The following is a 114,264-nucleotide window of genomic DNA, read 5'->3' as shown; positions in this document are numbered from 1 at the left end:
GCTGGCGCGGGAGAATGCCACGATCGTCAACGCCGCGCTGCGCGATCTCGCGGTGACCATCGTGGAGTCCTTCGGCAAGGCGCTGGCCGACAACGGCGTCACCGCGCCGTTCCTGCTGTCCCAGAACGACGGGACGCTGATGGACCTGGACTTCGCTCGCCGCTACCCGGTCGCCACCTTCGCCTCTGGGCCGACGAACTCGATGCGCGGCGCGGCGTTCCTGTCCGGGCTCACTGACTGCGCGGTGGTCGACGTCGGCGGCACCACCTCCGACGTCGGGGTCCTCATCGGCGGCTTCCCCCGCGAGGCGGCAGCCGACGGGGAGGTGGCCGGGGTGCGCACCAACTTCCGCATCCCCGACGTACTGTCGCTGGGGATCGGCGGCGGGTCGCTGGTTACCGGGGACGGCGAGGTCGGGCCGCGCAGCGTCGGCTACCGGCTGACCGACGAGGCGCTGGTCTTCGGCGGATCGACGCTGACCGCCACCGATCTCGCGGTCGCGGGCGGTTTTGCCGACATCGGCGACGCGGCGCAGGTCGCGCACCTCGACCGGTCGTTCGTGTCGGCGGCGCTGAGCCGCATCGCCGAGCGGCTGGCCGACACGGTTGACCGGATGCGGACCTCCGCCGCGCCGCTGCCCGTGGTCGCCGTCGGTGGTGGCAGCGTGCTCGTGCCCGAGCATCTGCCCGGTTTCCCGGAGGTACACCGGCCCGCGCACTTCGACGTCGCCAACGCCGTCGGCGCGGCGATCGCCCAGGTCGGCGGCGAGGTCGACCGCGTCTTCCAGATACCTGACGGAACCCGGGAGAAGATCCTGGACCAGGCGCGGGAGGAGGCCGTGGCGCGGGCCGAGGAAGCAGGGGCGCGAGCCGGGACGGTTCGCGTCGTGGACGTCGAAGAGGTCCCGCTGGCGTACCTGCCTGGCGGGGCCACGCGGATCCGGGTCAAGGCCGTCGGCGACCTCGACCTGGCCCGGATCGTGCAAGGGGAGGACCGCAATGCGTGAGATCGGCATCGACAACCTCGACGACATCGCCCGGGGCGCGGGCATCCTCGGGACCGGCGGGGGCGGCGACCCCTACATCGGCAAGCTGCTGGCGCGGGAGGCGATCCGCCGCAACGGTCCGGTGACCGTCGTGGACATCGACGAGGTGCCCGCCGACGCCACCGTGGTGCCGATCTCCGGTATGGGCGCGCCGACGATCCTGCTGGAGAAGTTGCCCAACGGGCGCGAGGAGCTCACCGCGCTGCGGGCGCTGGAAGAGGTACTCGGGCGCCGGGCGACGCACATCGTGCCGATCGAGATCGGCGGGGTGAACTCGATGCTGCCGCTGGCGGCGGCGGCCGAAGCGGGACTGCCGGTGGTCGACGGCGACGCGATGGGCCGGGCGTTCCCAGAGGCGCAGATGGTGCTGCCGGGCCTGATCGGGGTGTCCAACACACCCATGGCGATCGCCGACGACAAGGGCAACACGATGGTTGTCCGGGCCGTGGACAACCACACTGCGGAGCGCATCGCGCGCGCCGCCTGCGTGCAGTTGGGCTGCCAGGTGAGTTGCGCGGACACCGTCATGCGGGGCGATCAGCTCGCCGCCGGGCTGGTTCCGGCTACCTTGACATTGGCCGAGCAGCTCGGCCAGGAGGTCCGGCAGGCGCGGGCCGGGCACGCCGATCCGGTGGACGCCGCGCGGAAGCTGCTCGCCGGAAAGCACCTGCTCGCAGGCAAGGTCGTGGACGTGCAGCGGCGGACCGAAGGCGGCTTCGCCCGGGGCCGGACCCGGGTGGAGGGGGCGGGCCGGACGCTCGTGCTGGACTTCCAGAACGAGCACCTGCTGGCCACATTGGACGGTCGGATCACGGCCACCACACCGGACCTGATCTGCGTGCTGGACGCCGAGACCGGGGAGCCGGTGACCACTGAGGGACTGCGTTACGGACTGCGCGTCAGCGTCCTGGCGGCGCCCTGCGACCCGCGGTGGACGAGCCCGGGCGGCCTGGAACTCGCCGGTCCCCGCTACTTCGGATACGACACGGACTACGTCCCGTTGCACGCTTGACCGGCGTCTTCGCCGAGTTCGCCGGCACAGGAAAGGTTCCCTTGCCGAAAACTGCATCCGTGCAGGTCATGCTGCGCGTTGGAACTCGTAGAGGATGCCGCCGGGGCGGTCATGTTGACGTGTGTTGAGGGAATCGGGCTGCTGCGGATTGGAGGCTGGCACGGGCAAGGGACGTAGCGGGCGGGTGTTCGAGCCGAGCGAGTCATCGCCAGTCGGCGGGCGACGCCGGGCAGATCCCTGTAGCGGCGGGGCCCCACGTTCAGTCGGACGCGTGCCGTAGCCGGTGGATCCGGCTCGGTGCCGACTCCGAGGGCAGGCTGGTGGCGGACCGCGGCGAATCCTGACGTGCCGCCACCGCCGCCGGAACCCACGCTCGCCGGGAACTCGGAACGCCCGAGCTCCACGCGTACGCGCTCGAGCGCCTGCCGGATCCAGGCCGTGCAGCGGGGAGCTCGCGTCGCTGGTAGCCGCGATCAGCGGCTTCTCGCGAAGGGCCTCGACCGCGCGGTGCACGGCGGTGCTCGAATTGGCGGCGCCCCACGAGCCGCCGGAACCCATGGATATCGGTTGGTCGATGCTGGGCCGCGCAGTGGGGCGGCGTGTGCATGTGTTGGAGCAGGATTCGGAGACGGCGCCGTGGGTGCGGTGGCTGTTCGCCGAGCGAGCACGGGGTCGGTCGGTGGCGTCGTTGGCGCGGGAGCTCAACGCGCGTGGTGTGCCATGCCCGGCCGGTGCAGATCAGGCTCGGAACACGCATCGTCCAGTGAAGGGGTGGATCGCCCGCACTATTGCGCTGATTTTGGAGAATCCGCGGTACACGGGCGGGCAGGTCTGGAACCGGCACTCCCCCCAGGGCCACGGCGCGAGTGGACGCACGGGTGGCCGAGGCTCGGGGGTAGTGCGCCGGAATGCGGTGCAGGAGTGGGAAGTTTCCGAGCAGTTGTCTCATCGGGCGTTGGTCGATGAGTCCACGTTCCTTGCGGTGCAACGCGAGGTTCGCAAGGACGAATTGGCTGATCTGGTGGTGTGCGGGCAGTGTGCCGTCGGATGGATGCGCACTGGGTGCATGGTCGTGCCGGGTATCGCTGCCGCCATGGCTCCACGGCCGCTCTATCGCGGCCAAGACCGGTGCCCCGTTCCGTGTACGTCCGCGAGGATCACCTTCGCGACGCCCCAGGCCTGCTCAGCCAGCAGAGTGGGGAACCACCCGAGGATGATGTGGGAAACGAGATTGGTGACTATCTCCGCCGAGCAGGCCTGGAGATCGTGTGCGGCCACGTGGGCTGGGTTCTCAGGCCGGCACCAGGCTGTCCAGCTCCAGAGCTGATGGCCGCGCCCGGCCGGATACACTCCGCACCGAGGACGGATTCCACCGTCGAGTGCCAGAAGAAAACCCCCGCTGCCAGCAGTGAGGAGTGCTAGCCGTCGAGTCAGAAAACCCGTGAGGTAAGAGAGTGTCCGAGGGGGACTTGAACCAAATCCCCACCTTGTTCGAGCGGGCCGTGCTGTGCCTGGCAGGCGGTAGCTCAGGTGCGGGTGGGAAGCTCTGATGTGGGCTTCCCGGGATGTGGTGGAGCGGTCGGTGGCGGTGATCATGGGCTCGGTGATCGCGTGACCTTCCTGTTCGGGTTCGGCAATGTCCTGAGCCTTGCTTTGCGGCTGGATGAGCCGATGTATGTGGCGCCGCTGGTCGCTCCGGCGGTCGATCTGTCAGTGCTCGGGTTGCTGCTGGGCACGCGCTACCTTGCCCTGCACGGTGCGCGGCCGGAGCAGCTCCGCCCGGCGCGACGGCTGCTGCTGTTCGCTTCCTTGGTGACGTTGGCGGTGAATGTGGCCGAGCCGATCTGCGCTGGCCAGTTCGGCAAGACCGCCTTCGATCCGGTGGGCCCGTTGCTGCTGACCGGCTGGGCGGAGGTCGGGCCAGGGCTGCTGCAGGCGATTTCCGCGGCCGGGACCCCGTCCAACGCTGAAGGGCAGACAGCCATTGGCCTGGCCGGTGACGGCGGTGCTGTGTCGACAGCGTCGTGTACGGTGTCGTGCAACGAACCTGGTCAACAGCGGGATGATGACGATGCGGCCACGAGCGAAGCCGAGGAACTCGTGTCTCGTGCCGTTGATCTCGACGTCGAGCATTGGCTTCGGCATCGTCGGCCGATCTCGGCGGAGACGTTGCGCCGGGAACTCGGTGTGGGCTCTGCGCGTGCACGCGCGTTGGTGAAACGGATCCGATCTGGCGACACATCAGTTGGTGAGCCACTCGTCGGAACAGTGGCTACAGCAGGCCCGCTCTCCAAGGTCGAGGTTGCAGTCAGGGCACCATGCCTCCATCTGTTCGATGTCGGTGGCGCCGCCCCCGCGCGTAGGGGGCAAGATGTGCAGTCTGGTAATCAGGGCCAATTTCTTTTCCGCAACGCTGGCAGATGCCACCCGAACTGGCGAATAGCTCCCGGGCTTCCGAAACAGGGAGTTTGCGGTGCGGATCTAAACCATAGGGGCACATTATCGAACCTCTTTTGATCGCAGCCGTTTTGAGACCTGTTCACCTCCTATCAAGTGCTGCGGCACCGTCTCTGTTGGCATGGTCGCGTGCTGCGATGACATTGCAGTGTGAGAGAGTCCTCGCCTCGATCGATAGCAGATTCTCGCGCTCTTGGGTGTGCGGTCAGAAATTATCTGACCATCCGCGCCAGGGGCGGGGCACCTGCTAGATCCTGTCCTCGGGCCAGCTGGCGATTCCACGCACTACAGGTATAACCGGCTCAACGTGTGTGTGCGTGGAATGTGGCAGCCGCCAGCAAGCCCACGCGGGATGTCTGGGAACTCACCGTGCCGCAAGGGAGACCGGCTCGTGGAGCCGGTGACAGCATCTGCTCGGGCTGCACGACCCTCCTCGAGCTGGAGCAGCCCCACCGGGCTTCCCGATCGTCTTCGACTCCCTCCCGGACCTCGAAGCCTTCTAATCGGACTGGCTCAACCGCCCACTACCCGAACAACGCTGACCCACCCAGGACCCCGCCCAACCCCGGGGCGGGGCCCTGGGGAGAGGTCTCAGGTGCCCTGTTCCAACTTGCTATCCAGCTGGTCGAGCTGCTCGAGCAAGTCGTTGTCCCCGGCCTCGGCGGCCAGCGCGCGTAGTCTGCTGTCGTCGAGGTCGGGGAACTCCAGCTGATCTCCGGCCATGCGAAGCAGATCGGCGCGGTCCTGCGGCCGATACCGGAATACCCCGAGCAGCGACTTGGCGCGTGCCAGCAGAGCGCGTCGCCGTACTTCGTGGTCCTGGCACCACACCCGGACCACGACGGTCCCGAGATCGACGAACGAGCCCACGTCCCTGATTCTGCGCTTTGTTGGTTCGAAATCCTCGGGAGCGAAATCGGCCTGCCACGATCCGTCCGGATGCTGGAAGAACTCCCGACCAGCTGGGGCATTCCGCTCCAGCCAACCACTGACGATCTGCTCCTGCTGCGAGACATGCGGCGTTTCGTTCTGCAAGGTGAAGCCGATATCGGGATGGTTGGTGCACAGATCGCTGAGCTCTTCGTCGAGCTGACCGCTGATGGCTTCGCTGTAGGCCAGGTAGCGCACGTGCCCGCCGCGCACGACCGTGCGCACGAGGAAAAGCGGGAGGAACACGCACTCCGGCTGGACGTCCTCCGGGTTCTCCACCGAGAGCGGAAGGTTGAACTTGTCGCGGTCGGGGTTCTTCTCCAGGGCGGTGAGCGCAGCACGCCGGAATGGGTAGGTGGAGGTCAACCTGACGAACTTGTCTTCGGTCCGGGCTTGGGCCTCCGCCGGATCCAGGAAGACCTTGGAATCCTGGTAGTAGCGCCGGTGCAGCGGTTCCGATTGGTAGCCGTCGAAGTAGAGCTTGCGCCGATCTTCACGGCGGATCTCGTAACAGATGTTGGCGTCCAACGACTCGCGAGCGAGCGGCGTGAGGGCGAGCTCAGCACTGTTGGGATCCAGGTGTCCGATGCGGTGCAGCACACGGACAGCGCGGTCCACGAGAACGGGGTCCAAGGACAGGAACTCTGCGAGACGCGGAATCGTCGTGAGCCCACCTTCGTCGATGGACCGCTCAAGGAACTTGTCGATGAGCGCGTAGTCACGTCCCGTCCTGGTGGTGGCTTTGACCTCGACTTCGTGCACCGGGAGCAGTACGCGGAACACGCGGGTGGGGTAGACGCCCTGGCGGTATGCCGCGTCCTCCAGAGCGCTGCGCTTGGCTGCGTGCATGTTGTGCCAGGAAGGTTCCTGTGCAGTCATGATCCCACTTCGGTGAGTCGGGCGGCAACGTCGTGGTAGGCGAGGATTTCTCCGTCGCGGCGCAGTGTGGCGCGCAGCCTCTCCATCAGGGCGGTGAACTCGGGAACTCTGCTGGATAGCAGTGCCCCCAAGTCGCCGACGAGCACTAGGCGCTGTTTGGCGCGAGTGAATGCGACGTTGAGACGCCGCAGCTCGTCCAGGAATCCGATGTAGCCGTCTTTGTTGCTGCGGGTGAATCCGTAGAGAACCACGTCGCGCTCCCCGCCTTGGAACGCGTCAACCGTGCCGAAGTTGCCGTCGACGGTCTCCGAGTTCGGTGCCCAGTGGCTCGCCATTTCCTTGAGATGGCCGAGCTGTTCCTTGTAAGGCACGATTAGCGCCCACTCGGCCTGGATGCTGTCGTAGTGCTCGCCGAGCCGATTGAGCATACGCGCCTCGACCTTGTTGATGTATCCCGCGTCTTTCACCCGCGTTTCGCGGCGTTCGTGCTCGGGCAGCGTCGAGGTGTCCACGAACACCAGTGGCTTGGTGAAGAGAGCGTCTCCCCGCTGCGGCTCCACAGCGGATTTCACCGTTCCGCCGTAGAAATGCTCGGAAATGAGTCGCGCGATCGCCTCAGGCATCCGGCGCTGCGTCTGCAGTTGCACCACGTGATCCGCAGGTACTGCCTCGACCAGGGTTTCCAACAGGCTCTTCTGGGACAGGGCCAGGAGTTCAGCGGCATCGTCGCGCTTTCCGACTGCGTCCTTGAATTCTTCCGTGGTCACTGGTGGCAACTGCTTGTGGTCGCCTACCAGCACGGCGCGTTTGCCGCGGATCAGCGGAATCAGCACGTCAGAGGTCTGCACCTGCCCCGCCTCGTCCACGATCACCAGGTCGAACTCCTCCGCGGCGATGTCCTTCTGGGTGGCGGCGCCGACGCAGGTCGTCCCGATGACATCGGCGTAGCGGATCAGCTCTGGGCGGAGCTGCTGGATCGGGCGGGAGGAGACCGCTTCGTGCCACTCGTTGACCAGCCCGGTGCGGGCGTGCAGAAGTCCGATGCGCTTCTGCACGCCCATGTGCAGTCCTTCGACGAACTGGAAAGTCTTCGCATCGTCGGCGCCTTCAGGCACCGGCGGTAGCGGATCGATGTTGACGAGCGCGTGGCTTAGCGCGGAAAGCGTCTTCAGCGCGCCGGTTCGGTTCTGGTCGACTTCCTTCGCAGCGTCCTCGCATTTCAGCTGCGCGGCCTGCACCTCGGGCACGTCCTGGAGCATCGCCTCGAGTTCGTCGTGCGCGAGCCGGAGGTGTTCGCGGGTCTCGTTCACTTGCCTGGAAGCGGTATCGAAGCGGTGGCGTCGCTTCTTGACCCGACGATCGCGCAGCCGGCCTACGAGGTGGGACCACCAGCTGCCCCGGGCGTGATCCGCGCGTTGGACGGCCTGATTCAGGCTGTTCTGCGCATGGCGCGCCCGTTCCCGCTGGTGGTCGAGTTGCTGCGACAGCTGCTGCACGAGGGCGTGCGCGGGACCACCGACCGAGCGGCGGCACCTGTCCAGTTCCGTTTTGCGCGCTGCGAGTTCACTGCGGGACTGTTTCCAGGTCGTGAGCTGCTCGCCCAACAGCTGGTGCCGGCGGAGGGCGTCTGGCAGCTTTTGGTAGTGCTCCCAGGTTACTCGGCTGCTGCGTTTGAGCTCCTCACGCAGCACGTGTGCGTAGTTGTCCAACAGGAGGTGCCGCACGTCGGGATCGACCTTCATCTCATCACCGAGACGGAGTGCGATCACATTTTTCGGGCGCCGGTCCAGGACGTTGTCCACAGCCTTGTTCGAGAACGAGGTGACCAGGGTTTTCCCGCTGTCGGATCCTCCCAGGGCGCTGACCATCTCCGTGATGACACGCGTCTTCCCGGTACCCGGCGGTCCTAGAACGATCAGGATGTCCTCGACGCTCAATGCGCTGCGGAAGGCACGCTCTTGGGACGGGTCGAGCTGTTGGGAGGGATGCACTTCGACCTTGCGCATCGGCAGCGTCTGGTGTTCGACGAGCACCTTCAACAAGGACCGGTTCCGAGTCTGCCGGGCTCGCAGCGCTTCCGCGGTCTCAAGGCGCTTGATGTGCACGACATCGGTCGGTGCCTGGACCAGGTTTCCTGGGCTCGTCAGCTGATTCCAGTCCGGTGACTCGTCGAACTTTACTTTTACCGCCTTGCCGGTCGCCTCTACCACCTGGCCGCGCAGGTCGGAGTTACCGCTTATCTGCACGTAGTCGTGCCGCTTCGGTACAGGGCCTTCGAGATCGAAGATGTAGGTGCTCGTCGTGGCGAAACCGTGCGAGCCTCCCGGACGCACGCGCCGGTAGGTAAAGCCAGCTTGAGAGGAGTTGCTCTGCGCCGCGATTTCGCGAGAGATCTTGTTGAAGGCATCGAGCTTGTCAAGGTAACGTTCGTGCTGGGGGTCGAGACGCGCGACGTTCTCCTGGTCGGCCAAGTCCTGTTCGAGCTGTTGCCATTCCTTGCACAGCTTTTGCCAGCACTTGGTGGGGTTCTCCGGGAGCTCCTTGATCCAATTCTTGACTCGCCACTTGGAGCGCAGTAGCAGACAAGACCGAGCAAGTTTCGCGTGATGCCGCAGCGTGAACGGTGCGGCACCGTTGATCCAGAAGAAGCGTTCGTCCCTGCTCAGACCGAGATCGACGACGTAGCCGTAGGTGTACAGATACAGGCGGCCCTTGCCCCTACCCATTGCCACGGTCGCGGGAACCAGCCCATCAGATCGGCGGGACAGGTCCCTGATGATCTGCTCAGGCCCGGTCGGCAGGAGCGGGGACTTTGACTCGCGCTGGCGCAGCTTTTCCTGCAGGTCATTTCCGGGGATCAAGTGGATCGGACCAGTTACCGGGACTTCTCGCAGCATGCAGCTCACTTCCGGAATGCGGCTGCCAGATCGGCGACCGTCGGACGTCTGGCGGGAACGGGGTCGAGGGCGGCGTCGATCGCCGCGCAAGCTGTCTCCGGTGCGATCGGACAGACCAGCCGCACCGGCAGGGGTTTGCTTTCGCGAGGTCGGTGACCGCTGATCTGGTGGTAGGCGACGGCGGCCAGCTGGTAGCCGTCGGTCCAGGGGCCGATGAGGCCGCTTCTGCGGAAGGTCTGCTCGGGGGCGGGGTAGGTGGCGTGCTCACCCGGAACTGGTGTGCGGGTCGAGGCGCCGAGATCCCGCAGCGCGAGGTTCTCGTCGTCGATCCGGACGATGCTTTGCGGGGCGAGCTGGCGATGGCTGTGCCCGCGGCGGTGCAACGCGTCGAGCGGGTCGGCGAGCCCGGCGAGGGCCGCCAGCGTTCGGCGTACCACGATCGAATCCAGCTCGTCGGGATGCGGGATGTAATCCGCGAGGGTCGCGAAGCGCTTGGGAGGTGCATCCCGCCGAGGCCAGGAGAGCACGAGGGTACGCGTGCGGTCTTCGTCGAGAAGGGCGAGCGGGCGTGGCACAGCTTCCTGCTCCCGGCTGACTTCTTCGGTCAGGTCGCGTTCCGCCGCCAACGCTGCGAAGAGTTCTCCTGTGCACTCGGCTTTCCGCTCGGCCTGTCGCAGCCAGACCCACTCGTGGGGCTCGCCGATGAGCATCGCCGGCGACTGACGCAGCACCTCTGGACCGCCTTCTCCGCCGGGCGTATCAACTCCGTCGTGCACGAGGAGCCTCTGTCCCTCCAGAACGATCGTTTCTCCGGTGCGGAGGATCACCTTCGCAGCAGGCGGGGGCGTGTCGACGCCGTGAAGAGGCCTCTGTTCCTGAGCGATCGTGTGAGGCGGTCCTTGGGGTGGCTCGGCGTGTAGGGGACTGTTGCGCAATACGCGCAGGAGGTTCTGGACCTCGGGATCATCGGTGCCGATATGGCTGATCGTGTAGCGATCCGTGGAGTAACTGGTCAGCATTCGGGGGAGGTCCTCGATGGTCCTGCCGGGTAGGACGACCGGCAGCATCTTCTTGAGCGACCGAGGAAGGTTTTCCGCGAGGTCGTTGCGGGCGAGTGCGGCTCCGATCACGACCCCGGGATCGCCCGGCTGCATGGAGTCCATCACGAGCTTCATCTCGGGCGAGGCTATGACCAGGATGAAATCCGCTTCGTCGAACCGCGCGATCTCGTCGACGACGTGATCGGACCGCTGCGGTGGGCTCCATTCGGGCAAGCCGGCCTTGATGCCGTTTCTTCGTAGCATCGTGGCGAATTCGAGCACTTGTGCGATGTGCTCGTCCGAGTCGTGTGCGCGGAAGACGTAGACGCACGGGTCTTGCGCGGATTCCCCCGGATTCGGCACGACCAGACGCTCCTCCACTTCCGTGATCGGCACCAGCGGAGAACGTGCCACACCGGATCCAGCGGTGGTGTGGAAGAACCCGAATTGTCCAGGATTTGGCCAGTGCAGAGAGTGGCTGAATAGTCATCGACCGTGCTGTCATGGGGCCGGTCAAGGTCTCCGGCGAGTCGTGTGACGAGGGAGAAATGCCGCTACCCACCGTCTTCATCTCTTACATCCACGAGGACGAAGAACACCGCGAACAGGTGTTGAAGTTCGCGCAGTTGCTGGCATGTCTGGGAATCGACTCGGTGAACGACTTCTGGCTCAAGCCGTACCGCCACGACATCAGCAAGTGGGCCGAGCACTACATCAGGAACTCGGACTACACGCTGGTGATCGCTTCGCCGCGGTTCCGGCTCATCGGCGACGGGTACGGCACTGACGATGAGAACGAGGGCGGTCAATGGGAAATCGCTCTCCTGCGGGAAAAGCTCCAGCAAACCCGGAGTGTGTGGACCCGCCGCATCCTCCCGGTCCTGCTTCCCGGGCACACGAAGGAGGAGATCCCCGACTTCCTCCAACCCTCCGGTGCGCACCACTACCACGTCCCGGAGATCACGAAGGACGGTATCGAGAAGCTGTACCGCACGTTGACCAAGCAACAGAAGCACGTCAAGCCGGAATTGGGGGAGCCGATGGTGTTGCGGCCAAAGTCCGGCCCCGGCTCCCCGGGCTGGGAGTCTGGGGAGTAGCGCTACTGATCCCACCGGATGCCGTAGGCGAACTCCGGCTGGAGGTTCCGGAAGCACACGTGCACCTCGCCAGCGGCATCCGTTTCGAGCGGTGTGCCGGTCACCGATCGCAGGTCGTTCTGGGAGACCTTCTCCAACAGCCCGACCGTGCGCGGAGTCCGCGTGCCGAAGCGAACCGTGAGGGTGAACTCCGCGCAGGCGCTCTTCGGCACGCACACGTAGTAGGGCAGCATTTCCGCCGCGCGAATCCGCAACGCGATCTCATGCTTCTGCCCGCGCCGCAACGGTTCGGGTGGCCGGAGCGTAAGCCCGGTCTGCTTGCTTGATTCGTTCCGCGTGCGCAGCAGTGTCCCACCGGCGAACACATCGACATTGACATCATCCGTGCCGTGGGCAACCAGCTGGCCCGAAGCGGTCAGCGTGGTTGCGAGGTCGAGTTCGTCGAGAGATTCATTGCAGGCCACCACTCTGCGGAACACGAATGCCTCGGGCCTCGGTTGGTCGAGCGCGAGCAGCACTCGCATCCGTTCGGTGTGCCAAGAACTTGTCGGTGTTGTCGCCGTCTCGCCGCCTTCGGCCAGCAGCAATGCCAGCTCTGCGCATCCTTCGTCGATACGACGTCGAGCGGTGCGAATGTCACGGTCGATGTCCTGCGCGATCCAGGCTTGCCGGTCCTTGAGAAAACGGGATCCGGGGCCACTGATCCCTAACGCTGTCAGCGCGGCCTGCCGTTGTTCACGCCCCAGCAACTGGGCCTGTCGAGATATTGCCTCGATGACCTTCTGTACGGTACTTGCCGGTGTGTCGTCGGAGGTCACTCCGCATGCAGCGCGGAGAGTGTCGCCGATCTCACCCGCTCGTGCCAGGCACAGCCCGCGATTCCTGCGAAGTCGCTTCAGCTCCGCTTCGCAGTCCTCAGCGCTGCTTCCCACTATCCCTCCCAGTGACCACGGTTGCTGATGATGTCGGCAAATTCCAATGCAGGTTTCGTCTTGGCACGATGGAACTGCTCTCGGAAACGGAATACGCCGAGGGAGTGAATTTCATTCAGGCGGTAATGAGGAGAGCAGCTCGAACGCTGTGAAGTGGCGGCCATTCAGCTGCGGGCCGATTTCGGCGCAGGGTGAACTGATCAACTGATCCGGGCTCTCGATCAGTTAGCCTATCTCCCGGTTCTAGAAGACCGAATCAACTACACCTAAAGACGTTGGCTGCGCAATGGTGGGGCAGGGAACCTGCTTGACCTGCAACGCCGGAGTGCTGACCGGGGCGCTGGTGTCGCAGGCCTGCGGCGGCTTGGGCGAGGACCCGACTGCGCTGCACGGCACGGGCTTCGGTGTTGTTGCCACGTGGGTGATCGTCTGCGTTTCACCCGGGTTCGGCTAAGGTTTTCTGCGATCTTCACTCGGATAGAGCAACAGCTCCTCGTCACATTCGAGGGTTTTCACTGCTCCGGGCGATCAGCGGTCCAAAATGATCAGCCATCAGGTTCCTTTAGCTGGGCGCAACTGGTTTGTGACGAGGTTTGGATTCTTCGTTAAGCGGTATCCAGGGCAGGCTCGGTGTGTTGTCATGGACATGGGTGATCATGTTCGAGGGGTGGGGGACGCATGCATGGGACGGCGGACCGCTCAGTCGTCGCCGGGGGAGCACGCAATGAGGTGTCGGGTTCGGTTGGCACTGTGGTTCAGGCAGGCACCATCGTCGGTGACGTGCACTTGCAGACGCTTCCCAGCTTACCGGTTCCGCAACAGCTGCCACCTGCACCGGGTGGTTTCGTGGGGCGCAGCGAGCAGCTGGAGGAGCTGAGCGCTGGTTTTTCCGAGCAGTCAGGAACATTGCAGGCAGGCCCGCGGATCACGTTGGTGTGTGGAACTGCGGGTGTCGGGAAGACGGCGCTTGCGGTGCACTGGGCTCATCAGGTGAGTGCGGACTTCCCGGACGGTCAGCTGTACGTCGACTTGCGCGGCTATGGCCCGAATCGTCCGTTGGATCCTGGCGAGGTGCTGGCCGGATTCCTGCGTGCCCTGGGAACGCCGGCGGAGGAAATCCCAGATGCTCTGACTGAACGGGCTGCGCTGTATCGGAGTCTCCTTGCTGGGCGGCGCGTTCTCGTGGTGCTGGACAACGCGTGCGCTGAGAACCAGGTGCGTCCCTTGTTGCCGGGCTCGGCGTCTTGCCGCACGTTGGTCACGAGTCGTCGTGTGTTGTCGGGTCTGATCGTTGGCGAGGGTGCTGCCCTCGTCCGAGTCGATCTGTTGACCGTGGCGGCGGCGTTGGAGCTATTTCGCACGCTGGTTGGTGCGCGTGTTGATGAGGAGCCGGCCGCTGCTAATTCCGTGATCAGGTCCTGTGCGCGGTTGCCGTTGGCCTTGCGGGTGGCGGGGCAAGCAGCGCGTCTGCGGCCTTCGATGTCACTGGCTGACCTCGCCGCGGATCTGACGGACCGGGAGATCCAGCTGGATGTCTTGGGCGATGATGACCCGTCGACGTCCGCTCGGACGGTGTTCTCGTGGTCCTATGAGCAGCTTCATGGTGATGCTGCAAGGGCTTTTCGTTCGTTGGGTGTGTATCCGGGACATGACTTTGACGCTTATGCGTTGGCCGCATTGCTGGACATCACGCCCCGAGCAGCCGGGCGCGCCATTGATTCCTTGGTCCGAGCGCACCTCGTTCAGGATCCGGGCAGCGGTCGGTTCGATGTGCACGACCTCTTGCGATCGTACGCTGAGGAGATCGCGGAGCAGCATGACAGCGACAACGATCGCTGCTCCGCCGTGCATCGGCTGTTCGACTACTACTTGCACACTGCTGACAAGGCGGACCGGGTCATCACACCGCACCGTTACCGGATTCCGCTGGAGGGCGTGGTGCGTGCCTCGCCGGTGTTCGATGACCACGACAATGCCCTGGCGTGGCTGAATGCCGAGCGACCCAACACCACGGCGATATTCCGGGTGGCGGATCCGGCTCTGGATTCGCGCCTGTGGCTGCTGGCCTACACGCTGCGCGGCTACTACTTCCTCAGCAAGCAGTGGAAGGACTGGACGGAAACGCATGAGCTGGCTCTTGAAGCCACCCAACGTAACGGTCACCACTACGCCGAGGCTCAAACCCGAAACAACCTCGGACTGGCGCTACTGGAGCAAGGACAGCTTGATGCTGCAGCCGACCACTACGAGAAGGCGCGTAAGCTCTTTGAGTTCGTTGGTGACATTTACGGTGTGAGCAATGCGCTCGCCAACCGAGCAGGAGTCCTGCACCACCTCGGTGACAACGAGTCGGCCCTGCAGGAGCTCGAGCGTGCGCTGGCTTGCTACGAGCAGACCGGGGCAAGGCGGAACGTTGCGATCACCCTGCGCAGGATGGCTCGCATCGAGATCGACTTGGAGCGCTTCGGTGCTGCCGTCTCGCGGCTGGGCCGCGCGTTGGACCTGTTCGGTGATCTCGGGTTGCCGTTGGATTCGGCGATAGCGTTCAACTGCCTCGGCGAGGCACACCACCAGGTTGGCAACCAAGTTGAGGCCAAACAGGCGCACGAAAGGGCCGTGGTGCTCAGCGACGAGTGCGGCAGCCGCTTCGAGAGCGCCCGCGCTCACCACGGCCTAGGCCGCATCGCCGCCGGCCGGGGCCGAATCTCGGAGGCTGAGGAGCATTGGGAAGAGGCGTTCGCTCGCTACACCGCTTTGGGGGCATCGGAGGTTCGTCAGCTGAACGACGAGCGGACAACGCTGCAGAAGACATCAGTCCCACGGCAACGCAGCGAATCGCCGCGACAGAACCCCGGTTCGCACACTGAATGAGCGCAGTCTGCGGCACTCGAGGGGTCTTCGAAGTCGGGGCAAAAGCCTTGTCCTGACGCCGAACAAGCGCCGTCCGGGTGATTCACCGCTGGTCGAAATCGTCGTCAGTCCGGTCGGTCCAGCAGATCGGCCTGCACGGCGCCAAGAGCGCGTCGATGCGGGGAGTGATACCGGGTTGCGGAGGTTGCGCTCTGCACCCCGTCAGAGGCATCGCCCGGACCTTGCCCTTGCCGGAACCTCATCCGAACTGGTCATGCGGCATGCCGGTATTCGTGGAGGATGCCGCCGATGCGATCGTGTCGTCGTATGTCGAGGCTGGCTATCTTGTCTGGATCTGCAAAAGGCGTGGGCAACGGCTTGCACGGGTGGGCGTTCGCGATGCCTTGGTGTGGGCGGTGTTCGTTGTAGAAGTCCTCGAGCTCGCGCAAGGCATAGAGCAGGCCCCGCTGCTTCCAGATCAGTGTGCGGTCCAGGAGTTCGCGTCGGCAGGTCTGCCCCCATCTTTCCATGATTGAGTTCATCCTCGGCATCTGGACGCCGCTGAGCACGACCTCTACCCTCGAATCCGACAGGACGGTATCGAACAGGGCGGGGAATTTGCTGTCGCGGTTCCGGATCAGGAACCTTGCTCGGCAGCCGGCTTCCTCGAGGTCCATGACGAGATTCTTCGCGGCTTGGGCGACCCACGAAGCGGTCGGGTGTGCGGTGGTGCCCAGGATCCGGATCTGCCGGGTGGTGTGCTCGATGACGGTGAGCACGTACATTCTTGTTCCAGACAGGGTGACCGTCTCGAAGAAGTCGCACGCCAGCAAGGCGTCGGCCTGGGAGCGTAGGAAGTCCGCCCACGTGCTGGAGTTGCGTTCGGGGGCCGGATCGATCCCAGCAGCCTGCACGATCTCCCAGACGGTGGACGCGGCCACTTTCACCCCCCAGGACGAGCAATTCGCTGTGAAGTCGGCGGTATCCCCAGCTGGGGTTCTCCTTGGCCAGGCGCAGCACCAATGCCCGCACGGAGCGGACGGTGCGTGGCCGGCCCGGGCGCTTCGGCTTGGAAACGGTCGCATGGCGGCGTGCGATGAGGTCGCGGTGCCAGCGCAGCACCGTGTCCGGGCGTACCAGCAACGGCAACCTGCGCAGGACGTTCCGTGGCAGCCGGTGCAGTAGCGCTGACAGGAACGCCCGATCGCTTGGAATGAACCGCACCCTGTTCTTGCCGAGTTGACGCTCCAGCACGGTGATCTGATGGCGCAAAGCCAGGCTCTCGACGTCCTTGTCCCGATCACTCATGGGTAGCAGGCGCAACATGGCGAACGCATTCGTCACACCCAGGTAGGCCAGTTGCAACAGCACAGTCGATCATCATGCGGTGGCGCACGACCGCAGCGAAAGCGTCCGCTCGAGCGACTACAGTCGACCTACCCGTGCCGGACTGCTTCTCACCAGGGCGGATGAGGTTATCGGCAAGGGCAAGGTCGACATCCTCCCGGATCTGGACGGCTGGCTGGCTTCGTTGTTCACCGACGACCGAATCCACGACACCGTCACCCGTCTGGCGGCAGCTGCGGATGATGACACGGGCCGGGGCACCGAACACCTCCGTGCCGCTCAGGCCACTGTCCGGGACTGCCAGCGCAAGCTCACGCGGTACCGGCAAGCGCTCGACGAGGGGAGTGATCCAGGGGTTATCGGTAGGTGGATCGCGGACGTCGAAGCCCAGCAGGTGCAGGCCGAGGCTGTCCTCCGCCGTGCCACTCCGCGCCGGGCGAAGATCACACCCGACTACGTCGAACAACTGTTCACCGCGTGTCGAAGCGCTGCGCGCTCGCTTCACCGAGCGGCCCCTGAGCGAAAGGCGCCGGTCTACCGCGCACTCGGTCTCAAGGTCACCTACCAAAAAGAAACCCACACTGCGGAAGTCCAGGTTGATCCTGATCCAAGCAGTGTGGGGATTTTGTCGTGTCCGAGGGGGGACTTGAACCCCCACGCCCATTAGTAGGGCACTAGCACCTCAAGCTAGCGCGTCTGCCATTCCGCCACTCGGACATCTTCGGCTCGGCCCTCTTTCTTTCGGGCCTCCCCGCTGTGTTGTGTACATAGATTAGCCCATGGTCAAACACGCTCCAACGGCACCCCCCTCTTCCGTGGCCGGGTGATAGAAATGCCTGGTGAGCGCACACAACGAGGGTATCTCCGGCACTGATCACGACGCTGGGTTGCTGCGGGCCGAGGACGAGGTCGTCGGCCTGGCGAGCGACCTGATCCGCATCGACACCACCAACACGGGCGACCCCGAGACGCTCGTCGGCGAGCGTGCCGCCGCCGAGTTCGTGGCGGCCAAGCTCAGCGAGGTCGGTTACGACGTCACCTACGTCGAGTCCGGGGACCACCCCGGGCGCGGCAACGTCATCGCCCGCTTGCCCGGCGCCGACTCCACGCGGGGCGGGCTGCTCGTGCACGGGCACCTGGACGTCGTTCCCGCCGATCCCGCCGAGTGGTCCGTCCACCCGTTCTCCGGGGCCGTGCAGGACGGCTACGTGTGGGGGCGCGGCGCCGTCGACATGAAGGACATGCTGGCCATGAGCCTCGCCGTCGCGCGGCGGCTCAAGCGCGACGGCATCACCCCGCCGCGGGATGTCGTCTTCGCGTTCCTGGCCGACGAGGAGGCCGGCAGCTTCCACGGGGCTCAGTGGCTGGTGGACCACCGGCCCGAGCTCTTCGAGGGCTGCACCGAGGCGATCAGCGAGGTCGGCGGCTTCTCGGTCACGCTCAAGGACGGCGTTCGCGCCTACCTCGTGCAGTCCGCGGAGAAGGGCATCCGCTGGCTGAAGCTGCGGGTGCGGGCGCGCGCCGGGCACGGCTCGATGGTGCACGACGACAACGCCGTCACCAAGCTCTCCGAGGCCGTTGCGAAGCTCGGCAACCACCGGTTCCCGCTGGTGCTGACCGACTCGGTTCGCGAGTTCCTCGCCGGCGTCACCGAGATCACCGGCTGGGACTTCCCGGAGAACGACATCGAGGGCGCCGTCGCCAAGCTCGGGAACCTGTCGCGGATCGTCGGCGCCACGCTGCGCGACACCGCGAACCCGACGATGCTCACCGCCGGGTACAAGCACAACGTGATCCCGTCGGTGGCCGAGGCCGCCGTGGACTGCCGGATCCTGCCCGGGCGGGAGGAGGCCTTCGATCGCGAGCTGGCCGAGCTCCTCGGGCCCGACGTGGAGCGGGAGTGGGTCGGGTTGCCGCCGGTGGAGACCAAGTTCGAGGGGCGCATCGTCGATGTGATGACCGCGTCGCTGCTCGCCGAGGATCCGGGGGCGAAGGCGCTGCCCTACATGATGTCCGGCGGCACCGACGCGAAGTCGTTCAGCCGGCTGGGCATGAACTGCTTCGGCTTCGCGCCGTTGAAGCTGCCCGCGGACCTCGACTTCGCCGCCCTGTTCCACGGCGTCGACGAGCGGGTCCCGGTGGACTCGCTGAAGTTCGGCACCCGCGTGCTCGACCGGTTCATCCGCAACAGCTGATTGTCGGTGCCGTCTGGTTTCATCTACCCGAGTTGATCATCGGGGAGGTGCGGCGTGGACGTGGCGCGGTTGATCGAGGTCTACCTGGAGCACCTGCAGGCCAGGAAGCTCGCGGCCAATTCGCTGCGCGCCTACCGCCGCGACCTGGAGTCGGTGGCCGGTGAGCTGGTCGAGCTCACCGGCACCGGCGCCGACCGGCTGGCCGTGGACCTGGTCACCGCCTCGGTGCTGCGGTCGGCGTTCGCGCGGTTCGCCGCGTCGCGGTCCGCCTCGTCGGTGACCCGGGCCTGGTCGACCTGGAACGGTTTCTTCGGGTTCCTGGTGGTCGAGGGCGCGGTGTCCGGCAATCCGATGCAGGTGGTGCCGAAGCCGCGCAACGCTCCCTCCACACCGAAGCCGCTGCAGGGCGAGGACACCCCCGAGCGGCTGCTGCGCACGGTGGCCGCCGGGGCCCGGCGGGCGCGGAATCCGTGGCCGGAGCGTGATCTCGCCGTGCTCGCCACGCTGCTGTGCACCGGGGTGCGCTCGGCCGAGCTGCTGGAACTGACCGTCGGCTCGCTGGCCGGCCGGGCGGGGGATCGCCGGCTGCACGTGCACGGCAAGGGCGGCAAGAACCGGTCCATCCCCATCGAGGACACCCTGGACTCGCTGATCCAGAGCTACCTGGAGTCGCGGCGGGTGCGGTTCGGCGACCGGCTGCCCGGCGGCGAGCCGCTGTTCGTCGATCACCACGGCGAGGCGTTGCGCCGGGGCGGCCTGCAGTACCTGGTGCGGCAGTCCCTGCGGGCGGCGGGCGTCTCCGACCGGGTGCAGCCGGGCGCGATGGTGCACGCGCTGCGGCACACCTTCGCTACACGGCTCGCCGAGGACGGGGCGAGCGCCGCCGAGATCGCCAAGCTGCTCGGGCACTCGTCGATCAACTCCAGCCAGACCTACATCGACGTCACCGCGCGCGAGCAGCGGTTGTCCGTGCGCGCCAACCGGACGTTGCAGGTGCTCGGCGAGCTCTCCGGCGGCTAGCCGCAGTCAGCCCCACTTGTCGGCCGCGGCCAGGCCGATCGTCGCTCCGGCCGGGTCGGACACCACCGCCGTCGCGCCCAGCAGCGGGTGATCGGCGCGGTCGACGGTTTCGCCGCCCAGCTCCACCACCCGGGCGCTGATCGCCTCGACGTCCTCCACCGCGAAGTAGCACAGCCAGCCCCAGCCGGCCGGTCGCCGCATCGTGCGGGACGCCAGCGGCCGGCCGTGGGCGAGGTACTGGTCCGCGTGCACGGACCAGCTTAGGATGTCCGCCCAGAACGCGTCGGCGCGGTCCGGGACCGCCGTGCACAGCTCGATCCAGCAGGGCTCGCCCGGCCGCGGGCTCGGCGCCCACGGCCCGTGCTGGGCCCGCCCCTTGGCGATGAGCGCGACCGCGTCGTCGGGTCCGGTCAGCGAGCCGTCCTGGGTGGTGCCGGCGAACATGGGGCGCCAGCCGGGCAGTTCGCGGCCGCGCGGGGAGCGCATCGCGGCGCAGCGGCGGTTGCCCACCCAGCAGTCGAAGCCGGCGCCGGTCGGTGCCGGGGTCCAGTCGAGCAGGGCCCGGTAGAAGACCGCCGAAGCTATCGGGTCCTGGCTGATCAGGTCGGCGCGGCGCAAGCCGCGGACTACGGGACGTGCGGGCACCGTCGATTCCTCGCCACCGCTGGGGACCAACTCATCCTGGCCACCCCGGCCGGTCCGCACAATGCTCCGTTCGTCTCACCGCAGCCGTTCGAGCTCCCCGGCCACGGCCACCACCTGGGTCGCGAGCTTGCGCAGTTCGGCGTGGTCGGCGGCGTCCTCGATGGCCGTGACCACGTCTTCGGCCGCGCAGCGCAGCTGGAACAGCCGGTCCTGCAGATCCGCGAGCTCGGCGGCGGAGAGCACCACCGCGTCTTCCGGGAGGCCGCCGCGCTGCACCGCGGTGCGGCGCTCGTAGGCGCGTTGGCGGCAGGACTGCGCGCAGTACAGGCGGGGTCGTCCTTGCCTGCCCGACTCCGGGACGCGCCGTCCGCACCACGCGCAGTGCCTGGCTTGGCGTGGGCGGCGGGACGGCAGGTCGGAGGTTTCCACGATCGATCACGTTAGCCAAGGGCCCCGCCTGCGCGGTGCAGGCACGCCGATCGGGCAGAGTTGCGGACGTGACGCATCCTTTCCTGTCCGGTCCCCGGCCCCGCGCGTTCGCCCACCGCGGGTGGCACCTCGGGGAACTGCACGATCTGGAGAACTCGCTGGCCGCGTTCCGACGCGCCGCCGACAAGGGTTACCGCTACATCGAGACCGACGTCCACGCGACGGCCGACGGCGTCGTGGTGGTGAACCACGACGCGACGCTGGACCGCACCACGGACGGCCGCGGCCTCATCGAGCGGCTGCCCTGGTCGGCCGTCGGCTCGGCGCTCATCGGCGGCCGGGAACCGGTGTGCCGGCTGGACGCCGCGCTGGAGGAGCTGCCGGAGATGTTCTTCAACATCGACGTCAAGGCCGACTCGGCGGTGGCGCCGGTGTTGCGGACCCTGCGCAGGCACAACGCCTGGGACCGGGTGTGCCTGGCGTCGTTCGCCGAGCACCGGCTGGCCGCGATGCGGCGGGCCATCGGGCCGCGGCTGCTCACCTCGACCGGGCGTCGTTCGGCCGGGTTGCTGTGGTTGAGCTCGCGGTGGGGCGGCTGGCCGCTGCGGTCGGCGGTGGTCGGCGGCGCGACGCAGGTGCCGACGGGCTTCGGCCGGCTGCGTTTGATCGACTCCCGCTTCGTGCGCCAGGCTCATCGCTGGGGCATGGAGGTCCACGTGTGGACCGTCGACGACGCCGTGGAGATGCGGGAGCTGCTGGATCTCGGCGTGGATGGGCTGGTCACCGACCGGCCGGACGTGTTGCAGGAGGTGTTGCGGGAGTGGTTCGGCGAGCCGCAGCCGGAGGTCGGCGGATGAGCAGAACTACGCATTGTCGCCGCACGGACCTCCACCGCGTTCGTTGAGCCAGTAAGGTCCGGTTACCCCCAATCGAGTGATCTTGGCCGGAGGACCGAACGGATGAGCGTGATGGACAGCGACCTGGCACCGGACGCCGCGCGGCGGCGGCGCCGGGAACAGCGGGGTTGGTGCTGGTACGACTGGGCCAACTCGGTGTTCCCGACCTCGGTGACCACGGTCTTCCTCTCGCTCTACCTGACCTCGGTGGCGACCGAGGCCGCGAAGGCGGACGTCGCGCGCAACGGCCTGAACGCCTGCCCGCAGAACAACGCGCTGGTGCAGTGCGACATCTCGGCGCTCGGGCTGGTGTTCCCGGCCGGGTCGTTGTGGGGCTACCTGCTGTCGGTGGCCACCGTCGTGCAGGTGGTCGTGCTGCCGATCACCGGCGCGATCGCGGACCGGACGCAGAGCAAGCGGCTGATGCTGGGGATCTTCGCGTTCGGCGGCGCGGCGATGACGGCGCTGCTGGCGCTGGTCGGCGGGCAGGACTGGCAGCTCGGCGTGGTGCTGTTCATCATCGCCAACATCTGCTTCGGCGCCTCGGTGGTGGTCTACTACTCGTTCCTGCCGGAGATCGCCTCGGTCGACGAGCGGGACGACGTCTCCACCCGCGGCTGGGCCGTCGGTTACCTGGGCAGCGGTGCGGCGCTGGCCATGCACCTGGTGATCTACCTCGGCCACGACGCGATCGGCATGAGCACGGAGACCGCGGTCCGGCTGATCTTCCTGTCCTCGGGCGTCTGGTGGGCCGTGTTCACGCTGCTGCCGCTGGCGGCGCTGCGTGAACACCGCGCCCCGGAGGGGGCCGTGCGCGGCCCGTCCGCGGTCACCGCGGGCTTCAAGCAGTTGGTGACCACGTTCCGGGAGGCGAAGCACTTCCCGCTGACGCTGGCGTTCCTCGGGGCGTACTGGATCTACACCGACGGCATCTCGACGGTCACCCAGGTCTCGGCGCAGTACGGCAACCTGGAGCTCAAGCTCCCGCAGGACTCGCTGATCATCACGCTGCTGATCGTGCAGTTCATCGCCTTCGTCGGCGGGGTGCTGCACGGGGTGGTGGCGCGGCGCATCGGCGCGAAGAAGACGATCCTGATCAGCCTCGCCACCTGGCTGGTGGTGCTGGTCGCCGCGTACTTCGTGCAGGCCGGCCAGCAGATGCAGTTCTACGGCCTGGCGGTGGGCATCGGGCTGGTGCTCGGCGGCACCAACGCGCTGTCCCGGTCGCTGTTCAGCCAGATGGTGCCGCCCGGCCGGGAGGCCGAGTACTTCTCGCTGTACGAGGTGGGGGAGCGCTCCACGTCGTGGCTGGGCCCGCTGGTGTTCGCCGGCGTCGGGCAGGCGACCGGGTCGTTCCGGCTGGCCATCGTGTCGCTGGTGGTGTTCTTCGCGGTCGGGTTGGTGCTGGTCGCGCTGGTGCCGGTGCGGCGGGCGATCGAGGCGGTCGGCAACCCGGCGCCGAAGGTTCTCTGACCCGTTCGGTGACCACGCTGCGTGCCCGGCGGGTGACGATGCGCGCCCACCTCGCCAAGGCGGCGGCGTTGCTCCATGCTGGTGACAGGCATGGCCGGGATTTTCGACGCGATCGGAATATGCCGGTACGCAGCGTTGTGACAACAGGGAACCAAGTATAGCTACATTCAGTTACCAATTTTCGCGTCTTGTCCGCCGTCCGTGTCGTGATCTCCGTCCCACTATGGTCACTTTCCCGACATCTAGCTTGGCCATAGTGACTCATCATCTGGCACTATCACCCGTTCGAACGCACCTATAGATTGCGAGTGGGATAACGCGTCACGAACGCCGACCGATTGCATCTCTAGGGAGAAAGCCGTCGTTGATGGGTGAACAACGTCACCGACGGCAACCAGAAGCACTACACCGGGAACATACGGCGGCTTCCCCGTCGTTGCACACGGTGAGCACAACCGCTCGGGCCAGGTCCCGGGCCGAAGTGAAAGGAACCGTCATGGCCGACCGCGTTCTGCGTGGCAGCCGGCTCGGAGCGGTGAGCTACGAGACCGACCGTAACCACGACCTCGCACCGCGCCGGACGGTGCGCTACGCCTGCCCCAAGAGCCACGAGTTCGAGGTGCCGTTCTCCGACGATGCCGAGGTGCCGCCGACTTGGGAGTGCCGTCTGCACGGCACCGAGTCGAAGATCATCGACGGCAGCGAGCCGGAGCAGAAGAAGGCCAAGCCGCCGCGCACCCACTGGGACATGCTGCTGGAGCGGCGCACCATCCCGGAACTCGAGGAGCTGCTCAACGAGCGCCTCGACCTGCTGCGGACGCGCCGCGGGCACTGAGCGACCAGGATCCGACGAAGCGCCCGGGACATCTCGTCCCGGGCGCTTCGACGTGCTCGGATCCCGCGGTCGTCAGCGGCGGATCGAGCGCAGGACGCTCGCGGCCTGGTTGCCGCGGCGGCGCAGGCCCCACTTCGTCACCCTGACGAGGGCTTCGCGCACCACTTCGGCGTCCATCTTCGAGCTGCCGACCTCGCGTTCCACGAAGGTGATCGGCACCTCCACGACCACGAATCCGGCCTCCACCGCGCGCCACGCCAGGTCCACCTGGAAGCAGTAGCCCTGCGAGGCGACGTTGTGCAGCTGCAGCGTCTCCAGGACCTCCCGCCGGTACACGCGGTAGCCGGAGGTGATGTCGTTGATCGACACGCCGAGCGCCAGCTTGGAGTACACGTTGGCGCCGCGGGACAGCAGCGCCCGGTACCAGGGCCAGTTCACCGTCCGCCCGCCGGGCACGTAGCGCGAGCCCAGCACCACGTCCGCGCCGGTGCCGTCCGGGCCGAGCATGCCGATCAGCCGGGGCAGGTCCTCGGGCGAGTGGGAGCCATCGGCGTCCATCTCGATGATCGCGCCGTAGTCCCGCGCCAGCGCCCACTCGAAGCCCGCCACGTACGCCGCGCCGAGCCCGGCCTTCTCGCTCCGGTGCAGCACGTGCACCCGCTCGTCGTCGGCGGCGAGCCCGTCGGCCACCTCGCCGGTGCCGTCCGGGCTGCCGTCGTCGACGACCAGCACGTGCGCCGAGGGCAGCGCGGCGAACAGCCGCCGCACGATCGGCTCCAGGTTGTCCCGCTCGTTGTAGGTGGGGATCACCACCAGGGCGGAGTCGTCACCGGCTCCGGGGGCTTGCCGGTTCGCCATCCATGTCCTCCTAGCCGGCCCGCTCGGCCGACCGTGCACTCGTATCGGTCGGGTTCAGGCGTCCGCGGTCCGCCGGGGCCGCCACCAGGACAGCGCCACCGCGCCGACGCCCAGCACGACCAGTGTCCACATCGGAACGCTGCCCAGCCGGGTGGCGAGCGTCTGCGTCGAGCGCAGCGGCACCTCGGCGATGAGATTCTGCGCGGTGAACAGCTCGGTCTGCTGGGTCACGGTGCCGTCCGGCTGAACCACGGCGCTGACGCCGCTGGTCGCCGACACCAGGACCGCCCGCCCGTGCTCCACCGCGCGCAGCCGGGACATCGCCAGCTGCTGGTAGCTCATCTCGGAGTGGCCGTACCAGGCGTTGTTGGTCGGCACCGCGAGCAGCGTCGCGCCCTCCCGGGCCGCGCCGGTGAACACGTCGTCGTAGGCGACGTCGTAGCAGATCCCGACGCCCAGCCGGACGCCTCCGACGTCGAGCACGCCCGGTTTGTCGTCGGGCACCATGTCCGAGCGGAAGCGGTCCACGAACGGGCTCACCAGCCGCGCCACCGGCCGCATCGGGATCGTCTCGGCGAAGGGCACCAGGTGCTGCTTGACGTAGCGGTCGCCCGCGCCCGTCGCCGGATCCCACCGGACGACCTGGTTGCGCAGGGAGCCGTCGGGGTCCTTGCCGAGGCCACCGACCACGAGCGGGACGCCGAACTGCGCGGCGACGCCGGAGAGGTCCGGGTCGGTCTGGCTCGGCCCCCAGCTGCCGACCTGCTCGGGGAGCACGACGAAGTCGAGGGGGCCCTTCGCCGGGTCGGCGGCGAGCTGCTGAGCGGCCGCGATGTGGTTGGTGTGCAGGACGTCGTCCTCGTACAGCAGGCCCAGCCCCAGGTTGGGCGCGTTGCCCTGCACGATCGCGACCCGGGCGGTTCCGGCGTTGGGGTCGGTGCCGATGAAGGGCAGCATGGCCAGGCCGGCCACGACCGGCACGAGCACGGCGGCCAGCGGCGCGGCCCAGCGTCGCGGGGTGCGCACGCGGCGGGCGAGCTCGGCCAGGCCGCCGCCGACCACCGCGACGGCGAAGGACACCACGGCGGTGCCGCCGAGCGCGGCCAGCGGCAGGAACAGGCCGGTGTCCTGGGTGAAGGCCAGCTTGCCCCACGGGAAGCCGCCGAAGGGCACGGCCGAGCGCAGCGCCTCGGCGGTGACGAACACCGCGGCCATCCACACCGGCGCTCCCGGCAGGCGGCTGACGCGCGCCATCCCGGCGCCACCGAGCGCGACGAACAGCGCCTGCACGCCCGCCACGCCCAGCCACGGCCACGGGCCGAAGTCGGCGCCCAGGAAGTCCTGCAGCCAGCCCAGCAGCGGCAGCAGGAACGCGAAGCCGAACAGCAGACCGTAGCCGAATCCGGCGCGGGCCTTGCGGCCGCGGAGCACCGCCGCGAACACCGCGAACGCGATCGGCGCCAGCCACCACAGCTCACGCGGGGGAGAGCCCGCGTAGAGCGCGAAGCCGGCGGCGACGACCGCGAGCATGCGCAGCCAGACCGCGCCGACCGATCGACCTGCGGCCTTGCTGCGGCCCGGCCGCTCAGCGAGCTGCGGACGAGCCGTTGGGACAACCACCCGATCAACCTTCTCGGTGCCGCGGTCCCGGCCAGGCCAGGACGGAAACGTTCTGTCGGTTCGTGCGCGGGCAGGCCGACGCGCACCAAACAAATGTACGCCGGATGGTGGACCCGGAGCCGCAGTGGGCAAAGGGGACAGAACGTTCAACGGGGCCGCAGGCAGTGCCGACCCGCGGAGATCACCAGGTTCGGCTGTCGTGGGTGGCCGCCTCCTCGTCGCGGAGCTCGGCGCGCAGGACGGCCTTGGCGACGCGTTCCGAGGCCGTCATCGGCAGCCGGTCGCGGAAGGTCCAGTAGCGCGGGACCTTGAAGTAGGCGAGCTGGGTGGCGCAGAATTCCGCCAGCTCGCGCGGATCGCACGGCTCGCCGCGGAGGACGACCACCGCGTGCACCTCCTCGCCGCGCAACTCGTCCGGCTCCGGCAGGACCGCGGCCACCTCGACCGCCGGGTGCAGCTGCAGCACGCGCTCGACCTCGGCGGCGGCGATGTTCTCGCCGCTGCGGCGGATCATGTCCTTGGTGCGGCCCGCGTAGTAGACGCGGCCCTCGTCGTCCATCCGGGCCAGATCGCCGGTGTGGAACCAGCCCGCCCGGAAGGCGCGTTCGGTGGCCTCCGGATCGCGGAAGTATCCGTGCATCAGGCCGGTGCCGCGGATGGCCAGCTCGCCGACCTCGCCGCGCGGCACCGGGGCGCCGTCGCCGCCGACGATCATGACCTCGCGTCCCGGCGCCGCCCGGCCGAGGCAGCCCGTGCCCACCGCGGCGTCGTGGTCCTGCGGGGTCATCCGGATGTCGCTGCCGGTTTCGGTCATGCCGAACGCCTCGAACCACGGGACGCCCCACCGCCGTTCGAGCGCCGCGTGCAGGTTCGGCGGGATCGCCGAAGCGCTGATCGCGCGCACCCGGTGTTCCCGGTCGGCAGGCGACGGGTCCTGGTCGAGCAGCAGCTTCGGCATCAGGCCCAGGCAGTAGAACCACGTGACGCCGTGCTCGCGGACCTTCGCCCAGAACGTGGTGGGGTGGAACCGGTCCAGTACCACCAGCCGCGCCCCGGCGGCGAGGCCGAGCGCGACGTTCCACTGCGGATCGATGTAGTGGAACGGCTGGGCGGTGAGGATCGTGTCGCGGTCGTCGATGTCCGGGAAGCCGTCGACCAGGCCGGACGCGAGCGTGGTCCAGTAGCGGTGGGGGAGCGCGCAGCCCTTGGGTGCGCCGGTGGTGCCCGAGGTGTACTGGATGTTCGCCAGCGCCTCCGGTGCCGGCGGCGCGCACCGGGGCGCTTCGGCGGCCGGGAGGTCGATCGCGTCGACGTCGAGGACCTGCCGCACCGAGGTGGCCTTCCGGACGCGGGCGAGCAGATCCGCGTGCTCGGCGGTGGTCAGCACGACCCGGGCCTGCGAGTGCGCGAGCACGTGCGTGGCGTCGTACTCCTGGTAGCGGTTGTTGACCGGGACCATCGCCGCGCCCAGCTTGGCCGCGGCGAGCCAGCCGAGCGGGAATTCCGGGCGGTTGTCCATCATCACCGCGATGCGGTCGCCCGCCGCCACCCCCGATTCGGCCAGCAGCGCGGCCAGCGCGTCGCTGCGGCGGTCGATCTCGGCGAAGGTGAGTTCGCGGCCGGTTTGGTCGAAGGTCCACGCGGTGCGATCCGGCCAGCGCCGGGCCGCGCCGCGGACGAGGTCGACGAGGGTTTCGGCGTTCATCGGGCGTCTCCCGTCCGGTCGGCCGCGAGCTCCTCGGTGCGGATCGCGTGCCGGATCTCCAGTCGCAGCGCCGATTCGAGGGCGTGGTCGATGCCCGCGTCCAGGGCTTCCTTGGCCATGGCCAGGGTGGCGCGCGGCCGCTCGGCCAACCGTGCCGCCCACCGGTGCGCGGTCTGCAGCAGCGCGTCGGCCGGGACAACCGTGTTGACCAGCCCGAGCCGGCTCGCCTCGGCGGCGTCGATGGTGTCGCCGAACAGCAGGATCTCCTTGGCCTTGAGCGGGCCGACGAGCAGCGGCAGCAGCTTGGAGATGCCGCCGGTGACGCTGAGTCCGAGCCCGACCTCGGGGAAGCGGAACCGGGCGTCCTCGGCGGCGATCACCAGGTCGCAGCAGAGGGCGAATTCCGCGCCCGCGCCGACGGCGTGTCCCTGCACCGCCGCGATGACCGGCGCCGGGCAGTCGCGGATCAGCCGCGTGACGTCCTGGATCCGGTCCAGCCGCGCCTGCACGGTCGCCGGATCCTCCGGCGGTGCCTTGAGGTCGTGGCCGGCGCAGAACGCGCGGCCGCGGCCGGTCAGCAGCACCGCGCCGACGCCCGCGTCGGTGATCGCGCCGAGCGCGGTGACGAGCTGTTCCACCAGGGCGGTGTTGACGGCGTTGAGGCATTCCGGCCGGTTGAGCCGGATGACGCCGACGTCGCCGGAGATCTCGGTCTCCACCACGGCACCGCCGGACTGGGCTTCGGACAACGGCTTCCTCCTCAACTCTCGGGTGAACGCGGGCCGTGCAGCTGGGTCGCGTGCCAGGCGCGCAGCCGCTGCGACCACGGCTGCGGCCGTCCGTCGGCGCCCACCTTCACGATGGTCCGGGTGCCGGTGGCGTTCGGTTCCTGTCCGCAGTGGAAGGTCCAGGTCGCGCTGGTCCGGCCCAGCTCGGTGAGCTGCAGCCGGACGAGCAGGTCGCCCGCGCCGGTCACCGGCGCGTGGAACTCGATCTGGAAGGCGCGGACCACGTAGTGCAGGTCGGGGTGCCGACCGGCGATCGTCCCGGTGTCGTAGCCCGCGGCCGCGAACGCCGCCGTGGTCGCCCGCTCGACGTGCAGCGCGAACCGGGTGTTGTGCAGGTGCCCGTTGGGATCCAGCTCGTCGAAGTGCACCCGCGAGCGGTAGCGGATCGCCGGTGGGGTCCCGGTGCTGCCTGCCACGCCGTCTCCTCGCGTTCTGTCGATCGATCGATCGGTCGACAGCGTAGGATCGTCGCGGCGAGACCGCAAGACCGCCCGGAACGGGCGTGGCCCGGGTGGCGATGCCGCCACCCGGGCCACGCGTGGTGCCGCTTTCGGTCAGTCGCGAGGCGCGCGGGCTCGCATCGACGGCAGGCGGATCTGCCAGATCTCCTCGATGAGGCCGTGGATCTCGGCGGCATCCGGCAGCGGCGTCGCGGCGGCGCGCTTCGCCGAGACGCCCAGCAGCTGCAGGGCCAGCTGCGCGTGCGCCGCGCCGATCGAGTCCAGGTCCATCTCGCCGGACGGCGAGTACCACTTCGCCACGCCCGAGCACATCTCCAGCACCGCCATCCGCGCGAACCGCTCGTCGGGGACCGAGAAGACGCCGCGCCGGCAGCCGTCGGCGATCGCGTCGCGCCAGAAGTCCTCGTAGCGGTCGCGGATCTGCACCATGGTGCCGCGGCGCTCGGGGCCGAGGACGCCGATCTCGTTGTCCACCACGGTGGTCTCGTCGCGGTGCAGCGCGTGCGTGAGCACGTGGACGTGCACGAGCCGGGCGATGACCGCCTGCGGTTGCGCGGCTTCGGCCGATACCCGCTCGGCCGCGGTGATCAGCCGGTCCAGGGACGCCTTCATGATCGAGAAGAGCAGGTCTTCCTTGGTGCCCATGTAGTGGTAGAGGGTCGCGGAGGACAGCCTGGCGGCCTCGGCGAGTTCCCGGATGCCGGTGCCGTGGAAGCCCTGCGCGGCGAACAGCCGGACGGCGGCCTCCCAAACCTGGCGCTGGGTGTCGTCGCCCGCGCGGACCTGTGCGCTCATCTCGTCGTGCTCCGGATTCCTCGGTCGATTGATCGATCAGCCCGACCTGCACGGTACCGCCGGCGGGGCGGTGCGCCCGCGTCGCGCTCCTCTTGACCCCGCATCGGGGGAGAACTACGGTGCGACGCACCTCTCGATCGATCGATCGAACGAGCTTTGGAGGCGGGATGACCGATGAAGCGACTTCCCTCCGGCGGGCCCGCCCGCTAGCCGACGGGGATCCCGGATCCTCGCCGGGCTTGCGGGCCGCTCTCGGCGACCGGCAGATGAGCATGATCGCGATCGGCGGCGTGATCGGCGCCGGGCTGTTCGTCGGCACCGGCAGCGTCGTCAACAAGGCCGGGCCCGCCTCGCTGGTCGCCTACGTGCTCTCGGGCCTGCTGGTCATCCTGGTCATGCGGATGCTCGCCGAACTGTCCGTGGCGGCACCGCGGACCGGCTCGTTCGCCAGCTACGCCACGCGCGAGTTCGGCAGCTGGAGCGGCCTGGCCATCGGCTGGCTCTACGCGTACGCGTGGTGCGTCACCGTCGGCGTCGAGGCGGTGATCGGCGGCGGGCTGCTCCACGGCCTGGTGCCCGCGATCCCGGCCTGGGCCGCGGCCGTGGCGTTCATGGTCGTGCTGACCGCCTCGAACCTGGTCGCGGTGCGCGCCTACGGCGAGGTCGAGTTCTGGTTCGCCCTGGTCAAGGTCATCGCGATCGTCGGGTTCCTGGTGCTCGGCGTGCTGGCGATCGCCGGACTGCTGCCCGGCGTCGAGGCGCCCGGCGGCCAGAACCTGTTCGAACGGGGCGGATTCGCGCCGAACGGCTGGTACGCGGTGCTGCCCGCGCTGCTCGTGGTGACCTTCGCGTTCAACGGGGCCGAGGTCGTCACGATCGCCGCCGGCGAGGCGAAGCGCCCGGCGGAGGCCGTGCGCAAGGCCATCCGCTCCACGGTGGTCCGCATCCTCGTCTTCTACATCGGCTCGGTCGCCGTGATCGTCACCCTGCTGCCGCACGCCGAAGCCGGCATCACCGACAGCCCGTACTCCGCTGTCCTCGACCGGCTGGGCATCCCGCACGCCGGGCTGATCATGGACTTCGTCGTGCTCGTGGCGGTGCTATCCTGCCTGAACTCCGGGATCTACACGGCGTCGCGCATGATGTTCGCGCTCGCCGGCAACGGCGACGCACCGCGCCTGCTCGCGCGCTCGAACTCCGCGGGCGTGCCGGTTCCGGCGGTGCTGCTGGTGGCGCTGGCCGGGCTGATCACCGCCGGGGCGAACTACTTCGTCAGCACGGCGGCGGTTTTCGACTTCCTGGTGGACTCCAGCGGCTCGGTGATCATCCTGCTCTACCTGTGCATCGCGGCGACGCAGCTGCGCAGCCGCGCCAGGGCGGCGCGCGAGGGCCGCAGCCTCCCGGTGCGCATGTGGGGCTACCCGTACCTGTCGTGGGGCGTGATCGCGGCGCTGGTGGCGCTGTTCGCCTTGCTGGCCTTCGACCCCTCGACCCGGCGATCGTTGCTGCTCACTATGGCGGTGGCGGCCGTCGCGGTGACCGCCGGTGTGCTGCGGCAACGCCGGAAATCCCACCCCGCCAGCTGAATCCGCCGACGGCGCGCCGGGCCACCCGAGGTTGACCGGTGCGCCATGCTGGTGTCCGGAACTTCTCCGTTGGAGGTGGGAATGCCTGCTGGGCGTGAGGAAGTCGGCGTCGGGGAGCACCCGGTCATCGCGCTGCACGGTTGGTTCGGTTCGGGGCGTGCTTGGCGGCCGCTGCAGCCGCACTTGGACGGCACCCGTTTCCGGTACGTCTTCCCGGATTACCGCGGGTACGGCGCCCGGGTCGGCGAATCCGGTGCGCACACGCTGGAAGAGGCCGCCGGAGACGTGCTCGCGCTCGCCGACGAGCTCGGCTTCGATCGGTTCTCGCTGATCGGCCATTCGATGGGCGGCGCCGTCATGCAGCGCGTCCTGGCGGACGCACCCGATCGGGTGCGCGCCATGGTGGGCGTTTCGCCGGTGCCCGCCGGCGGCGTGCCGTTCGACGAACAGGGCTGGGCGCTGTTCTCGGGCGCCGCCGCCGACGCCGGGAACCGGCGGGCCATCATCGACTTCACCACCGGCAACCGGCTGACCGGGGTGTGGCTGGACGCGATGGTGCGCCATTCGCTGGACTCCTCGGATCCGCGGGCCTTCGGCGACTACCTGTCGGCGTGGGCCAAGGCCGACTTCCAGGCCGAGATCGACGGCCGCGAGCTGCCGGTCAAGGTCATCGTCGGCGAGCACGACCCGGCGCTCGGCGAGTCGACGATGCGCGAGACCTTCCAGCGGTCGTACCCCGGCTGCGAGCTGGAGGTCCTGCGCAACGCCGGCCACTACGCGATCGACGAGACCCCGGTCGCCCTCGCCACCAGCATCGAGACCTTCCTGGCGAAGGCCGAATAGTCGCGGTGCGCCCGCGCATCCGGGCCGATATCCTCCAGCCGACCCGTTTATCCACTGTGGATGGAGAGCCCGGATGATCAAGTCGCCTGTTCGCCTGACCGCCGCGGTGCTGGCCGCCGGGCTCATCGGAGTGGGTGGCCCGGTGGCCTACGGCGCCCTCGGCGACGGGGCGCCGTCCGAGCGGGCCGGTGCGGCGTACCTGGAGACCAGCCTGTTCTTCGGCACCGCCATTCCTGGCGGCGGCGAGCCGGTGTCGGACGAGCAGTTCCACGCGTTCGTCGACGAGGTCGTCACGCCGCAGTTCCCGGCGGGGCTGACGGTGCAGGACGGGTACGGGCAGTACCGCGACGCGCACGGTGTGATCGAGCGGGAGAAGTCGTTCGAGCTGGTCCTGCTCTACCCGGTCGCCGAGCACGGCGCGAACGACCCGAAGATCGAGGGCATCCGGGAGGAGTACAAGAAGCGGTTCGCGCAGGAATCGGTGGCGCGCGTCGACGACCGCACCGCCGTCGACTTCTGACGGCATCCGCGGGGAAGTCCGTGACATGCCGGATGTCGGCCATCACGAAGCGTTACCCTGGCCCGGGTGATCTCGGCGGGAGGGAGCGGACGATGGCCGACGGCGGCAATCGGTTCGACGGCACGGCGGACGCCGTCGTGCAGGGGCGCGATTTCCACGGCGACATCTACTTCTACCCGCCGAGCAGCCCCAAGGCGCCACCACGCCACGTGCCACCGCCGAGCCCGCATTACACGAACAACGAACGGCAGCTGGCCGAGATCACCAAATTCCTCCGGCCCGGCGAGGCCCGGGACCACCAGCGGTCGGGCCTGGTCGTGCTCCGCGGCGAACCCGGCGGCGGTAAGAGCGCGACGGCCTACCAGTGGATCCACGAGCATGGCAAGCACTACCAGGACGGCTTGTTCTACGCCTCCTTGACCGCCGGAACGCGTGAAACCGGTCTGGAGAGCGAGGCGCTGCACAACTGGCTTCTCGGCGTGGGTTACACGCGTGACCAGATCCCGGCGACGCTGGACGGTCGCGCCGCCCTCTACCGGTCGTGGAGCACCGACAAGCGCGTGGCAGTCGTGATCGACGACGCGATCAGCGCGGCTCAGGTCCGCGCTTTGCTGCCGGGGATGGGCAATTCGGTCGTGCTGGTGACCGAGGCGCGCTCGCTGGGCGCGTTGCGGGCGAGCGCTGGAGCCGAGTTCGTTCCGCTCGATCCGTTGTCGGCGGACTCCGCACGGCTGCTGGTGTCCCGGATCGTCGGCGAGACCCGGGATCTGGCACGGGAATCCGAGCAGATCGACGAGTTGATCGGTCTGTGCGACGGGCAGACCACCGCGTTGTGCGTCGCCGCTTCGCTGCTGGTGGAGTTCCCGGACCGGCCGGTTGCCCGGTGGGTGCGCGAACTCTCGAGGGAAGGCAGGCGCCTGGCCGCGCTGTCCCGCGACGAGAACCTGTCCGTGTTGGCGGTCTTCAACACCGCCGTGGAGCGTCTCGACGACCGCGCCCAGCAGGTGTACGCGGCGTTCGGGCAGCATCCCGGAACGGGTGATGTGAGCCTGGCGGCGTTGTCGGCCGCCGTCGCCTTCGACGAGGGCGACGTTCAGGATGCGCTGGACCGGTTGTGCGCCGCGCACCTCGTTCGGGAAGTCGGTGAGGACCGCTACTTCGCTTACAGCTTGGTCCGCGAGCATTCCCGCGCGCGCTTCCCCGACGCCGCGGTGCGTACCCGTTTCGATGAGTTCTACCTGCGCAAAGCCATTGCCGCCGGGCACGCGGTGCAGCCTCGGCGCGGTTGGTTGTTCGAGCTGTGGCCGGAACTGAGTGACGAACTGGCCGATAGCGGCGACGGGTGGGATTGGCTGGACACCGAGCGGGCCAACGTTCGCGCCGTCGCCCGCGGGCTTCACGACAGCGGCAGCGAGCAGCTCTGCCGGCTGGCCGTAGCGTTGTGGCCGTTCCAGGAGCAGGCCAAGTACGTCGATGACATGGACGTTTTCAACAAGAACGCCGCCGAAGTGGCCGCCGCGCACGGCTGGACCTTCGTGGCCGGGCTCGCCGCCGTCCAGCGTGGATTCGCCTTCCGCGCCAGGGGCGAGTACGACAAGGCGGCGACGCTGTTCGCAGAAGGAGAGGAACTGGCCCACCAGAGCGGGCGCGTCGACCTGGCCGCCACCGCCGTGGAGTCGCTCGGCATCAGCCTGCGGGACCAGGGTGACCGCGGCGAAGCGCGGATCGCCTTGCGGCGGAACATGGAGATGGCTGAGGCGCTGGACGTTCCGCGGCGCACAGCGCTGGCACGGATGCACCTGGGCTCTGTCGATGAGCCCGAGTCCGGTGTGCGGTTGCTCGACCAGGCGCTCAGCACGTTCGAGGAACTCGGCGAGGGTTACAATGCGGCGAAAACCCGGATGTGGCGTGGAGAGCGGCTCGCCGGACTCGGCCGGTACGCCGACTCGGAAGCCGACCTAACCGCGGCCCTGGTGTACATGACCGCCCACCACAAGCACTTCGACCGGGCTCAGGTCCTGCTCTTCCTTGGCGAGAACGCGCACGCGGCCGGCGATGTGGCGGCTGCGCGGCAGCACTTCATGGATGCCCTGGCGCTGTGCCGGATGCGGGGTTTTGCCGAACTCGCGCAGCGGGTGCAGGGCCGGCTCGATGAGGATCAGTAGTGAGCGCGCACTTCGAGCCGGACCGGCTCGACGCGGCGGCCGAGCCGGATTCGGGTCAGCTCGGGTAGTTCGCGCAACGATCTGCCGGCGCACAGCCAGGCGTGCACGAGGGCGGCGCAGACCGGCCCGAGGTCGTCGGCGCCGCGCCAGCGCACCACCGGCAGATCGGTACCGGTGACGATCCACGCACCGGCGCGGTCCCGGGCCGCGCCCAGCAGGCAGCCGGGGAGCCCGCGCAGCGACGAACGGATCCACGACAGGGGATCGTCGTGCCGTTCGTCGTCGACGAGCACCTCGGCGAGCTCCAGCCAGCGGCGGTCGGGCTCGGCCGAGTCCGTCACCAGGATCCCGTCGCGAACCGAGTCCAACGCGGCGGCAGGGAAGCGGACGGCCGACACGCCGTGCTCGTCCAGCCGCAGCTGCACCAGTTGACTGCCGACCACCGGCACGTCCACTGTGGGCAGTGGGACGGCCGCGGAATCCGCTGGAACGGCGGGTTCTTCCAGTTCTAGGCGTGCGTAGACCTCAGTGCGCAGCAAGGCGGCCGACTTGCCCGGAACTGACGTGGCCAGCTCGGTGATGTCCGCGTATCGCGCGGCCGAATGGTCGCCGATCGTGTCTTCCAGCTGCTCCCGCAGTGCGGCGTGTTCGTCGAACCGCGGTGCCGTGCGAAGCAGGGCGGCGATCGGGGAGGCCGCATCGACCGTTTCCTCCGGCCAGGCCGCCAGCAGGACCGGTGTGCCGAGCGCGGCCGAGTAGAACGTCACCGAACCGTGGTCGCCGATGGTGACATCAGCGGCGACCAGCGCCGCTCGCCAGCCTTCTTCCGGCGGCAGCACCACCACTCCGGCGCGGGCGCATTCGGCGAGCCACATGCGGACCTGCCACGGCGAATGCCCGTGCCAGATGTTCGGGTGCAGCGCCACGACGACGCGGTACTCGTCCAATGGCAGCTCCCGGGCGAGGCGGAGCACCAGCGACGGGTGCTGACCGAACAACGAAGCGCCGCCCCAGGTCGACGAGACGACGACGCAGCGCTGTTCCGGCCGGATCCCGAAGCGGTGCCGGTAGGCGTCGCGCAGCGGGCGGCCCGCCAGCATCCGGTCGAAGCAGGGATCGCCCGCCACCAGCGCCGCTTCGAGGGCGGCCGGGCAGTACCGCGCCAGCCGGTCGCGCTGCTCCTCGTGCGACAGCACCGCTACCGACGGGACGAGCTCACCGTCGTGCAGCAACCACGCATCGGAAAGACCGAAAACCGGATTCTTGGATTCTTGGATTCTTGGATTCTTGGATTCTTGGATTCTTGGATTCCAAGAATTTATTGTAGCCCATTCCGTGAGGCAGAATGATCAATGGCGCACGGATTTCGTGCTGCGGTCCGCCGTAGCTGGCCGACACGGCGAGGTCGAAGGAGTCCGAGGTGGCCGTCTCCCAGTCGACCGGCGTGATCCCGCGACCGGCGAGGAATTCCTTGGTACCGGTGGTGAAAGCGCTGGATCCGATGCAGGTGAACACCGTCTGGATGCGCGGGTCGCCGGCCCAGAGCGGGACCACGTCGAGCAGTCGCGTGGCGGCGGTGACGTTGTGCACGACGACCAGCACTCGCCGGTCCGTCGAGACGGTTCGCCACTGCCTGCCCGGCTCCCCGATCAGCAGGTCGTCCCACTTCAGCGCAGACATCGCGTCATACTATCTGCTGCGTCGCATGAGCCGGTCGGCTGCGGCCGGGTGGTGGGCGGCGGCGCTGGCGCGGTCCGTCATCGGAGATGCCTGTCTATAGTGGACATTCAGCGGCCGTGATAGGTGAATGCCGCCCAGTGCATCGGTGGTGTCGGGTCGATTTCCGCGAAGTGCTCGGTCAGTTCCGCAGGTGCTCGCGGGATCGGTCGGCGGTTCGGGTCGAGCATCCACAGCTGAGCGGCGCGCAGGGCCTCGGCCGGATCCGGATGGCTCGTGTTCAGGTGGTGGTGGAACACGATCATGAACATCGCCGTGGCCAGGTCATCGATCTCCCACTTGGTGCCGACCACGCCGCTGGCTCCCGCGGCGAGGAACGCCGTGGCCAGGGTCAGGACCTCGTCGTGCGCGCGGATCGTCAGGTCGCTGGCGCACGCCGCGAGCACGACCAGCGCCGCGTGCGGTCCGCTCTCGCGGTGCTGGCGCAGGATGTCGCGCACCGGCAGGGCCCGGCCGGCGCCGAGCCGCAGCGCGGATTCGACCGGGATCTCGGCCTGATCGGCGTGGCAGCTCAAGTGCAGCAGCGACGCGCCCGGCAGCGCGGCCAGGACGTCCTCCGGCGTCGGCACCGACCGGCGGCGCGGGCCCGGGCGGCCGAGGTAGCTGCCGTCCGGGTAGTGGGCGTCGTGGATGTGCCCGAGCTCGTGGCGGGTCCAGTGCAGTTCGGGGGTGCGCACCAGGACCGGCTTGTGCGGCCAGGGCCGCGGGTGCCGGCGGGCCGCCTCCACGAACTGGCGCGCCGAGGCGGCGTATGCGATGACGACGTCCTGGCAGGCGTAGCGGATGTCGCCGGCCGGTGCCCGGCGGCGGGCCGCGTGCCACGGCACGACGGTGAACTTCCCGGTCGGCACCAGCACGATCCGGGGCGTGCCGGGATCGTCGAGCCACTCCAGGAGGGGCCCGAGCGCAGCCTCCCACGCCCAGTCGCACACGGCCTCCAGCGCGGCCTGCCACGGCTGCTGCGCCGCCGCGCCGACGCTGGCGAGTTCTCGCTGCAGCAGGTCGAAGTGCCGGGCCGCCTCGCGGTGCTCGGACAGCTGCGGGCAGGGGAGCCGGTGGGTGGTCCCGCGGTCGGTGACCAGCACCGCCTCCCCTTCGATCAGGTACACCAACGCCCGGGTGCGCCGTGCCCGCAGCGCCGCGCCGATGTCGGCCACCGCCGTGGCCGAGACCAGTTCGTCGTCCGCGTCGGTGCCTTCGAGCGCGCGGAACACCTTGTGGCGCAGGTCGCTGGGCAGCGGGCTCTTGGTCGGATCCGTCCACTCGGCATGGGTGTCCCACGGCTGTCGCCGGTCGACCTCGGCCTCCCAGCGATCCGCCAGCTCGGGACTTCCGTTGGCGCGCAACAACTCCGGCATGCTCGCCGCGGTGGTGGCGGCGTGCAGCACCATGCCCCGACCCAGCTCCAGCGCCCGGATCGCGGACTCCGGTCGTTCCGCGTCGAGGCACCTGCGCGCGGTGCGCACGGCCCTGCCGGCCGCATCCGCCGCGGCGTGCATCGCGCGGCCGGGGCTGGACTGCAGCAGAACGCCGCGGGCGCGCACCCGAAGCGCTTCCAGGCTCGTCTCGATCGCCCGCTGCCGGTCGCCGCGCTCCGGATCGTCGCGATGCCGGTAGTTCATCGCGAGCAGCTCCAGGTCGCCGGCCAGGAAGTCGCCGGATCCCGAGCGGAAATCGGTCACCAACCGCTCCAGCCCTTCGATGGCGGGGCCGAGGTCGACCGGCGACATGCCGCGCGCGAAGCGGGCCTGCCGCCCGAACGTCAGCAGCCGCATCGCCAGGTGCCGGTCGTGCGCCGGGCGCACGGGAGCCTCGACGACCTCCGCGAGCACCTCCAACCCGTAGTCCGCCAGCTCCAGATCTCCCGCGACCAGGCCGAAACTCATGCAGAGGCTGGCGGCGCCGATGTTCTCGGTGGCGTGATCGGCCCGGGTCCGCGGCAGCCGCCGGGCCGCGTCCAGGGCCTCGCGGGCGCCGTCGAGGTCGATCTTCCCGGTGAAGCGACGGGCGGTTCGCCGCCTCAGCTCGCGGACGAGGGCGATGCCGTCGGACACCCGAGCCTGCACCTCGGGTTCGAGGCCGGCCGTCACCGCGCCGACGCCGTCGGCGAGGGAGTCCAGCTGCTCCGCCGTCGGCAGGAGCTCGCTGTAGAGGGGAACCATGCCGAGCAGCCGGACCGAGGCGGTGATCCTGGCTATCCACCGGATGCGGTCCTCCGGGACGAACCCCGCCAGGGCCGGGCGCAGGTCGCGGAGCACGACGTCCGGTTCGCCGATGGAGCTCTCCCCGACCCGGGCGGACACGTCGTTGATCAGGTTGGCGAGCGAGCTGCCGTCCGGCGCGTAGTAGCCGGCGGCTTCGACGTCCTCGCGGTTGCCCGTCAGCGCGAAGCGCACCAGGAGCATGCTGCCCAGGGTGGGCCCGAAGTCCATCCGCATCTCGTGCTCGGCGGGCAGGAGTTCGGTGGCGCGCTGGATGTGGCCGAGCGTCTCCTCCACGGACTCCAGGTCCACCTCCGCCTTCTCGTCGAAGGCGAGCAGGGTGTGGCTGAACCCGGCGGCGATGTTGTCGGACGGGTACTCGCGCACCACTTGCTCGGCGATCGCACTGATCCTGGCCAGCGCGTCGGCGGGAACCTCGCCGTCGCGCCGGGCCTGCGTCAACAGCGCCCCGGCCAGCCCGGCGAGCGCCTCGGCGCGGTCCGGATCGTCGTCGGGCATCGCGTTGACCTGCTGCTCCTGCCACCTGACCAGCTCCGCCATCTCCTCGGAGCTCAACCCGGGCACTCCCTCGGTGGACAGCCGCTGCATCGTGACCAGCAGGCGGACCGGGGATTCGATCGGGAGGCCCGCCGTGGCGGCGCTGATCAACCGGCCAGCGTCGTCGCCCGCCAGTGCCGACTTGACGGCGCGGATGGCTTCCAGTTCCGCCGCGGTCAGCGCGCCGTCCTCGGCGTCATCGGAGACTGTGGCCAGGTCGTCGAGCGCGACGGCGAGATCCTGCTCCTCGCCGGTGTTCTTCGCCCAGACGAGCAGTCGCAGCGCCGCGAGTTCGGGGCTCGACGCGTGCGCCGACACCGCGGCCAGGTGCCGCCGGGCCGCGGGGAGTTCGGCTTCGTCCAGGTAGTCGACGATCTCGTCGAGCTGGTCCACACCCAGCCGCGTCTGGCGGTGTTCGGCGGGCAGGTTCTTCGACAGCGCGAGGAACGCGATCCCGGTGTGGCAGGTGTCGCGCAGGTGGGTGCTGATATCGCTGTGCTGCAACGCTTCTTCGTACGTCGCGATGGCGTTCCGGCGGTCTTCCTCGCCGCCTCCCAGCATGGTGAACCGGGCAAGCTGCATCGTCGCGCGGGCCATCGCCGCGCGGCGGCGGAGTTCGCCTTCGGCGAGCCCGGACAGCGCGACGTCCAGGTCGGCGATCGCCTCGTCGATGTGGTCCAGCTCGTCTGAATCGGCCACCAGCTTGGCGATGATCATGCCGCTGCGGGCGAAGATCTCCGCGCTGCTCGGATCGCCTGCGGTCAGCTGCGGGCGCAGCTCGCGCAAGAGATCCACGGCGAGGCGCAGGTCGCCGCGCAGCGAATGGGCCAGCGCGAGTTGGTAGAGCGGGAGGAGCTGCGCGCCCGGCTCGTGTTCGTGGATCGCCGCCATGCTCGTGGCGATCTCGATCGTCCTGGTGGGGTCACCGTCGGGCAGGGCGGCGCGTTCCAGCAGCAGCGCGGAGATCCCGAGCAGGTCGCCGCTGACGGATTCCGCGTCGATGTCCGAGATCACCTTCCGGCGCAGCGCGACGATGGCTTCGTCGAGCTCGGCGACCCTGGGGACCGACGTGGCCGGTCGCGGGTCCGACGAGAACGCGGCCCGGAGCACGACCGACCGGTACCTGCCGGGATCGCCGTCCGGGGCGTGCTCGATCAGCGTGCCCAGGTCCGCGGCCAGGACGTCCCAGTCCTGCGGCGTGGTTTCGGCTCCCTGCGCGAGCACGACGCCGACCCGTGCGGCGGCGATGTCCGGCATCGCGATCAGGTCGGCGGAGAGCGCGTCGAGATGCGCTCGCACGGCGCGGAGTTCGGACTTCGCCCGGCCGTTGAGGAGCTGCCGGAGCTGTTCGTCGGTGAGCTCCGCGCGGCGCGAGGCGGCCGGCAGGTCCGCGAGCAGGATGAGCAGGGCGAGCTCGCGGTGGCAGACATCGCGGAGGTGGACCTCCGGCCACGCGAGGGATTCGGTGAACGCCGCGACCGCCCGCCGGTGATCGGCATCGTCGCCGCCCAGCAAGCGGAACCTCGCCGCCCACAGCTGGGCGCGGGTCAGCACGGCACCGCGCCGCAGGTCGCCGTCCGGGAGCTCGTCGACGGCGATGTCCAGATCCGCGATCGCCGCGGCGAAATCGGCCGGGTCCGCCAGCCGGACCACCGCATCGGCGATGATCAGCGCGCTGCGGGCGCCGATCTCGGCGCGCCCCGGGTGTTCCGCGGTGAGCAGCGGCCGCAGCTGACGCCAATACCCCGCGGCGGCGCGCAGATCGGCCTCGCCGCGGTGGGCCGCGCGCAGCAGGTGCGCCAGGCAGAGGTCGTAGAGCGGCGGGATGCGCGCGGGGGAGTCCTCGTCGAACGCCCCGGCCAGCCATTCGGCGATGGCGATCGCCTCGTCCGGCTCCGCGCCGTCCAGTTCGTCGCGCTGCAGGAGCAGTTCCACCAGCTGGACGCTGGCGTAGTAGCGCTGCTCATCGCTGAGGTCGCCCCGCAGCTCTTCGCGCAGCGCGGCAATGGCTTCGGTGAGTTCCGCCGGAACCTCGGTCATCCTTGCTCCCTGCTGCAGCGCTCTTGGACCAAGCTAGCGCCTCCTGATCGCTGTCCAGCCCGGATTCGACCACGCGGCACCGCATTTCCGGTCTCCGATAGGGTCGGGCATATGTCCGAATCGTTGCGCGCCGTGCTTCCCGCCGGCCACGAGTGGCATCCCGTCCTGGGCGGGGAGTCTGGTGCCGGCACCTTCCGCTCCGCGGACGGCTCGCGCTACGCCAAGTGCGTCGCGCCTGACCAGGCCGGAGAGCTCGAACAGGAACGGGACAAGGCCGAATGGCTCTGCGCCAACGGGATCCCCGGCCCCCGCGTCCTCGACTGGAGCGCCGGTGACGAGGGCGCATGCCTGGTGACGAGCGTGGTGGCGGGCGTGCCCGCGGACGCGGTTCCGGCCGAATCCCTCGCCCGCGCCTGGGAATCCATCTCCGATGCCGTGCGACGCCTGCACGAACTGCCCGCCGACTCCTGCCCGTTCAGCCGTGACCTGTCGAAGATGTTCGCGATCGCGCAGGACGTCGTCGCCCGCGGCGCGGTCAATCCCGAGTTCCTGCCGGTGGAACAGCAGCAGGAGGAGCCCGTCGCGCTGCTCGCGGACCTGGCCCCGCAGCTGCCGCAGCGGCTCGAACAGGAAGCCGCGGAGACCGTGGTCTGCCACGGAGACCTGTGCCTGCCCAACATCATCCTCGACCCGGACGCGATGGAGGTGGCGGGCTTCATCGACCTCGGCAGGCTCGGCACGGCCGACCCCTACGCCGACATCGCGCTGCTGCTGGCCAATTCCCGCGAAACGTGGCCCGACGAGAGCAGCGCGTCCGTCGCGGACGAGACCTTCGCCCGCAGGTACGGCATCGAGCTCGACGCCGACCGGCAGCGGTTCTACCTGCACCTGGACCCGCTCACCTGGGGCTGAGCTCCGCCCGTTGGAGCCGAACTTGTTTTGCGTGGCGGTGCGGGTAGCGGAACCTCAGGAGCCTTCTCGCTGTGGGATCCCCGACTCATGAATACCCAATTCACCACGTCGGGGCTGTCCTCGCGAGAAGACACCTGAGAACCCGCGGCGGTGCGAGCTGCGAGGGTGGGCTAAGCGGCTGCGCCGCTTCAAAGACAAACCCCCGCGTTACCACGCCTCACACCACGACATCCCGAACAGCTCTACAGCACCCCAAGAACTCTCACGGGTGCGGCGCAGTCGTTCAGACCGGGAGCAGGCGGGCGACCAGTTCGCTGAGGCGGCGGGCGTTGCGGCACTGGTGCATCTCGACGACCCCGGCGTAGGCGTGGGCCGCCGAATCGCCGGTCGACCAGCGGGCCGTCGGCTCGGGGTTGAGCCAGAACACCCGGCGCGCCCGGTCGACGACCTGCCCCAGCGCGGCCAGGTTCGGGTCCCAGCCGTTGGTGCGGGCATCGCCGAGGACCAGCACCGAGGTGCGCGGGCCGACCGCGTCCAGGTGGCGTTCGGCGAACTCACCCAGGGCGGCCCCGTAGTCGCTGCTGTCGTGCCAGCCGGTCACCGCCGCCTCGGTGAGGATGCGGCGGCCGAGCTCCACCGGGTCGGCCGAGCCGCCGGTGATCAGGCCGGTCACCTCGTCGGTGCGGTTGACGAAGGCGAACACCCGGACCTTGCTGAACTGGTCGTGCAGCGCCTGGACCAGCAGCATCGTGAAGTTCGCGAAGCCCGCCACGGACCCGGAAACGTCGCACAGCAGCACGATTTCCGGTCGCCCGGGCCGACGGCGCTGGTAGGCCGGACGCAGCGGCACACCTCCGGTGGACAGCGAACGGCGCAGCGTCCGGCGCAGGTCGATCCGCCCGCGAGCGGCCTGCCGGCGGCGCGCCGCGAGCCGGGTGGCGAGCTTGCGGGCCAGCGGCTGCACCGCGCGGCGCAGGTCGGCGAGCTGCTCGCGGCCGGCGTTGAGGAAGTCGATCTGGTCGGCGCTGGGCGCGATGGCGTGCTTCGCGATCTGCTCCGTGCCGCGCAGTTCGGCCGAGCGGCGCCGGGCATCGGTGCGCACCCGGTTGCGGAAGTCCTCGATGCGCCGGCGGATCTCGTCCCGGTCGAGCCGGTCGGTGAAGTCGGCGGCCTCGCCGGCCCGCATCGCCGCGAGCACGCGCGCCAGCAGCGTCTGCGGCTGCAGCCGGTCGAGCGTCTGGTGCGCGGACCAGCCCTGCGGCCCGTCGCCGGAGCCGAACCGGCCGAGCGCGTCCACGGCCTCACCTGCGAGCTGGGTCATCGCCGACCGGTCGTTGGCGGCGAGCGCCTCGACCAGCCGCTGTTCCAGGTCCTCCTCGTCCCCGGTGCCTTCGGGACGGCCGACGCCGAGCGGGAAGTAGAGGTCGAAGGTCGCGTCGAACACCGCGCGCTGCCGGTCGGTGCGCAGCAGCGCCGCGGCGAGGCCCTCGCGGATGCGCTCCCGGTCGGCCAGGCCGAGCACGTCCAGCGCGGCGGCGGCATCGACGGTTTCGCCCGGCCCGATGCGGATCCCGTGGGACCGCAGCGCCTGGGCGAACCCGGTCAGCCGCTCGGGGAGGCCGTTGATCGGCTCGGTCATCCCACGGTCAGCTTCTCGGCGGCCTTGCTGACGTCGTCCTGGTGCTTGAGGATCACGCCGAGGCTGTCGCGGACGATCGCCTCGTCCAGGCTGTCCGCGCCGAGGGCGAGCAGCGTGCGGGCCCAGTCGATGGTCTCGGCCACCGACGGCGCCTTCCGCAGCTCCATCCCGCGCAGCGCGCCGACCACCTCGACCAGCGAATCGGCCAGCGCGTCGTCGAGCCCGGGCACCTTCAGCCGGACGATCCGCTGCTCCAGCTCGGCGTCGGGGAAGTCGATGTGCAGGAACAGGCAGCGGCGGCGCAGCGCCTCGGAGAGCTCGCGGGTCGCGTTGGAGGTGAGCACCACGAACGGGCGCCGCGCCGCGGTGATCGTGCCCAGTTCGGGCACCGTGACCTGGAAGTCGCTGAGCACCTCCAGCAGCAGGCCCTCCACCTCGACGTCGGCCTTGTCGGTCTCGTCGATCAGCAGCACCGTCGGCTCCTCGCCGCGGATGGCGGTCAGCAGCGGCCGGGCGAGCAGGAACTCCTCGCTGAAGATGTCGGTGCGCGCCTCGTCCCAGGTCTCGTCGCGCCCGGCGGTGATCCGCAGCAGCTGCTTGGCGTGGTTCCACTCGTAGAGCGCACGGGCTTCGTCGACGCCCTCGTAGCACTGCAGCCGGACCAGGCGAGCGCCGCCGACCTGCGCGACGGCCTTGGCCAGCTCGGTCTTGCCGACCCCGGCCGGGCCCTCCACCAGCAACGGCTTGCCGAGCCGGTCGGCCAGGAACACGGTGGTGGCGACGGCGGTCGAAGCGAGGTAGCCGGCCTCGGCCAGCTTCGCGGACACGTCGTCCACGGACGAGAAGAACCCGGTCCCGGCCGCTGGTGCGCCGCCATCGGTCATGCCGCAAACTCCCGTCCGCCCGGCCCGGCGTGCCCAGGCCCCACCGAACTGAACACTTGCTCAGGTGGCGTCACTTTGTCAACGCGGCTGTGCGTCACGCGACGCGCGGGGATGGGTCGGCGGGTTTGGGCGGCAAAGGCGGGAGACCACCGGGATGGGGGGGGGGGTGGGGGGGAAAACGGGGGTGGGGGGGGGTGTTCCGCGCACCCCGGGGTCCCCGACTGGTCGCGCGGGGCGGTTTCGCGCGAAACCGGTGCTAGCGGCCGGAGCGGCGGGCGATGGCGACTCCGACGAGGCAGATCGCTCCGCCGATCAGGCCGTACGTCGTCGGGATCTCCGCCAGCAGCAGCCAGGACAGCAGGATCGACACCACCGGTACGGCGTAGCTCGCGACGCTGAGCCTGCCGGCCGGCATCCGGTGGAGGGCGTAGGCCCACGTCGTGAAGCCGATCGCGGTCGGGAACAGTCCCAAGTAGACGGAGGCGAGGATCGCGCCGGTGGGCGCTGCCTGGAGTTCGGCGATCAGTTGCGGGGTCCACGGCAGGAGCACCGCGGTGGCGACGAGGCAACCGAGCCAGATCGCGATCGTGCCGTCCACCCCGCGAAGCGCGACCTTCTGGACGAGCACCCCCGCCGCGTACAGGACGGCGGCCAGCACGCAGAGCGCCGCGCCGAGCCAGTCCCGGTCGCCGGAGGAGCCCAGCGCGATGACCGACAGGCCGCCCAGCGCCACCACGGAGCCGGCGACGAGCGCCTTGGGATAGCCCTCGCCGAGGAACAGTCCTGCGCCGAACGCGATCAGCAGGGGCGCGATGTTCACCAGCAGCGCGGCGGTTCCCGCGTCGATGTGCCGCTCGGCGGCGTTGAGGACGACCGTGTACCCGGCGAGCCACAGCACCGCGTACACCGCGATCAGCGTCAGCGTGCGGCGGTTGCGGGGAACCGGCGCGGAGCCGCGGTGCCGGACCAGCACCAGGATCGTCAGCGCGGCGGCGGCGACCGCGATCCGGATCAGCGCCATCGGCGCGGGGGAGAGGGTTTCGCCGATGCCGCGGATGGCGACGAACGCCGACGCCCACAGCAGCACGGTCACGATGACGGCGGCGGCGGCCTTGCCGCGTTGTGCCCCGGCCGGGGCGGTTTCGGAGATCTGGAGCTGTCCGGTCACGCCAGCTATCGTCGCCAGCCCGATTGACAAGGACAAGCGATTAATTCTGCACAATGATTAAGCTCACCTGTACAGTCGGGGCATGCTCGACGTACCCAGGCTCCGCGTGCTGCGGGCGGTTGTCGCAACGGGATCGATCCGCGCGAGCGCGGAGGCGCTCGGCTACACGCCATCGGCGGTCAGCCAGCAGCTCGCCTCGCTGCAACGCGAGACCGGGCTCCGGCTGTTCGAACGGGTCGGCCGGGGCATCGAACCGACCGAGGCCGGCCGCACGCTCGCGACCGAGTCGGAACCGCTGTTCCAGGCCCTGAGCCGGGTCGAAGGCGTCGTCGGCGATCTGCGCGCCGGCCGGGTCGGCAGCCTCTCGATCGGCTACTTCGGTTCCGCCGGCGCGACCTGGCTGCCCGCGCTCGTGGCCGCGCTGCGCACCGAGTTCCCCGAACTACGGCTCGACCTGCGGATGACCGACATCGTCGACGCCGAACCCGACATCGACATCTTCGTCGAGTACCCGGACACCGAGCACTCCCAGCTGGTCGACGTGCACTGGCTCATCGACGACCCGTACCTCGCGATCGTCCGCGACGACGACCCGCTCGCGCAGCGCGCCGAGGTGCCGCTGGCGGAGCTGGCGGATCGGAGCTGGGTCGACAACGACATCGTCGAGGGCGCCTGCCGCCAGGTGCTCCTCGCGGCCTGCGCGGAGGCCGGGTTCGCCCCGCGGTTCGTCGTGGAGACGCACGACTACCAGACGGCGATCCCCTTCGTGGCAACGGGAATCGGCATCACGGTGATCCCCGGGCTTGGTATCGGGAACCTGCCCGCCGGGCTGCGTTCGGTGCCCGTGGTGTCACCGACCCCGATGCGGCGGATCAGCGTGGCGGTCAAGAAGTCGATCGCGGAGCACCCGGCGGCCGAACGCACCGTCGAACTGCTCCACGCGCTCACCCTGGAACCGCCGTACCGAGCGTCTCCATCCCCGGCCCGGTGAGTTCGGCGGCCACCAACTCGCCGGGCACGCCGGGCACGGCCGGGCGCATCAGGCCCTGGTGCACGAGACGGTGCGCCGTCTGCTGATCGCAGAAGGCCACGCCGTCGATGAACAGATCGGGCTCGCAGCTGCAGGTGATCGTCACCCGCCCCGCGGCCACCGCCTGGAGCGCGGCGCGCTCCCGGTGGTTGAGTTCGAAACGCACGTCGGACATCGCCCCCAGCTCCCTCCCGACGTCGTCGGCGTTCGGGAGCAGAGTCTCCCAACCGCCGCGGCCGGGCGGGAAGAGTAGGAAGGCCTATCCCGCGATGGTCACGAGCACCGGCCGGTGATCGGAGGCCTGCGTGCCGGGCACCTCGGCGCGGGTCGCGCGCAGCCGCCCGGCGAAGGTCACGTAGTCGATCCTCTTCTCGGGATCCGGGGCGGGGAACGTCAGCCCGCCGCCCGGCCCGTTCGCGGCGGCCCAGCCGTCCCGCATGCGCGCCAGCAGCGGCGCGAGCTCCGGCGCGTCGGGCCCGGCGTTGAAGTCGCCGAGCAGGAGTTGCCGGGCGTGCGGCGGATCCTGGTCCAGGATGCGGATCGTCTCGGCGACCTGCGTCCGCCGGACTGCCGGATCGGGCCGGTAGTCGAGGTGCGTCACGTAGACGTGGGTCGGCCCGCCGGGAGTCGCGAGGACGGCTTCGGCGAAGCCGGGCATCGGCTTCGGCACCGGCTCGGGATCGACCGTGGAGAGCCGGGTGATCTCGTGGTTCTCGGCCCCGATGATGGGAAACCGGCTCAGCAGCGCGACGCCGTACCGGCGGCGCTCGGTGCGCCCGGGCTCCGGATCGAGGTCGTAGATGGGCGCGAAGTAGGAGTGCATGCCGGTCATCCGGGCCAGCTGCGCGACCTGGTCGGCGTACCCGCTGCGCGCCGCCCAGTGCACGTCGACCTCCTGCAGGCCGACGACGTCCGCGCCGGCGATGACCTCGGCGGTGCGGGCCAGGTCGAGCCGGCCGTCGGCGCCGATGCCGGTGTGGATGTTGAAGTCGAGGACGTCGATGCCGCGGTGGGGCGCGGCCTGCGCCGTGTGCGGCAGCAGCGAGATCAGCGCCGCGGCGAGGGCGATGACGACATTGCTCCGGCGAGAGGCGGTCACGAGCCGGCAGCATACGAGCCATCGGTGACGCCGTCATGGATTCCGCCTTGCGGAAGCGAAAAGCGCGGATCACGACCGGGAGCCTGTCGTGAGCGGTCGTGGTCGCCAGAGCGGCCGCATCCACTCACGACCCCCGCGGCTCAGCCCGCTGCCGCCATGGAGTCGGCCATCCGGCCCTTGCCCAGCTCAGGTCGCCCCGGTGGATCGCCAACTCGGTCGCGTCGTCGCGGATCCCGGCGGACCGGGCGGCTGAAATCGTCCGGTCACGGGCCGGGTTCCGGGCTCGTGATGTCGTGGATGGTGCCCCAGGCCGTCAGGCAGAGGACCGCCAGGGCCGGCCACAGGAGGATCCGGGCCGCGTCGGCCATCCACACCATGCCCGTCGCCGCGGCCGTGCCGAAGCTCGCCGCGCACGTCATGCCGAGCGGGAAGACCGTTGCCCAGCGGCGGAAGTCGTAGCGCAGGCGCGGCGCCAGCAGTTCCGCCACCGCCAGCACCACGTACCAGCACATGGTGATCACCCAGAGCGCGATGCCGATCGCGCGCACCGCGGTGGCGAGTTCGGCCGGCGCGGCCAGCTCCCGCACCGCGGCGTGCAGCTTGGCGACGGCCACCGTGCTGATCGCGAGCGCCCCGCCGGCGACCCAGTGGTCACCCGCTCCGCGGGCCACCTGCCGGAAGTCGAACCGGACGAGCACCAGGACGTAGAGCACCAGGCCGATCGTCGCCGAGATCGCGCAAACCGCGAGCAGGAACGGAGATCGCGCGTCGGCGGCCAGCTGACCGGCCAGCACCGCCAGCGACTGCGTGCCGACGCAGACCAGGAAGCTCACCCCGACCGTCGGGGTGGCCAGGCCGCGCAGCACCCGGGGCATCAGCCCCGACCACAGCAGCGCCGTCAGCACGAGGAAGATCCAGCCGGCGGGCCAGCCGTGCAGGACCAGGGCGAGGCCGAGGACACCGGTCCCGGCGACGCACGTCAGGGCGCCGGGCCGGCCGGCCTCCGACCTCCATCGCTCGGTGTCGAAGACCAGCCGCGCCAGGAACGCCGCGCCCAGCAGTGCCCACAACAACGCGGCCACCGCGAGCAGCACCGCCGACAGCACGGGGAAACCCGCCAGGTGCGCGGCGACCGACATCACCCCGAGGCCCATCACCGCCGCGCCGGATTCGGGCGGCACGCGTTGCCAGATCATCCGCGTTACAGCCGCTGCCAGCCGCGCGGCGCCTGCCTGGTGCCCACGCGGTCACCGCTGCGGCTGCGGTAGACCACGTAGGGGCGGAACAGGTAGTGCACCGGTGCGCTGAAGGCGTGCACGAGCCGGCCGAACGGCCACAGCGCGAACAGGGCGAGGCCGAGCAGCGCGTGCAGCCGGTAGTCCAGCGGTGCGTGCGCCATCAGCTCCGGGTGCGGCTGCAGCAGGAAGATCCCGCGGAACCACGGCCCGATCGTGTCGCGGTAGTCGTACGGGCCGCGGACGCCGTTGTCGATGACGGTCGTCCACAGGCCGAGGCAGATCGTGGCCGTCAAAGCGGTGTAGGTGAACAGGTCGCTGCGGCTGGTCGCGGCGCGCACCGCGTGGTTGCGCAGCCGCCGCCACAGCAGGACCAGCAGCCCGGCCAGCGCCGCGCAACCCGCGAACGTGCCCATGCCCAGCGACACCAGGTGGTAGTTCGACTCCGTCACGCCGAACAGCTCGGTGAGCCACTTCGGCACCACCAGGCCGAGCACGTGCCCGCCGACGACGAACAGCAGTCCGTAGTGGAACAACGGACTGCCGATCCGCAGCAGGCGGGATTCGTGCAGCTGGCTGGACCGGGTGGTCCAGCCGAACTTGTCGTACCGGTACCGCCACACCGCGCCGCCGATGAACACGGCGAGCACGACGTACGGCAGCACGGCCCACAGCACCACATCGATCGGGCTGGTCATCGGCGGCCTTCCTGGAGGGTGAGCGAGAAGGGCTGCAGGCCGACCTGCTCGGTCGGCGGCTGCGCGGGAACGACATCGCGTTCGCGCTGCTGCGGCACAACGTCCAGCACGGCCTGCACGGCCCCGGCGTAGGGCGTGCCGAGCTCGGCCAGCTTGCGGTGCAGCACCTCGATCGCCGGCCGGAACCGGCCGAGCAGGCGCTCGCCTTCGCGCCGCTCGGCGGCCGAGAACTCCAGCAGCGCGGGCAGGTAGTCCGGCAGCTCACCGCCGCCGACGCGGTAGCCGTGCGCGCGGTAGAGGCCCGCCAGCTCGGCCAGCGCGCCACCGCGCAACCGGGTGTCGCCGTGCACGTACCAGGTCAGGTACAGCCCGCGGCGGGGGCTGACGTCGAACACCTCGACGTAGTGCTGCTCGGCCTCCTGCGCCGGTGTTCCCGCGAGGTGATCCAGGATGCGGCGCAGGTGCTGCGCCGGGTCGGTCCCGGCGATCTCGCCGAGGGAGTCCCGCAGCAGGCCCATCCGCCCAGCCAGCTCGGCGTCGGGGTAGTGCAGGCACCACGCGGCGATCTGGCGCACCAGCGCGCGCGACCGGGAATCCAGTCGGCGGCGCCTCACGACTTCTCCCCGCGCAGCGTCGGGAACATGCCCTCCGGGCGCCCGCCCTCGTCCCACACGACCAGGTCGGTGCTGCCCGAGCGCAGACCGCCCATGCCGGGGCCGCCGTCGGTGTCCAGGCTGCACGTCGTCGCCAGCGCCTCCAGCTCGTGCGCGTCGCCGATGCCCGCGGTCGGGATGACGTAGCGGTCGTCGTACTTCGCGATGGCCAGCAGCCGGTACATCGACCGCAGCTCCGCGGTGTCCAGGCCGGCCGCCCGGACAGGCCCCTCGTCCGGCGGCTCGTCCAGGTTCACCGACCGCATGTAGGAGCGCATCGCCGCGAGCTTCCGCAGGGAGTCGCGCACCGGGCCGATGTCGCCCGCGGTGAACAGCTCGGCCAGGTACTCGATCGGGATGCGCAGCGCGTCGATGGCGCCGAAGAGGTTCCCGGCGTCCTCGCCGTCGAACCCGGTCTCAGCGACGGCGTCCACGACCGGCGACAGCGGCGGGATGTACCAGACCATCGGCATGGTGCGGTATTCCGGGTGCAGCGGCAGCGCGACGCGGTACCGGCAGATCAGGTCGTAGACCGGGGAGCGCCTGGCCGCCTCGACCCAGTCGTGCGGGATGCCCGCCCGCTCGGCCGCCGCCGCCACCACCGGGTCGTCCGGGTCGAGGAAGAGATCGCGCTGCGCCGGGTAGAGCCCGTGCTCGTCGGTCACCGCCGCCGCCTCGCCGACCCGGTCGGCGTCGTAGAGCAGCACGCCGATGTAGCGCAGGCGGCCGACGCAGGTCTCCGAGCAGATCGTCGGCTGGCCGACCTCGATCCGCGGGTAGCAGAAGGTGCACTTCTCGGCCTTGCCGGTCTTGTGGTTGAAGTAGACCTTTTTGTACGGGCAGCCGGAAACGCACATCCGCCAGCCGCGGCAGCGGTCCTGGTCGACGAGCACGATGCCGTCCTCGGCGCGCTTGTACATCGCGCCGGACGGGCAGGACGCGACGCAGGACGGGTTGAGGCAGTGCTCGCAGATCCGCGGCAGGTAGAACAGGAACGACTGCTCGAACTCGAACCGGATGCGGGTGCCCAGCTCGTCGCGCAGCTTCGCCACCACCGGATCCGCCTCGCCGTGCTCGGGCGTGCCGCCCAGCGAGTCCTCCCAGTTCGGTCCCCATCGGACGTTCGCCGGGCGCCCGGTGATCGCCGAGTTGGGGCGGGCCACCGGGGTGTCGTCGCCCAGCGGCGCTTCGAGCAGCATCCGGTAGTCGTAGGTCCAGGGCTGGTAGTAGTCGTCGAGCTCTGGCAGGTCCGGGTTGGCGAACAGCGTCGCGAGCTTGCGCAGCCGCCCGCCGCCGCGCAGCTTCAGCCGGCCGCGGCGGTCGAGCTCCCAGCCGCCGCGCCACTGCCGCTGGTCCTCGTAGCGGCGCGGATATCCTTGTCCGGGGCGGGTTTCCACGTTGTTGAACCAGACGTACTCGACGCCACCCCGGTTGGTCCAGGTCTGCTTGCAGGTGACCGAGCAGGTGTGGCAGCCGATGCACTTGTCCAGGTTCATCACCATGGCCAGTTGTGCCATGACGCGCATCAGTACTCCTTTTCGACGCTCGCGTCAGTACTCCACCGCTTGGTCGCGGCGGCGGATGACGGTGATCTCGTCGCGCTGGTTCCCGGTGGGACCGTGGTAGTTCAGCGCGAAGGACTGCTGGGCGTAGCCGCCGATGAGGTGCGTCGGCTTGATCTGCACGCGGGTCAGCGAGTTGTGGATGCCGCCGCGCCGGCCGGTGGTCTCGCTCTTCGGCACGTTCACCGTCCGGTCCTGCGCGTGGTACATGAACACGGTGCCGGTGGGCATCCGGTGCGACACGACCGCGCGGGCGACCACGACGCCGTTGCGGTTGACGGCCTCCACCCAGTCGTTGTCGGCGACTCCGATGGCGGCGGCGTCCGCCGGGCTCATCCAGAACGTCGGCCCGCCCCGGGAGAGCGTCAGCATGATCGGGTTGTCCTGGTACTCGCTGTGGATCGACCACTTCGAGTGCGGCGTCAGGTACCGCACCACCACCTCGGCGGTGCCGTCCGGGCCGAGCCGGGGTTCGCCTGCCAGGCGGTGCAGGTCCAGCGGCGGCCGGTACAGCGGCAGCTGCTCGCCGAGCTCGGCCATCCAGTCGTGGTCCAGGAAGAAGTGCTGGCGGCCGGTGAGGGTGTGCCAGGGCTTGAGCTGTTCGACGTTGATGGTGAACGGCGAGTAGCGCCGGCCGCCGGACTCGTCGCCGGACCACTCCGGGCTGGTGACCACCGGCACCGGCCGGGACCTGGTGTCGGCGAAGGTCACCCGGTGTCCGGCGTGGTGGGCCGAGATGTGCGTCAGGTCGCGGCCGACCCGCTCTTCCAGCGCCCGGAAGCCCTCGTTGGCCAGCCGGCCGTTGGTGGTGCCGGACAGCGCGAGGATGGCGTCGGCGGCCCGGCGGTCGGTGTCCAGTCGCGGGCGGCCCGCGGCCGGTCCGCCGGCCGCGACCCCGTTGGACTCGGCCAGCCACGCCAGCTCCGGGCCGACCTCGACGGTGTAGCCCTTGGTCGTGGTGCCGAGCTTGTCCAGCAGCGGGCCGACCGCGCCGAGTTTCGCGGCCACCGCAGGATAATCGCGCTCGACGACCGTGAGCGTCGGCATGGTGCGCCCGGGTACCGGGTCGACTTCGCCGCTGCGCCAGTCGCGCAGCACGCCGCCGGGTTGCGCCGCCTCGCCCGGGGTGTCGTGGCCGAGCGCGGTCGCCACCACGTCCCGCCGGACGCCGAGGTGCCGTTCGGCGAGCTCGCTGAACTTCGCGGCGATGGCGTGGAACGCGTCGAAGTCGGTGCGGCACTGCCACGGCGGGTCGACGGCGGCGTTGAAGGAGTGCACGTACGGGTGCATGTCCGTCGAGGACAGGTCGTGCTTCTCGTACCAGGTGGCGGCGGGCAGCACGACGTCGGAGAACAGCGTGGTGCTGGTCATCCGGAAGTCCAGCGACAGCAGCAGGTCCAGCTTGCCCTCGGCCGCCGCGGCGCGGTGCACCTCGGCGGGCGGCTGTTCGGGCTCCGTCGAGCGCGGCGCCGCGTCGGTGCCCAGCAGGTGCTTGAGGAAGAACTCGTTGCCCTTGGCCGACGAACCCAGCAGGTTGGAGCGCCACACCGTCAGCACCCGCGGCCAGTTCGCCGGCGCGTCCGGGTCCTCGCCCGCGAAACCGAGCCGCCCCTCCCGCAGTTCCCGCACGACGTGCTCGACGGGTTCGAGCCCGGCGGCCTCGGCCTCGTCGGCGAGGTCCAGCGTATTGCGGTCGAAGGTGGGGTAGGACGGCATCCAGCCCGCGCGCGTCGAGCGGGCGAGGCAGTCGGCGGCCGTCGCGCCGGCGAGCGTCCCGGCCGCGCCGGGCCAGGCGAGCGCGTCCGCGGTGAGCCCGTCGTAGCGCCACTGCCCGGTGTGCAGGTAGAACCAGGCGGTGCCGATCATCTGGCGGGGCGGGCGCTGCCAGTCCGCCGCGGACGCCAGCGTGGCCCAGCCGGTCAGCGGCCGGACCTTCTCCTGGCCGACGTAGTGCGCCCAGCCGCCGCCGTTGCGGCCCTGGCAGCCGGTGAGCATCAGCAGGGTCAGGAACGTCCGGTACACCTCGTCGGAGTGGAACCAGTGGTTGGTGCCCGCGCCCATGAGGATCATGCACCGGCCCTTGGAGCGGATCGCGGTGTCGGCGAACTCGCGGGCGATCCGCGCCGCCCGCGCGGCGGGCACCGAGGTGATCTGCTCCTGCCAGGCGGGCGTGCCGGGCTGGTCCGCGTCGTCGTAGCCGGCCGGCCAGCTGCCGGGCAGGCCCTCGCGGCCGACCCCGTACTGCGCGAGCAGCAGGTCGAAGACCGTCGTCACCAGCGGGCCGTCCGGGCGCAGCCGGGTCGCCGGGACACCGCGGGTGATCGCCGCGCCGGTGCCGTCCGGAGCGTCGAAGCGGGGCAGCACCACCTCGACCGCTTCGGCGTCGTGGTCGTGCAGGCTCAGCCGCGGTGTCACGGCGCCGAGGTCGAGGTTCCACCGCCCGGTTTCGCCGTCGTTCCAGCGGAATCCCATGGATCCGTTGGGCACCACGGGTTCGCCGGTCGCGTCGTCGAGGAGCACCGTCTTCCACTCCTCGTGCGCGCCTTCGCCGCCGAGGTCGGCGGCGGTGACGAATTTGCCCGGCACGAGGCCGCCGCCGCGCTCGACGAGGCTGACCAGGAACGGCAGATCGGTGTAGCGCCGCACGTAGTCGGTGAAGAACGGCGTCGGGTCGTCGACGAAGAATTCCTTGAGCACCACGTGGCCCATCGCCACCGCCAGCGCCGCGTCGGTGCCGGGGTGCGGCGCGAGCCATTCGTCGGCGAACTTGGTGTTGTCGGCGTAGTCGGGCGAGACGACCACGACCTTCTGGCCCCGGTAGCGGGCCTCGGTCATCCAGTGCGCGTCCGGGGTGCGGGTCACCGGCACGTTGGAGCCCCACATCATCAGGTAGGCGGCGTCCCACCAGTCCGCGGACTCGGGCACGTCGGTCTGGTCGCCGAACACCTGCGGCGAGGCGACCGGCAGATCCGCGTACCAGTCGTAGAACGACAGCATCGGCGCGCCGATCAGCGCCATGAACCGCGAGCCGACCGCGTGCGAGACCATCGACATCGCCGGGATCGGGGAGAACCCGGCGATCCGGTCCGGGCCGTGCGCGGCGATGGTGTGCACGTGCGCGGCGGCGATCATCTCGACCGCCTCGTCCCAGGTGATGCGGACCAGCCCGCCCTTGCCGCGCGCCCGCTGGTAGCGCGCCCGCTGCTCCGGATCATCCACTATGGACTTCCAGGCGGCGACCGGATCGCCGGTCTCCCGCCGGGCCTGGCGGTACATCTCCACCAGCACGCCGCGGGCGTGCGGGAAGCGGATGCGGGTGGGGGAGTAGGAGTACCACGAGAACGAGGCGCCGCGCGGGCAGCCGCGCGGCTCGTACTCGGGCCGGTCCGGGCCGACGCTCGGGTAGTCGGTGTCCTGCGCCTCCCAGGTGATGATGCCGTCCTTGACGTACACGTTCCACCGGCAGGAGCCGGTGCAGTTCACGCCGTGCGTGGAGGGCACCACCTTGTCGTGGCTCCACCGGTCGCGGTAGAAGGCGTCGCCCTCGCGGCCGCCCTTGCGGTACACCGCGCGCAGGTCCGCGGAAGTGTCCGCTTTGGACACCAGGCGGCCCAGTCTCAGCAGTGCGTCACCGGCGTTGCCTTCCGCCCGGTCTTCGGGGAATCGTCCGGGTGCTCCTTCGGCATCCCGGATCGGTGCTGCGCACATGGTCACTTCTCCCGGTCTCGCGGAGAAACGTCGCGGCGAATACCGCGTTGGTCCGCGATCACAACCTAGGGTCGCGCTATCCGCCGCGCATCGTCATTAAGTATGGGAAACTTCACATGCTTTAATTGCGAAAAAATCTCGGTGACCGATTTGCGCGACTGCGGTTATCGAATTTCTTTTGTCCAATTTGTCGACGAATTGGCATTCCATTTAAAGCTGCATGAGCAGCGGGTTCGTACTAATGGGTGACTTATTGCAGGTATATGCCAGCAATATTTTACGTTGCTTTGGAATCCCTTGAAGGATTCTCGATCGGCCCGATGTCGGTGGCATGTCCTTTTGATCTACATCTCGCCCGCTATTCGGCTCAGGTGAACCATCATTAGTCGTCGATCAATCGGAGGAATCGGCCGGGATGGGGTCTGATCGCGGGTCGTCCCGGTGTCCGGCCGCACTTCTGCGACGCCGCTCGGTCGGCGCAGCGTCGTTGATCTGTTCGGCGGCCCGGGCCTGCTCGGTGATCGTCCGATGTGGATGAACGGCCGTCGGCGGGGCGGCTGGGGCGGAGATGCTGTGCCGTGGCCGGTGGTGCCCGGCGCGATGTGGGCCCGGTGGTGGCCGCCTAGACTCGGGCCAGGACCGTCGATGCGGCCCTCGTTTCGTCGAGGGGGTGGTGGCGGTGGTCGTTCCCGCGACCGAGTCGTGGCAGGACGAGCTCCGCGTCCAGCTGGCGGATCGGTACGGCTCCGCCGAAGGGCGCCGGTTGTTCGCCCGGTACGCGGAGGCGTTTCCCGCTGGCTACCAGGACGTGTTCTCCGCGGGCCAAGCGGCCCTGGACGTCGGCGCGCTGGAGGAGTTCCGGCCCGGTGCGGGGCCCCGGCTGACGATGCTGCCGCTGCTGGGTTCCGGCGCGAACGCCCGGTTCGCGCTGCTGTGGTCGAGCCCGCGTCCGGCGCTGCTCGCCGACGTGTTCCCGGTGTTGGAGAACATGGGCCTGCGCATCGCCGACCACCGGCCGTTCGACGTGCGCCCGGCGGGCCGCGGCGCTGTCCGGGTCGAGGAGTTCGAGCTGCTGCCGAGGGATTCCGCGCTGCTGGCCGACCCGGTGGCCCGAGACCTGGTGGCGGCCGCGTTCACCGCGGTGTGGCGAGGGGACGCGGAGGACGACGGCTTCAACCAGCTCGTGCTGAAGGCCGGGATCGGCTGGCGGGACGTGGTGCTGCTGCGCGCGATCCACGCGTACCTGCGGCAGGGCGGCGTCACGTTCAGCCAGTCGTACGTGGAGCGCACGCTGCTCGCGCACTGCGAGGTGACCAGGCTGCTGGTGGCGCTGTTCCGGACCCGCTTCGACCCGGCGGTCGCCGACCCCGGACGGCAGGTCGCGCTGGACTCCCGCGTCGAGGAGGCACTCAACTCGGTGGTGCACCTCAACGAGGACCGAGTGCTGCGCGCGGTGCGGACTGTGGTGCTCGCGGCGGTGCGGACCAACTTCTTCCAGCGCGGGCGCGACGGTCACGCCAAGCCGCACCTGACGCTCAAGCTCGACCCGGGCAAACTGCCCTTCCTTCCAGGGCCTCGGCCCGCCGTGGAAACGTTCGTCTACTCGCCGCGCGTGGTGGGCGTGCATCTGCGCGCGGCGAAGGTGGCTCGCGGCGGCATCCGCTGGTCTGACCGCCCGGAGGACTTCCGCGCGGAGGTGCTGGGCCTGCTGAAGGCGCAGATGGTCAAGAACGCGGTCATCGTGCCGCAGGGCGCCAAGGGCGCGTTCGTCGTCAAACGACCGCCGCCGAGCACCGACCCGGAGGCCGTGGCCGCGGAAGTGCGCGACTGCTACACGATGTTCGTCCGCGGGCTGCTCGACGTCACCGACAACCGTCGCGGCGGTGCGGTGCTCCGGCCGGCGGACACGGTCTGCCACGACTCCGATGACCCGTACCTGGTGGTGGCCGCGGACAAGGGCACCGCTGCGTTCTCCGACCTGGCGAACTCGATCGCCGCGGAGTACGGGTTCTGGCTGGGCGACGCGTTCGCGTCGGGCGGTTCGCGCGGCTACGACCACAAGGCGATGGCCATCACGGCGCGCGGCGCCTGGGAATCGGTGCGCCGCCACTTCGGCGAGCTGGGCGTGGACCCGGAGCGCGACGAGTTCACCGCGGCCGGGATCGGCGACATGTCCGGTGACGTGTTCGGCAACGCGATGCTGTTGTCGCGCACCGTGAAACTGGTCGCCGCCTTCGACCACCGGCACATCTTCCTCGACCCCGCACCGGACCCGCTGGTGTCCTGGACCGAGCGCCGCCGGCTGTCCGGCCTGCCGCGCTCCTCGTGGGCGGACTACGACCCGACGCTGATCTCGCCCGGCGGCGGGGTGTTCGCCCGCAGCGCGAAGTCGGTCCCGCTGACCGCGCAGGTCCGGCGCGTCCTCGACGTCGACGTGGCATCGATGCCCGCCGACGAGCTCATCCAGGCGATCCTGCGGGCGCCGGTCGACCTGTTGTTCAACGGCGGTATCGGCACCTACGTCAAGGCCGCCGCGGAGTCGAACGCGCAGGTCGGCGACAGGGCGAACGAGGGTGCCCAGGTCGACGCGGACCAGGTGCGGGCGCGGGTGGTCGCCGAGGGCGGGAACCTCGGGTTCACCCAACCCGCCCGGATCGTGTTCGCCCTGCGCGGCGGCCGCATCAACACCGACTTCATCGACAACTCGGCGGGCGTCGACATCTCCGACCGCGAGGTGAACCTCAAGATCCTGCTGGACTCGGCCGGTGGGATCCCGTCGCAGCGCCGCGATCGGCTGCTCGCCGAAGTCGACGCCGAGGTCGCCGAGCAGGTGCTGGCCGACAACTACCGGCAGGCGCAGTCCATCAGCGTCAGCGAGGCGCTCGGCCAGACCACCCTGGACCGGAACCTCCAGCTGATGCGATTCCTGGAGGGCGAGGGTTTCCTCGACCGGGCGCTGGAGTCGCTGCCGGACGACGACGTCATCGCTCAACGGCGGGCCCTGGGGCTGGGATTGACCCGGCCGGAGTTGGCCGTGCTGCTCGCGCACAGCAAGAACCAGTTCCACCGGATGGTGCTCGATTCGGCGGTGCCGGACGACCCGCACGTGATGGCCGGGATCGTCGAGTATCTGCCCGCGGCGCTGCGCACCGAGTTCGCCGACGAGATCCAGGCCCACCCGCTGCGCCGGGAGATCGCCACGACCGTGCTGGCCAACGAGATGATCAACCGGCTGGGATCGGGAGTGCTGCGCCGCCTGATGCAGCTCACCGGGGACCTCAGCGCGCCGTTCCGGGTCTACGTCGCGACGCGCGACCTGCTGGACCTGCCCGCGATTTGGGCGGAGATCGACGCCCTGGAGCTGCCCCGGCACGCTCATGCCCAGTTGCGGCTGCTGGCTGCGGTCCGCGAGGTCGTCGAACAGGTGGCGCTGTGGTTGCTGCGCAACCGCCGGGAGATCGACACGGCGGTCGAGGTGCGGCGATTCCGGCCGGCGATGCTGCGGCTGGCCCACGCCCTGCGCGGCCGGCTCACCGGGCGGGAACGGCGGCGGGTGGAGCGGGCGATCGCCGCGCTAGCCGGGACCGGCGTCCCGGAGCGGCTGTGCGAGCGGGTCTTCGTGCTCGACCCGCTGTGCTCGGGCATGGACATCGCGGAGATCTCGTGGGCATCCGGCCGCGACCTGGAGTGGACGGCCGGGCTGTACTTCGCGCTGGGCGAGCGGCTCGACCTCGACTGGCTGAAGGAACAGGCGGTGGAGCAGGTGAGCGACTCGCACTGGACCATGCTGGCCAAGGCATCGCTGCGCGACGACCTGCTCACCCAGCGCCGCAGGCTCACCGCCGCCGCGCTGCACGGCGCGGACGAATCGACGCCACCGGATCGGCTCGTCGACGCCTGGCTCGACGGCAACCCCGACCGCGTCCGGATGTACCGGGAAACCTTCGTGCTGCTGAAGGATGCCGCGGAGCCGGACGTGTCGATGCTGTCGGTGGCCCTCCAGGAACTGCGCAACCTGGCCCAGAGCGGCGGCGGAAACGCGGCCGAACTCGACGGCCTCGCGGACTGACGGTCTCTTGTGGACGCTCAGCCCGTCCGGGGCTTCTCCTTCGCGGAGCGGGAAACGAGCTCCAGCTCCGCGCGGAGCAGGCGGCGCACCTCGGCGGCCGGGAGCTCGCGCGGATAGGTCGCCGCCTGCAGCGTCATGCCGTCCACGAAGACGTGCAGGCGCCTGGCCAGCTGCTCCAGCCGGGCGTCGGGGAGCTCGTCGCCGATGGCGGCCGGGGGTGGCACGGCGCAGCAGTCCGCGACCGCGATCCGGCAGACGTGCCGTTCGCCTTCCCAGGCGGTCTTGCGCAGCCCGTCGAGCGAGTGGTCGACGCGCGCCCGCAGCAGGCAGGCCGACCACACGTCCACCTCCACCCGCCGCTCGTCGTCGAGTGGGAGGAACTCCTCCAGCAGCAGCTGGGCCCGCCGCATGCCGGGTCGCTCGTTGCGCCGGTGCTCGGCGAGGCGCGAGCCGGCGTTGGTGGCCACCGCTTCCGCCGCGAAGCGGAGCAGTCCCCGCTGGCTGTCGAAGTAGTGCCGCAGCCCGCCGGTGGAAACGCCCGCCTCGTCGGCGACCTTCCGCACCGTGGCGCCCTCGATGCCGTCGCGGCTGATCACGGCCCACGCGGCACGGACGAGTTCGGCGCGCCGCTGGTCGTGGTCGACGAGCTTCGGCATGCCCATTTTTATAGCACAGCTGTGCGGTAACCGCTACGGTACAGCTGTGCTGAATAAACTGCGGCGGACGAGCGCGTCCGGTGGAACGGTCGTGCTCCTCGCGGGGCTGGCCGTGTTCGCCGGAGCCATCGCCCTGCTGTTCCTGACCGGCAACACGGGCATCAGGTACTCCGCCGACCACGACGACACCATTCCGCTGTGGCACCGCTGGATTCCGGCGCTCGTCGGCATCGTGCTCGTCCGCCTCGTGCCGCCGGATGCCCGGCGGGAGCCGGCCGGTCGGCCCGTGGGGAAGGCGGTCCGCATCGAGGCGTCCGTTCTCACGGCGGCGGCCGTGCTCTTCGCCGTGCTGCTGTGGTCGGCCGGGGGCGGCGAACCGGCTCACGTGGCGCTGAAGCTGGTGTTGTTGCTCGGAGTTCCGGCGGTGACCTTCTGGCTGCTGCGCCGCAAGGGCGCGGCTCGGACGCCGGCGCTCCGAGCGCCGGGGTCGTGGCGGAACTGGGGGCCGCTGATCCCGGTGGTGACCTGGTTCGCGCTCAGCTACACGGGCCCGCTGGCGATGCCGCCGAGCGACCTGGCGTTCACCGTCGATCTCGTCACGCTGATCGTCGCGGTGGTGGTGGGCTTCCTGATCAACAGCTTCCTCGAAGAGGTCTTCTACCGGCGGTGGCTGCAGACCAGGTGGGAGGTCCTGCTCGGGCGCTGGCCCGCCATGGTGCTCGCCTCGCTGCTCTGGGCGGTGTGGCACGTCGCCATCCAGGGCAACGGTGAACTGGGCGTCGATCTCGCCTCGGTCGTCGTCAACCAAGGCGTCCTGGGGCTCTTCCTCGGGTACCTGTGGAGCAAGTACCGCCTGATGTGGCCGCTGCTGGTCGTCCACGGCGCGACCAACGCCGCCCCGATCCTGCTCGGCGTGCTCTGACGGCGTGTTCCTAGCATGGGCGGATGGATGTTTCGCGGCTTCCCGCAGCGGCCCGAGAGCGGCGCAGTACCGAGATGCGCGAGTTCCTGCGCTCGCGACGGGCCCGGCTGACGCCCGAGGACGTGGGGATGCCGGCCGGGCGCGGGCGGCGCACGCCGGGGTTGCGCCGCGAGGAGGTCGCCGTGCTCGCCGGGGTCGGCGCGTCCTGGTACACCTGGCTGGAGCAGGGCCGGGAGATCAACGTGTCCGCCGAGGTGCTGGACGCCATCGCGCGCGTGCTGCGGCTCGACACCGCCGAGCGCGAACACCTGTACCTGCTGGCGGGGCTCAACCCACCGCAGGCGCCACCGGTGGACCGGGAAGTCGCGCCCGAGCTGCGGCGGGTGATCGACGGCTGGCTGCCGCGCCCCGCCTACGTCATCGACCGGCACTGGAACCTCGTCGCCGTCAACCGCGCGGCCGAAGAGGTGTTCGGCTACGGCCAGATCGATCACAACTGCCTGGTCAGCTTCTTCACCAACGCCCGCTACCGGGCCGCGATCTGCCACTGGGAGGACGCGGCGCGGCAGATCGTCGGCCAGTTCCGGGCGGATGCCGCGCGCTACCCGGACGACCCGGAGTTCGGCCGGCTGGCCGAGGACATGTGCGCGGTGAGCGCCGCGTTCGCCGACATCTGGGCGGAGCACGGGATCGGCAGCGCGACCCAGGGGATCAAGGTCGTCGACCACCCCGCGGTCGGGGAGCTGGTCTTCGAGTACAACTCGCTGCCGCTGGCCGATCAGCCGGGACACCGGCTGCTGCTGCACGTGCCGAAGCCGGGTACCGGCACCGAACCGCGGCTGGAAGAACTGCTGGCCGAACCGGCGGCGCGCTGAGGCTGGTGGTGCCAGACCCAGGCTCGGCCGACACTCCCGGAGGCGCTTGCGTGGCCTGAGGATCGTTGGCATGCAGCGATTCACGAACAAGACCGTCCTGATCACCGGCGGCGCCAGCGGTATGGGGCTCGCCACCGCGCGTCGGCTCCTCGACGAAGGCGCGTACGTCGTCATCAGCGGTCGCGACCAGGCGCGCCTGGACGCCGCCGCCGCAGGGCTCGACTCGGACCGGCTCCTCCCCGTTCGCGCCGACGTGACCTCGCAGGACGACCTGGACCGCCTCGTGCGGCGGATCGAGACCTGGCGCGGCGGGCTGGACGCGGTGTTCGCCAACGCCGGCGTCGGGATCTTCAAGCCGAGCGCCGAGCTCACCGAGGCGGACTTCGACCGCACCGTCGACGTCAACTTCAAGGGTGTCTTCTTCACCATCAGCAAGGCCCTGCCGCTGATGCGCGACGGCGGGGCGATCGTCATCAACGCCTCCTGGACGTTGCAGCGCGGCCTGCCCATCGCCTCGATCTACTCCGCGACCAAGGCCGCAGTGCACAACCTCGCTCGCACGCTCGGCGCCGACCTCGCACCGCGCGGCATCCGGGTCAACTCGGTCAGCCCGGGCTACATCGACACGGAGATGTACCGGGCCGCGAACCAGGATCCCGAAGCCGAGGCGCGCAACGCCGCCGAGGTACCGCTGGGTTCTCTCGGTCACCCGGACGACGTGGCTGCGGCGGTGGCGTTCCTGGCCTCCGACGACGCCGCTTACATCACCGGCCAGGACCTCCTCGTCGACGGCGGCCTCGTGGGCTCGTTCCCCGTCGCGCCGGCGTCGTGAGCTTCTGAACAGCCCGAGTCTTAGCGAATCCGAAGGAAATGCAAGGAAAATGAGTGCCCTCGTGGGTGTCCGGGCGAGGTCCGGGATCGCGCTGGTCGCGATCCTGCTGACCCTGTTGATCCTGCCGACCTCGGTGACCGGGTCGGGCGTGGCGCTGCCGCACATCGGCGCCGAGACGCATGCGTCGCTGGACGCGTTGCAGTGGGCGGTGCACGCCTACAACCTGACCTTCGCCAGCTTCATGCTCGCCTGCGGCTCGCTGGCCGACCTGCTCGGACGCCGCCGCGTCTTCACCGCGGGCGCGGCGCTGTTCGCCGCCGCATCGATGGTGAGCGCGGTGGCGACCGACATCTACCTGCTCGACCTCGCCCGCGGGATCGCCGGTGTCGGTGCTGCGGCGTTGCTGACCAGCGGAAGCTCGATCCTGGCGACGACTTTCGGGGGAGCGGCGCGCACCAGGGTGTTCGCCGCCGTCGGCATCACCACCGGCGCAGGGCTCGCCCTGGGAGCGATGGCGGCCGGGCTGCTGTCCGACAACCTCGGCTGGCGGTCGTTCTTCGGTTCGCACGGGCTGCTGATGCTGCTGGTGCTGCTCGCCGTCCCGTTCCTGCGGGAGTCCCGTGGCGCGGCCGGGTCCACAGTGGATTGGGCGGGCACCTCGACGTTCGTCGCCGGCCTGTTCCTGCTGATGCTCGGCGTCGTCGAAGGCCCGCAGTGGGGCTGGGGAAGTCCCGGCGTGCTGGGGCTGCTCGCCGGATCGGTGCTGCTGATGGTGCTGTTCGTGCTCGTCGAGCGGCGGCAGCGGCATCCGATGTTCGACCTGGCGCTGCTGCGCAGCACGAGGTTCGTGGCGCTGTGCCTGATCCCCGTGGTGGTCACGTTCGCCTTCGTGATCCTGCTGCCCCTGCTGCCGAACTACCTGCTGGTCGCCAACCGGGCGAGCAGCCAGGCGGCGGGCGCGACGATGCTGCTCATGACCCTGCCCATCCTGGTGACTCCGATCCTGGCGAATCGGCTGATCAGGATCGGTTGTGTCGCCAGGACCGTGTTCGCCCTGAGCCTGGCGTGCCTGACGATCGGTGTCGGCTGGCTGGCCGCCATCCTCCAGCCCGGCGTCGGCGTCGCCGCGCTTGCCGGACCGCTGATCCTGCTCGGCGTCGGCCTCGGGTTGAACTTCGGGCTGGTCGACGGGGCGGTGCTGACCGTGGTGCCGGCCGAATCCACCGGTGCCGCAGCGGGTTTCCTCAACACCCTCCGGCTGGGCAGCGAGGCCGTGGTCATCGCGGCGGCCGGTTCGGCCCTGGTCGACCTGCTGGGGAACCGGCTCGGCGATGGGTGGTCGCCCCGCTATCCGGGCACGCCGGAAGCCTTGGCCAACAGCGTGAACTCCGGCGACCTCGGCGGGCCGATGTCGATGCTCCCCGGCGGAATCCGGCCCCAGTTCTTCGATTTCGTCACGCAGAGCTTCACCGGGGCCTGGCAGGTCGTGCTGTGGTCCAGCGCGGCCATCTGCGCGGCGTTGTCCGTGGCGATCTACGCCATGCTCGCCGAGCCCGAGCGGGAACCCGCGCCCGCCGCCGAGGTCGCGGCGCGCCAGTCGTAGCCGTCATGCGGTGCAGGTGAATCGCACGGCGTGCCAGCCGGTTGCGCCGTCCGGGACGACCGAGCGGTGTTCCGGCGTCTGCGGCTTGCCGGTCCGGTCGGTCGCCCGGCATTCCACGACGTGATCGCCGGGCGGGAGGTCCAGGGTGGCGCGCCACATGCGCCAGGTGTCGCGGCTGACGTCGGCGGCGAGCTCGGCGGGCCGCCACTCGCCGCCGTCGGCGCGGACCTCCACCCGGTCGATACCGGTGTGCTGCGCCCAGGCGATGCCGGCCAGCACCACCGGACCGGCGGGCACCGTTCTCCCCGGCCGCGGGCGGTCGATGCGGGACTCGGTCTTGATCGGTGCCTGCCGGGCCCAGCCCCGCCGCTCCCAGTAGTGCTGCCGGTCGAAGGTGGTGACCTCGGCGTCCACCAGCCACTTGGTCGCCGACACGTAGCCGTACAGCCCGGGGACGACCATGCGGACCGGGAAGCCGTGCTCGGTGGGCAGCGGCTCGCCGTTCATGCCGACGGCCAGCAATGCACCCCGGTCCGGTTCGAGCAGCACGTCCAGCGGTGTGCCCGCCGTGTAGCCGTCGACGCTGGTGGTGAACAGCTGCTGGGCGCCGGGCCGCACCCCGGCCTCCAGCAGGAGGTCGCGCACCGGCACGCCGACGAACGTCGCCGTGGAGATCAGCGGGCCGCCGACCTCGTTGGACACGCAGGTGAGCGTGATCGGGCGGGCCTCCACCCGGCGCTGCAGCAGGTCGTCGTAGGTCAGCTCCAGCTCGCGCCGCACCATGCCGTGCAGCCGCAGCCGCCAGTCCTCGGCGCGGAGCTGCGGAACCGCCAGCGCCGTGTCGATCCGGTAGAAGTCCCGGTTCGACGTCAGGAACGTCGGGGTGCCGGAGGCGACGAAGTCCGCGCCGGGCGGGATGGCCGGCTCCGGGACCTTCGGGATGCGCGCAGCGGCCGCGAGCCGCGAGGAGATCACGTCCGCGCCGCGCTGCAGGATGCCGCCGACGATGCCGGCGGCGCTCGCGCCGAGGACCACCAGCGACGACGTGATCAGGAACTTCCGCCGAGTCGCGTCCACCTCGGCCGGGGCCTCGGTACCGGGCCGGGCGGCCCGGTGCAGCCACCAGAACACGGCGACGCCGACCACCACGGACGTCAGCGCCGCGAGCACGCCGCCCTCCGGCCGGGACATCGCCGCGGCCACGCCGGCCATTCCGAACAGGCCGATCACGACCGCGCCCGGCCACCAGCGCCGCCGGGACAGCAGCCCTGCCACGACCGCAAGGGCCGCGATCACGAGGACCATGCCGGTCTGCAGCGCCAGCTTGTCGGCGGTGCCGAACAGCGCGATGGCCAGTTCCTTCACCGGCTCCGGCGTCAGGTCGATCAACGCGCCGCCCACCGCGACGAACGGCGACGGGACGGCGGCCAGGCCTGCGACGAGGTGCCCCGCGCCGAGCGCGGCGGCGGTGGCGAGCAGGCCGATCACGGCGGCCCGCGGCCGTGATATCGGTACTGAGGTCATGCCTCCATTCGACGCCGCTCGGGCCGCCATCGCCAGTGGCCGTCCGACCCCGTAAGACAACGGCAAGATCTGACGGAATCATGACGTCGCGGCGTTCGACGCGCCGATCGGCGCCGGCCGGCCTTACGGTCGGGGCGTGCGAATTCTGATAACAGGCGGGGCCGGGTTCATCGGCGCGGCCATCGCGGACGCCGTGGCCGACCGCGGGCACGAAGTCGTGCTGCTCGACGTGTTCCTACCGCAAGCGCACGGCACCGAACCCCGCTCGCGCCACCGGTTGGTGCGCGGCGACGTGCGGGATTTCAGCGCGGTGCGCGAGCTGCTCGACGGCGTGGACGTCGTGTGCCACCAGGCCGCCATGGTCGGCCACGGCGTCGATCCCTCGGACATGCCCGACTACGTCTCGCACAACGACTTCGGCACCGCAGTGCTGCTCGCCGCCATGCACGCGACCGGGGTGCGCCGCCTCGTGCTGGCGTCGTCGATGGTCGTCTACGGCGAAGGCCGCTACCGCTGCTCGCAGCACGCGCTGGTCCGGCCCGCCCCGCGGCGAGCCGACGACATCGCCGCCGGGCGGTTCGAACCCCGGTGCCCCACCTGCGCGACCTCGCTCGAACCCGAGCTGGTGCCTGAAGACGCCGCACTGGACCCGTGCAGCACGTACGCAGCGACCAAGCTCGCACAGGAGCATCTGGCCGCGGCGTGGGCCCGCCAAACCGGTGGTGGCGTGTGGGCCTTGCGCTACCACAACGTCTACGGGCCGTGGATGCCCAGCGGAACCCCGTACGCCGGCGTCGCGTCGCTGTTCCGCTCCGCGCTGCACAACGGCGAAGCACCGGTCGTGCTGGAGGACGGCCGCCAACGGCGGGATTTCGTGCACGTGACCGACGTCGCCGCTGCCAACGTCGCGGCGCTGGAAACCGAACCGCCGCAAGGAGGACTGGACGCGCTCAACATCTGCTCCGGTCGGCCGCGCACGATCGGCGACCTTGCGGATGAGCTCGCGCGGGCCTGCGGCGGCCCGGCTCCGCGCATCGTGGGCGGAGCGCGGCCCAACGACGTGCGGCACATCGTGGCCGATCCCGCGAAGGCGGCGCGGGTGCTGGGATTCCGGGCATCGGTCGATTTCGCCGCCGGTGTGCGGGCTTTCGCGCACGCGCCGCTACGGGAGCCCGCCGCGATCGGCGGGGGCGAGCGGTAGCCTGACCTCGAAGCGGCAGCCGGGCCCGTGGTTGCGGGCCGTGATCGTCCCGTGGTGCGCCTGCACGAGTCCACGCGCGATCGCCAGGCCCAGCCCGGCGCCCGCCTCGTCCCGTCGCGCCTGGTTTCCCCGGAACGCCACGTCGAACACCCGCGCCAGCTCGTCGGGCGCGATCCCGCCGCAGGCGTCGTCCACGCGGAGCCAGGCGTGCGCGCCGTCGCGGCCGGCGGCCAGCACCACCGAGCCTTCCGCAGCGGTGTGGCGGATCGCGTTCGACAGCAGGTTCCGCACCACGCGGGCGAGTTCGGGATCGCTGCCGGAGACCACCGGCCAGTCGCTGGTCTCGGTCCGCAGCCGGATCGCCCGTCGCCTGGCCAGCGGGTTCTCCGCCGCGACCGCCTCGCTGACGACGTCCTGCAGCGGGACGGCGGAGAAGTCCAGCCGCAGCGCGCCGGCGGTGATGCGGGACAGTTCGAAGAGGTCTTCGACCATGCCGGACAGCCGCTCGGTCTCGCCGCGGATGCGGGTGGCGTAGTCGCACACCTCGGCCGGCTCGTCGACCACGCCGTCCGCCAGCGCCTCGGCCATCGCGCGGATTCCCGCCAGCGGGGTGCGCAGGTCATGGCTGATCCACGCGACCAGCTCGCGACGCGACGCCTCGGCGGCTCGTTCCCGGGCCCGTGCCTCCCGCTCCCACACGCTGCGCCGGGCGATGCTGCGACCCAGCAGCACCGCGACCGGCACGGTGACGACGGCGACCGCCGTGCAGATCACGACGACGGTCGTCAGCTGCGGGCCGAACATGAACCCGGTGACGCCGAGGACCCCGGCCAACGTGGCCAGCAGCGGGGTCAGCACGAGCACGGTCAACGCCGTGGCCAGCGAGCGGCGCCGCAGCACGGCGAGCAGACCTGCGCCCACCAGCGCCACCGGCAGCGACAAGCCGATCGCGTACGGGACGACGTGGGTGAGCTCGGTGATCACGTCCATCGCGAATCCATCCCGCTCCGTCGTGAGTGCTCATGGCCGCCCGAGCGACCACTGCCGCTCACGAGCCTGCCGGGTCGTACCGGTAGCCGACGCCCCAGACCGTGCTGATCCGGCTGGGGCGCGCCGGGTCCGGCTCGATCTTCTCCCGCAGGCGTCTCATGTGGACGGTCACGGTCGAGTGGTCGCCGAAGTTCCAGCCCCACACCGCTTCCAGCAGTTCCGGTCGGCTGAAGGCCCGGCCCGGGTTGCGCAGCAGGAACGCCAGCAGGTCGAATTCGCGACCGGTCAACGCCAGCTCGACGCCGTCCAGCGTGCCGCGCCGCGCCTCCAGGTCCAGCCGCAGGGCGCCGTCGGTCAGGGGTTCGCGGACTTCGGCCGGCGCGGCGCGGGAGCGGCGCAGCACCGAGCCGACGCGCAGCACCAGTTCGCGCGGGCTGAACGGCTTGACGACGTAGTCGTCGGCGCCGAGCTCCAAGCCGAGAACCCGGTCGGACTCCTCACCCAGCGCGGTCAGCATCACCACCGGGACCTGGCCGCGTTCCCGCACCCGGCGGCATACCTCCAGCCCGCCGATGCCGGGCAGCATCAGGTCCAGCACCACCAGATCCGGTTCCCGCTCGGCGAACAGCCGAAGCGCGGTCTCGCCGTCCTCGGCCAGGCCGACTTCGTAGCCGGAGCGCTCCAGGTACCGGCGCAGCACGTCGCGGACGGCGTGGTCGTCGTCGACGACGAGCACCCGTCGCATCTCGGCCTCGTGCTTCATCGGCTCACCAGTTCGTCGCGATCAAATGGTTCACCGCCAACGCCGTCATCGCCTGCCCGGCCAGCCACCAGCGGTGGTACCGGGCCGGCAGGAGCGCGGCCCCGACAGCGAACCACACCGCGAACGGCAGCCAGATCCGCTCCACCTCGGCCTTGCTCAGCCCGGAGAGATCGGCGGCCAGGACCGCCGTCGCGGCGGCCAGCACCAGCCACGCCGCGGCGCCCCGGTCCACGACTGCCCGCCGGATCGCCACCGCGGCCAGCGGACCGGCCGAGATCAGCAGGGCGGCGATGTTGCCGCCCACCCAGTAACCGTACGGCCGCTGGGCGAAGTCCCCCTGCTGGTAGCGCTGGACGACCAGGTGGTAGCCGTCCAGCCACCAGAACCCGTGCAGCGCGAACGCCGCGACGACGCAGGCAGCGCCGACCGCCGCGAGCAGGAACGCGCGAATCCCACGGGTGCGCACCAGCACCACGCACACGATCGGGAACATCAGCACCAGGCCGTAGCTCAGGAACAGCCCGAAACCGAGCAGAGCACCGGCGAGAACCGCAGCGAGCCCGGCGACCGGCCCGGTCCGCGCCGATGCGACGGCGAGCAATGCCACGCCGGTGGCCGCGATCCCGGCGAACATCCCGTCGGCGGAAACCCCGGCCCACACCGCGCCTGGGAACAGGACCACGAACGGCACGACCGCCCGGGCCGCTGCGGCTCCGGCCAGGACCCGCACGGTGACCGGCACCGCCACCGCCGCGAGGGCGCCGATGAGCACCGTCACGACTGCGGCCCATTCGCCACCGCCGAGACCGATCCGCGCCAGCCAGACGTAGCACAGCAGAACACCCGGCGGGTGCCCGGAAACGTGGACCGTCCAGGAACCGGGCTGCCCGGCGAGGACGTGTTCGGTGAACGTCCCGAGCATGCCGCCGATGTCGGTCACGCGCGGGACGTCGTGCAGGTACTCCGTCCAGTCGGTGAGCCGGTCGGCGAAGCCGTCCTGCCAGCCGTCGACCATCACCAGCGAGAAGGTCCACAACAACGCGGTGAGATATGCGGCCGCGAGCAGCCTTCCCCGGGGGAGGCGCGCGGCGAGCGCGGGGCCCCAGGCGATGACGGCGCCCGCGGTGGCCAGGGCGAGAGGTGTGCCCGGGCCGACGCGGGGTAGCCAGTACCCGAACAGCGGTGCCGCGTCGGCGTACAGCGGAGCACCCGCTCTGTTCAGCAGGAAACCGGCCACCGCCGCTGCCGCGATCGCGGTGATGGCGATGGCGAACGCGATCAGATCGGCGCGCGCCGGCCGGATTCCGGCGCGTCGGGGGAGGAGTCGCACCATTGCGAAGGTAAACCCGTCAGGCTCGTCGGCCAACTCGTCGGTGCGATCCGTCAGAACCTCGTAAGAACTTCCCGGGACGTAATGATTCCTTAAGGCCGGCACGAGTTTCCGATCCTTCCGCGGTGAGTTTCACTGGCTGGCATGGACGATGTGGACGTGGTGCTGCCGTGCTTGGACGAGGCGGCCGCGCTGCCCGGCGTGCTCGCCGCGATGCCGCCAGGATTCCGCCCGCTGGTGGTGGACAACGGTTCCACCGACGGCTCGGCCGAGGTCGCGGCGGCGCACGGCGCGGCGGTGGTCCGGGAGCCCCGGCGCGGCTACGGCGCTGCCGTGCACGCCGGGTTGACGGCCGCGACAGCGGAATTCGTGTGCTTCCTGGACTGCGACGGCTCGCTGGACCCGGACGCGCTGCCATCGCTGGTCGCCGTGGTGCGCCAGGGGAAGGCGGAACTCGCGGTCGGACGGCGGGTTCCGGTGTCGGCCGAAGCGTGGCCGTGGCATGCGAGGACCGGGAACGCGGTGATCGCCGGGTTGCTGCGGCGCCGGGGCCTGCCGGTGCACGACATCGCCCCGATTCGCGCCGCCAGGCGGACCGACCTGCTGCGCCTGGGGGTAGCGGACCGCGGCTTCGGATATCCGCTCGAACTGCTGTGCAAGGCGGCGGAGGCGCACTGGCGGGTGCGTGAGCTGGACGTGGCGTACCGGCCTCGCGCGTCCGGGACGCGGTCGAAGGTCTCCGGCTCGGTGCTCGGCACGGTTCGCGCGGTCCGCGACATGGCAGGGGTGCTGTGGTGAGCCCGACGGCGCTCCTCGTGGTGGCGAAAGCTCCGGTACCGGGTCTGGTCAAGACGCGGTTGTGCCCGCCGGCGACGCACGCCGAAGCGGCCCGCATCGCCGCCGCGAGCCTGCTGGACACAGTGGACGCCGTGCGGAGCACTCCCGGTGTCCGGCCGGTGATCGCGATGGCCGGGGACCTGGACGCGGCCATCGGTTCGGTCCAGCTGCGCAGCGCATTGCGCGGCTGGACTGTTCTCGGTCAACGCGGCGATGGTTTCCCCGCGCGGTTGGCCGCCGCGCACGCCGACACCGCTGCCGCGCATCCCGGCCTCTCGATCGTGCAGATCGGGATGGACACCCCGCAGGTGACGCCCGAGCTGCTCACCGAGGCGTGCCAGGCGCTCGGCAGCGCGGACGCGGCACTCGGCCTGGCCGAGGACGGCGGCTGGTGGGTGGCAGGTTTCCGGTCCGCCGCCGATGCGCAACTGCTGCGCGGGGTGCCCACGTCTCGCGCCGACACGGGGGAGCGAACCTCGGCCGCGCTGCGTGCGGCAGGCCTGCGCGTGGCCGCATTGCCGCGACTGACCGATGTGGACACCATGGAGGACGCCCTGCGGGTCGCGAGATCGTTGCCGCGTTCCCGTTTCACCGCAAGCCTTCCCGTGCTCGCTTCCAGAGCCGGTGGCGCACCGAAGGATCGCCTCCGATGAGCGGTGAGTTCGACGTCGCCCTGCGCCGTGGCGGCTGCACTTTGCTGACCAGTGACGGATTCGCCCGGTCGCTGCCCGGACATCGCTGGTCCGCGGCGCCCGACGCCGCCGACCGGTATCTGCTGCGCACGTGCCGGGGCCCGACGCTCGACATCGGCTGCGGTCCGGGGCGGCTCACATCGGCGCTCACCGAAAGCGGTGTGGTGGCGCTCGGCATCGACACCTCCCAACTCGCCGTCCGCCTCACGGCCGGCCGGAACGCCATGGCGCTGTGCCGCGACGTGTTCCACCGGGTCCCCGGCGAAGGCAACTGGCGCGAGGCGCTGCTCGTCGACGGCAACATCGGCATCGGCGGCGATCCGCGGGCGCTGCTCCGCCGGGTGCGCCAGCTGTTGCAGCCCGGTGGGCGTGCCTGGGTGGAGGTCGAACCGCCGGGCACCGGGCTGTGGCAGGGCACCGGCCGGGTCGAGCACGCCGGCGGGTGCGGTCCCGCGTTCCGCTGGGCGATCGTGGGAGCGGACGTGATCGGCAGGTTGGCCGTCGCGAGCCGTTTCGAGCTGCGTCACCTGGTCGAACGCTGCGGGAGGTGGTTCGCGGCACTGGATTCCCGCGCGCTGCCGCTGGAATCCGCGGGAGCCGCCCGCCCCGGACGACCGGTGGTGTGGCCGGGCCAACGTTGACGCCATCGGTCCGGGCGTCCATGATCCACCGGTGCGGACGAATTTTGTGTCCTATGTGGAGCATCGGAGAGCCGGATATGGGTGCGAATGCCGGAATCGCGTCGTCGCGGCCGATTCGTTCGGTTGGTGCTGAATTCTCCCTTGTTCCTTGAATATTTGCTCCGAATGGGCATTCTTCCCGATTCCTGGCCGGAATCGTCCCGGTGGTCTCGTTCGGCGATAAACTCATACAGTATACTGCATGCAAATCGTCCGTGACTGGAATCGTGTCCGGTCCCGGCGCGCGTTGGCGCACGGAGGTGACGTGCCGATGAACTTCCCGATGTGGGTGTGGATCGCGACCCTGGCGGCGCTGGCCGTTCTCATCGTGGGTGACCTGGTGTTCGTCGGCCGTCGCCCGCACGCGGTCGGGGTCCGGGAGGCGAGCCTGTGGGTCGCCGGCTACGTCGCCCTCGCGGCCGTCTTCGGCGCGATCCTGTTCGTCTTCGCCGGGCCCACCAGCGGCGCGGAGTTCTTCGCCGGTTACGTGACCGAGTACAGCCTCTCGGTCGACAACCTCTTCGTGTTCGTCATCATCATGTCGCGGTTCGCCGTGCCGAAGGAGCACCAGCACCGCGTGCTGTTCATCGGCATCGTGCTCTCCCTGGTGCTGCGCGGCGTGTGCATCGCCGCCGGCGTCGCCGCCCTCAGCGCCTTCAACTGGGTCTTCTATATCTTCGGCGCGTTCCTCATCTACACCGCGATCAAGGTCGCCAGGGACGGCGCCGGCGATGAGCCCGAGGAACCGGACAACGCGATCACCCGCGCGCTGCAACGGGTGCTGCCCACGTCCGACACCTATGACGGCGGCAAGCTGACCACCCGCGTCGACGGGCGCCGGATGTTCACCCCGATGATCGTGGTCGTCACCGCGCTCGGGCTGGCCAACGTCATCTTCGCGCTCGACTCGATGCCCGCGATCTTCGGTCTCACCAAGGACGGGTTCATCATCTTCACCGCGAACGCCTTCGCGCTGATGGGGCTGCGGCAGCTCTACTTCGTCATCGGCGGGCTGCTGGACCGCCTGGTCTACCTCAGCTACGGCCTCGCGGTGGTCCTCGGCTTCATCGGGCTGAAGCTGATCATCGAGGCACTGCACGGCTCGCACATCGACGAGATCCGCTTCGCCGTCCCGGACATCGGCATCGCCGCCTCGCTGGGCTTCATCGTGCTCACCCTGGCCGTGACGACGGCGGCGAGCCTGCTCCGATCCCGCTCCACGGCGAAGGCTCCGGCGGAGGAGACCGCCGATGCCCTGGAACCGGCGCACAGCGGCGACCGCAACGCCTGAACCGGCGGAATAGGCGGCCGGGCGGCGGCGTTCACCTCGTTATGAACAAGCGGACGTCGCAGGACGCGCCGTCCCCGCCCGGGCCGCGGACGGCGTCGGAACTGCTGGCCGAGGAGCGTGCCAGCGCGCTGGCACGCGTCGAGTCCCTGGAGCGCCACCTGGAGTCCATCGGCGAGGTCTCGACGTGGACCGGCACCGACGACGAGCACGATCCGGAGGGCGCGACGCTCGCATACGAGCGCGCCCAGGTGCAGGGCTTGCTCGCGGACGCCCGCCACGAGCTCGACGAGCTGGACCGGGCCGCAGCGCGCTTGGACAAGGGCACCTACGGGGTGTGCGTGCGATGTGGGAAGCCCATCGCGCCGGAGCGCCTGGAGGCGCTGCCGGCCGCGACGACCTGCATCGCCTGCGCCACCCGCCGCTGAGCGCTCAACCCACCTCGGCGGGCCGGGAGAAGGCCCGCCGGTAGTCACGCGGCGTGACGCCGACGATGCGGCGGAAGTGGTGGCGCAGCAGTGCGGCCGTGCTGAACCCGCACTCGCGCGCGATCTGGTCGATGCCGAGCTGCGTGTCCTCCAGCAGCCGCCGGGCGTGCAGCACCCGCTGGGTGGCCAGCCACTGGTTCGGCGTCGTCCCGGTTTCGGCGACGAATCGCCGTGCGAACGTGCGCTGCGACATCTGCGCCCGTCCCGCGAGGCTGGCGATCGTGTGCTCGTCGTCCAGGCTCTCCTGCAGCCAGCTCAGCAGCGGTTGCAGGCTGTCGCCGGAGCACTCGGGCACCGGCAGGTCGATGAACTGGCGCTGTCCGCCGTCGCGCTGCGGCGGGACGACCATCCGGCGGGCGATCTTCATCGCCGCGGCGGAACCGAGCTCGCGGCGCACCAGGTGCAGGCACGCGTCGATCCCGGCGGCGGTGCCCGCGCTGGTCACGATGTTCCCGTCGTCGACGTAGAGCACGTCCGGGTCGAGCCGGGCGGTCGGGAACCTGCGGCGGAACTCGGTCGCGTAGTACCAGTGCGTCGTGCAGGGGCGGCCGTCGAGCAGCCCGGCCGCGCCGAGCATGAACGCGCCGGAGCACACCGAGAGAACGGTGGCGCCACGGGCGACGGCGTCCCGCAGGCCCGCGAGTGCTTCCGCCGGGTAGATGTCCCGGATCTGGCCCGCCGGGACCGCGACGACGTCGGCCCCGTCCAGTCCTTCCAGCCCGTGCTCGGGGACGATGTTCATCCCCACCGACGTGCTCAGCGGCTCTCCCGGGCGCTGCCCGCACACCCGGAACTCGATCGGTGGAACCCCGTCGGCGGTGCGGTCGAGGCCGAAGACCTCGCACAGCACGCCGAGTTCGAACGGAGCGGCGCCGTCCAGGACGACCGCTGCCACGGAACGCAGCATGCCTGAACGATAGCTGGCAGGATTTTGCGGCACAACGGCATCGCTGCCACTGTTGGCAGGAATTGGTCCATCGGAAACTGAGTGCCATCGACCGGACCTCTTCTCGGGGATGAGCACGATGCGCACGCCACTTCGGAACAAGCAGCAGAACCGGCTCGCCGGCATCAGGCGCTACTTCGCGACCCAGAACCGGCTGTGGGCACACCACCTCGACGCGCTCCAGCCGTGGGAGCAGGAGACCGAACTCCGCTGGGTCCGGAACCCGGTCACCCGCCGCTGGGAACTGCGCGGGGGAGTGCTCCCGGGGTGAGCCGGACGGGCGCTGTCGAGTCCCTAGTGGACAGTCGGGCGCGCTGGCGGAGCGTACCGACCGGATGGTATGTTGGCGCCCTCGGATGCGGAACCTGACTCGGAGCGACGGCTGATGACGCAGGATGTTTCGGGCAACCACGAACGGATCGACGTCGGACCGCTGACCTTCGACGTCGTCATCGCCGGCGGCGAGCAGGGACGCCCGGTGCTGTTGCTGCACGGTTTCCCGGAGACGGCGCGGAGCTGGAAACTCGTCTCGGCGCGGCTGGTCGCGGCCGGGTTGCGCACGATCGCGCCGAACCAGCGCGGCTACTCGCCCGGTGCCCGGCCCGACGGCGCCGACCAGTACGGGATCGCGCACCTGGTCGCCGACGCGGTGGGCATCATCGACGCGCTGGGTCTGTCCGAAGTGGATGTCGTCGGCCACGACTGGGGCTCGGTGGTGGCCTGGCACCTCGCGGGCTGGCACCCGGACCGGGTCCGCACGCTGACCGCGGTGTCCGTGCCGCACCCGGCCGCCTTCGGCTGGGCGCTGCGCAACGACGCTGACCAGCAGCGCCGCTCCGAGTACATCAAGCTCTTCCGGCAGGAGGGCAAGGCCGAGCAGGTGCTGCTGGCCGACGGAGCGAAGCGGCTGCGCGCCGTGTTCAGCGACGGCGTCCCCGCAGAGTTGGTGGACGAGCACATCCGGGTGCTCAGCGAGCCGGGCGCGCTGACGGCCGCCCTGAACTGGTACCGGGCGATGGGCCGCATGGACGAACTCGCGTCCGTGACCGTCCCGACGACCTACGTGTGGAGCACCGAGGACGGCGCCCTGGGCCGGGCGGGGGCGCTGCGATGCGGCGATCACGTCGCGGCGCCCTACCGGTTCGTGCAGCTCGAAGGCGTCAGCCACTGGATTCCGGAGGAGGCCCCGGACGCGCTCGCCGAGGCCGTCCTCCAGCCGCCGCAGTGATCATCCGTAGGCGTCGAACTCGACCTCGCCCGGCTTGGCCTTCTCCAGGTTCTGCTCGAAGGCGCCGTCCTTGATCGCCAGGCTGGCCGAGCCGAAGTCGGCCCCGGTCAGCCTGTCCCGGATGCCGGGCGGGAAGTTGTTCCAGCTGACCAGGTCCGGGTACTGCCAGGTCCCGTAGTGGTTCTCCGGCTGCTCGTCGCGGCCCGCCAGGCGGAAGCAGTGCGTGCTGGCGCCGTCCTTGTGGTAGACGATCTTGGGGTGGCTCCCCTCCCAGGAGACCTCGGAAGCGGGCTGCGTGGAGTAGTTGCCGTGCGCCGACGTCGACACGTACTTCGCCTCGTCGTCGCGCACCCACACCACGACGTGCTCGATGTCGTGCCGGTGGCCGAAGATGTCGTCGACGCCGCCGAGGGCCTGGTCCTTCTCGAAGTACAGGTCGTAGAGGTATGCGCACCAGCCGTTGTCGTCGCACTTGGCGCGGGAGTACGAGTTGGTGTTGTCGAGGTCGGACCGGTCGTGGCAGTTCCCGTCGAGCGCGCCGGAGGGCTTCAGGCCCTCTGCGATCGAGCCGTCGGGGCCGATCGCCGGGGTGGGGTAGCAGCCGTCGCCGTCGTAGTCGAAGGCCGGCTGCCACTTGCCGTCTGCCTCGTCGAAGCTCGCGGGCAGCGCCGCGGGCGGCTCTGCGTAGGCGGTCCCCGGAAGCCCGACGACCAGCAGCGCGGCTCCCGCGATGGCGGTCAATGACCGCCTGCCCGGTCGCAACCGGCTTCGGCGCCCGGCCGGTGCGCCGTTCGGGCGTGCGGCTTGCTTCGTTCGCGGTCTTTCCCCCGCGGCGTTCTCCAGCACGGCGAAACCTCCTGATCGACGCGGTCGGCGCGTGATCGTAATGCGGAATCTGCCGTGCGGGCAGGAGTTTCGCGGTCCGGTGTCCCGTCGGGAAGTGAAATGTGCCCCAGCTGCTCCGGAAACTCGCTCAGGTGAGCGGGCGGAGGAACAGCTCCGCGGTCGGTTTCGGGTCGAACCAGGTCGACTTCGGCGGCATCGGCCGGCCCTCGTCCGAGGTGGTCAGCACCTGGTCGATCGTCGGCGGGTGCGGGATCAGGCGGAACGCGTTCCGGTCGCCGCACCAGCAGGTCTCCACCGCGTGCTGCCGGTCGGCCGCGGCCTCGCCCGCGGTGAGGTCGTGCAGCTTCGGCAGGAGCTCCTGCTCGATGGCGAAGGCGTCGAGAACGCCCGAGGCGCGCAGCCGCATGCGGTACCACCGGTCGCCGAGGCCGATCGCCACCACGCCGGGTTCCGTGTCCGCGGTGGGGGATTCCTCGATCCGCTCGGTCAGCGGATGTTCGGCGAGGCGGTCCAGCACGTCCCGCGCGGTGCTGCCCGGTGCCAGGGCGAAGCAGCGGTGGTAGCCGAGGATGCGCATCTCGTCGCTGGGGAACAGCGCCGCGAGCGTGAAGGCGCTCGGGTGGTCGGAGGCGAGGCCGCGCCGGGCGGCGTAGCGATCGGCGGCCTGCATCCGGTGGTGGCCGTCGGCGATGTAGAGGTTGCCGATGCGGCCGATCTCGTCGCACAACGCCCGCGCGCCCGCTTCGTCGCGCCGGACCCACACCGTGTGCGTGGCGCTCCCGTCGTGCAGCCGTGCGCTTGGAGCCTCCGCGGTGATGTCGGCGATCGACAGGTGTCCTCTGTGGACGAGCATGACCGGCATCCGCTCGACCCCGGTCGCCTCGGCCTGCTCTTCGAGCTCGCGCACCCGGGCCGGTTGGGTGGCTTCGTGACGCCGGATCCGGCCGCCGCGGTAGTCGTCGATCGACACCTCGACCACGACACCGGTCTGCCGGTGCCCGCCGGATTCCAGCCGGTAGACCACCACCGCCGGCCCTGGGACTCCGCTCCCGCGCAGCAGCACGCGCGGCGGCCGGGCGGTGATCCCGGCGCCGTCCTGCCGGGTGGCGTTCACGAGCGTTCGCCGGAATGGGTTGCGGGTTGCGGGTTCACGCAGTGCAGCACCGTGCCCGACTCGAACGCGTCCACCATCCGCACCACCTCGGCGGCGACCGCCTGCTGAGCCTGCTCGGTGGACGCCCCGATGTGGTGGGTGCCGTAGACGTTCGGATGCCGGGCCAGCCGGGACTCGATGCGCCCGGTGCTCGTCGCCGGCTCGTCCGCGTAGACGTCGACGCCGACGCGGATGTCCTTGTCCGCCATGGCCTCGATGAGCGCCTCCTCGTCGACGAGTTCCCCGCGCGCGGTGTTGAGGATGATCGTGCCAGGCTGCACGTGCGCCAGCAGGTCGGCGTCGATCAGGTGCCGCGTGGCGTCGGTCGCGGGCGCGTGCAGGGAGAGCACGTCGCAGGTGCTGGCGAGGGTGGTCAGGTCGTCGACGAAGCGAACGCCGATCGCGTTCGCGCGCTCCAGCGTCTCCGGCGCGCGTCCGGGCCTGGCCACGGCGTGCACCGCCATCCCGAACGCCGCGGCGCGTTCGGCGAAGGCCAGGCCGATCTGGCCGAGGCCGATGACGCCGACCCGGCGGCCGAAGATGCCGCGTGCGCGCGAGTAGCGCTTCTTGTCCCAACGTCCGGCCCGCAGGTCCGCGACGTTGTCGCAGATGTTGCGATCCAGCGCCAGCAGCAGCGCGAACGCGAGCTCGGCCACCGCGGCGGCGTTGCGCCCGGGCACGTTGCAGACGCGGATTCCGAGCCGGGACGCCGCGTCGCAGTCGATCGTGTTGGTGCCGGCTCCCGCCCGGATGACCAGTCGCAGGCCGTCGGCGCGTTCGAGCGCGGCGGCCGCAACCCGGGTGCTGCGGACCACGAGCGCGTCGAACCCGTCGAGCCGGTCGGGGAGCTGATCGGCGGTGGTGTCCGGGCGGTAGGCGCAGTCGTGGCCGTGGTCGGCCAGCTCCGCGAGGTGCGCGTCCGGGAACGCGTCGGCGAGCAGGATCCTCATCGGCAACTCCCCACCTGGAACGGAAGCGGCAGCGGGACTGTTCCTCAATGCGCATCGAGCTGCGCATGGCGCAATGGTGACCGCCGGGGAGAAGCGGAGTCAACACCCGATCCGCGGTGCTGCGCACGCCGGCTACGTCGTGCGCGGTAGTCCGGGTGTCGCTCGGTGACCGACGACAGCGCCGCCCGCCGGGCCGAGACTCGATCCGACGAACGGGAGCGGTTTCGGAGGTGGCAGTGATGTTGACCGAGTTCTTGGTGCAGTGGGGCCCGAATCCCGGCTGGCACGGGCCGCACGGCGGCCCGGGATGGCTGATCGGGCTGTTCTTCCTGGTGCTGGTCGCCGCGCTGATCGCGACGGTGATCTGGCTGGCGGTTCGCGGCCGGCCGCGGAAGCGCTCCGCCGTCGAGCGGGCGAAGGAGATCCTGGCCGAGCGGTTCGCCAAGGGGGAGATCGGCGCCGACGAGTACCGCGAGCGGCTGACCGAGCTGGGCTGATCTCCGGTGGCCGCCGGGACCGCGGTTCCGGCGGCCACCTCGACGGAAGGCGGAACGATGACGGCGAAATCGGGCGTGCGGAGATCGGCGCGGCGCGGCTGGCTGCTGCTGACCACCGCGGCCGTCGGCGGCACCGCGCTGGTCGTGCCGTACGTGCTCCTCGACGTGGACGCGAGCAGGATCCAGGTGCGCGGCGAGGCGCACTGGATCCTGCTGCTCGTGCACATCTTCACGGCGGCGGTCGCGCTCGTGCTCGGGCCGCTGCAGTTCATCCCCGCGCTGCGGGCGCGCCGCCGGCTGCACCGGGTGGTCGGGCGGGCCTACCTGCTGGCCGGGGTGCTGCCGGCGGGCCTGACCGGCATCCCGGTGGCGCTGCTGGCCGAGCACGCCCTCACCGGGGTCGGCCTGCTCATCCCGGCGGTCGGCTGGCTGGTGACGGGCGCGCTGGCGGTCCGGGCCGCGCGGCGGCGCGACTTCGCGGCCCACCGGGCGTGGATGATGCGCAACTACGCGCTGACGTTCCTGGCCGTGACGTCGCGCATCGTGGTGCCGCTGCTGCTGCTCGCCCAGTTCCCGTTCATCGGCGCGATGTACGGCGGCTCGGTCCCGGCGGCGGTGGACATGACGATCCCGATCGGCCAGTGGCTGGGCTGGATCATCAACCTGACCATCGTGGAATTCGTCCTCCACCGCGAGAGAACCCGCGCGATCCCAGCCCCGCAGGTCAGTCCCGAGACAGCACGACGGGCATGAATCGGCGGCAGCGCACCGCAGAGGTGGAGTGAACGGCCTGTTCGCCTCGTCTATCGGGGCGAACGGTCCGTTCGCTCCGGGCAGCTTCGGCTCACAGGCCTAGTAGTCGTGGACGCGTGGCCAGCTCGCGCCAGTAGCGGGCCGGGTCGGCGACCAGGCGGCGCCGGGTCAGGTCCAGGAGGCCGGAGACGCTTTCGACCTCCGCGACCAGGGTGCCGTCCGGGGCGCGGAGTTCCTGCACGACGCGGGACGTCTTGCCGTCGCCCCACTGGAAGGCGCACGTCACCTCGACCTGGTCCAGCGGTCGCAGTTCGCGGTGGAATCGGACGGTGGTCTCCAGGTTGACCGGGCCCACGTCGTGCTGGGCGCGCAGTCGCTCGGGGTCGACACCGGCGGCGGCGAGGCACGCCCACCGCGCGTGGTCGCCGTAGGCGAGGTACGCGGGCCCGCGCACGTGGCCGTTGACATCCAAGTCGTCGCTGCGGACCGAGATGGTGATGCGGAAGGCTTCAGCGGTTTCGGAACGGGTTGTCACGGGGCCCGATCCTGGCCGTCCCGGGCCGCGCCGTCTGGAACTTTTCGGCCAACGCGTCCTGCCGGGCCCAACTGCGCACCAGCGCAGCGGGCGATGAGCCGGACAGCAGGCGGCATTCGCGTCCCAGGTGCGACTGGTCGGCGTAGCCGAGCTCGGCGGCGACGACCGCCAGCGACGTGCGTCCGCGCGCCAGCGCGGGCAGGCGGCGGTGGAACCGCTGGAAGCGGAGGATGCGTTGCAGTTGCTTGGGGCCGCACCCGGTTTCGCGCCGCAGGAGCCGTCGGAGTCCCCGTTCGCTGATGCCGAGCTCGTCGGCGACGTCCGCGGGTTTCGCCCCGGGCGTACCAAGACCGTGCGCCGCAGCGATGGCGTGTGGGTCCGGCTGGACGTCTCGCAGCCGCTCGGCGACCAGCGCCTCCAGCACGTTTCGCCGCGCCTCGAAGGACTTCGACGCTGCCAGCAGCTCTTCGGCCCGCCCCGCTCGCCGGCCCCACAGGTCGGCGAGTCTCGTCGTCCCGGTCGGCAGCTCGGAAAGCCCGTGGCCCAGCAGCGAGCCAGTGCCGCCGCGGCGCAGCCGCAGGCCCAGCGTCCGGGCGGTTCCCGGCAGCCAGCGGCGTGCCGGGGCTCCGGCGGTGATCACCACGTCGAGGCTGCGCCCGTCCCACACCAGGTCGGCGCAGCCGTCCGGGAGGATCCGCAACTCCCGGTCCCATCCGGCGAATCCCTGCCAGCAGAGCGAGGCAGCGCTCGAAACCTCTTTCGCAGGGCCGAATTCGCGGTAGTGCGACCACCGCGCGCCGGTTCCGGCGGGCGAGGCGGCCCAGGGGCGCAGCGGGATTCCCATGCGCCCAGCATGCCTCGTCATGCGCTCGGCGGCGCGGTCGATTCGCCGCTGGGCGGTGGTTGCGAGCTGCTCGGCGGCGCCGAGCTCGTCGGTGGAGGCTCGGACGGCGGCGGCTCGGATGGCGGCGCCGACGACGACGGCGGTGGCGGTGGCGGTGGTGGTGACGGCGGCGCTGTCGTGCCTGGTGGTGGGGGTGGCGGAGGTGTCCAGGGCGGCGGCGCGGGGGCGGGCGGAGCTCCGGCGGCGGGTGGCGGAGCACCCGGCGGCAGCGGTGCGCCCGGCGGTGGGGGAGCGCCAGGGAGTGGCGGGGCGAATGCGAGCAGCACGGGGTCGCCCGGGATCGTCGTGTCGCTCGGGGTGGGCATGACGCCGCGGGCGTAGGCGTCGGCCCAGCTGAGCACCGAGCGGACGTACGACTCGGAGTGGTTGTAGCGGAACACGGCGGCGGCCAGCTGCGTCCGGTCGCGCAGATTTCCGCCGCCGCTGCACAGGTATTGGCCCGATGCGAGCGTCGCGTCGAAGACGTTGTGCGGATCGCGGGTTCCGTCGCCGTTGCCGTCGGCGGCGTGGCTGCGCCACGTGGACGGGATGAACTGCATCGGGCCGACCGCGCGGTCCCACGCCCGGTCGCCGTCCAGCCGGCCGCCGTCGGTGTCGCGGATGGCGGCCACCCCCGGCCCGCCGGCCAGCTGCGGGCCCAGGATCGGCGACAGCGTCCGGCCGTTGACGTCCACCCGGCCGGACCGGGCGTGGTTCGACTCGATGCGCCCGATCCCGGCGAGCACCGACCAGTGCAGCCCGCAGCCCGGATCGGTGCTCGCCAGCGTTCGATCGGCGCGCTGGTAGGCGGCCAGCACCGGTGCGGGGATGCCCAGCGGGCCGGCCGGCACCCGGTCGGCCGGTTCGGCGTGCGCGGCCAGGTCCTGCTCCGTGCGCACCTCGTCCAGGAACTCCGGGCTGAGCCGGTCGTCGACGGGCAACCGGCCGTTGGTCCCCACGTCCGGCGGGAGTTCCGGTGCGGCCCGCGCGGGACCGGTTGCCGGGTCGATCAGGGCGTCGCCGCTGATCGCCAGCAGCGGCAGCAGCGCGACCAGCACACCGGTCGTCACCGACGTGAAGCGCTCGCCGCGACTTTGCGCGTCCGGGCCCAACTTCCGTCACCTCCATGCCGGTCTGGCCATGCTGGGCCCCGACCTTTCCGGAAGGTGACGGCCTTGTGAACCACCAGAAGAGGTCCGGACCACGAATTCCAGGCGACCAGCAGGTTGCGGCGAACGGCTCAGCGACGCGGCGTCCGATCGGGTGCGCGACCGGCTTTCGCGATCCGATGAGTTGTCCGATGTGGACGCACGGGCCGGTTTTGCGGCCGGATCCATCGAGACTCTTGAACTGCTTCGTTCCGCGAAATAAGTTGACCGGTAACGGGTTTCTCGTCGAATTGGTGGCACCACTGTCCATAGTGGCTGCCTATCGGTGCGTTAGCGCCCCGCTCTTTGACCATGTGACGTGCGTCTCGTTCAATCGGCGGTAGTGATCCTCCGGTGCCGCCGCGCGCCCGTCGCCCGGCATTCCGCACCGCAATCCGCTTCCGCCGAAGGGACCACGTGCGCATGTCCGCAAACAGAGTGCATGAAGCAACCCCCGGTACCGCCGCGCCGCCGGAGTACCGGCCGGTGATGGCCTGGGCGATCACCGGCATGCTGGTGCTGTTCATCGTGGTCAACTGGGCCGACAAGACGGTGTTCGGCATCGCCGCGCAGCCGCTGAAGGAAGACCTGGGCCTGACCTCGTCGCAGATCGGCTTCATCGGCAGCGCCTTCTTCTTCCTGTTCAGCATCACCGGGCTCCTCGTCGGGTTCATCGGCAACCGGGTGCGGACCAAGTGGGTGCTGCTGGCGCTGGCCGCGCTGTGGTCGCTGACGATGGTGCCGGTGCTGGTGTCGGCCAGCGCGGTGACGCTGCTGATCAGCCGCATCGGCCTCGGCGCGGCGGAAGGCCCGGCCGGCGCGATGGCCAACGCCGGGGCGTTCGAGTGGTTCCCGAAGGAGAAGCGCAGCTTCCCGTCGGCGTGGCTGTCCTCCGGCGCTTCCATCGCCAAGATCGCGGTCGCCCCGGTGCTGGCGCTGATCGTCGCGGTGTGGGGCTGGCGCGCGGCCTTCCTGTCGCTCGCGCTGATCGGCGTGGTGTGGTGCGCGGCTTGGGCGCTGATCGGCCGCGAGGGCCCGTTCTCGCCGCACCGGAGCCAGGCCGCCGCGGCCGAGGATCCCGTGATGCAGCAGCGGGTCCCGTTCCGCAAGATCGCGCTCTCCGGCACCTTCGTCGGCGGCGTCATCGGCACCTTCACCATGTACGGGATGGTGTCGGTGATCCTCACCTGGCTGCCGTCGTACTTCGAGGTGGGCCTGGGCATCGACCGGCTGCAGGCGGGCGCCATGTTCGGCCTGCCCAGCATCTCGGGCATGATCGCGATGCTGGGCGTGTCGTGGATCAGCGACCGCCGCGTGTCGGCGGGCTCCAGCTCGCGCGTGCAGCGCGGCATCGTGCCCGCGGTGTCGCTGCTGATCGGCGGCGGGCTCCTGGCGCTGCTGCCGTACGTCGGCTCGCCGGCGCTGGCCATCTCGGCGGTCGTGCTCGGATACGGCATCGGCGTCGTGGCGCTGCCGCTGGCGAACGCGGCGTTGTCGCAGATCTGCCCGCCTCGCCAGCAGGCCGGCGCGCTGGGCGTGTTCCTGGCGCTGCAGACGTCGTCCGGGCTCATCGCCCCGGCGCTGACCGGTGTGCTGGTGGACGTGGCCGCCAGCCCCGGCGAGGGATTCGCGCTGGCGTTCCAGGTCTTCGGCCTCGCCGTGATGGTGGGCGGCATCGCGACGCTGCTGCTGGTCAACCCGGACCGGGACGCCGCGCGCATCCTCGGCTGAACCACCGGTCGTGAGTGTTTTGGATCGTCATGACGATCCAAAACACTCACGACCGATAGTGCTGGCCTATCGATGCGTTCAGGCAAGCATCTTTGACCGTGTGACGGGGCTCTCGTTGAATGGCCGTGCCGGCGGGCTCAACGCGCCGAACCGGGCATTCCAACGAAGGGACGGTCCCGCATGACCGCTGGCAACCTGCAGCGCAGCCCCGCCGACGGCAGGACTGCCGCACCCGCCGCCGGCCCGGCCTTCCGGCCGGCGATGGCCTGGACCATCACCGCGATGCTCGTCCTGTTCATGATCGTGAACTGGGCGGACAAGGCGGTGCTGGGCATCGTGGCCCAGCCCCTGAAGACGGAGCTCGGCCTCACCAGCGCCGAGATCGGCTTCATCGGCAGCGCCTTCTTCTTCCTCTACAGCATCAGCGGCGTCGCGGTCGGCTTCCTGGCTAACAAGGTCAAGACCAAGTGGGTGCTGCTCGGGCTGGCCGTGCTGTGGTCGGTGACCCAGGTGCCGGTGCTGCTGTCGGCGACCGGCGCGGCGCTGCTGATCAGCCGCATCGCGCTCGGCGCCGCCGAAGGCCCGGCCACCGCGATGGCCAGCGCCGGGGCGTTCGAGTGGTTCCCCAAGGAGAAGCGCAGCCTGCCGGCCGCGTGGCTGAACTCCGGCGCCTCCATCGCCAAGATCGCGGTCGCCCCGCTGCTCACGCTGATCGTGGTCGCCTGGGGCTGGCGCGCGGCCTTCCTGGCGCTGGCGCTGATCGGCGTGGTCTGGTGCGTCGCCTGGCTGCTGATCGGCCGCGAGGGCCCGTACGCGACGCCGCGCGGCAAGGCCGCCGCCCAGGGGGACGACACCGGTCTCCGCGTGCCGTTCCGGCACATCGCGCTCAGCCGCAGCTTCATCGGCGGCGTGATCGGCACCTTCACCGTCTACGGGATGGTGTCGGTGATCCTCACCTGGCTGCCGTCGTACTTCGAGACCGGGCTCGGGTTCAGCCGGGTGGAGGCGGGCAGCATGTTCGGCCTTCCCAGCATCACGGGCATGATCGGCATGATCGAGGCCGGCTGGCTCACCGACCGGATGATCTCGCGGGGCGCGAGCTCCCGCGTGCAGCGCGGCCTGATCCCCGCCGTGTCGCTGCTGATCGGCGGCGGCCTGCTGGCGCTGCTGCCCTACGTCGGCGGCGCGTGGGCCGCGGTGGCCGTGGTCGTGGTGGCCTACGGGTTCATGGTCGTCTCGCTGCCGGTGATGAACGCGGTCGTGTCGCAGATCAGCCCGACCCGGCAGCAGCCCGGTGCGCTGGGCTTCTTCCTCGCGCTGCAGACGCTTTCCGGGCTGTTCGCCCCTGCGCTGACCGGCGCGCTCGTCGACGCCGCGCCGACGCCGGGCGCCGGGTACGCCCAGGCGTTCCAGATCTTCGGGCTGGCCGTGGTCGTCGGCGGGATCGTGATGGCACTGCTGGTCGACCCGGAGCGCGACGCCCGCCGCATCCTCGGCTGAGCGTTCCACGCCGCAATTTCAATGGAAATCAGACCTTCGAATTCCATTGAAATTGCGCGAGTTATCCACAGTCGGCCGAAGTTGTCCACAGGAGTTCGGTGTGTCATGGCGTGACACGCCGACAGGGCGCAACTTCCATTGGGCATACATCAGGAGGGGCACCCGCAGTCCAGGGAGCCTCTGTAACTCCCGCAGGGGGGCCGCTACCCGCACCGCCACGCAGAACGAGGTTGGAAAAACCTCATTGAAATTGCGGCAAACCCGGGTCGGTGACCCGGTCGAGGTCGATGGAAGAGATACGAGGAGGTAGGCATGTCCCTCGCGGTCGGCGAGCTGGGAGTGTTCAACATCGCGCAGGCCGATCCGGGCCGTCCCGCCGTGATCGACGTGACCGGGCGGGCCGTGAGCTTCGCGGAGCTCGCCGAGCGGGCGAACCAGCTCTCGCACGCGCTGCGCGCGATGGGGCTGCGCCCCGGCGACAGCATCGGCGCGGTCATCCACAATGGACTGCCTTACTTCGAGCTGAGGCTGGCGACCTGGCAGTCCGGGCTGTACTTCACGCCGATCAACCACCACCTGGCGGCGGCGGAGATCGGCTACATCGCGGAGAACAGCGAGGCCAAGCTGGTCGTGGTGGACGCCTCGCTGACCGAGCTGTGCGGCCCGGCGCTGGACGCCGCCGGGGTGGCTGCGGAGTTGCGGTTCGCCGTCGGCGGCTCGCCGGGCTGGCGGGATTACGAGGAGCTGTTCGAAGGGCAGTCGCGGACGGCCCCCGACGAGCGGACCGGCGGCGAGGTCATGCTCTACACCTCCGGCACCACCGGGCGCCCGAAGGGCGTGCGGCGCCCGCTGACCGGCCGACCGCCCGTCGTGTCGCAGTACCACCTCGACTTCATGGGACGGCTCGACATCGAGCCCGGCGCGGGCGTGCACCTCGTGCTCTCGCCGCTGTACCACGCTGCGCCCGGCACCTTCGCGTTCACCGGGCTGAACTTCGGGCACACCGTGGTGCTCAGCGAACGGGCGAAACCCGAAGAGGTCCTGCGGCTCATCGACGAATTCCGGGCGACCGCGACCTTCACGGTGCCGACGGTGCTGCACCGCCTGCTGCGGCTGCCCGCGGAGGTGCGCGACCGATACGACACGTCCAGCCTGCGCAGCGTCGTGCACGCCGGCGCGCCGTGCCCGGTCGACGTCAAGACCCGCTGCATCGAATGGCTCGGCCCGGTGTTGACCGAGTTCTACGGCGCCACCGAGGGATCCGCCACGGCGGTGCGGTCCGCCGAGTGGCTGACCAAGCCGGGCACCGTCGGATTCCCCTTGCCCGGAGCCGAGATCCACGTCCTGGACGAGCAGGGCGAGCCGCTGCCCGCCGGGGAGACCGGCACCGTGTACTTCCGCAGCGGAATCTCCGGCATCGAGTACTTCAAGGACCCGGAGAAGACCGCCACCGCCCGGCACGGCGACCTCATCACCGTCGGCGACGTCGGCTACGTCGACGCCGACGGCTGGCTGTTCCTCTGCGACCGGCGCACCGACCTGATCCTCTCCGGCGGCGTCAACATCTACCCGGCCGAGGTCGAGGCGGCGCTGCTCGCGCACCCCGAAGTGGCCGACGTGGCCGTGATCGGGATCCCCGACGAGGAGTGGGGCCAGTCGGTGCTGGCGATCGTCCAGCCGGCGCCGGAGGCGGCCGACGGCCTGGCCGAGCGGCTGACCGCGCACTGCCGCGAGCGGCTGGCCGGGTTCAAGGTGCCGCGCCGCATCGAGCTCAGCCCGCAGCTGCCCCGCACCGACACCGGCAAGCTGCTGCGCCGCGAGCTCCGCGCCCCCTACTGGGGTGCATAGGCGCGGCCTATCCGAACGTTCCACGCCCGATCTTTGCGCCCGCCCCGCGCGCGGTGGTTCATTCAGAACGAGGGAACCGACCGTGTGCAGCCGCTTGCCAGACAGGAGAAACGCATGAGGGACGCTGTCATCGTCAAGGCCGTTCGCACGCCGGTGGGCAAGCGCAACGGAGCGCTCGCCGGGATCCACCCGGCCGACCTGTCCGCGCACGCGCTGTCCGCGCTGGTCGAGCGCGCCGGGATCGAGCCGGGCGACGTGGACGACGTGGTGTGGGGCTGCGTCAGCCAGGCCGGCGAGCAGGCCGGCAACATCGCGCGCACCGCGGTGCTGGCCGCGGGATGGCCCGAGTCGGTGCCCGCGACCTCGGTGGACCGGCAGTGCGGATCGAGCCAGCAGGCGGTGCACGCCGCGGCCGCGGGCGTCATCGCCGGGTACTACGACATCGCCGTCGCCGGCGGCGTGGAGTCGATGAGCCGGGTGCCGATGGGCTTCGCGCGGCAGGGCGTGGAGAAGCCGATGGCGCAGTCGGTGCTCGACCGCTACGGCGTCAAGGGCTTCAACCAGGGCATCGGCGCCGAGATGGTGGCCGAGAAGTGGGGCTTCTCCCGCCAGCAGCTCGACGAGTACTCGCTGTCCTCGCACGCCAAGGCGGCCGCGGCTGTCGACGCCGGCGCGCTGGACGCCCAGCTGGCGAAGCTGCCGGGCGTGCTGGAGTCCGACGAGGGCATCCGCCGCGGCGGAACCCTGGAGACGCTGGGCAAGCTGAAGACCGTGTTCCGCGAGGACGGCGTCATCCACGCCGGGAACTCCTCGCAGATCTCCGACGGCACCGGCGCCCTGCTGATCACCACCAGCGAGATCGCCAAGGAGCGCGGGCTGAAGCCGATCGCGCGAGTGCACACCGCGGTGCTGGCCGGCGACGACCCGGTGATGATGCTGTCCGCCCCATGGCCGGCGACCCTCAAGGCGCTGCGCAAGGCCGGGCTGGGCATCGACGACATCGGCGCCTTCGAGGTCAACGAGGCGTTCGCCCCGGTGCCGCTGGCGTGGCTCGCTGAGACCGGTGCGGACCCGGCCCGCCTCAACCCGCTGGGCGGCGCGATCGCCGTCGGCCACCCGCTGGGCGGCTCGGGCGCGGTCCTGATGACCCGGCTGGTCCACCACATGCGGGACAACGGGATCCGCTACGGCCTGCAGACGATGTGCGAAGGCGGCGGCATGGCCAACGCCACGATCCTCGAACTGCTCTGAGCCGACGCGGCTGCCGCTCGTGAGTGGTGGTGCCGGTAAGAACCGGAGCCGCCACTCACGACCCAAACACGAGCCGTGCCCGATTCCCTTCGGGCACAAGAAGATTCTGGAGGAGGGCGGATGCGCAGCACCGCTTACGACGCGGAACACGAGGCGTTCCGCGAGGTCGTCCGGGAGTTCCTGGCCAAGGAGGTCGTGCCCAACTTCGCCGATTGGGAGAAGACCGGGCTGGTGCCCAGGGACCTGTTCAACAAGGCCGGCGAGATCGGCATGCTCGGCCTGCAAGTGCCGGAGGAGTACGGCGGCGGGGGCACCGACAGCTTCAAGTTCAACGCGGTCATCACCGAGGAGACCGCCCGCGCCGGGGTTTCGCTGGGCGGTTTCTCGGTGCACGCCAACGTGGTCGTGCCGTACTTCATCAACATCTGCAACGAGGAGCAGCGGAAGCGCTGGCTGCCAGGGCTGGCCAGTGGCGAGCTGATGAGCGCCATCGCCATGACCGAGCCGGGCACCGGGTCGGACCTGGCGGGCATGGCGACCACCGCCACCCGCGAGGGCGAGTACTACATGCTCAACGGGGCCAAGACGTTCATCACCGGCGGCCACAACGCCGACCTGGTGATCGTGGTGGCCCGCACCGCACACGGGGAGAACCGCCGGGACGGCCTGTCGCTGCTGGTCGTCGAGCGGGACATGGCCGGGTTCAGCCGCGGCCGCAACCTCGACAAGCTCGGGCTGAAGGCGCAGGACACCGCGGAGCTGTTCTTCGACGACGTGCGGGTGTCCGCGGCGAACCTGCTCGGTGAGGAAGGCCGGGCCTTCGAGTACCTGAGCGCGAACCTGCCGCAGGAGCGGCTGGGCATCGCGGTCGCCGGGCAGGCCGCGGCGGAGGCGGCGCTGCGGACCACCGTGGCGTACGTGAAGGAGCGCAAGGTCTTCGGCAAGCCGGTGGCCAGCTTCCAGAACAGCAAGTTCGAGCTCGCCGGGTGCGAGGTGGAGATCGAGGCCGGGCGGGCGATGCTGGAGCGCGCGCTGGACGAGCACGACGCCGGCGAGCTCAGCGCGGCGGACGCGGCGAAGGTCAAGGTGTACTGCACGGAACTGCAGTCCAGGGTGATCGACCGCTGCCTGCAGCTGCACGGCGGCTACGGCTACATGCTGGAGTACCCGATCGCCCGCATGTACGCCGATGCCCGGGTGACCCGCATCTTCGGCGGCACCACCGAGGTGATGAAGACGATCATCGCCAAGTCGCTGGGGCTGTGAGGCCGGGCGCGGATCAATTCGTTGGACGCCGGGCGGCTCGCCCCGGGATCATCGGGCGGTGACCGAGCGAACCGACCGGCGCGAGCCGCTTCCGGCCGCGCAGCAGCGCGTGCGCTTCGTCGAGCTGGCGGACAGGTCGATGTCGGCGTTGCTGGCCGGAGACCTGCCCGCCGCCGGCCTCGCGGCCGGTGTCGCGCTGTCCGAGTACTTCGTGACGGACCGGGCGAAGTGGCTCTGGCGGATGCGGCTCGGCCAGATGGCGGCGGATCCGGCCCGGGCGCGCTGGATGGTGCGCTTCGCGGTGGTCGGGGCGGACGGCTCGGTCGTCGGGCACTGCGGGTTCCACGGGCCGCCGGATGAGGTTGGCATGGTGGAGATCGGCTATTCCGTCGCGCCGGAGTTCCGGCGCCGCGGATACGCGCGGGCCATGCTGGTCGAGCTGCTGCGCCGGGCGGCGGCCGAACCGGAGGTCGAGACGGTGCGGGCGACGATCGCCCCGGACAACGCGGCTTCGCTGGCCACGATCGCCGGATTCGGCTTCGCCGAGGTCGGCGAGCAGTGGGACGACGAGGACGGCCTGGAGATCGTCTTCGAAGTCCCCGCCGACCCGAGCGCGTTCGCAGCCGACTGAACAGCCGGGCGCCGGGCAGGAGTGGCACAGGACACACCCCGGTGTTCACGTCGCATTAACAATTAAGCTGCCCGGGTGGAACTGCACCAGGTGGAGTACTTCCTGGCGGTCGTCGATCACAAGGGCATCAACGCCGCGGCGAGCGCCCTGCAACTGGCGCAACCCACCGTCTCGCAGGCGATCCGCGGGCTGGAGCGGGAACTCGGGGTCGACCTGTTCCACCGCATCGGCCGCGGCATGGTGCTGACCTCGGCCGGGCAGGCGTTCGTCGGCCCGGCGCGGCAGATCCTCCGCGATGTCGTCGCCGCCGAGGCGACCATGGTCGACGCCGCGGGGCTGCCGCGCGGGCGGCTCGACATCCACGTGGCCGCTCCGCTGGCCGTGCACCCGGTCGCGCAGCTGGTCGGCCGGTTCCGGAAGCGCTACCCGAACGTCTCGCTGCGGCTGGCCGACCTCCGCGACGAGGAAGGCGCCGTGGCGCTGATCCGCGAGGGCCACTGCGAGATCGTGTTCACCAACCTCCCGGTCTCCTCCTCGGATCTGCAGGTGGAGGAGCTCGGCTGCCACGAGTACTGGCTGGTGTTCCCGCCGGGCACCGCGGTGCCCGAGCGCGACCCGCTGCCGCTGACCGAACTGCCGGACCTGCCGCTGGTGATCGTGCCCAAGAGCACCGGCCGCACCGCCATCGAGAAGGCCCTCAGCGCGGCCCGGAAGCGCACCCGGCCCTCGGCGATCGTGCAGCACCGGGAGTCCATGCTGCCGTTCGTGCTGGCGGGTGTCGGCGGCACGATACTGGCGCGGCCGATGGCGGAGCAGGCCGCGGCGCGCGGTGCGCTGGTGCGCGCGATCGACCCGCCGATCAGCCTCCCGTACGGCGTGCTCTACGACCCGGCGGTGCTGTCGCCGGCGGGTCGGGCGTTCCTCCGGATGGCCCGCATCCCGCGCTGATCGCACGGCCCCGAACAGCGTTTCCGCAGGCCCGTGCGCGTTTTGTGCTGCTATGGCGACACAAAGCACGCACGGTCACCGACCAGCGGAAACGTCTATCCCGGCGATTTCCAGGAATGCTTCGGCCGCCGGGGACAGCGGCCCCGGGCGGTGCACGAACCCGACGCTGCGCCAGGTCTCCGGCGCGGTGGAGCGCAGCACCACGCCTTCGAGCTCCGTTTCGGCGAGGTGGCGGGGGAGGAACGTGGCACCGGCGCCGTGCGAGACCAGGTCCCAGACCGCTTGCCGGTTCGCGCATTCCACCGCGACCGTCTGCACGGCCGGATCCAGGACGTCGTCGACGATGGTGCGGGTGGTGCTGTCGGTGAACTCCAGGACCAGCGGGATGCCGGCGACCGCCTCCAGCGGCACCGGGTCCGGCAGCCGGTCGGCCAGCTCGGGCGGCAGCACCAGCACGATCTCCTGCGTGCACAGCTCGCGGGACCGCAGCGACGAGTTCTGCGGCGGCAGCTTGGTGAGGCCGAGCTCGGCGTTGCCGCGCCGCACCTCGTCCACGACGCGGGCCGATCCGCCGGGGTCGATGACGTTGAGCAGCACCCCGGGATAGCGCCGCTGGAACTCGCCGGCCAGCTCCGGCAGCGGGTGCGCCGCCAGCGTGGCCAGGGCCGCGATGTCCAGCTGCCCGCTGCCCATCGCGCGCACGTCGTGCACCGCGCTGCGAGCCCGGTCGACGTCCCGGAGGATGCGGCGGGCCGGTTCGACGAACGCCTCGCCATCGGGGCTGAGCACCAGCTGGCGGCCGGTGCGGTGGAACAGCTGCACCCCGAGCTGCCGCTCCAGGCTCCGGATCGCCTGCGACAGCGACGGTTGCGCGATGTAGAGGGCCTGCGCGGCCTTGGTGACGCTGCCGTGGTCGATGACCGCCACGAAGTACTCGACCAACCGCAGATCCATCACCGCAGGATAAGCGGTTCTCTGGTCGTTTTGAGTGCCGGTGCGGGTGGCGGCCCCCTGCGGGAGTTGCAGAAGCCTTCTCGGTCCGGGATCCCCGACTTGTGCATGTCCAATACGCGGCGCTGGGGCTGTCCTCCCGAGAAGACTTCTGAGAACCCGCGGCAGTGCGAGTTGCGTGCGTGGAGAAAGACGAAGTGCGTAAGCGGGTGCTATTGGTCGTGGCTATGGGTCTGTGCGGCGCTCGATCTGCGTCAGACCGGACGGTCGGTCTGGACTGCCGGTGGCGGGCGGGTAAAACTGGAGGCCGCTCTTTGCCTAACCGGAGGAGACAGCGTGGGTGACAGCGTCCTGACCGAGATCGCCGATGGCGTCGCCGTGATCACGATCAACCGGCCCGAAGCCCGCAACGCGGTGAACCGCACCGTGGCCGAGGGGCTGGCCGCCGCGATCGACGAGCTAGAGGAGCGGTCGGACGCGGTGATCGGCATCCTCACCGGCGCGGGCGGCACCTTCTGCGCGGGCATGGACCTCAAGGCCTTCACCCGCGGCGAGCGGCCGTCGATCCCCGGCCGCGGCTTCGGCGGGGTCACCGAACGCCCGCCGTCGAAGCCGCTGATCGCGGCCGTCGAGGGCTGGGCCCTGGCCGGCGGCTGCGAGCTGGCGCTGGCCTGCGACCTGATCGTCGCCTCCCGCGAGGCGAAGTTCGGCCTGCCCGAGGTCAAGCGCGGCCTGGTCGCGGCCGCGGGCGGCCTGCTGCGGCTGCCGAAGACGCTGCCGTACCAGCTGGCCATGCAGGTCGCGCTGACCGGTGACCCGCTGACCGCCGAGGTCGCCCACGCGCACGGCCTGGTCAACGAGCTCACCGAGCCCGGCGGCGCGCTGGCCGGGGCGAAGGCGCTGGCCGCCCGGGTGGCCGTCAACGGCCCGCTGGCCGTCCGCGCCACCAAGCAGATCGTGGCCGGGGCGGTCCGCTGGACCGACGCGGAGGCATTCGCGAACCAGGCCGAGATCAGCGCGCCGGTGTTCAAGTCCGCGGACGCCCAGGAAGGCGCGCTGGCGTTCGCCGAGAAGCGCGCGCCGGTTTGGCGAGGTGAGTGAGCGCCTTGTCGCACGACGCCGAAACCGACCTGCAGGAGCGCCGGCAAGCGGTTCGTGAGCTCGGTGCCGCGGTGCGCGAGCTGATCGACGCCGCGGTGTCCACGGAGGTCGACACCGAGACGCTGGTCGAGACCGCGCAACAGGTCCGCGCCCTGGCGCCGGCGCTGGCCGCCGCGCGCCGCGAACGCGGCCAACTGGCCACTGTGGACGACGGGCGGCGGCCCCGCCGGATGTACAGCCCGGCCGCCGGGCCGGGCAATCCGATCGCGCCGCCGATGCGGGTGGAGATCGTCGACGGCGTCGCGATCGGCACCTGCGAACTCGGCCTGGCCTACGAGGGCCCGCCCAGCTACGTGCACGGCGGCATCAGCGCGATGCTGCTGGACCAGATCCTCGGGCACGCGCACGCCGCGAACGGCAAGCCCGGCATGACCGTGAAGCTGGCGCTCCGCTACCGGCGGCCGGTGCCGCTGAAGGCGCCGCTGCGCATCGTCGGCCGCGTGGTCCAGCTCGACGGGCGGTGGACGAACTCGGTCGCCACGATCAGCACCGCCGAAGATCCCGACACCGTGCTGGTGGAAGCCGAAGGCGCCTTTGTGGTGCCCAACGCCGAGCAGAACAAGCGGCTGTTCGGAGAGCTGGAGCGCATCGTGTGACCGTCGCATGAGGTTCGAGGAGGAGCCGCATGTTCCCAGGAATCCACGCCGCCGCGAACCCCGACAAGCCGGCGCTGATCATGGCCGGCTCGGGGCAGCGGCTGACCTACGGCGAACTCGACGACCGATCCCTGCGGCTGGCGAACCTGCTGCGCGCCGCCGGGCTGGCCAAGGGCGACGTGGTCGCGCTGCTCACCGACAACTCGGTCCACGCCTACGAGGTCTACTGGGCTGCGGTGCGTTCCGGGCTGTACGTGTGCGCGGTCAACAACCACCTGCAATCCGACGAGATCGCATACATAGTCAACGATTCCGGCGCCAGCGCGCTGGTGGTCTCGGCCGCCTTGGGCGAGCTCGCGGCGAACGTGGCGGACCTGGTACCCGAGGTGCGCGTGCGGATGGCTTACGGCGGCCCGGTGCCCGGCTACGAGGACTACGAGAAGGCCCTGGCCGCCGCGTCCGACGAGGTGCCCGCGGTGCAGCCGCGCGGCGCGGACCTGCTGTACTCCTCCGGAACCACCGGGCGCCCCAAGGGGATCAAGCCGAACCTGCCGGACCGGCAGGTGCACGAGCCCGGCGACACGCTCGTCGAACTCCTGCGCGGCGTCTACGGATTCGACGAGAACTCCGTCTACCTCTCGCCCGCGCCGGTGTACCACGCGGCGCCGCTGCGGTACTGCGCTTCGGTGCACGCGCTCGGCGGGACGGTGGTGATGATGGAGCGCTTCGACGCCGAAGGCGCTCTGCAGGCCATCGAGCGCTACGGCATCACGCACAGCCAGTGGGTGCCGACCATGTTCGTCCGGATGCTCAAGCTCGATCCGGAGGTCCGGCGGCGCTACGACCTCTCCACGCACCGGGTCGCGGTGCACGCCGCCGCGCCGTGCCCGGTCGACGTCAAGCGGCAGATGATCGACTGGTGGGGCCCGGTCCTGATCGAGTACTACGCCTCCACCGAGGGCATCGGCATGACGATGATCGATTCCGCGCGGTGGCTGGAGAAACCCGGCTCGGTGGGCGTCGCGGTGCTCGGCGAGGTCCGGATCTGTGACGACGACGGCCGGCTGCTGCCGCCCGGCGAGGTCGGCGGCATCTACTTCCAGCGGGACGAGATCACCTTCGAATACCTGGGGGACCGGGAGAAGACCCGGTCGGTGAAGCACGCCGAGCACGAGAACTGGGCCACCATGGGCGATCTCGGCTACCTCGACGAGGACGGCTTCCTGTTCCTCACCGACCGCAAGGCGTTCATGATCATCTCCGGCGGGGTGAACATCTACCCGCAGGAGGTGGAGAACGTGCTGGCGCTGCACCCGGCCATCCTCGACGTCGCGGTGTTCGGGGTGCCCGACGACGAGATGGGCGAGTCGGTCAAGGCGGTGGTGCAGCCGGCTCCGGGCGCCGAGCCCGGACCGGAGCTGGAGCGGGAGATCCTCGCCTACGCCCGGGAGCGGGTGGCGCACTACAAGGCGCCGCGCAGCGTGGACTTCCTCGACGAGCTCCCGCGAACACCGACGGGGAAGCTGGTCAAGGGCAAGCTCAAGGCGCGCTACGCGCGTCCGTGACGCAACGACGAAAGGGATTGTCGTGGAACGACGTTGGGGCATCACGGTCCCGTTCCAGGGGCTGCCGCTGGTCGACCAGCGGGAGCTGATCACCGAACTCCCGGACCTGGGCTACACCGACGTGTGGTCGGCGGAAGCGAACGGAACCGACGCGTTCACCCCGCTGGCGCTGGCCAGTGCGTGGGCGCCGGAGCTGCGACTGGGCACCGCGATCGTCCCGGTCTACACCCGCGGCCCGGCGACGCTGGCGATGAGCGCGGCGACGCTGGCGGCGGCCGCGCCGGGCCGGTTCGCGCTGGGCATCGGCACGTCGTCGAACGTGATCGTGCAGCGCTGGAACGGCATTCCGTTCGAGGAGCCCTACAAGCGGGTGCGCGACACGCTGCGGTTCCTGCGCAAGGCGCTGCGCGGCGAGAAGGTCACCGAGAACTACGACACGTTCCAGGTGCAGGGCTTCACCGCGGGCGTCGTCGCCGATCCGCCACCGCCGCTGCTGGTCGCCGCGCTGCGGCCGGGCATGCTGCGGCTGGCGGGCCGGGAGGCCGACGGGGCGATCATCAACTGGCTGTCCGCCGACGACGTGCGCACCGTGGTCCCGCACGTGCACGAGGGCGGGCCGGACAAGGAGATCGTGGCGCGGATCTTCGTCATGCCCGACACCGACGCGGACACGGCGCGCGGCGTGGCCCGGCGGCAGATCGCGGCGTACATGAACGTGCCGGTGTACCGGGCGTTCCACGAGTGGCTGGGGCGCGAGGAGCTCAAGCCGATGTGGCAGGCGTGGGAGTCGGGAGACCGGAAGGCGGCGCTGGCGGCGATCCCGGACAGCGTGGTCGACGACCTGGTGGTCCACGGCCCGGCGGCGCACTGCCGGGAGCGGATCCAGCAGTACATGGCCAACGGGGTCACCACCCCGGCGATCGCCCTGATGACCCAGGGCGACCCCGCGGCGGCCATCCGCTCCTTGGGCCTGAAGTAGCTTTCCGCTGCTCAAGGCACGTGCGTGCGTTCGGGACGAATGTGCGCACGTGCGTGTTCCGTCCTGCCGTGGCGCTTCGGGAGGACCGCGATGACCGTCGGCGGACACGGGTGACCGCAACTCGCGGTCGGAGCCTGATCTCGTAGCCACGACGTGCGATCTTGCCTGGTCAGGGGTACGCAGAGCTCCTTGGGGCGCTAACCGGAGCGCGCCCGCGTCGGTTCGCCCCTCGATCGGATCGGAGATCGTTGGAGGTTCACGGATGACACGGCAGATGAGCACCGAAATGCAGCAATGCATCGAAACGTGCAACAAGTGCCACGACATGTGCGAGCAGATGCTGTCCCGCTGCATGGAGATCCACAGCGAGTCCGCCATGCAGATGAGCATGATGATGATGTCCTGCGCGGACATGTGTCGCATGTGCGCGGACATGATGATGCGCTGTTCGAGCATGGCGAAAGCCAGTTCGGACATGGTGCAGATGTGCGTGCGGATGTGCGGGATGTGCGCGGACATGTGCGAGATGAGCGCCGAGGCGTGCAGGCGGATGGAAAGCCGGGAGATGTCCGAGTTGGCGGACATGATGACGCGGTGTGCCGGCATGTGCCGTCAGATGACGCCGCAAGCCATGCAGCCCGCGTGATCGGAGCCGGGCCACGTCGGCTGCCACGCGTCCGACCGGGCGGTGGACGTGGCCCGGTGATCGCGTGCCGTGGCATGGTGCAGCGAGAAGACGACCCGGATTGGATGGCGGAATTGAGCTTTCGCTTCGAGGAAATCGACTGGCGGGAGACGCCGATCGGCGTGATCAGCCTGCGGCGCCGACGGGATCCGCTGCTCGAAGCGGACGTCTACGAGGTCAAGCTCGACGACGAGTACCTGATGTCGAGCCTGTTCACGGTCGCCGAGGTCGAGCTCGCGAGGCTGGGTCTGGCCGAGTTGCCGGACACCGGTCTCGACGTCGTGGTCGGTGGGCTCGGACTCGGCTACACGGCGTGGGCCGCGCTGGCGGATACGCGCGTGCGCTCGCTGACCGTTGTCGAAGGCCTGGGCGAGGTGATCGAGTGGCACCGGCGCCGGCTGCTGCCGTTGGGCGAGTCGCTGTCCGGCGACCCGCGAAATCGTTTCGTGCACGGTGATTTCTTCGACATGGCCCGTGCGGCTGCGGGGTTCGACCCGGATGTGCCCGGTCGGCGGTTCCACGCGATCCTCGTCGACATCGACCACTCGCCCCGTCACGTCCTGGACCCCGGCCACGCCTCGTTCTACACCGTCGAAGGGCTGCAGCGACTCGCCCGGCACCTTCGACCGGGCGGGGTGTTCGCGCTGTGGTCCGATGATCCGCCGGACGAGGATTTCGCCTCGACACTCGCCGCGGTCTTCGCGACCGCCGAAGCCCACGTGGTGGACTTCGACAATCCATATGGGGGTGGGAAATCCGCCAACACCGTCTACGTTGCCCGCCTTGGGCAGGGGAATGCGGTGCACGGCGCGCAATCGCCGTCACCGCCGCGCTGACGATGCTGTGCGCGCCGCAGGGCTCGCACCGCCGTGGCAGCGCAGCGGACACCGGTGCCGTGAGCTTGCCGCAGGGATCGGGTCGTGGGTCTTCCGGGCAGCGCTGGCCAGAAGACCCACGGGTGTCAGCTCAGGGCGCCGGCGGCCTTGTTCAGGCCTTCGTCGAGGTGGGCCGAATCGTTGAAGCGGCGGATGATCCAGCGGTCCCCGGTCACCACGATCTGCGAGATCGAGCCGTTGTTCGCGCCCAGGAACGCCATCGGGCGGGAGCCCGCCGCCATGGCGATCACCTGGCCGATGACCCCGCCGTGGGTGAACACCGCGATGCGCTGGTCCGGGTGCGCGGCGGCCAGGCGTTCGACCGCATCGCGCACCCGGGCGGCCAGGTCCTCGGTGGATTCCGCGCCCGGGATGACGTCCCAGCGCTGCTCGGCGTGCATCTTCTGGATCACCGGGTCGTTCTGCGCGACCTTCTGCCGGAACAGCCCGCCTTCCCAGTCGCCCAAGTGCACTTCGCGCAGGCCGGGCTCGACCCGCGGCGTCAGGCCGAGGCGGGCGGCCAGCGGCGCCGCCGTCTGGACCGTTCGCCGCAGCGTGGTCACGTAGATCGCGTCGAGGTCCTCGCCGGCCAGGCGCCCCGCGACCCGCTCGGCGTGCTCCCGGCCCGCCGGCGCCAGCTCCGGGTCGCCCTGGCCGTCGACCAGCGGGAACGACCGGCCCGGCCGCGCCGGTTCGGATTCGCCGTGCCGGATCAGCAGGACATCGGTGGATCCGGCCGGTGCCGAGAACCGCGCCTGCCGGTACTCCACTTCGGACATGCTCACTCGCTTTCTCCGCCGCGCAGCAGGAAGTCGGCCGGGTCGGGCCGCTTCGTGCGCTTCCAGTACTCCATCAGGGAGAACGGCCAGTTCTGCGCCACCCGGCCGTGCTCGTTCTTGTACCAGCTGTGCACTGTGGACTTACCCCAGCTCATCAGCAGGTTGGCGCGGTCGACGTCGGCGTTGAACCCGTCGTGCACCTCCGCGCGGCATTCGAGCGCCGCCGAGCCGCGCTCCAGCAGCAGGCGCAGGCAGCCGACGATGTAGTTCACCGCGCACTCGGAGAAGAAGATGATGCTGCCGTTGACCACGATGTTGGTGTTCGGCCCGTAGATCATGAAGAAGTTCGGGAACTCCGGCACCGTGATCCCCAGGTAGGCGCGGGCGTCGCCGCCCCATCGTTGGTGCAGGTCGACGCCGTCGCGGCCGGTGACCCGCATCGGCGTCAGGAAGTTCGACGCCTGGAATCCGGTGGCCAGGATCAGCACGTCGGCGTCGTGCTGCCGCCCGTCGGCGGTGCGCACGCCCGTCGCGGTCACCTCCCGGATCGGCTCGGTCACCAGGTGCACGTCTTCCCGCCGCAGCGTCGCAGGCCAGGTGCCGTTGTCGCGCAGCATCCGCTTCGCCGCTGGCGGGTACTGCGGGGTGACCTTGCGGACCAGTTCGGGATCGTCGGGCAGGCTCATCTCGAGGTAGGCGACCAGGAGCTGCCGGAGTTCCTCGTTGCGCGCGGACACCGAGCGCGGATCGCCGGTCCAGTCCGGATCGACCGCTACGGCCGGGAGGACGCCCTCCGCGGAGCGGCAGAACAGCCAGAACCGGTACCACCGGGCGTAGTGCGGCACGTTGCGCAGCAGCCATCGCAAGCCCGGCTGCACCGGGTCGTGGTAGTCCGGGGTGGGCACCAGCCACGGCGGGGTGCGCTGGAAGAGGTGCACTTCGGCGGCCTGCTCGGCGATGATCGGCACGAACTGCACGGCGCTGGCGCCGGTGCCGATCACCGCGACGCGCTTGCCGGTCAGGTCGACGTCGTGGTCCCAGCGGGCGGAGTGGAAGCTGGGTCCGGCGAAGTCGGCCAGGCCGCTGATCTTGGGGTAGCTGGGCCGGTTGAGCTGGCCGACGGCGCTGATCACCGCCTGCGCCCGCAGCCGCCGCGAGCCTCCTGCGTCGCGGACTTCCAGCTCCCAGCAGTGCTCGGCCTCGACGTACTCCGCCGCCACGACCTCGGTGCCGAACCGGATGTGCCGCTTGAGGTCCTGCTCGTCGGCGAAGTCACGGAAGTAGTCCAGCAGCGCCCGCTGGGTGGAGAAGTGCCCGGGCCAGTCGTGGTTGCCGGTGAAGGAGAAGCTGTAGAGGTGGTTGGTGACGTCGACCCGGCAACCCGGGTAGGTGTTCTCCAGCCAGGTGCCGCCGACGTCGGAGTTCTTCTCGAGGATCTCGAACGGAACCCCGGCCTGCCGCAGCCGGTGCGCGGCGGCCAGCCCGGACATCCCGGCGCCGATGATCACCACGTGCAGCGGCGCGTCGGCGGCGAGCTCGGCCTTCGTCCAGTCGGGCCGGCCCGGGTCGCCGTCGTGGGCCAGTTCCTCCACCAGCAGCGGCAGATAGCCGTCCAATGCGCCGCTGGTGGAGAACTCGATGAGCCGGCGGACCTGGTCGTCGGCGAGTTCCGGAGCCGCCGGGCAGCCCCGGTCGCGCCAGCCGGCCAGCGCGCGCAGCGCGAGCTCGCGGGCGGCGGCCAGCTGCTCGTCGCCGAGCGCGCCCTGCGGGCTGAACCGGTCGGTCGGGTCGGGTCGCAGGTCGTCGCGCAGCAGCGACAGGTCTCCGGTCAGCTGGGCCAGCGCGGGCAGCAGTGCCGGGATCTCGGCCTCGTCTATCGCCGCGCGCAGGAAGTCGTCATCGTCGTTGATGGCCATCGTTCCCCTTCCCCGCCGGGGTCGGATCTCGGCGCGCGCCGAGGCGCCCGAGCCTCGACTTTTCCATTGCGCCGCGTGGTTTTCAAGCGCCGATCGATGCTTGGGAGCTGATGCCACCGGATGCTAACTTAACGAACGATACACGGCTGGCGGGTCGCGCCGCCGCACGCGAAACGATGGGAACGTGTGAGCACAATGGACGGTGACACGGTTCTGCTGGCCCAGGACGGCCCCGTGCTGACGGTGACGATCAACCGGCCCCGCCGGAAGAACGCCATCGACGGGCAGACCTGGCTGGCGTTGCAGAAGGCGCTCAAGCACGCGGCGACCGAGGACAGCGTGCGAGCCGTGGTGCTCACCGGCGAGGGCGGTGATTTCTGCGCCGGCGCGGACCTCAGCACCGACCGCGGCTCGCAGCACCCGCTGCGCCGGATGCACGGCATCAACGATGTCGCGCTGTCGCTGTACGAACTGCCCAAGCCGGTGGTGGCGAAGGTGCGCGGCGTCGCCGTCGGCGCGGGCTGGAACCTGGCGCTGGGCTGCGACCTGGTGGTCTCCACGCCGGATGCGCGGTTCTCGCAGATCTTCGCCAAGCGCGGCCTGTCGCTGGACTTCGGCGGCTCCTGGTTGCTGCCGCGGATCGTCGGGATGCAGCAGGCGAAGCGGCTCGCGCTGCTCGGCGAGATCATCGGTGCGAAGGAGGCCCTGGAACTCGGGCTGGTCACCTGGATCAAGGAGGACCACGAGCTCGACGAGTTCGTCGCCGACGTCGCCGGGCGGCTGGCGCAGGGCCCGCCGATCGCGATGGCGCAGAGCAAGGACATGCTGCACGCCGGCGCGCACCAGAGCTTCCGGGAGGCGCTGGAGAACGAGGCCCGCGCCCAGGTCGTCAACTTCGCCACGGCGGACGGCCCGGCCGCGCGGGAGGCGTTCGTGAACAAGGTGGAAGCGGTGTTCACCGGCGAGTGGATGGTGCGATGAGCTACCAGCAGATCGCCTACGAGGCCGCCGACGGCATCGCGACCATCACGCTGAACCGGCCGGACAAGCTCAACGCCTTCACGCACGTCATGCGCGCCGAGCTGATCGACGCCTTCGACACCACCGACGCCGACGACTCGGTGCGCGCGGTGATCGTCACGGGCGCGGGCCGCGGCTTCTGCGCCGGTGCGGACCTCAGCTCCGGCTCGGACACCTTCAACGCCGATGCCGACGCCGAACGCGCGAAGGACCGGTGGGCGGCCGGGGAGATCGGCGGTGTGCCGCGCGACGGCGGCGGCACGGTGGCGCTGCGCATCGCGGCGTCGCGCAAGCCGGTGATCGCGGCGTTCAACGGCCCGGCGGTCGGGGTGGGCGTGACCATGACGCTGCCGATGGACATCCGGCTGGCCGCCGAGTCGGCGAAGTTCGGCCTGGTCTTCGCTCGCCGCGGCATCCTTCCGGAGGCGGCCTCCACGTGGTTCCTGCCGCGCGTCGTCGGCATCTCGCAGGCGATGGAGTGGGTGGCCACCGGCCGGGTCTTCGGTGCCGAGGAGGCGCTGGCGGGTCGCCTGGTCTCCCGCGTGGTCCCCGACGACGAGCTGCTCCCGACGGCCCGGGCGATCGCCCGCGAGGTCGCCGACAACACCTCGGGCGTTTCGGTGGCGGTGGCCCGCCAGCTGCTGTGGGGCATGCTCAGCGCGGACTCGCCGTGGGAGGCGCACCGCCTGGATTCCAAGGGCATCAACCACCTCGGCGCGGGCGCAGACGCGGCCGAGGGCGTCGCGTCGTTCCTGGCCAAGCGCCCGGCCGAGTTCCCGCTCAAGGTCAGCCAGGACTACCCGGACTTCATCCCGCCCTGGCCCAGGCGCCCCGACGGCATCTGACCCCCCGCCGCAGTTTCAATTGAAACTGTCCCTCCCAGCGGTCCCGGACACCGGACACCGGACACCGGTTTCAATTGAAACTGTGGTCCGGTCTCCCCGTGCTCAGGCACAGTTTCAATTGAAACTGCACGACGTCCCCTGTCGTGGTCCGCAGTTTCAATTGAAACTGCGGCGCGTCGGGGTCAGGTGGTGGGGTCGGCGAAGTTCGGGGCGCGCTTCTCGAGGTTCGATTTGACCGCTTCGACCTGGTTCGGGCTGCCGATCAGGGCCTTGATCGCCGTCTGCTCCGCCTCGAAGCCCTCGGCGAGGCTCACGCGGCCCGCCATGTCGAGGAGCTGCTTGGAGTAGCGGATCGCTTCCGGGCTCTTGGTGGCGATCTCGGCCGCCAGGGCGAGGGCCGCGGTCAGCGGGTCGGCTTCGACCCGGGTGCACAGGCCCAGCGCGGCGGCTTCCTCGCCGCTGATGACGCGGCCGGTGTAGGTCAGCTCCTTGGCGACGTCGCGGCCCACGAGTTCCGGGAGCAGCTGGGTGCCGGTCATGTCCGGCGCGATTCCCCACTTGATCTCCATCACCGACAGCTTCGCGTCCGGCGCCACGAGCCGGATGTCCGCGCCCAGCGCCACCTGCAGGCCGCCGCCGAACGCCACGCCGTGCACCGCCGCGATCACCGGCACCGGCAGCGTCGCCCACACGTGCGCCGCCTGCTGACCGCGCGCCTTCGCCGGGCCGACCGGTTCGGTGGTGACGGACTTGCGGTCGGGAAGCCGGCCGCTGTCGTCGGCCATCTGCTGGAAGTTGGCGAAGTCCAGGCCGGCGCAGAAGGCCCGGCCCTCCCCGGAGAGCACCACGGCCCGCACGCCGTCGTCGTCGCGCAGCCGCAGCCCGGTCGTGACCAGGGCGTCGAACATGGCCTGGTCGAGCGCGTTGAGCTTGTCCGGTCGGTTCAGCCGCACGTCCGCCACGCCGTCGGTGATGGTGCAGCTGACCCGTTGCTCGGCCGTTGTCGTCACGAACCCTCCTGAGAGCACTGGAACCGGTGCGGGCACTACGCCTTGCGCACCAGGGATTTCCGCACGCTATGGCGCGGTCGAGCGGGACGTCAAGAACGCCCTCGTTCGTCCTCTTGTGCTACCGGCCGCGCCGTGTCTAGGGTCACTGAACGAGCGTTAAAGAGGTGATTTCAGAACGGGCTTGCGGCCCCCGCGGGATCCCCGGCCTGCGCACGTTCGCGGCATCGGGGCCGTCCTCACCGGACGACGCCGCGAGAACCGGCGACGGTGCGAAGTGATCCCCGCCGCATTCCGATGGACACGTGAGGAGAACGCATGGACTTCGCTCTCCCTGCCGAGCTGGTCAGCCGCCTCGCCGCGCTCGACGCGTTCATCGACTCCGAGATCCGCCCGCTGCAGGAGCAGGACGACAACGAGCGGTTCTTCGACCACCGCCGGGAATTCGCCCGCACCGACTTCGAAGCGGGCGGCACGCCGCGCCGGGAGTGGGAGGAATTGCTCGGCGAGATGTTCCGCCGCGCCGACCGGGCGGGCTGGCTGCGCTACGGGCTGCCCGCGGAGGTGGGCGGTTCGGACGGCACCAACTTCGACATGGCCGTGATCCGCGAGCACCTCGCCGCGAAGGGCCTCGGCCTGCACAACGACCTGCAGAACGAGTCGTCGGTGGTGGGCAACTTCCCGGTCGTGCACATGCTGCTGGCGTTCGGAACCCCGGAGCAGCGCGAGGAATTCCTCCAACCCGTGCTGGCGCGCCGCAAGCGGCTCGCGTTCGGCCTCACCGAACCCGATCACGGCAGCGACGCCACCTGGCTGGAGACCACCGCGGTCCGCTCGGGCGGCGACTGGATCATCAACGGCGCCAAGCGGTTCAACTCCGGGATGCACTCCGCGACCCACGACATCGTCTTCGCCCGCACCTCCGGCGAGCCCGGCCAGGCCACCGGCATCACCGCGTTCATCGTGCCCACCGACGCGCCGGGCTTCTCCGTCGACTTCCACTGGTGGACCTTCAACATGCCCACCGACCACGCCGAGGTGACCCTGCGCGACGTGCGGGTGCCGGACTCGGCGGTGTTCGGCGAGGTCGGCGGCGGGCTCGCACTGGCGCAGCACTTCGTGCACGAGAACCGGATCAGGCAGGCGGCCTCGGGCGTCGGCGCGGCCCAGTACTGCATCGACCGCAGCGTCGAATACGCCCGCGAGCGGGTCACCTTCGGGCAGCCGCTGGCCAACCGGCAGGCCATCCAGTGGCCGCTGGTGGAGCTGCAGACCGACGCCGAGCTGCTGCGCGGCCTGGTGCGCAAGACCGCCTGGGAGCTGGACCGCAGGCCGCACTTCGAGATCAGCGACCGGGTGTCGATGTGCAACTTCCGCGCCAACCGGCTGGTGTGCGAGGCGGCCGACCAGGCGATGCAGGTGCACGGCGGGCTCGGCTACACCCGGCACACCCCGTTCGAGCACATCTACCGGCACCACCGCCGCTACCGGATCACCGAAGGTTCCGAAGAGGTGCAGAAGCGGAAGGTCGCCGGATACCTGTTCGGCTTCGCCGGGCCGGGGCGGCGCCGGTGAGCGCGGCGGAGCCGCTGGACGGGCTCGCGCGTCGCCTGCCCGGGGTGCTCGGCCGCCCGGTCGAGGTGACCGGGCTGGCGCAGGCCAGCGGCGGGGCGAGTCGCGAGACGTGGTTCGTCGAGCTCGACGGGGGAGCCCGGCGGCTGGTGCTGCGGCGCGACCCGGTCGGCGCGGCGCGTCCGGAGGGCATGGCGCGCGAGGCGGTGGTGCTGGAAGCGGCGCGGGCCGCGGGCGTTCCGGTGCCACTGCTGGTGGACCACAGCACCGACGCCGCGATCCTCGGCTCGCCGTACGTGCTCACCGAACACGTCGACGGCGAGTCGATTCCCCGGCGCCTGCTGCGCGAGCCGGAATTCGCCGCAGCACGCGGGAAACTGGCCCGCGAACTCGGCCGGACAGCGGCGCTGATCCACCGCGTTCCCGCGCCGGACCTGCCGTCGGCCGACCCGCTCGACCAGCTCGTGGCGACCTACGAGGAGCTCGGCGAGCCGCTGCCCGCGGTCGAGATCGCGTTCCGCTGGCTGCGCGCGAACCGGCCACCCGACACCGGAAGAACGTTGGTGCACGGCGATTTCCGCAACGGGAACCTGATCGTCGGTCCGGACGGGCTGCGGGCGGTGCTGGACTGGGAGCTGGTGCACCTCGGCGATCCGATGGAGGACCTGGGCTGGCTGTGCGTCAACGCCTGGCGGTTCGGATCGCCGCTGCCGGTCGGCGGATTCGGCACCAGGGAAGAACTCTTCGACGGTTACGCGGAGATCGCCGGGCGGCGACCGGACCCGGATGCGGTGCGCTGGTGGGAGATCCTCGGCACCGCGCGGTGGGGCGTGATCTGCCGCTCGCAGGCGCAACGGCACCTCAGCGGCGAGCGGCCGTCGATGGAGCTGGCCGCGATCGGCCGGCGCGTCTGCGAGCAGGAGCACGACCTGCTGGCCGAGCTCGGCGTGCCGCGCCCGGCCGGTCCCGGGCAGGAGCGCCGGGCACCGGTGTCGGATCTGCACGGGCGGCCTTCGGCGGCGGAACTCGTCGCGGCGGTGGCGGACTTCCTGCGCGACGAGGTCGTGCCGGACAGCACCGGGAGGATGCGGTTCCAGTCCCGGGTCGCCGCGAACACCCTGTCCATCGTGGAGCGCGAGCTGGCGTTGGCGGAGCGGCAGGAACAGCGGCACCGGCGCCGGCTCGCGGATATGGGGCTCGCCGACCGGGCGGCGCTGGCCGGCGCGATCCGCGACGGCGAACTCGATCCCTGGCAACCGGAAACGGCCGCCGCCGTGTGGGAGCAGGTGCTCGACCGGCTCGCGGTGGCCAATCCGCGGCACCCGAGAGGAATCTCATGACCGAGCTGACGACGATCGCGTCGGGCCTGCAGTTCCCGGAGGGGCCGGTGGCCCTCGCCGACGGCTCCGTGCTGCTGGTGGAGATCAAGCGCGGCACGCTGTCGCGGGTCGCGCCGGACGGCACCGTGTCGGTGGTCGCCGACTGCGGCGGCGGACCCAACGGGGCGGCGATCGGGCCGGACGGCGCGGTGTACGTCTGCAACAACGGCGGATTCGAGTGGCACGACATCGGCGGTCGCGACGTTCCCGGCATGCAGCCCGACGACTACATCGGCGGTCGCATCCAGCGGGTCACCGCGGACGGTGAGGTCACCGACCTCTACACCGCCGTGGACGGCCACGGCCTGCGCGGCCCCAACGACATCGTCTTCGACGCCGAGGGCGGCTTCTACTTCACCGATCTCGGCAAGCGCCGCCCGCGCGAGACCGACCGCGGCGGGCTGTACTACGCCACCGCCGACGGCAGTCGCATCGAGGAGATCGCCTACCCGCTGGCCGACGCCAACGGGGTCGGGTTGTCGCCGGACGGTACGCGGGTCTACGTGGCGGAAACGTCGACCGGCCGAGTCTGGTACTGGGACGTCGAGGCTCCGGGGAAGCTGGGCCGGGGTGGCAAGGGACCGGCAGGGGCCAAGCTGCTGCACGGCTTCGAGGGCTACCAGCTGCTGGACTCGCTCGCCGTGGACTCCGAGGGCAACGTGTGCGTGGCGACGCTGGTGACCGGCGGGATCAGCGTGCTGTCGCCGGACGGCGAGCTCAAGGACGTGATCAAGCCGCCGAAGCACGACTTCCACGTCACCAACATCTGCTTCGGCGGCCCGGACCTGCGCACCGCCTACATCACCTCATCCGGCTGGGGCATCCTCTACGCCACCGAATGGCACTGCCCAGGACTGCGCCTCAACTACGGAGCTTGATAGATCACTGTGGACACTCAAGGAGGGGACGTGCCGGAGGACCAGCGACGGCGGTTGCTCGCGGAGCTCACCGGTCCGGGCGGTGAGTTCGAGATCGTGCCGCAGGACGTCGGCGGCATCCCGATGCGGGTGTACGCCAAGGGGCCGACGACGCTGCGCGACGTGGCGCTGTTCAGCCAGGGCTACGGCGCGCGGGACTTCCTCGTCTACGACGGCTACCGGTGCACCTACGCGGAGCACTACCGGCTGGTGGCGGGCTTGGCGCGCAGCCTCCGCGAGGAGTACGGCCTGGTCTCCGGCGACCGCGTGGCGATCGCGATGCGCAACTACCCGGAATGGGTGCCGATCTTCTGGGCGATCCAGGCGGCCGGGCTCGTCGCGGTGCCGCTCAACGCGTGGTGGACCGACGCGGAACTGCGCTTCGGCCTGACCGACTGCGGCGCGAAGCTGGTGTTCGCCGACTCGCAGCGAACCGCCCTGCTGGACCGCGACATCCCGGTCGTCGAGGTGCGCGGGGGTGATCCGGCGCCGGGCGTGCGGGCGTGGTCGGAGCTGCTGGCATCGCTGCCCGCGGACGCGGACCTGCCGGACGTGTCGATCGGGCCCGACGACGACGCCACGATCCTCTACACCTCCGGCACCACCGGCCGCCCCAAGGGCGCGATCGGCACGCACCGCAACCACTGCACGAACCTGCTGAACACGGTGGTGAACCGGCGCGTTCAGGCGGCGCTGGCCAACGGTGGCGAGTTCCCGCCGCTGGGCGAAGGACCGCAGCCCGGCGTGCTGCTGACCTTCCCGATGTTCCACATCGCCGGCCTCACCACGCTGTACTTCGGCACGCTGGCCGGGGCGAAGCTGGCCACCATGTACCGGTGGGACCGGGAGGCCGCGGCGCGGCTGATCAAGACCGAGGGGCTGACCAGCGCGGCCGGCGTGCCGACCGTGATGCGGGACCTGGTCGAGCAGGGCGACGCGGTGGCCGGGCTGGACGGCGTGAACATGGGCGGCGCGCCGATCCCGCCCGACCTCGTGCAGCGCATCGGCGCCTTCGGCACAGGTGTGGCGCCTTCCAACGGCTACGGACTCACCGAGACGACCTCGGCGGTGGTCGGCAACGCGGGCGCGGACTACCTCGCCCGCTCCAACAGCGTCGGCCGCTGCATGCCGGGCACGGACCTGCGCGTCGTGGACCCGGCCACCACCGAGGACGCGGCGCCCGGCGAGATCGGCGAGCTGTGGTTCCGCGGGCCGAACATCGTGCGCGGCTACTGGAACAACCCGCAGGCCACCGCGGAGTCCTTCATCGACGGCTGGTTCCGCACCGGCGACCTCGGCTACGTCGAGGACGACTGGGTGTACGTGGTGGACCGGCTCAAGGACGTCGTGATCCGCGGCGGCGAGAACGTGTACTGCGCGGAGGTCGAAGCGGCCCTCTACGAGCACCCGGAGGTGGCCGACGTCGCGGTCATCGGCCTGCCGCACCCGACGCTCGGCGAAGAGGTCGCGGCGGTGGTGAACCTGCATTCCCCGGTGTCGCCGGAAGAACTCCGGTCGCACGTGGCGGCGCGGCTGGCGGCCTTCAAGGTCCCGGCGCACGTGGTGGTGCGGGCGGAAGCGCTGCCGCGGACGCCGACCGGCAAGGTCCTCAAACGCCAACTGCGCGAGCAGATCGCCGTGAAGGACTGATTCGAAGCGGCTGTCACTGGAACGCCTAGGTAGTGCGAGGTTGACGTGGAACTGCGTGGCATCGAGCCGGAGAACACCGAGCGCTGGCTGGCCGAGAACGTGCCGGGACTGCGCCCGCCGGTGACGTTCTCGATCGTCTCCGGCGGGCGGTCGAACCTGACCTACCGCGTCGTCGACGCCGACGGCGCGGTGCGCGCCCTGCGCCGCCCGCCCACCGGCGGCGTGCTCACGACGGCGCACGACATGAGCCGCGAGTGGCGGTTCATCTCCGCCCTGCACGGCACCGGCGTGCCGGTTCCCGATCCGCTCGCGTACTGCGCCGACGAGTCGGTGACCGGCGCCGAGTTCTACGTGATGGGCTTCGTCGACGGCCACGTGCTCGCCGGTCCGGATTCGGCGGAGTCGTTCTCGGCGACGGCGCGGCGGCGCGCGGGCCTGGCGACGGTGGAGTGCATGGCGGCATTGCACGGCGTCGACCCGGACTCGGTCGGGCTGGGCGACGTCGCGCGTCGCGACGGCTACCTGGAACGGCAGCTCCGCCGCTGGCAGCGGCAGGTGCACCAGTCCGGCGCGCCGGACCTGCCGCTGCTGGACGCGGTGCACGACGCGCTGCTGGCGAAGGTGCCGAGGCAGCAGACCGGCATCGTGCACGGCGACTTCCGGCCGGGCAACCTGTCGTTCTCGCCGGACGGCGAGGTGCTGGCCGTCTTCGACTGGGAGCTGGCCACCCTCGGCGAGCCGCTCGCCGACCTGGGCTGGCTGCTGGCGACCTGGGTGGAGCCGGGCGACGAACTGCCTCCCGCGACCGCCCTCGGCCCCACCGCCGAACCGGGCTTCCCCACCCGCGCGGAGCTGGTCGACCGCTACGTCGCGCTCGCCGGCCGCGACGTAGCGGACCTGCCGTACTACGTGGCGTTCCAGCGGTGGCGGTCGTGCTGCATCAGCGCCGGTGTGCGGGCCCGCTACCTGGCAGGTGTGATGGGCGACGACGGCTACGTCGCCGAAGCCCGCGCGAAGAACGAACTGCGCCAGGCCGAAGCCGCCTGGCAAGCGGTGCAAGAGCTCTCGTGAGCGTTCATGCCGGTTCTCGCCGGAACGAACGCTCATGACCGCGGAAGAGGAGGAACTCATGACCCGGGCGATCCGCATCGCAGGCTTCTCCGGCTACCTCGGTGACCGGCGCAGCGCCTTCGCGGAGGCCGTGGCCGGCGATCCGTGCGACGTGCTGATCGGCGACTACCTCGCCGAGTTCACGCTGGCCATGCTGGCGGCCCGGCACCGCAGCGACCCGTCGAAGGGCTTCGTCGAGTACTTCCTCGACCAGCTGCGCCCGCACCTGGCGACGCTGGCCGAACGCGGCACGCGGGTCGTGGTCAACGCCGGCGGCTTCAACCCGGCCGGCCTGGCCGACGCCGTGCGGGCGCTGATCGCCGAGGCGGGCGTGCGACTGCGCGTCGCGCACGTCGAAGGCGACAACGTGCTGTCCGCATTGGACGATCTGCAGGCCGCCGGGCACCCGTTGCAGAGCCTCGACAGCGGCGCACCGCTGGCGGACTGGGGAGTCCGGCCGATCGCGGCAAACGCCTACCTGGGCGGCTGGGGCATCGCGGCCGCACTGCGCGAAGGCGCCGACATCGTGGTCTGCGGGCGCGTCACCGACGCCTCGCTGACCGTCGGCCCGGCCGCCTGGTGGCACGGCTGGCGCAACACCGACTGGGACGAACTCGCCGCCGCGGTGGTGGCCGGGCACATCATCGAGTGCGGCCCGCAGGCGGTCGGCGGCAACTTCTCCGGGTTCACCCGGGTGCCCGGCATGGTCGCGCCGGGATTCCCGGTCGCCGAGATCGCCGCCGACGGCACCGCGATCATCACCAAGCACGCCCGCGACGGCGGAATGGTCACAGTGGACACCGTGACCGCGCAGCTGGTGTACGAGATCCAGGGCCCGCGCTACCTGAACCCGGACGTCACCGCGCACCTGGACACCGTGCGGCTGCGGCAGATCGGCCCGGACCGGGTGGAGCTCTCCGGCACCACCGGATCCCCGCCGCCGCCCACGACCAAGGTCGCGGTGTTCGCCCCGATCGGCCACCAGCTCGTCTCGGCGCTCTACGCCACCGGGCTGGACATCGACGAGAAGGTCGCGCTGATCCGGGCCCAGGCCGAGGCGCTGCTCGACGGCGCGGAAGCGGAGCTCGACGTGAGCGCCCTCGGCACCGCGGCGGAGGACCCGGAACGGCAGTGGGACGCCACGGTCCAGGTGCGCATCATGGCCACCGCCGCGGAGCGGGCGCCACTGGAGGAGCTGGCGGAAGGACTCGGCGGCCTGTTCCTGTCGAGCATCCCCGGCTTCTACACCGACAGCGCCGCCCGCCAGTCCGGGACGCCCAAGCCGCGCATCGACTACTGGCCATCGCTGCTGGCGATGGACGCCGTGCCGCACGAGACGGTGCTCGACGACGGCACCCGGATCCAGATCGTCCCGCCGCCTGCCACCGAACAACCGGTCCAGCCTGCGCATCCCGAGCCCGAGCCGAACCCGGCGGGCGAAACGCGCCGCGTCCCGCTCGGACGGATCGCGCACGCGCGCAGCGGTGACAAGGGCGGCAACAGCAACGTGGGCCTGTGGGTCGACGACCCGAAGGCCTGGCCGTGGCTGCGCGGCTTGCTGAGCACGGAAGAGCTGCGACGGCTGATGCCGGAGGCGAAGGACCTGGAGATCGTCCGGCACGAGTTCCCCAACCTCCGCGCGGTGCACTTCGTCCTGCGTGGACTGCTGGGCACCGGCGGTTCCAGCAACCTGCGGGTCGACCCGATCGGCAAGGCGGTCGGCGAATTCCTCCGAGCCCGCCACGTAGAAGTCCCGGTGGACCTGCTGGATGGGCAGTGACGGCCGCGAACGATCGCCGGCTCGCGGTCGGGTGGTGAGCGCCGGTTTCGCGCGAAACCGCCCCCCCCCCCCAATGACGGGGGCGGGTTGGCCCCCAACCCCCCCGCGATGAAGCGCGGACCGACCCCCCCCGCCCCCCCCCCCCGCGAAAAGAGACCGCGCCCAAGGC

Annotated in this window: 97 protein-coding genes and 1 tRNA gene (1 of these 98 only partly in view); 55 read left to right on the top strand and 43 right to left on the bottom strand. The window is 70.4% G+C overall.

Translation table 11 applies throughout. From position 1 onward, the window contains the following. The 4 genes from ACWEV3_RS15650 to ACWEV3_RS15635 all read left to right on the top strand — a co-directional run. Positions 1-1,006, top strand: the 3' portion of a protein-coding gene (locus ACWEV3_RS15650) for a hydantoinase/oxoprolinase N-terminal domain-containing protein (protein WP_452614528.1). Its footprint begins 560 nt before the window's first position; only the last 1,006 of its 1,566 coding nucleotides appear in the window; its start codon lies beyond the left edge, outside the window; the stop codon is at positions 1,004-1,006. Next, entirely contained in the window at positions 999-2,057 is a 1,059-nt protein-coding gene (locus ACWEV3_RS15645; protein ID WP_452614527.1) for a DUF917 domain-containing protein, read from the top strand. The genes ACWEV3_RS15650 and ACWEV3_RS15645 overlap by 8 nt, the downstream gene beginning before the upstream one ends. 556 nt (positions 2,058-2,613) lie before the next feature. After that, a complete protein-coding gene (locus ACWEV3_RS15640) occupies positions 2,614-3,384 on the top strand; it encodes a recombinase family protein (protein WP_452614644.1) in 771 nt (256 codons plus the stop codon). A gap of 284 nt (positions 3,385-3,668) precedes the next feature. Beyond that, positions 3,669-4,574 (top strand): hypothetical protein, encoded by a 906-nt coding sequence (locus ACWEV3_RS15635; protein ID WP_452614526.1) that lies wholly within the window; start codon positions 3,669-3,671, stop codon positions 4,572-4,574. Between the two features lie 531 nt (positions 4,575-5,105). On the opposite strand, the gene ACWEV3_RS15630 is transcribed toward ACWEV3_RS15635, so the two are convergent. Genes ACWEV3_RS15630 through ACWEV3_RS15620 form a run of 3 tightly spaced genes read right to left on the bottom strand, consistent with a single transcriptional unit; the run spans position 5,106 to position 10,656 of the window. Continuing rightward, positions 5,106-6,323 (bottom strand): hypothetical protein, encoded by a 1,218-nt coding sequence (locus ACWEV3_RS15630; RefSeq protein ID WP_452614525.1) that lies wholly within the window; start codon positions 6,321-6,323, stop codon positions 5,106-5,108. Next, positions 6,320-9,220 carry a DEAD/DEAH box helicase gene (locus ACWEV3_RS15625; RefSeq protein ID WP_452614524.1) on the bottom strand — a complete coding sequence of 967 codons (2,901 nt, stop codon included), beginning with the start codon at positions 9,218-9,220 and terminating at the stop codon, positions 6,320-6,322. Before ACWEV3_RS15625 ends, ACWEV3_RS15630 begins: the two co-directional genes overlap by 4 nt. A gap of 5 nt (positions 9,221-9,225) precedes the next feature. Continuing rightward, on the bottom strand, positions 9,226-10,656 hold the full coding sequence (locus ACWEV3_RS15620) for a hypothetical protein (protein WP_452614523.1): 1,431 nt from the start codon (positions 10,654-10,656) through the stop codon (positions 9,226-9,228). A gap of 107 nt (positions 10,657-10,763) precedes the next feature. Here ACWEV3_RS15620 and ACWEV3_RS15615 point away from each other — a divergent pair, with 107 nt between their 5' ends. Next, positions 10,764-11,357 (top strand): SEFIR domain-containing protein, encoded by a 594-nt coding sequence (locus tag ACWEV3_RS15615; protein ID WP_452614522.1) that lies wholly within the window; start codon positions 10,764-10,766, stop codon positions 11,355-11,357. Positions 11,358-11,359: 2 nt separating this feature from the next. Here the strand turns inward: ACWEV3_RS15615 and ACWEV3_RS15610 are convergent, their stop codons facing one another. Continuing rightward, entirely contained in the window at positions 11,360-12,175 is an 816-nt protein-coding gene (locus ACWEV3_RS15610; RefSeq protein WP_452614521.1) for a hypothetical protein, read from the bottom strand. A 421-nt stretch (positions 12,176-12,596) separates the two neighbouring features. On the opposite strand from ACWEV3_RS15610, the gene ACWEV3_RS15605 reads away from it, so the two are divergent. Together ACWEV3_RS15605 and ACWEV3_RS15600 are read left to right on the top strand one after the other, a co-directional pair. Further along, the gene (locus ACWEV3_RS15605; RefSeq protein ID WP_452614520.1) at positions 12,597-12,743 is read left to right on the top strand and encodes a hypothetical protein; all 147 of its coding nucleotides are present in this window, start codon (positions 12,597-12,599) and stop codon (positions 12,741-12,743) included. A 326-nt stretch (positions 12,744-13,069) separates the two neighbouring features. Next, entirely contained in the window at positions 13,070-15,160 is a 2,091-nt protein-coding gene (locus tag ACWEV3_RS15600; protein WP_452614519.1) for an ATP-binding protein, read from the top strand. Positions 15,161-15,411: 251 nt separating this feature from the next. Here the strand turns inward: ACWEV3_RS15600 and ACWEV3_RS15595 are convergent, their stop codons facing one another. Continuing rightward, positions 15,412-16,080, bottom strand: a complete 669-nt coding sequence (locus ACWEV3_RS15595; RefSeq protein WP_452614518.1) for an integrase core domain-containing protein — start codon at positions 16,078-16,080, stop codon at positions 15,412-15,414. A 446-nt stretch (positions 16,081-16,526) separates the two neighbouring features. Between ACWEV3_RS15595 and ACWEV3_RS15590 the strand changes: the two genes are divergently transcribed. Continuing rightward, positions 16,527-17,153 carry a hypothetical protein gene (locus ACWEV3_RS15590; RefSeq protein ID WP_452614517.1) on the top strand — a complete coding sequence of 209 codons (627 nt, stop codon included), beginning with the start codon at positions 16,527-16,529 and terminating at the stop codon, positions 17,151-17,153. Here the strand turns inward: ACWEV3_RS15590 and ACWEV3_RS15585 are convergent. Continuing rightward, a tRNA-Leu gene (locus tag ACWEV3_RS15585) sits at positions 17,118-17,203 on the bottom strand. The two genes, ACWEV3_RS15590 and ACWEV3_RS15585, sit on opposite strands and share 36 nt — an antisense overlap. Positions 17,204-17,325: 122 nt before the next feature. Between ACWEV3_RS15585 and ACWEV3_RS15580 the strand changes: the two genes are divergently transcribed. Together ACWEV3_RS15580 and ACWEV3_RS15575 are read left to right on the top strand one after the other, a co-directional pair. Further along, positions 17,326-18,681 (top strand): M20/M25/M40 family metallo-hydrolase, encoded by a 1,356-nt coding sequence (locus tag ACWEV3_RS15580; protein ID WP_132490077.1) that lies wholly within the window; start codon positions 17,326-17,328, stop codon positions 18,679-18,681. A 54-nt stretch (positions 18,682-18,735) separates the two neighbouring features. Continuing rightward, the gene (locus ACWEV3_RS15575) at positions 18,736-19,701 is read left to right on the top strand and encodes a tyrosine-type recombinase/integrase (RefSeq protein WP_452614516.1); all 966 of its coding nucleotides are present in this window, start codon (positions 18,736-18,738) and stop codon (positions 19,699-19,701) included. A gap of 6 nt (positions 19,702-19,707) precedes the next feature. Here ACWEV3_RS15575 and ACWEV3_RS15570 read toward each other — a convergent pair whose 3' ends face one another. Both ACWEV3_RS15570 and ACWEV3_RS15565 read right to left on the bottom strand, forming a co-directional pair. Further along, positions 19,708-20,346 (bottom strand): VOC family protein, encoded by a 639-nt coding sequence (locus tag ACWEV3_RS15570; protein ID WP_452614515.1) that lies wholly within the window; start codon positions 20,344-20,346, stop codon positions 19,708-19,710. A 75-nt stretch (positions 20,347-20,421) separates the two neighbouring features. Then, positions 20,422-20,775 carry a hypothetical protein gene (locus ACWEV3_RS15565; protein ID WP_235883846.1) on the bottom strand — a complete coding sequence of 118 codons (354 nt, stop codon included), beginning with the start codon at positions 20,773-20,775 and terminating at the stop codon, positions 20,422-20,424. Positions 20,776-20,843: 68 nt separating this feature from the next. On the opposite strand from ACWEV3_RS15565, the gene ACWEV3_RS15560 reads away from it, so the two are divergent. The 3 genes from ACWEV3_RS15560 (at position 20,844) to ACWEV3_RS15550 (ending at position 23,979) form a co-directional block, all read left to right on the top strand. Continuing rightward, entirely contained in the window at positions 20,844-21,632 is a 789-nt protein-coding gene (locus ACWEV3_RS15560) for a glycerophosphodiester phosphodiesterase (protein ID WP_452614514.1), read from the top strand. A gap of 102 nt (positions 21,633-21,734) precedes the next feature. Then, entirely contained in the window at positions 21,735-23,144 is a 1,410-nt protein-coding gene (locus ACWEV3_RS15555) for an MFS transporter (RefSeq protein WP_452614513.1), read from the top strand. Between the two features lie 496 nt (positions 23,145-23,640). Continuing rightward, complete coding sequence (locus ACWEV3_RS15550) at positions 23,641-23,979, top strand: RNA polymerase-binding protein RbpA (protein ID WP_093277988.1); 339 nt, start codon at positions 23,641-23,643, stop codon at positions 23,977-23,979. A 72-nt stretch (positions 23,980-24,051) separates the two neighbouring features. Here the strand turns inward: ACWEV3_RS15550 and ACWEV3_RS15545 are convergent, their stop codons facing one another. From ACWEV3_RS15545 to ACWEV3_RS15520, 6 genes are all read right to left on the bottom strand, one after another. Then, positions 24,052-24,837, bottom strand: a complete 786-nt coding sequence (locus ACWEV3_RS15545) for a polyprenol monophosphomannose synthase (RefSeq protein WP_452614512.1) — start codon at positions 24,835-24,837, stop codon at positions 24,052-24,054. Positions 24,838-24,891: 54 nt separating this feature from the next. Then, positions 24,892-26,457, bottom strand: a complete 1,566-nt coding sequence (lnt, locus tag ACWEV3_RS15540) for an apolipoprotein N-acyltransferase (protein WP_452614511.1) — start codon at positions 26,455-26,457, stop codon at positions 24,892-24,894. Between the two features lie 181 nt (positions 26,458-26,638). Continuing rightward, a complete protein-coding gene (locus ACWEV3_RS15535; RefSeq protein ID WP_452614510.1) occupies positions 26,639-28,162 on the bottom strand; it encodes an AMP-binding protein in 1,524 nt (507 codons plus the stop codon). Next, on the bottom strand, positions 28,159-28,911 hold the full coding sequence (locus ACWEV3_RS15530; protein WP_452614509.1) for an enoyl-CoA hydratase/isomerase family protein: 753 nt from the start codon (positions 28,909-28,911) through the stop codon (positions 28,159-28,161). Before ACWEV3_RS15530 ends, ACWEV3_RS15535 begins: the two co-directional genes overlap by 4 nt. An 11-nt stretch (positions 28,912-28,922) precedes the next feature. Further along, positions 28,923-29,366, bottom strand: a complete 444-nt coding sequence (locus ACWEV3_RS15525; protein ID WP_452614508.1) for an acyl-CoA thioesterase — start codon at positions 29,364-29,366, stop codon at positions 28,923-28,925. A 138-nt stretch (positions 29,367-29,504) separates the two neighbouring features. Beyond that, entirely contained in the window at positions 29,505-30,206 is a 702-nt protein-coding gene (locus tag ACWEV3_RS15520; protein ID WP_452614507.1) for a TetR/AcrR family transcriptional regulator, read from the bottom strand. Positions 30,207-30,373: 167 nt separating this feature from the next. On the opposite strand from ACWEV3_RS15520, the gene ACWEV3_RS15515 reads away from it, so the two are divergent. The 4 genes from ACWEV3_RS15515 (at position 30,374) to ACWEV3_RS15500 (ending at position 35,320) form a co-directional block, all read left to right on the top strand. Continuing rightward, a complete protein-coding gene (locus ACWEV3_RS15515; RefSeq protein WP_452614506.1) occupies positions 30,374-31,792 on the top strand; it encodes an amino acid permease in 1,419 nt (472 codons plus the stop codon). 81 nt (positions 31,793-31,873) lie between these two features. Continuing rightward, positions 31,874-32,635, top strand: a complete 762-nt coding sequence (locus tag ACWEV3_RS15510; RefSeq protein ID WP_452614505.1) for an alpha/beta fold hydrolase — start codon at positions 31,874-31,876, stop codon at positions 32,633-32,635. A 73-nt stretch (positions 32,636-32,708) separates the two neighbouring features. Continuing rightward, positions 32,709-33,155 carry a DUF3574 domain-containing protein gene (locus ACWEV3_RS15505; protein ID WP_452614504.1) on the top strand — a complete coding sequence of 149 codons (447 nt, stop codon included), beginning with the start codon at positions 32,709-32,711 and terminating at the stop codon, positions 33,153-33,155. A gap of 92 nt (positions 33,156-33,247) precedes the next feature. Further along, positions 33,248-35,320 (top strand): hypothetical protein, encoded by a 2,073-nt coding sequence (locus tag ACWEV3_RS15500; protein WP_452614503.1) that lies wholly within the window; start codon positions 33,248-33,250, stop codon positions 35,318-35,320. On the opposite strand, the gene ACWEV3_RS15495 is transcribed toward ACWEV3_RS15500, so the two are convergent. From ACWEV3_RS15495 to ACWEV3_RS15485, 3 genes are all read right to left on the bottom strand, one after another. Beyond that, complete coding sequence (locus ACWEV3_RS15495; RefSeq protein WP_452614502.1) at positions 35,314-36,552, bottom strand: hypothetical protein; 1,239 nt, start codon at positions 36,550-36,552, stop codon at positions 35,314-35,316. The two genes, ACWEV3_RS15500 and ACWEV3_RS15495, sit on opposite strands and share 7 nt — an antisense overlap. Then, positions 36,536-37,000: a hypothetical protein gene (locus ACWEV3_RS15490; protein ID WP_452614501.1), complete on the bottom strand. Its 465-nt coding sequence runs from the start codon at positions 36,998-37,000 to the stop codon at positions 36,536-36,538. The genes ACWEV3_RS15495 and ACWEV3_RS15490 overlap by 17 nt, the downstream gene beginning before the upstream one ends. A gap of 107 nt (positions 37,001-37,107) precedes the next feature. Beyond that, positions 37,108-41,856, bottom strand: coding sequence for a CHAT domain-containing protein (locus ACWEV3_RS15485; protein WP_452614500.1), 4,749 nt, complete (start codon positions 41,854-41,856; stop codon positions 37,108-37,110). Positions 41,857-41,967: 111 nt separating this feature from the next. Between ACWEV3_RS15485 and ACWEV3_RS15480 the strand changes: the two genes are divergently transcribed. Continuing rightward, positions 41,968-42,768, top strand: a complete 801-nt coding sequence (locus tag ACWEV3_RS15480) for an APH(3'') family aminoglycoside O-phosphotransferase (RefSeq protein WP_452614499.1) — start codon at positions 41,968-41,970, stop codon at positions 42,766-42,768. Positions 42,769-43,051: 283 nt separating this feature from the next. Here ACWEV3_RS15480 and ACWEV3_RS15475 read toward each other — a convergent pair whose 3' ends face one another. From ACWEV3_RS15475 to ACWEV3_RS15465, 3 genes are all read right to left on the bottom strand, one after another. Continuing rightward, a complete protein-coding gene (locus tag ACWEV3_RS15475) occupies positions 43,052-44,407 on the bottom strand; it encodes a vWA domain-containing protein (protein ID WP_452614498.1) in 1,356 nt (451 codons plus the stop codon). Then, entirely contained in the window at positions 44,404-45,291 is an 888-nt protein-coding gene (locus ACWEV3_RS15470) for an AAA family ATPase (protein WP_452614497.1), read from the bottom strand. The genes ACWEV3_RS15475 and ACWEV3_RS15470 overlap by 4 nt, the downstream gene beginning before the upstream one ends. Positions 45,292-45,547: 256 nt before the next feature. Then, positions 45,548-46,459: a DMT family transporter gene (locus ACWEV3_RS15465; RefSeq protein WP_452614496.1), complete on the bottom strand. Its 912-nt coding sequence runs from the start codon at positions 46,457-46,459 to the stop codon at positions 45,548-45,550. An 82-nt stretch (positions 46,460-46,541) separates the two neighbouring features. Between ACWEV3_RS15465 and ACWEV3_RS15460 the strand changes: the two genes are divergently transcribed. Next, complete coding sequence (locus tag ACWEV3_RS15460) at positions 46,542-47,450, top strand: LysR family transcriptional regulator (RefSeq protein ID WP_452614495.1); 909 nt, start codon at positions 46,542-46,544, stop codon at positions 47,448-47,450. Here ACWEV3_RS15460 and ACWEV3_RS15455 read toward each other — a convergent pair. The 7 genes from ACWEV3_RS15455 to ACWEV3_RS15425 all read right to left on the bottom strand — a co-directional run bounded on the left by ACWEV3_RS15455 (position 47,404) and on the right by ACWEV3_RS15425 (position 56,444). Further along, positions 47,404-47,664 carry a hypothetical protein gene (locus tag ACWEV3_RS15455; RefSeq protein ID WP_452614494.1) on the bottom strand — a complete coding sequence of 87 codons (261 nt, stop codon included), beginning with the start codon at positions 47,662-47,664 and terminating at the stop codon, positions 47,404-47,406. The genes ACWEV3_RS15460 and ACWEV3_RS15455 overlap by 47 nt on opposite strands. An 84-nt stretch (positions 47,665-47,748) precedes the next feature. Next, positions 47,749-48,588 carry an endonuclease/exonuclease/phosphatase family protein gene (locus tag ACWEV3_RS15450; protein WP_452614493.1) on the bottom strand — a complete coding sequence of 280 codons (840 nt, stop codon included), beginning with the start codon at positions 48,586-48,588 and terminating at the stop codon, positions 47,749-47,751. A 263-nt stretch (positions 48,589-48,851) separates the two neighbouring features. Further along, positions 48,852-49,784, bottom strand: coding sequence for a tellurite resistance/C4-dicarboxylate transporter family protein (locus ACWEV3_RS15445; protein ID WP_452614492.1), 933 nt, complete (start codon positions 49,782-49,784; stop codon positions 48,852-48,854). 5 nt (positions 49,785-49,789) lie between these two features. Beyond that, entirely contained in the window at positions 49,790-50,521 is a 732-nt protein-coding gene (gene narI / locus ACWEV3_RS15440; RefSeq protein ID WP_452614491.1) for a respiratory nitrate reductase subunit gamma, read from the bottom strand. Next, positions 50,518-51,135 carry a nitrate reductase molybdenum cofactor assembly chaperone gene (gene narJ / locus ACWEV3_RS15435; RefSeq protein ID WP_452614490.1) on the bottom strand — a complete coding sequence of 206 codons (618 nt, stop codon included), beginning with the start codon at positions 51,133-51,135 and terminating at the stop codon, positions 50,518-50,520. The genes narI and narJ overlap by 4 nt, the downstream gene beginning before the upstream one ends. Next, on the bottom strand, positions 51,132-52,700 hold the full coding sequence (narH, locus tag ACWEV3_RS15430; protein ID WP_452614489.1) for a nitrate reductase subunit beta: 1,569 nt from the start codon (positions 52,698-52,700) through the stop codon (positions 51,132-51,134). The genes narJ and narH overlap by 4 nt, the downstream gene beginning before the upstream one ends. Positions 52,701-52,724: 24 nt before the next feature. Further along, on the bottom strand, positions 52,725-56,444 hold the full coding sequence (locus tag ACWEV3_RS15425) for a nitrate reductase subunit alpha (RefSeq protein WP_452614488.1): 3,720 nt from the start codon (positions 56,442-56,444) through the stop codon (positions 52,725-52,727). 679 nt (positions 56,445-57,123) lie between these two features. Between ACWEV3_RS15425 and ACWEV3_RS15420 the strand changes: the two genes are divergently transcribed. Continuing rightward, positions 57,124-60,513, top strand: a complete 3,390-nt coding sequence (locus ACWEV3_RS15420) for an NAD-glutamate dehydrogenase domain-containing protein (protein WP_452614487.1) — start codon at positions 57,124-57,126, stop codon at positions 60,511-60,513. A 17-nt stretch (positions 60,514-60,530) separates the two neighbouring features. On the opposite strand, the gene ACWEV3_RS15415 is transcribed toward ACWEV3_RS15420, so the two are convergent. After that, complete coding sequence (locus tag ACWEV3_RS15415; RefSeq protein WP_452614486.1) at positions 60,531-61,169, bottom strand: TetR/AcrR family transcriptional regulator; 639 nt, start codon at positions 61,167-61,169, stop codon at positions 60,531-60,533. Between the two features lie 46 nt (positions 61,170-61,215). On the opposite strand from ACWEV3_RS15415, the gene ACWEV3_RS15410 reads away from it, so the two are divergent. The 4 genes from ACWEV3_RS15410 (at position 61,216) to ACWEV3_RS15395 (ending at position 65,401) form a co-directional block, all read left to right on the top strand. Beyond that, positions 61,216-62,091 carry a CPBP family intramembrane glutamic endopeptidase gene (locus ACWEV3_RS15410; protein WP_452614485.1) on the top strand — a complete coding sequence of 292 codons (876 nt, stop codon included), beginning with the start codon at positions 61,216-61,218 and terminating at the stop codon, positions 62,089-62,091. A 23-nt stretch (positions 62,092-62,114) separates the two neighbouring features. Further along, positions 62,115-62,966 (top strand): helix-turn-helix transcriptional regulator, encoded by an 852-nt coding sequence (locus ACWEV3_RS15405; RefSeq protein WP_452614484.1) that lies wholly within the window; start codon positions 62,115-62,117, stop codon positions 62,964-62,966. A 70-nt stretch (positions 62,967-63,036) separates the two neighbouring features. Next, entirely contained in the window at positions 63,037-63,798 is a 762-nt protein-coding gene (locus ACWEV3_RS15400; RefSeq protein ID WP_452614483.1) for an SDR family NAD(P)-dependent oxidoreductase, read from the top strand. A 49-nt stretch (positions 63,799-63,847) separates the two neighbouring features. Next, complete coding sequence (locus tag ACWEV3_RS15395) at positions 63,848-65,401, top strand: MFS transporter (protein ID WP_452614482.1); 1,554 nt, start codon at positions 63,848-63,850, stop codon at positions 65,399-65,401. A gap of 3 nt (positions 65,402-65,404) precedes the next feature. Here ACWEV3_RS15395 and ACWEV3_RS15390 read toward each other — a convergent pair whose 3' ends face one another. Beyond that, on the bottom strand, positions 65,405-66,925 hold the full coding sequence (locus tag ACWEV3_RS15390) for a molybdopterin-dependent oxidoreductase (protein WP_452614481.1): 1,521 nt from the start codon (positions 66,923-66,925) through the stop codon (positions 65,405-65,407). A 136-nt stretch (positions 66,926-67,061) separates the two neighbouring features. On the opposite strand from ACWEV3_RS15390, the gene ACWEV3_RS15385 reads away from it, so the two are divergent. Further along, positions 67,062-68,126, top strand: coding sequence for an NAD-dependent epimerase/dehydratase family protein (locus ACWEV3_RS15385; protein WP_452614480.1), 1,065 nt, complete (start codon positions 67,062-67,064; stop codon positions 68,124-68,126). Here ACWEV3_RS15385 and ACWEV3_RS15380 read toward each other — a convergent pair. Genes ACWEV3_RS15380 through ACWEV3_RS15370 form a run of 3 tightly spaced genes read right to left on the bottom strand, consistent with a single transcriptional unit; the run spans position 68,088 to position 71,212 of the window. Next, a complete protein-coding gene (locus ACWEV3_RS15380; RefSeq protein WP_452614479.1) occupies positions 68,088-69,116 on the bottom strand; it encodes a sensor histidine kinase in 1,029 nt (342 codons plus the stop codon). The genes ACWEV3_RS15385 and ACWEV3_RS15380 overlap by 39 nt on opposite strands. Positions 69,117-69,174: 58 nt before the next feature. Then, entirely contained in the window at positions 69,175-69,879 is a 705-nt protein-coding gene (locus ACWEV3_RS15375) for a response regulator transcription factor (protein ID WP_452614478.1), read from the bottom strand. A gap of 4 nt (positions 69,880-69,883) precedes the next feature. Continuing rightward, positions 69,884-71,212, bottom strand: a complete 1,329-nt coding sequence (locus ACWEV3_RS15370; protein ID WP_452614477.1) for a hypothetical protein — start codon at positions 71,210-71,212, stop codon at positions 69,884-69,886. Between the two features lie 141 nt (positions 71,213-71,353). Between ACWEV3_RS15370 and ACWEV3_RS15365 the strand changes: the two genes are divergently transcribed. The 5 genes from ACWEV3_RS15365 to ACWEV3_RS15345 all read left to right on the top strand — a co-directional run bounded on the left by ACWEV3_RS15365 (position 71,354) and on the right by ACWEV3_RS15345 (position 75,134). Next, positions 71,354-72,007: a glycosyltransferase family 2 protein gene (locus tag ACWEV3_RS15365; RefSeq protein WP_452614476.1), complete on the top strand. Its 654-nt coding sequence runs from the start codon at positions 71,354-71,356 to the stop codon at positions 72,005-72,007. Then, positions 72,001-72,699, top strand: a complete 699-nt coding sequence (locus ACWEV3_RS15360) for a TIGR04282 family arsenosugar biosynthesis glycosyltransferase (RefSeq protein WP_452614475.1) — start codon at positions 72,001-72,003, stop codon at positions 72,697-72,699. The genes ACWEV3_RS15365 and ACWEV3_RS15360 overlap by 7 nt, the downstream gene beginning before the upstream one ends. Next, positions 72,696-73,379 carry a class I SAM-dependent methyltransferase gene (locus tag ACWEV3_RS15355; RefSeq protein WP_452614474.1) on the top strand — a complete coding sequence of 228 codons (684 nt, stop codon included), beginning with the start codon at positions 72,696-72,698 and terminating at the stop codon, positions 73,377-73,379. The genes ACWEV3_RS15360 and ACWEV3_RS15355 overlap by 4 nt, the downstream gene beginning before the upstream one ends. Positions 73,380-73,689: 310 nt before the next feature. Further along, positions 73,690-74,709 carry a TerC family protein gene (locus ACWEV3_RS15350; RefSeq protein WP_452614643.1) on the top strand — a complete coding sequence of 340 codons (1,020 nt, stop codon included), beginning with the start codon at positions 73,690-73,692 and terminating at the stop codon, positions 74,707-74,709. 41 nt (positions 74,710-74,750) lie between these two features. After that, positions 74,751-75,134 (top strand): TraR/DksA family transcriptional regulator, encoded by a 384-nt coding sequence (locus ACWEV3_RS15345; RefSeq protein WP_452614473.1) that lies wholly within the window; start codon positions 74,751-74,753, stop codon positions 75,132-75,134. Positions 75,135-75,138: 4 nt separating this feature from the next. Here the strand turns inward: ACWEV3_RS15345 and ACWEV3_RS15340 are convergent, their stop codons facing one another. Further along, on the bottom strand, positions 75,139-76,101 hold the full coding sequence (locus ACWEV3_RS15340; RefSeq protein WP_452614472.1) for a GlxA family transcriptional regulator: 963 nt from the start codon (positions 76,099-76,101) through the stop codon (positions 75,139-75,141). 118 nt (positions 76,102-76,219) lie between these two features. Between ACWEV3_RS15340 and ACWEV3_RS15335 the strand changes: the two genes are divergently transcribed. Both ACWEV3_RS15335 and ACWEV3_RS15330 read left to right on the top strand, forming a co-directional pair. Beyond that, positions 76,220-76,411 carry a hypothetical protein gene (locus tag ACWEV3_RS15335; protein ID WP_452614471.1) on the top strand — a complete coding sequence of 64 codons (192 nt, stop codon included), beginning with the start codon at positions 76,220-76,222 and terminating at the stop codon, positions 76,409-76,411. A 114-nt stretch (positions 76,412-76,525) separates the two neighbouring features. Then, on the top strand, positions 76,526-77,368 hold the full coding sequence (locus ACWEV3_RS15330) for an alpha/beta fold hydrolase (RefSeq protein ID WP_452614470.1): 843 nt from the start codon (positions 76,526-76,528) through the stop codon (positions 77,366-77,368). Here ACWEV3_RS15330 and ACWEV3_RS15325 read toward each other — a convergent pair whose 3' ends face one another. The 3 genes from ACWEV3_RS15325 to ACWEV3_RS15315 form a co-directional block, all read right to left on the bottom strand. After that, complete coding sequence (locus ACWEV3_RS15325) at positions 77,369-78,109, bottom strand: NPP1 family protein (RefSeq protein ID WP_452614469.1); 741 nt, start codon at positions 78,107-78,109, stop codon at positions 77,369-77,371. Between the two features lie 232 nt (positions 78,110-78,341). Beyond that, complete coding sequence (locus tag ACWEV3_RS15320) at positions 78,342-79,328, bottom strand: DUF1015 family protein (RefSeq protein WP_452614468.1); 987 nt, start codon at positions 79,326-79,328, stop codon at positions 78,342-78,344. Continuing rightward, the gene (locus ACWEV3_RS15315; RefSeq protein WP_452614467.1) at positions 79,325-80,317 is read right to left on the bottom strand and encodes an NAD(P)-dependent oxidoreductase; all 993 of its coding nucleotides are present in this window, start codon (positions 80,315-80,317) and stop codon (positions 79,325-79,327) included. Before ACWEV3_RS15315 ends, ACWEV3_RS15320 begins: the two co-directional genes overlap by 4 nt. 239 nt (positions 80,318-80,556) lie before the next feature. Between ACWEV3_RS15315 and ACWEV3_RS15310 the strand changes: the two genes are divergently transcribed. Together ACWEV3_RS15310 and ACWEV3_RS15305 are read left to right on the top strand one after the other, a co-directional pair. After that, positions 80,557-80,814, top strand: a complete 258-nt coding sequence (locus tag ACWEV3_RS15310) for an SHOCT domain-containing protein (protein ID WP_452614466.1) — start codon at positions 80,557-80,559, stop codon at positions 80,812-80,814. Positions 80,815-80,871: 57 nt separating this feature from the next. Then, positions 80,872-81,567 carry a DUF2306 domain-containing protein gene (locus tag ACWEV3_RS15305; protein ID WP_452614465.1) on the top strand — a complete coding sequence of 232 codons (696 nt, stop codon included), beginning with the start codon at positions 80,872-80,874 and terminating at the stop codon, positions 81,565-81,567. A gap of 91 nt (positions 81,568-81,658) precedes the next feature. On the opposite strand, the gene ACWEV3_RS15300 is transcribed toward ACWEV3_RS15305, so the two are convergent. Genes ACWEV3_RS15300 through ACWEV3_RS15290 form a run of 3 tightly spaced genes read right to left on the bottom strand, consistent with a single transcriptional unit; the run spans position 81,659 to position 84,097 of the window. Beyond that, positions 81,659-82,102, bottom strand: a complete 444-nt coding sequence (locus ACWEV3_RS15300) for an acyl-CoA thioesterase (RefSeq protein WP_452614464.1) — start codon at positions 82,100-82,102, stop codon at positions 81,659-81,661. Next, entirely contained in the window at positions 82,077-82,946 is an 870-nt protein-coding gene (locus ACWEV3_RS15295; protein WP_452614463.1) for a helix-turn-helix domain-containing protein, read from the bottom strand. Before ACWEV3_RS15295 ends, ACWEV3_RS15300 begins: the two co-directional genes overlap by 26 nt. A 17-nt stretch (positions 82,947-82,963) precedes the next feature. Beyond that, positions 82,964-84,097: a lytic transglycosylase domain-containing protein gene (locus ACWEV3_RS15290; protein ID WP_452614462.1), complete on the bottom strand. Its 1,134-nt coding sequence runs from the start codon at positions 84,095-84,097 to the stop codon at positions 82,964-82,966. A gap of 459 nt (positions 84,098-84,556) precedes the next feature. On the opposite strand from ACWEV3_RS15290, the gene ACWEV3_RS15285 reads away from it, so the two are divergent. From ACWEV3_RS15285 to ACWEV3_RS15255, 7 genes are all read left to right on the top strand, one after another. Further along, positions 84,557-85,864 (top strand): MFS transporter, encoded by a 1,308-nt coding sequence (locus ACWEV3_RS15285; protein WP_452614461.1) that lies wholly within the window; start codon positions 84,557-84,559, stop codon positions 85,862-85,864. A gap of 180 nt (positions 85,865-86,044) precedes the next feature. Then, positions 86,045-87,364 (top strand): MFS transporter, encoded by a 1,320-nt coding sequence (locus ACWEV3_RS15280; protein WP_452614460.1) that lies wholly within the window; start codon positions 86,045-86,047, stop codon positions 87,362-87,364. 312 nt (positions 87,365-87,676) lie between these two features. Next, positions 87,677-89,212 (top strand): AMP-binding protein, encoded by a 1,536-nt coding sequence (locus ACWEV3_RS15275; protein WP_452614459.1) that lies wholly within the window; start codon positions 87,677-87,679, stop codon positions 89,210-89,212. A gap of 114 nt (positions 89,213-89,326) precedes the next feature. Beyond that, positions 89,327-90,463, top strand: coding sequence for a thiolase family protein (locus tag ACWEV3_RS15270; RefSeq protein WP_452614458.1), 1,137 nt, complete (start codon positions 89,327-89,329; stop codon positions 90,461-90,463). Between the two features lie 120 nt (positions 90,464-90,583). Further along, the gene (locus ACWEV3_RS15265) at positions 90,584-91,729 is read left to right on the top strand and encodes an acyl-CoA dehydrogenase family protein (protein ID WP_452614457.1); all 1,146 of its coding nucleotides are present in this window, start codon (positions 90,584-90,586) and stop codon (positions 91,727-91,729) included. A gap of 58 nt (positions 91,730-91,787) precedes the next feature. After that, a complete protein-coding gene (locus ACWEV3_RS15260) occupies positions 91,788-92,360 on the top strand; it encodes a GNAT family N-acetyltransferase (RefSeq protein WP_452614456.1) in 573 nt (190 codons plus the stop codon). A 75-nt stretch (positions 92,361-92,435) separates the two neighbouring features. After that, the gene (locus ACWEV3_RS15255) at positions 92,436-93,308 is read left to right on the top strand and encodes a LysR family transcriptional regulator (protein ID WP_452614455.1); all 873 of its coding nucleotides are present in this window, start codon (positions 92,436-92,438) and stop codon (positions 93,306-93,308) included. Between the two features lie 75 nt (positions 93,309-93,383). Here ACWEV3_RS15255 and ACWEV3_RS15250 read toward each other — a convergent pair whose 3' ends face one another. Beyond that, the gene (locus ACWEV3_RS15250; RefSeq protein WP_452614454.1) at positions 93,384-94,262 is read right to left on the bottom strand and encodes a LysR family transcriptional regulator; all 879 of its coding nucleotides are present in this window, start codon (positions 94,260-94,262) and stop codon (positions 93,384-93,386) included. A 333-nt stretch (positions 94,263-94,595) separates the two neighbouring features. On the opposite strand from ACWEV3_RS15250, the gene ACWEV3_RS15245 reads away from it, so the two are divergent. The 6 genes from ACWEV3_RS15245 (at position 94,596) to ACWEV3_RS15220 (ending at position 100,081) form a co-directional block, all read left to right on the top strand. Next, positions 94,596-95,360, top strand: a complete 765-nt coding sequence (locus ACWEV3_RS15245; protein WP_132494278.1) for a crotonase/enoyl-CoA hydratase family protein — start codon at positions 94,596-94,598, stop codon at positions 95,358-95,360. After that, complete coding sequence (locus ACWEV3_RS15240; RefSeq protein WP_452614453.1) at positions 95,357-96,016, top strand: PaaI family thioesterase; 660 nt, start codon at positions 95,357-95,359, stop codon at positions 96,014-96,016. The genes ACWEV3_RS15245 and ACWEV3_RS15240 overlap by 4 nt, the downstream gene beginning before the upstream one ends. A 29-nt stretch (positions 96,017-96,045) precedes the next feature. Then, positions 96,046-97,581 carry an acyl-CoA synthetase gene (locus tag ACWEV3_RS15235; protein ID WP_452614452.1) on the top strand — a complete coding sequence of 512 codons (1,536 nt, stop codon included), beginning with the start codon at positions 96,046-96,048 and terminating at the stop codon, positions 97,579-97,581. 22 nt (positions 97,582-97,603) lie between these two features. Then, a complete protein-coding gene (locus ACWEV3_RS15230) occupies positions 97,604-98,560 on the top strand; it encodes an LLM class F420-dependent oxidoreductase (protein ID WP_452614451.1) in 957 nt (318 codons plus the stop codon). Between the two features lie 262 nt (positions 98,561-98,822). Beyond that, complete coding sequence (locus tag ACWEV3_RS15225) at positions 98,823-99,206, top strand: hypothetical protein (RefSeq protein WP_452614450.1); 384 nt, start codon at positions 98,823-98,825, stop codon at positions 99,204-99,206. A gap of 74 nt (positions 99,207-99,280) precedes the next feature. Next, positions 99,281-100,081, top strand: coding sequence for a spermidine synthase (locus tag ACWEV3_RS15220; RefSeq protein WP_452614449.1), 801 nt, complete (start codon positions 99,281-99,283; stop codon positions 100,079-100,081). A 125-nt stretch (positions 100,082-100,206) separates the two neighbouring features. On the opposite strand, the gene ACWEV3_RS15215 is transcribed toward ACWEV3_RS15220, so the two are convergent. Together ACWEV3_RS15215 and ACWEV3_RS15210 are read right to left on the bottom strand one after the other, a co-directional pair. Continuing rightward, entirely contained in the window at positions 100,207-100,899 is a 693-nt protein-coding gene (locus tag ACWEV3_RS15215; protein ID WP_452614448.1) for a histidine phosphatase family protein, read from the bottom strand. 2 nt (positions 100,900-100,901) lie between these two features. Then, positions 100,902-102,815: a flavin-containing monooxygenase gene (locus ACWEV3_RS15210; RefSeq protein WP_452614447.1), complete on the bottom strand. Its 1,914-nt coding sequence runs from the start codon at positions 102,813-102,815 to the stop codon at positions 100,902-100,904. Positions 102,816-103,010: 195 nt separating this feature from the next. Between ACWEV3_RS15210 and ACWEV3_RS15205 the strand changes: the two genes are divergently transcribed. Both ACWEV3_RS15205 and ACWEV3_RS15200 read left to right on the top strand, forming a co-directional pair. After that, a complete protein-coding gene (locus ACWEV3_RS15205) occupies positions 103,011-103,796 on the top strand; it encodes an enoyl-CoA hydratase/isomerase family protein (protein WP_452614446.1) in 786 nt (261 codons plus the stop codon). Continuing rightward, positions 103,793-104,680 carry a crotonase/enoyl-CoA hydratase family protein gene (locus ACWEV3_RS15200; protein WP_452614445.1) on the top strand — a complete coding sequence of 296 codons (888 nt, stop codon included), beginning with the start codon at positions 103,793-103,795 and terminating at the stop codon, positions 104,678-104,680. Before ACWEV3_RS15205 ends, ACWEV3_RS15200 begins: the two co-directional genes overlap by 4 nt. A gap of 182 nt (positions 104,681-104,862) precedes the next feature. Here the strand turns inward: ACWEV3_RS15200 and ACWEV3_RS15195 are convergent, their stop codons facing one another. After that, a complete protein-coding gene (locus ACWEV3_RS15195; protein WP_452614444.1) occupies positions 104,863-105,690 on the bottom strand; it encodes a crotonase/enoyl-CoA hydratase family protein in 828 nt (275 codons plus the stop codon). 315 nt (positions 105,691-106,005) lie between these two features. Between ACWEV3_RS15195 and ACWEV3_RS15190 the strand changes: the two genes are divergently transcribed. The 6 genes from ACWEV3_RS15190 to ACWEV3_RS15165 are packed head-to-tail and all read left to right on the top strand — an operon-like array spanning position 106,006 to position 114,095. After that, a complete protein-coding gene (locus tag ACWEV3_RS15190) occupies positions 106,006-107,262 on the top strand; it encodes an acyl-CoA dehydrogenase family protein (RefSeq protein WP_452614443.1) in 1,257 nt (418 codons plus the stop codon). After that, complete coding sequence (locus ACWEV3_RS15185; RefSeq protein WP_452614442.1) at positions 107,259-108,599, top strand: phosphotransferase family protein; 1,341 nt, start codon at positions 107,259-107,261, stop codon at positions 108,597-108,599. The genes ACWEV3_RS15190 and ACWEV3_RS15185 overlap by 4 nt, the downstream gene beginning before the upstream one ends. After that, on the top strand, positions 108,596-109,516 hold the full coding sequence (locus ACWEV3_RS15180) for an SMP-30/gluconolactonase/LRE family protein (protein WP_452614441.1): 921 nt from the start codon (positions 108,596-108,598) through the stop codon (positions 109,514-109,516). Before ACWEV3_RS15185 ends, ACWEV3_RS15180 begins: the two co-directional genes overlap by 4 nt. Positions 109,517-109,546: 30 nt before the next feature. Then, complete coding sequence (locus tag ACWEV3_RS15175) at positions 109,547-111,205, top strand: class I adenylate-forming enzyme family protein (protein WP_452614440.1); 1,659 nt, start codon at positions 109,547-109,549, stop codon at positions 111,203-111,205. Positions 111,206-111,250: 45 nt separating this feature from the next. Next, complete coding sequence (locus ACWEV3_RS15170) at positions 111,251-112,276, top strand: phosphotransferase family protein (RefSeq protein ID WP_452614439.1); 1,026 nt, start codon at positions 111,251-111,253, stop codon at positions 112,274-112,276. A gap of 34 nt (positions 112,277-112,310) precedes the next feature. Then, positions 112,311-114,095: an acyclic terpene utilization AtuA family protein gene (locus ACWEV3_RS15165; protein ID WP_452614438.1), complete on the top strand. Its 1,785-nt coding sequence runs from the start codon at positions 112,311-112,313 to the stop codon at positions 114,093-114,095. The last annotated feature ends 169 nt before the right edge of the window (positions 114,096-114,264 follow it).

The organism is Saccharopolyspora sp. NPDC003752, assembly GCF_053605825.1.
This window is presented reverse-complemented; position numbering and strand designations above follow the sequence as displayed.

Excerpts from the sequence above, each read along its gene's own strand:
- ACWEV3_RS15395 (WP_452614482.1), top strand. The coding sequence starts at position 63,848 with ATGAGTGCCCTCGTGGGTGTCCGGGCGAGGTCCGGGATCGCGCTGGTC.
- ACWEV3_RS15315 (WP_452614467.1), bottom strand. The coding sequence starts at position 80,317 with ATGAGGATCCTGCTCGCCGACGCGTTCCCGGACGCGCACCTCGCGGAG.
- ACWEV3_RS15190 (WP_452614443.1), top strand. The coding sequence starts at position 106,006 with ATGGACTTCGCTCTCCCTGCCGAGCTGGTCAGCCGCCTCGCCGCGCTC.
- ACWEV3_RS15335 (WP_452614471.1), top strand. The coding sequence starts at position 76,220 with ATGCGCACGCCACTTCGGAACAAGCAGCAGAACCGGCTCGCCGGCATC.
- ACWEV3_RS15215 (WP_452614448.1), bottom strand. The coding sequence starts at position 100,899 with ATGTCCGAAGTGGAGTACCGGCAGGCGCGGTTCTCGGCACCGGCCGGA.
- ACWEV3_RS15405 (WP_452614484.1), top strand. The coding sequence starts at position 62,115 with ATGGATGTTTCGCGGCTTCCCGCAGCGGCCCGAGAGCGGCGCAGTACC.
- ACWEV3_RS15310 (WP_452614466.1), top strand. The coding sequence starts at position 80,557 with ATGTTGACCGAGTTCTTGGTGCAGTGGGGCCCGAATCCCGGCTGGCAC.
- ACWEV3_RS15400 (WP_452614483.1), top strand. The coding sequence starts at position 63,037 with ATGCAGCGATTCACGAACAAGACCGTCCTGATCACCGGCGGCGCCAGC.
- ACWEV3_RS15200 (WP_452614445.1), top strand. The coding sequence starts at position 103,793 with ATGAGCTACCAGCAGATCGCCTACGAGGCCGCCGACGGCATCGCGACC.
- ACWEV3_RS15645 (WP_452614527.1), top strand. The coding sequence starts at position 999 with ATGCGTGAGATCGGCATCGACAACCTCGACGACATCGCCCGGGGCGCG.
- ACWEV3_RS15210 (WP_452614447.1), bottom strand. The coding sequence starts at position 102,815 with ATGGCCATCAACGACGATGACGACTTCCTGCGCGCGGCGATAGACGAG.
- ACWEV3_RS15480 (WP_452614499.1), top strand. The coding sequence starts at position 41,968 with ATGTCCGAATCGTTGCGCGCCGTGCTTCCCGCCGGCCACGAGTGGCAT.
- ACWEV3_RS15615 (WP_452614522.1), top strand. The coding sequence starts at position 10,764 with ATGGGGCCGGTCAAGGTCTCCGGCGAGTCGTGTGACGAGGGAGAAATG.
- ACWEV3_RS15445 (WP_452614492.1), bottom strand. The coding sequence starts at position 49,784 with ATGATCTGGCAACGCGTGCCGCCCGAATCCGGCGCGGCGGTGATGGGC.
- ACWEV3_RS15355 (WP_452614474.1), top strand. The coding sequence starts at position 72,696 with ATGAGCGGTGAGTTCGACGTCGCCCTGCGCCGTGGCGGCTGCACTTTG.
- ACWEV3_RS15535 (WP_452614510.1), bottom strand. The coding sequence starts at position 28,162 with ATGAACGCCGAAACCCTCGTCGACCTCGTCCGCGGCGCGGCCCGGCGC.
- ACWEV3_RS15340 (WP_452614472.1), bottom strand. The coding sequence starts at position 76,101 with ATGCTGCGTTCCGTGGCAGCGGTCGTCCTGGACGGCGCCGCTCCGTTC.
- ACWEV3_RS15505 (WP_452614504.1), top strand. The coding sequence starts at position 32,709 with ATGATCAAGTCGCCTGTTCGCCTGACCGCCGCGGTGCTGGCCGCCGGG.
- ACWEV3_RS15250 (WP_452614454.1), bottom strand. The coding sequence starts at position 94,262 with ATGGATCTGCGGTTGGTCGAGTACTTCGTGGCGGTCATCGACCACGGC.
- ACWEV3_RS15285 (WP_452614461.1), top strand. The coding sequence starts at position 84,557 with ATGTCCGCAAACAGAGTGCATGAAGCAACCCCCGGTACCGCCGCGCCG.
- ACWEV3_RS15330 (WP_452614470.1), top strand. The coding sequence starts at position 76,526 with ATGACGCAGGATGTTTCGGGCAACCACGAACGGATCGACGTCGGACCG.
- ACWEV3_RS15640 (WP_452614644.1), top strand. The coding sequence starts at position 2,614 with ATGGATATCGGTTGGTCGATGCTGGGCCGCGCAGTGGGGCGGCGTGTG.
- narI (WP_452614491.1), bottom strand. The coding sequence starts at position 50,521 with ATGACCAGCCCGATCGATGTGGTGCTGTGGGCCGTGCTGCCGTACGTC.
- ACWEV3_RS15555 (WP_452614513.1), top strand. The coding sequence starts at position 21,735 with ATGAGCGTGATGGACAGCGACCTGGCACCGGACGCCGCGCGGCGGCGG.
- ACWEV3_RS15265 (WP_452614457.1), top strand. The coding sequence starts at position 90,584 with ATGCGCAGCACCGCTTACGACGCGGAACACGAGGCGTTCCGCGAGGTC.
- ACWEV3_RS15470 (WP_452614497.1), bottom strand. The coding sequence starts at position 45,291 with ATGACCGATGGCGGCGCACCAGCGGCCGGGACCGGGTTCTTCTCGTCC.
- ACWEV3_RS15375 (WP_452614478.1), bottom strand. The coding sequence starts at position 69,879 with ATGAAGCACGAGGCCGAGATGCGACGGGTGCTCGTCGTCGACGACGAC.
- ACWEV3_RS15165 (WP_452614438.1), top strand. The coding sequence starts at position 112,311 with ATGACCGCGGAAGAGGAGGAACTCATGACCCGGGCGATCCGCATCGCA.
- ACWEV3_RS15425 (WP_452614488.1), bottom strand. The coding sequence starts at position 56,444 with ATGTGCGCAGCACCGATCCGGGATGCCGAAGGAGCACCCGGACGATTC.
- ACWEV3_RS15205 (WP_452614446.1), top strand. The coding sequence starts at position 103,011 with ATGGACGGTGACACGGTTCTGCTGGCCCAGGACGGCCCCGTGCTGACG.
- ACWEV3_RS15225 (WP_452614450.1), top strand. The coding sequence starts at position 98,823 with ATGACACGGCAGATGAGCACCGAAATGCAGCAATGCATCGAAACGTGC.
- ACWEV3_RS15455 (WP_452614494.1), bottom strand. The coding sequence starts at position 47,664 with ATGTCCGACGTGCGTTTCGAACTCAACCACCGGGAGCGCGCCGCGCTC.
- ACWEV3_RS15365 (WP_452614476.1), top strand. The coding sequence starts at position 71,354 with ATGGACGATGTGGACGTGGTGCTGCCGTGCTTGGACGAGGCGGCCGCG.
- ACWEV3_RS15275 (WP_452614459.1), top strand. The coding sequence starts at position 87,677 with ATGTCCCTCGCGGTCGGCGAGCTGGGAGTGTTCAACATCGCGCAGGCC.
- ACWEV3_RS15370 (WP_452614477.1), bottom strand. The coding sequence starts at position 71,212 with ATGGTGCGACTCCTCCCCCGACGCGCCGGAATCCGGCCGGCGCGCGCC.
- ACWEV3_RS15390 (WP_452614481.1), bottom strand. The coding sequence starts at position 66,925 with ATGACCTCAGTACCGATATCACGGCCGCGGGCCGCCGTGATCGGCCTG.
- ACWEV3_RS15270 (WP_452614458.1), top strand. The coding sequence starts at position 89,327 with ATGAGGGACGCTGTCATCGTCAAGGCCGTTCGCACGCCGGTGGGCAAG.
- ACWEV3_RS15460 (WP_452614495.1), top strand. The coding sequence starts at position 46,542 with ATGCTCGACGTACCCAGGCTCCGCGTGCTGCGGGCGGTTGTCGCAACG.
- ACWEV3_RS15380 (WP_452614479.1), bottom strand. The coding sequence starts at position 69,116 with ATGGACGTGATCACCGAGCTCACCCACGTCGTCCCGTACGCGATCGGC.
- ACWEV3_RS15180 (WP_452614441.1), top strand. The coding sequence starts at position 108,596 with ATGACCGAGCTGACGACGATCGCGTCGGGCCTGCAGTTCCCGGAGGGG.
- ACWEV3_RS15295 (WP_452614463.1), bottom strand. The coding sequence starts at position 82,946 with ATGGGAATCCCGCTGCGCCCCTGGGCCGCCTCGCCCGCCGGAACCGGC.
- ACWEV3_RS15345 (WP_452614473.1), top strand. The coding sequence starts at position 74,751 with ATGAACAAGCGGACGTCGCAGGACGCGCCGTCCCCGCCCGGGCCGCGG.
- ACWEV3_RS15510 (WP_452614505.1), top strand. The coding sequence starts at position 31,874 with ATGCCTGCTGGGCGTGAGGAAGTCGGCGTCGGGGAGCACCCGGTCATC.
- ACWEV3_RS15280 (WP_452614460.1), top strand. The coding sequence starts at position 86,045 with ATGACCGCTGGCAACCTGCAGCGCAGCCCCGCCGACGGCAGGACTGCC.
- ACWEV3_RS15545 (WP_452614512.1), bottom strand. The coding sequence starts at position 24,837 with ATGGCGAACCGGCAAGCCCCCGGAGCCGGTGACGACTCCGCCCTGGTG.
- ACWEV3_RS15485 (WP_452614500.1), bottom strand. The coding sequence starts at position 41,856 with ATGACCGAGGTTCCGGCGGAACTCACCGAAGCCATTGCCGCGCTGCGC.
- ACWEV3_RS15490 (WP_452614501.1), bottom strand. The coding sequence starts at position 37,000 with ATGTCTGCGCTGAAGTGGGACGACCTGCTGATCGGGGAGCCGGGCAGG.
- ACWEV3_RS15220 (WP_452614449.1), top strand. The coding sequence starts at position 99,281 with ATGGTGCAGCGAGAAGACGACCCGGATTGGATGGCGGAATTGAGCTTT.
- ACWEV3_RS15500 (WP_452614503.1), top strand. The coding sequence starts at position 33,248 with ATGGCCGACGGCGGCAATCGGTTCGACGGCACGGCGGACGCCGTCGTG.
- ACWEV3_RS15350 (WP_452614643.1), top strand. The coding sequence starts at position 73,690 with ATGAACTTCCCGATGTGGGTGTGGATCGCGACCCTGGCGGCGCTGGCC.
- ACWEV3_RS15550 (WP_093277988.1), top strand. The coding sequence starts at position 23,641 with ATGGCCGACCGCGTTCTGCGTGGCAGCCGGCTCGGAGCGGTGAGCTAC.
- ACWEV3_RS15415 (WP_452614486.1), bottom strand. The coding sequence starts at position 61,169 with ATGCCGAAGCTCGTCGACCACGACCAGCGGCGCGCCGAACTCGTCCGT.
- narH (WP_452614489.1), bottom strand. The coding sequence starts at position 52,700 with ATGCGCGTCATGGCACAACTGGCCATGGTGATGAACCTGGACAAGTGC.
- ACWEV3_RS15520 (WP_452614507.1), bottom strand. The coding sequence starts at position 30,206 with ATGAGCGCACAGGTCCGCGCGGGCGACGACACCCAGCGCCAGGTTTGG.
- ACWEV3_RS15515 (WP_452614506.1), top strand. The coding sequence starts at position 30,374 with ATGACCGATGAAGCGACTTCCCTCCGGCGGGCCCGCCCGCTAGCCGAC.
- ACWEV3_RS15305 (WP_452614465.1), top strand. The coding sequence starts at position 80,872 with ATGACGGCGAAATCGGGCGTGCGGAGATCGGCGCGGCGCGGCTGGCTG.
- ACWEV3_RS15625 (WP_452614524.1), bottom strand. The coding sequence starts at position 9,220 with ATGCTGCGAGAAGTCCCGGTAACTGGTCCGATCCACTTGATCCCCGGA.
- ACWEV3_RS15630 (WP_452614525.1), bottom strand. The coding sequence starts at position 6,323 with ATGACTGCACAGGAACCTTCCTGGCACAACATGCACGCAGCCAAGCGC.
- ACWEV3_RS15475 (WP_452614498.1), bottom strand. The coding sequence starts at position 44,407 with ATGACCGAGCCGATCAACGGCCTCCCCGAGCGGCTGACCGGGTTCGCC.
- ACWEV3_RS15235 (WP_452614452.1), top strand. The coding sequence starts at position 96,046 with ATGTTCCCAGGAATCCACGCCGCCGCGAACCCCGACAAGCCGGCGCTG.